This is a genomic window from Microbacterium bovistercoris (assembly GCF_003387575.1).
Lineage (GTDB): Bacteria > Actinomycetota > Actinomycetes > Actinomycetales > Microbacteriaceae > Microbacterium > Microbacterium bovistercoris.
Map to the genome: position 1 here is coordinate 1 of NZ_QUAB01000041.1, position 113,591 is coordinate 113,591.

Annotated in this window: 109 protein-coding genes and 5 tRNA genes (1 of these 114 running past the window's edge); 82 read left to right on the forward strand and 32 right to left on the reverse strand. The window is 69.8% G+C overall.

Annotated features, from left to right (window positions below; genetic code table 11):
* Positions 1-501: LysR substrate-binding domain-containing protein (locus tag DY023_RS09075; protein ID WP_245958646.1), on the forward strand; the 501-nt coding region annotated here is incomplete at its 5' end.
* 22 nt (positions 502-523) lie between these two features.
* Here the strand turns inward: DY023_RS09075 and DY023_RS09080 are convergent.
* A complete protein-coding gene (locus DY023_RS09080; protein ID WP_116242025.1) occupies positions 524-805 on the reverse strand; it encodes a hypothetical protein in 282 nt (93 codons plus the stop codon).
* Positions 806-847: 42 nt separating this feature from the next.
* On the reverse strand, positions 848-1,579 hold the full coding sequence (locus DY023_RS09085; protein ID WP_181905784.1) for a 3'-5' exonuclease: 732 nt from the start codon (positions 1,577-1,579) through the stop codon (positions 848-850).
* An 86-nt stretch (positions 1,580-1,665) separates the two neighbouring features.
* Here DY023_RS09085 and DY023_RS09090 point away from each other — a divergent pair, with 86 nt between their 5' ends.
* Positions 1,666-2,562, forward strand: a complete 897-nt coding sequence (locus DY023_RS09090) for an alpha/beta fold hydrolase (protein ID WP_116242027.1) — start codon at positions 1,666-1,668, stop codon at positions 2,560-2,562.
* Here DY023_RS09090 and DY023_RS09095 read toward each other — a convergent pair whose 3' ends face one another.
* Positions 2,563-3,036, reverse strand: a complete 474-nt coding sequence (locus tag DY023_RS09095; protein ID WP_116242028.1) for an Lrp/AsnC family transcriptional regulator — start codon at positions 3,034-3,036, stop codon at positions 2,563-2,565. It lies immediately after the preceding gene.
* A gap of 168 nt (positions 3,037-3,204) precedes the next feature.
* Here DY023_RS09095 and pdhA point away from each other — a divergent pair, with 168 nt between their 5' ends.
* From pdhA to DY023_RS09110, 3 genes are read left to right on the forward strand one after another with little or no spacing between them, the layout of a single operon-like run.
* Positions 3,205-4,311 (forward strand): pyruvate dehydrogenase (acetyl-transferring) E1 component subunit alpha, encoded by a 1,107-nt coding sequence (gene pdhA, locus DY023_RS09100; protein WP_116242029.1) that lies wholly within the window; start codon positions 3,205-3,207, stop codon positions 4,309-4,311.
* 1 nt (position 4,312) lies between these two features.
* Positions 4,313-5,335: an alpha-ketoacid dehydrogenase subunit beta gene (locus DY023_RS09105; RefSeq protein ID WP_181905785.1), complete on the forward strand. Its 1,023-nt coding sequence runs from the start codon at positions 4,313-4,315 to the stop codon at positions 5,333-5,335.
* Complete coding sequence (locus DY023_RS09110; protein WP_116242030.1) at positions 5,332-6,675, forward strand: dihydrolipoamide acetyltransferase family protein; 1,344 nt, start codon at positions 5,332-5,334, stop codon at positions 6,673-6,675. The genes DY023_RS09105 and DY023_RS09110 overlap by 4 nt, the downstream gene beginning before the upstream one ends.
* Here DY023_RS09110 and DY023_RS09115 read toward each other — a convergent pair.
* The 3 genes from DY023_RS09115 to DY023_RS09125 all read right to left on the reverse strand — a co-directional run bounded on the left by DY023_RS09115 (position 6,669) and on the right by DY023_RS09125 (position 8,775).
* Positions 6,669-7,274, reverse strand: a complete 606-nt coding sequence (locus tag DY023_RS09115) for a TetR/AcrR family transcriptional regulator (protein ID WP_116242031.1) — start codon at positions 7,272-7,274, stop codon at positions 6,669-6,671. The genes DY023_RS09110 and DY023_RS09115 overlap by 7 nt on opposite strands.
* A gap of 83 nt (positions 7,275-7,357) precedes the next feature.
* On the reverse strand, positions 7,358-7,942 hold the full coding sequence (locus tag DY023_RS09120) for a histidine phosphatase family protein (protein ID WP_116242032.1): 585 nt from the start codon (positions 7,940-7,942) through the stop codon (positions 7,358-7,360).
* The gene (locus DY023_RS09125) at positions 7,939-8,775 is read right to left on the reverse strand and encodes a Sir2 family NAD-dependent protein deacetylase (RefSeq protein ID WP_116242033.1); all 837 of its coding nucleotides are present in this window, start codon (positions 8,773-8,775) and stop codon (positions 7,939-7,941) included. The genes DY023_RS09120 and DY023_RS09125 overlap by 4 nt, the downstream gene beginning before the upstream one ends.
* A 44-nt stretch (positions 8,776-8,819) precedes the next feature.
* On the opposite strand from DY023_RS09125, the gene DY023_RS09130 reads away from it, so the two are divergent.
* A complete protein-coding gene (locus tag DY023_RS09130; RefSeq protein WP_116242034.1) occupies positions 8,820-9,623 on the forward strand; it encodes a TrmH family RNA methyltransferase in 804 nt (267 codons plus the stop codon).
* A gap of 6 nt (positions 9,624-9,629) precedes the next feature.
* Here DY023_RS09130 and DY023_RS09135 read toward each other — a convergent pair whose 3' ends face one another.
* Positions 9,630-10,571 (reverse strand): EamA family transporter, encoded by a 942-nt coding sequence (locus DY023_RS09135; RefSeq protein WP_116242035.1) that lies wholly within the window; start codon positions 10,569-10,571, stop codon positions 9,630-9,632.
* Between the two features lie 78 nt (positions 10,572-10,649).
* Here DY023_RS09135 and DY023_RS09140 point away from each other — a divergent pair, with 78 nt between their 5' ends.
* The gene (locus DY023_RS09140) at positions 10,650-11,510 is read left to right on the forward strand and encodes a LysR family transcriptional regulator (protein WP_116242036.1); all 861 of its coding nucleotides are present in this window, start codon (positions 10,650-10,652) and stop codon (positions 11,508-11,510) included.
* A 110-nt stretch (positions 11,511-11,620) separates the two neighbouring features.
* Positions 11,621-12,424: an alpha/beta fold hydrolase gene (locus DY023_RS09145; protein ID WP_116242037.1), complete on the forward strand. Its 804-nt coding sequence runs from the start codon at positions 11,621-11,623 to the stop codon at positions 12,422-12,424.
* On the opposite strand, the gene DY023_RS09150 is transcribed toward DY023_RS09145, so the two are convergent.
* From DY023_RS09150 to DY023_RS09170, 5 genes are all read right to left on the reverse strand, one after another.
* Entirely contained in the window at positions 12,371-12,868 is a 498-nt protein-coding gene (locus tag DY023_RS09150) for a hypothetical protein (RefSeq protein ID WP_116242038.1), read from the reverse strand. The two genes, DY023_RS09145 and DY023_RS09150, sit on opposite strands and share 54 nt — an antisense overlap.
* A gap of 43 nt (positions 12,869-12,911) precedes the next feature.
* Positions 12,912-13,583, reverse strand: coding sequence for a TetR/AcrR family transcriptional regulator (locus DY023_RS09155; RefSeq protein WP_116242039.1), 672 nt, complete (start codon positions 13,581-13,583; stop codon positions 12,912-12,914).
* A gap of 43 nt (positions 13,584-13,626) precedes the next feature.
* Positions 13,627-14,307, reverse strand: coding sequence for an SPFH domain-containing protein (locus DY023_RS09160; RefSeq protein WP_116242040.1), 681 nt, complete (start codon positions 14,305-14,307; stop codon positions 13,627-13,629).
* A gap of 62 nt (positions 14,308-14,369) precedes the next feature.
* Positions 14,370-15,830: a glycerol-3-phosphate dehydrogenase/oxidase gene (locus tag DY023_RS09165; protein ID WP_116242041.1), complete on the reverse strand. Its 1,461-nt coding sequence runs from the start codon at positions 15,828-15,830 to the stop codon at positions 14,370-14,372.
* Complete coding sequence (locus tag DY023_RS09170) at positions 15,827-16,435, reverse strand: TetR/AcrR family transcriptional regulator (RefSeq protein WP_245958647.1); 609 nt, start codon at positions 16,433-16,435, stop codon at positions 15,827-15,829. The genes DY023_RS09165 and DY023_RS09170 overlap by 4 nt, the downstream gene beginning before the upstream one ends.
* Before the next feature lie 20 nt (positions 16,436-16,455).
* Between DY023_RS09170 and DY023_RS09175 the strand changes: the two genes are divergently transcribed.
* From DY023_RS09175 to DY023_RS09185, 3 genes are read left to right on the forward strand one after another with little or no spacing between them, the layout of a single operon-like run.
* Positions 16,456-18,075: an FAD-binding oxidoreductase gene (locus DY023_RS09175; protein ID WP_245958648.1), complete on the forward strand. Its 1,620-nt coding sequence runs from the start codon at positions 16,456-16,458 to the stop codon at positions 18,073-18,075.
* Positions 18,068-18,985, forward strand: coding sequence for a diacylglycerol/lipid kinase family protein (locus tag DY023_RS09180; protein ID WP_245958649.1), 918 nt, complete (start codon positions 18,068-18,070; stop codon positions 18,983-18,985). Before DY023_RS09175 ends, DY023_RS09180 begins: the two co-directional genes overlap by 8 nt.
* The gene (locus DY023_RS09185) at positions 18,978-20,600 is read left to right on the forward strand and encodes a GMC oxidoreductase (RefSeq protein ID WP_116242043.1); all 1,623 of its coding nucleotides are present in this window, start codon (positions 18,978-18,980) and stop codon (positions 20,598-20,600) included. The genes DY023_RS09180 and DY023_RS09185 overlap by 8 nt, the downstream gene beginning before the upstream one ends.
* A 59-nt stretch (positions 20,601-20,659) precedes the next feature.
* Here DY023_RS09185 and DY023_RS09190 read toward each other — a convergent pair whose 3' ends face one another.
* From DY023_RS09190 to DY023_RS09205, 4 genes are all read right to left on the reverse strand, one after another.
* Positions 20,660-22,798: a 3-hydroxyacyl-CoA dehydrogenase NAD-binding domain-containing protein gene (locus tag DY023_RS09190; RefSeq protein ID WP_116242044.1), complete on the reverse strand. Its 2,139-nt coding sequence runs from the start codon at positions 22,796-22,798 to the stop codon at positions 20,660-20,662.
* Between the two features lie 11 nt (positions 22,799-22,809).
* Positions 22,810-24,018 (reverse strand): thiolase family protein, encoded by a 1,209-nt coding sequence (locus DY023_RS09195; RefSeq protein WP_116242045.1) that lies wholly within the window; start codon positions 24,016-24,018, stop codon positions 22,810-22,812.
* 73 nt (positions 24,019-24,091) lie between these two features.
* Complete coding sequence (locus DY023_RS09200; protein ID WP_116242046.1) at positions 24,092-25,288, reverse strand: ribonuclease D; 1,197 nt, start codon at positions 25,286-25,288, stop codon at positions 24,092-24,094.
* Positions 25,281-25,862, reverse strand: coding sequence for a DUF3000 domain-containing protein (locus DY023_RS09205; protein WP_116242047.1), 582 nt, complete (start codon positions 25,860-25,862; stop codon positions 25,281-25,283). Before DY023_RS09205 ends, DY023_RS09200 begins: the two co-directional genes overlap by 8 nt.
* A gap of 25 nt (positions 25,863-25,887) precedes the next feature.
* Here DY023_RS09205 and DY023_RS09210 point away from each other — a divergent pair, with 25 nt between their 5' ends.
* Positions 25,888-27,069, forward strand: coding sequence for an alpha/beta hydrolase family protein (locus DY023_RS09210; RefSeq protein ID WP_116242048.1), 1,182 nt, complete (start codon positions 25,888-25,890; stop codon positions 27,067-27,069).
* Here DY023_RS09210 and DY023_RS09215 read toward each other — a convergent pair.
* Both DY023_RS09215 and DY023_RS09220 read right to left on the reverse strand, forming a co-directional pair.
* Positions 27,049-27,513 (reverse strand): SufE family protein, encoded by a 465-nt coding sequence (locus DY023_RS09215; RefSeq protein WP_181905786.1) that lies wholly within the window; start codon positions 27,511-27,513, stop codon positions 27,049-27,051. The two genes, DY023_RS09210 and DY023_RS09215, sit on opposite strands and share 21 nt — an antisense overlap.
* Before the next feature lie 19 nt (positions 27,514-27,532).
* A complete protein-coding gene (locus DY023_RS09220; protein WP_116242050.1) occupies positions 27,533-28,429 on the reverse strand; it encodes a sulfurtransferase in 897 nt (298 codons plus the stop codon).
* A 125-nt stretch (positions 28,430-28,554) separates the two neighbouring features.
* Between DY023_RS09220 and zapE the strand changes: the two genes are divergently transcribed.
* The gene (gene zapE / locus DY023_RS09225) at positions 28,555-29,595 is read left to right on the forward strand and encodes a cell division protein ZapE (protein WP_116242051.1); all 1,041 of its coding nucleotides are present in this window, start codon (positions 28,555-28,557) and stop codon (positions 29,593-29,595) included.
* A gap of 117 nt (positions 29,596-29,712) precedes the next feature.
* Positions 29,713-30,966: an ammonium transporter gene (locus DY023_RS09230; RefSeq protein WP_116242052.1), complete on the forward strand. Its 1,254-nt coding sequence runs from the start codon at positions 29,713-29,715 to the stop codon at positions 30,964-30,966.
* 67 nt (positions 30,967-31,033) lie between these two features.
* On the opposite strand, the gene DY023_RS09235 is transcribed toward DY023_RS09230, so the two are convergent.
* Positions 31,034-31,690, reverse strand: a complete 657-nt coding sequence (locus DY023_RS09235; protein WP_116242053.1) for a YceI family protein — start codon at positions 31,688-31,690, stop codon at positions 31,034-31,036.
* 101 nt (positions 31,691-31,791) lie between these two features.
* On the opposite strand from DY023_RS09235, the gene DY023_RS09240 reads away from it, so the two are divergent.
* Positions 31,792-32,349 (forward strand): type II toxin-antitoxin system PemK/MazF family toxin, encoded by a 558-nt coding sequence (locus DY023_RS09240; protein WP_220347271.1) that lies wholly within the window; start codon positions 31,792-31,794, stop codon positions 32,347-32,349.
* A 49-nt stretch (positions 32,350-32,398) separates the two neighbouring features.
* Here the strand turns inward: DY023_RS09240 and DY023_RS09245 are convergent.
* Positions 32,399-32,474, reverse strand: a tRNA-Gly gene (locus DY023_RS09245).
* A 1-nt stretch (position 32,475) separates the two neighbouring features.
* Positions 32,476-32,548, reverse strand: a tRNA-Val gene (locus DY023_RS09250).
* A gap of 211 nt (positions 32,549-32,759) precedes the next feature.
* Here DY023_RS09250 and DY023_RS09255 point away from each other — a divergent pair.
* The 6 genes from DY023_RS09255 to DY023_RS09280 all read left to right on the forward strand — a co-directional run bounded on the left by DY023_RS09255 (position 32,760) and on the right by DY023_RS09280 (position 37,154).
* A tRNA-Gly gene (locus DY023_RS09255) sits at positions 32,760-32,832 on the forward strand.
* A gap of 55 nt (positions 32,833-32,887) precedes the next feature.
* Positions 32,888-32,958, forward strand: a tRNA-Cys gene (locus DY023_RS09260).
* 25 nt (positions 32,959-32,983) lie between these two features.
* A tRNA-Val gene (locus DY023_RS09265) sits at positions 32,984-33,055 on the forward strand.
* Between the two features lie 238 nt (positions 33,056-33,293).
* On the forward strand, positions 33,294-35,837 hold the full coding sequence (locus tag DY023_RS09270; protein WP_245958650.1) for a lamin tail domain-containing protein: 2,544 nt from the start codon (positions 33,294-33,296) through the stop codon (positions 35,835-35,837).
* 153 nt (positions 35,838-35,990) lie between these two features.
* Entirely contained in the window at positions 35,991-36,407 is a 417-nt protein-coding gene (locus DY023_RS09275) for a DUF6098 family protein (protein WP_220347273.1), read from the forward strand.
* Positions 36,408-36,461: 54 nt separating this feature from the next.
* A complete protein-coding gene (locus tag DY023_RS09280; protein WP_116242057.1) occupies positions 36,462-37,154 on the forward strand; it encodes an alpha/beta fold hydrolase in 693 nt (230 codons plus the stop codon).
* Positions 37,155-37,200: 46 nt separating this feature from the next.
* Here the strand turns inward: DY023_RS09280 and DY023_RS09285 are convergent, their stop codons facing one another.
* On the reverse strand, positions 37,201-37,842 hold the full coding sequence (locus tag DY023_RS09285) for a TetR/AcrR family transcriptional regulator (protein ID WP_181905787.1): 642 nt from the start codon (positions 37,840-37,842) through the stop codon (positions 37,201-37,203).
* A gap of 71 nt (positions 37,843-37,913) precedes the next feature.
* Here DY023_RS09285 and DY023_RS09290 point away from each other — a divergent pair, with 71 nt between their 5' ends.
* The 3 genes from DY023_RS09290 to DY023_RS09300 all read left to right on the forward strand — a co-directional run bounded on the left by DY023_RS09290 (position 37,914) and on the right by DY023_RS09300 (position 41,903).
* Complete coding sequence (locus tag DY023_RS09290) at positions 37,914-39,320, forward strand: MFS transporter (RefSeq protein ID WP_116242058.1); 1,407 nt, start codon at positions 37,914-37,916, stop codon at positions 39,318-39,320.
* A gap of 106 nt (positions 39,321-39,426) precedes the next feature.
* The gene (thrS, locus tag DY023_RS09295) at positions 39,427-41,364 is read left to right on the forward strand and encodes a threonine--tRNA ligase (RefSeq protein WP_220347277.1); all 1,938 of its coding nucleotides are present in this window, start codon (positions 39,427-39,429) and stop codon (positions 41,362-41,364) included.
* The gene (locus tag DY023_RS09300; RefSeq protein ID WP_116242060.1) at positions 41,361-41,903 is read left to right on the forward strand and encodes an HIT family protein; all 543 of its coding nucleotides are present in this window, start codon (positions 41,361-41,363) and stop codon (positions 41,901-41,903) included. The genes thrS and DY023_RS09300 overlap by 4 nt, the downstream gene beginning before the upstream one ends.
* A gap of 41 nt (positions 41,904-41,944) precedes the next feature.
* Here DY023_RS09300 and pdxY read toward each other — a convergent pair whose 3' ends face one another.
* Positions 41,945-42,796: a pyridoxal kinase PdxY gene (gene pdxY, locus DY023_RS09305; protein WP_116242061.1), complete on the reverse strand. Its 852-nt coding sequence runs from the start codon at positions 42,794-42,796 to the stop codon at positions 41,945-41,947.
* A 28-nt stretch (positions 42,797-42,824) separates the two neighbouring features.
* Positions 42,825-44,132 (reverse strand): aminotransferase class I/II-fold pyridoxal phosphate-dependent enzyme, encoded by a 1,308-nt coding sequence (locus tag DY023_RS09310; RefSeq protein ID WP_116242062.1) that lies wholly within the window; start codon positions 44,130-44,132, stop codon positions 42,825-42,827.
* A 67-nt stretch (positions 44,133-44,199) separates the two neighbouring features.
* Between DY023_RS09310 and pdxS the strand changes: the two genes are divergently transcribed.
* On the forward strand, positions 44,200-45,090 hold the full coding sequence (pdxS, locus tag DY023_RS09315; protein ID WP_116242063.1) for a pyridoxal 5'-phosphate synthase lyase subunit PdxS: 891 nt from the start codon (positions 44,200-44,202) through the stop codon (positions 45,088-45,090).
* On the forward strand, positions 45,084-45,680 hold the full coding sequence (pdxT, locus tag DY023_RS09320; protein ID WP_181905801.1) for a pyridoxal 5'-phosphate synthase glutaminase subunit PdxT: 597 nt from the start codon (positions 45,084-45,086) through the stop codon (positions 45,678-45,680). Before pdxS ends, pdxT begins: the two co-directional genes overlap by 7 nt.
* Before the next feature lie 8 nt (positions 45,681-45,688).
* Here the strand turns inward: pdxT and DY023_RS09325 are convergent, their stop codons facing one another.
* Together DY023_RS09325 and DY023_RS09330 are read right to left on the reverse strand one after the other, a co-directional pair.
* On the reverse strand, positions 45,689-46,402 hold the full coding sequence (locus DY023_RS09325; RefSeq protein ID WP_116242065.1) for a 4a-hydroxytetrahydrobiopterin dehydratase: 714 nt from the start codon (positions 46,400-46,402) through the stop codon (positions 45,689-45,691).
* Positions 46,403-46,562: 160 nt separating this feature from the next.
* Entirely contained in the window at positions 46,563-47,486 is a 924-nt protein-coding gene (locus DY023_RS09330; protein WP_116242223.1) for a phosphotransferase, read from the reverse strand.
* A gap of 33 nt (positions 47,487-47,519) precedes the next feature.
* On the opposite strand from DY023_RS09330, the gene DY023_RS09335 reads away from it, so the two are divergent.
* From DY023_RS09335 to DY023_RS09375, 9 genes are all read left to right on the forward strand, one after another.
* Positions 47,520-48,398 (forward strand): ribonuclease FAU-1 family protein, encoded by an 879-nt coding sequence (locus DY023_RS09335; RefSeq protein WP_116242066.1) that lies wholly within the window; start codon positions 47,520-47,522, stop codon positions 48,396-48,398.
* 77 nt (positions 48,399-48,475) lie between these two features.
* Complete coding sequence (locus tag DY023_RS09340; protein ID WP_116242067.1) at positions 48,476-49,237, forward strand: YebC/PmpR family DNA-binding transcriptional regulator; 762 nt, start codon at positions 48,476-48,478, stop codon at positions 49,235-49,237.
* A 76-nt stretch (positions 49,238-49,313) separates the two neighbouring features.
* The gene (ruvC, locus tag DY023_RS09345) at positions 49,314-49,892 is read left to right on the forward strand and encodes a crossover junction endodeoxyribonuclease RuvC (RefSeq protein ID WP_116242068.1); all 579 of its coding nucleotides are present in this window, start codon (positions 49,314-49,316) and stop codon (positions 49,890-49,892) included.
* A 9-nt stretch (positions 49,893-49,901) separates the two neighbouring features.
* Positions 49,902-50,510, forward strand: coding sequence for a Holliday junction branch migration protein RuvA (ruvA, locus tag DY023_RS09350; RefSeq protein WP_116242069.1), 609 nt, complete (start codon positions 49,902-49,904; stop codon positions 50,508-50,510).
* Complete coding sequence (gene ruvB / locus DY023_RS09355; RefSeq protein ID WP_116242070.1) at positions 50,503-51,531, forward strand: Holliday junction branch migration DNA helicase RuvB; 1,029 nt, start codon at positions 50,503-50,505, stop codon at positions 51,529-51,531. Before ruvA ends, ruvB begins: the two co-directional genes overlap by 8 nt.
* A gap of 74 nt (positions 51,532-51,605) precedes the next feature.
* Positions 51,606-52,028 (forward strand): preprotein translocase subunit YajC, encoded by a 423-nt coding sequence (locus tag DY023_RS09360; protein WP_116242071.1) that lies wholly within the window; start codon positions 51,606-51,608, stop codon positions 52,026-52,028.
* A 36-nt stretch (positions 52,029-52,064) separates the two neighbouring features.
* Positions 52,065-53,804: a protein translocase subunit SecD gene (gene secD, locus DY023_RS09365; protein WP_116242072.1), complete on the forward strand. Its 1,740-nt coding sequence runs from the start codon at positions 52,065-52,067 to the stop codon at positions 53,802-53,804.
* Positions 53,804-54,793 (forward strand): protein translocase subunit SecF, encoded by a 990-nt coding sequence (gene secF / locus DY023_RS09370; protein WP_116242073.1) that lies wholly within the window; start codon positions 53,804-53,806, stop codon positions 54,791-54,793. Before secD ends, secF begins: the two co-directional genes overlap by 1 nt.
* 82 nt (positions 54,794-54,875) lie before the next feature.
* A complete protein-coding gene (locus DY023_RS09375) occupies positions 54,876-57,125 on the forward strand; it encodes a RelA/SpoT family protein (RefSeq protein ID WP_116242074.1) in 2,250 nt (749 codons plus the stop codon).
* Here DY023_RS09375 and DY023_RS09380 read toward each other — a convergent pair.
* Together DY023_RS09380 and DY023_RS09385 are read right to left on the reverse strand one after the other, a co-directional pair.
* Positions 57,104-57,664 carry a hypothetical protein gene (locus DY023_RS09380; protein ID WP_181905788.1) on the reverse strand — a complete coding sequence of 187 codons (561 nt, stop codon included), beginning with the start codon at positions 57,662-57,664 and terminating at the stop codon, positions 57,104-57,106. The two genes, DY023_RS09375 and DY023_RS09380, sit on opposite strands and share 22 nt — an antisense overlap.
* Positions 57,665-57,734: 70 nt before the next feature.
* The gene (locus DY023_RS09385; RefSeq protein ID WP_181905789.1) at positions 57,735-59,111 is read right to left on the reverse strand and encodes a DUF349 domain-containing protein; all 1,377 of its coding nucleotides are present in this window, start codon (positions 59,109-59,111) and stop codon (positions 57,735-57,737) included.
* Between the two features lie 186 nt (positions 59,112-59,297).
* Here DY023_RS09385 and nirB point away from each other — a divergent pair, with 186 nt between their 5' ends.
* From nirB to DY023_RS09405, 4 genes are read left to right on the forward strand one after another with little or no spacing between them, the layout of a single operon-like run.
* Entirely contained in the window at positions 59,298-61,868 is a 2,571-nt protein-coding gene (nirB, locus tag DY023_RS09390; RefSeq protein WP_181905790.1) for a nitrite reductase large subunit NirB, read from the forward strand.
* Positions 61,865-62,233 carry a nitrite reductase small subunit NirD gene (gene nirD, locus DY023_RS09395; RefSeq protein ID WP_116242077.1) on the forward strand — a complete coding sequence of 123 codons (369 nt, stop codon included), beginning with the start codon at positions 61,865-61,867 and terminating at the stop codon, positions 62,231-62,233. Before nirB ends, nirD begins: the two co-directional genes overlap by 4 nt.
* Positions 62,230-62,994: a uroporphyrinogen-III C-methyltransferase gene (gene cobA, locus DY023_RS09400; RefSeq protein ID WP_116242078.1), complete on the forward strand. Its 765-nt coding sequence runs from the start codon at positions 62,230-62,232 to the stop codon at positions 62,992-62,994. Before nirD ends, cobA begins: the two co-directional genes overlap by 4 nt.
* Complete coding sequence (locus DY023_RS09405) at positions 62,991-64,115, forward strand: uroporphyrinogen-III synthase (RefSeq protein WP_116242079.1); 1,125 nt, start codon at positions 62,991-62,993, stop codon at positions 64,113-64,115. The genes cobA and DY023_RS09405 overlap by 4 nt, the downstream gene beginning before the upstream one ends.
* Before the next feature lie 10 nt (positions 64,116-64,125).
* Here DY023_RS09405 and DY023_RS09410 read toward each other — a convergent pair whose 3' ends face one another.
* Positions 64,126-64,425, reverse strand: a complete 300-nt coding sequence (locus tag DY023_RS09410; RefSeq protein WP_116242080.1) for a hypothetical protein — start codon at positions 64,423-64,425, stop codon at positions 64,126-64,128.
* Between the two features lie 91 nt (positions 64,426-64,516).
* Here DY023_RS09410 and DY023_RS09415 point away from each other — a divergent pair, with 91 nt between their 5' ends.
* From DY023_RS09415 to aroQ, 12 genes are all read left to right on the forward strand, one after another.
* Positions 64,517-65,848, forward strand: a complete 1,332-nt coding sequence (locus DY023_RS09415) for a replication-associated recombination protein A (RefSeq protein WP_116242081.1) — start codon at positions 64,517-64,519, stop codon at positions 65,846-65,848.
* 176 nt (positions 65,849-66,024) lie between these two features.
* The gene (rpsD, locus tag DY023_RS09420; RefSeq protein ID WP_116242082.1) at positions 66,025-66,654 is read left to right on the forward strand and encodes a 30S ribosomal protein S4; all 630 of its coding nucleotides are present in this window, start codon (positions 66,025-66,027) and stop codon (positions 66,652-66,654) included.
* An 80-nt stretch (positions 66,655-66,734) separates the two neighbouring features.
* The gene (locus tag DY023_RS09425; RefSeq protein ID WP_116242083.1) at positions 66,735-66,926 is read left to right on the forward strand and encodes a hypothetical protein; all 192 of its coding nucleotides are present in this window, start codon (positions 66,735-66,737) and stop codon (positions 66,924-66,926) included.
* Between the two features lie 66 nt (positions 66,927-66,992).
* Positions 66,993-69,653: an alanine--tRNA ligase gene (gene alaS, locus DY023_RS09430; RefSeq protein WP_116242084.1), complete on the forward strand. Its 2,661-nt coding sequence runs from the start codon at positions 66,993-66,995 to the stop codon at positions 69,651-69,653.
* Positions 69,650-70,123, forward strand: coding sequence for a Holliday junction resolvase RuvX (ruvX, locus tag DY023_RS09435; RefSeq protein ID WP_116242085.1), 474 nt, complete (start codon positions 69,650-69,652; stop codon positions 70,121-70,123). Before alaS ends, ruvX begins: the two co-directional genes overlap by 4 nt.
* Positions 70,124-70,125: 2 nt before the next feature.
* A complete protein-coding gene (gene mltG / locus DY023_RS09440) occupies positions 70,126-72,168 on the forward strand; it encodes an endolytic transglycosylase MltG (protein WP_245958651.1) in 2,043 nt (680 codons plus the stop codon).
* On the forward strand, positions 72,168-72,980 hold the full coding sequence (locus DY023_RS09445; RefSeq protein WP_116242086.1) for a shikimate dehydrogenase family protein: 813 nt from the start codon (positions 72,168-72,170) through the stop codon (positions 72,978-72,980). Before mltG ends, DY023_RS09445 begins: the two co-directional genes overlap by 1 nt.
* 20 nt (positions 72,981-73,000) lie before the next feature.
* Positions 73,001-74,227, forward strand: a complete 1,227-nt coding sequence (gene aroC, locus DY023_RS09450; protein WP_116242087.1) for a chorismate synthase — start codon at positions 73,001-73,003, stop codon at positions 74,225-74,227.
* Between the two features lie 6 nt (positions 74,228-74,233).
* Positions 74,234-74,755, forward strand: a complete 522-nt coding sequence (locus DY023_RS09455) for a shikimate kinase (protein WP_116242088.1) — start codon at positions 74,234-74,236, stop codon at positions 74,753-74,755.
* Positions 74,752-75,831, forward strand: coding sequence for a 3-dehydroquinate synthase (aroB, locus tag DY023_RS09460; RefSeq protein ID WP_116242089.1), 1,080 nt, complete (start codon positions 74,752-74,754; stop codon positions 75,829-75,831). Before DY023_RS09455 ends, aroB begins: the two co-directional genes overlap by 4 nt.
* Positions 75,828-76,352 carry a GNAT family N-acetyltransferase gene (locus DY023_RS09465; RefSeq protein WP_116242090.1) on the forward strand — a complete coding sequence of 175 codons (525 nt, stop codon included), beginning with the start codon at positions 75,828-75,830 and terminating at the stop codon, positions 76,350-76,352. The genes aroB and DY023_RS09465 overlap by 4 nt, the downstream gene beginning before the upstream one ends.
* Positions 76,349-76,795 carry a type II 3-dehydroquinate dehydratase gene (gene aroQ / locus DY023_RS09470; RefSeq protein ID WP_116242091.1) on the forward strand — a complete coding sequence of 149 codons (447 nt, stop codon included), beginning with the start codon at positions 76,349-76,351 and terminating at the stop codon, positions 76,793-76,795. The genes DY023_RS09465 and aroQ overlap by 4 nt, the downstream gene beginning before the upstream one ends.
* Here the strand turns inward: aroQ and DY023_RS09475 are convergent.
* Positions 76,792-77,397: a GrpB family protein gene (locus DY023_RS09475; protein WP_116242092.1), complete on the reverse strand. Its 606-nt coding sequence runs from the start codon at positions 77,395-77,397 to the stop codon at positions 76,792-76,794. The two genes, aroQ and DY023_RS09475, sit on opposite strands and share 4 nt — an antisense overlap.
* A gap of 117 nt (positions 77,398-77,514) precedes the next feature.
* On the opposite strand from DY023_RS09475, the gene efp reads away from it, so the two are divergent.
* Positions 77,515-78,078: an elongation factor P gene (gene efp, locus DY023_RS09480; RefSeq protein WP_116242093.1), complete on the forward strand. Its 564-nt coding sequence runs from the start codon at positions 77,515-77,517 to the stop codon at positions 78,076-78,078.
* Between the two features lie 2 nt (positions 78,079-78,080).
* Complete coding sequence (gene nusB / locus DY023_RS09485) at positions 78,081-78,491, forward strand: transcription antitermination factor NusB (RefSeq protein WP_116242094.1); 411 nt, start codon at positions 78,081-78,083, stop codon at positions 78,489-78,491.
* 27 nt (positions 78,492-78,518) lie between these two features.
* On the opposite strand, the gene DY023_RS09490 is transcribed toward nusB, so the two are convergent.
* Positions 78,519-79,493 carry a DUF4349 domain-containing protein gene (locus tag DY023_RS09490; protein ID WP_116242095.1) on the reverse strand — a complete coding sequence of 325 codons (975 nt, stop codon included), beginning with the start codon at positions 79,491-79,493 and terminating at the stop codon, positions 78,519-78,521.
* Positions 79,494-79,608: 115 nt separating this feature from the next.
* On the opposite strand from DY023_RS09490, the gene DY023_RS09495 reads away from it, so the two are divergent.
* From DY023_RS09495 to DY023_RS09510, 4 genes are all read left to right on the forward strand, one after another.
* A complete protein-coding gene (locus DY023_RS09495) occupies positions 79,609-82,848 on the forward strand; it encodes a DEAD/DEAH box helicase (protein WP_116242096.1) in 3,240 nt (1,079 codons plus the stop codon).
* A gap of 15 nt (positions 82,849-82,863) precedes the next feature.
* Positions 82,864-83,949, forward strand: a complete 1,086-nt coding sequence (locus DY023_RS09500; protein ID WP_116242097.1) for a DNA glycosylase AlkZ-like family protein — start codon at positions 82,864-82,866, stop codon at positions 83,947-83,949.
* 90 nt (positions 83,950-84,039) lie between these two features.
* Positions 84,040-85,608 carry a Rieske 2Fe-2S domain-containing protein gene (locus DY023_RS09505; protein ID WP_116242098.1) on the forward strand — a complete coding sequence of 523 codons (1,569 nt, stop codon included), beginning with the start codon at positions 84,040-84,042 and terminating at the stop codon, positions 85,606-85,608.
* On the forward strand, positions 85,605-86,141 hold the full coding sequence (locus DY023_RS09510) for a GNAT family N-acetyltransferase (RefSeq protein ID WP_116242099.1): 537 nt from the start codon (positions 85,605-85,607) through the stop codon (positions 86,139-86,141). The genes DY023_RS09505 and DY023_RS09510 overlap by 4 nt, the downstream gene beginning before the upstream one ends.
* 95 nt (positions 86,142-86,236) lie before the next feature.
* On the opposite strand, the gene DY023_RS17995 is transcribed toward DY023_RS09510, so the two are convergent.
* Positions 86,237-87,145 (reverse strand): NUDIX domain-containing protein, encoded by a 909-nt coding sequence (locus tag DY023_RS17995; RefSeq protein ID WP_181905791.1) that lies wholly within the window; start codon positions 87,143-87,145, stop codon positions 86,237-86,239.
* A gap of 113 nt (positions 87,146-87,258) precedes the next feature.
* Here DY023_RS17995 and pyrR point away from each other — a divergent pair, with 113 nt between their 5' ends.
* The 25 genes from pyrR to gltB all read left to right on the forward strand — a co-directional run.
* Positions 87,259-87,789 (forward strand): bifunctional pyr operon transcriptional regulator/uracil phosphoribosyltransferase PyrR, encoded by a 531-nt coding sequence (gene pyrR / locus DY023_RS09520; protein WP_116242100.1) that lies wholly within the window; start codon positions 87,259-87,261, stop codon positions 87,787-87,789.
* The gene (locus DY023_RS09525) at positions 87,786-88,751 is read left to right on the forward strand and encodes an aspartate carbamoyltransferase catalytic subunit (RefSeq protein ID WP_116242101.1); all 966 of its coding nucleotides are present in this window, start codon (positions 87,786-87,788) and stop codon (positions 88,749-88,751) included. The genes pyrR and DY023_RS09525 overlap by 4 nt, the downstream gene beginning before the upstream one ends.
* Positions 88,748-90,049 carry a dihydroorotase gene (locus DY023_RS09530; RefSeq protein ID WP_116242102.1) on the forward strand — a complete coding sequence of 434 codons (1,302 nt, stop codon included), beginning with the start codon at positions 88,748-88,750 and terminating at the stop codon, positions 90,047-90,049. Before DY023_RS09525 ends, DY023_RS09530 begins: the two co-directional genes overlap by 4 nt.
* Positions 90,046-90,552: a PH-like domain-containing protein gene (locus tag DY023_RS09535; protein WP_116242103.1), complete on the forward strand. Its 507-nt coding sequence runs from the start codon at positions 90,046-90,048 to the stop codon at positions 90,550-90,552. The genes DY023_RS09530 and DY023_RS09535 overlap by 4 nt, the downstream gene beginning before the upstream one ends.
* Entirely contained in the window at positions 90,549-91,694 is a 1,146-nt protein-coding gene (carA, locus tag DY023_RS09540) for a glutamine-hydrolyzing carbamoyl-phosphate synthase small subunit (protein ID WP_116242104.1), read from the forward strand. The genes DY023_RS09535 and carA overlap by 4 nt, the downstream gene beginning before the upstream one ends.
* Entirely contained in the window at positions 91,694-94,981 is a 3,288-nt protein-coding gene (carB, locus tag DY023_RS09545) for a carbamoyl-phosphate synthase large subunit (RefSeq protein WP_116242105.1), read from the forward strand. Before carA ends, carB begins: the two co-directional genes overlap by 1 nt.
* On the forward strand, positions 94,978-95,814 hold the full coding sequence (pyrF, locus tag DY023_RS09550) for an orotidine-5'-phosphate decarboxylase (protein ID WP_116242106.1): 837 nt from the start codon (positions 94,978-94,980) through the stop codon (positions 95,812-95,814). The genes carB and pyrF overlap by 4 nt, the downstream gene beginning before the upstream one ends.
* Positions 95,815-95,824: 10 nt before the next feature.
* On the forward strand, positions 95,825-96,724 hold the full coding sequence (gmk, locus tag DY023_RS09555) for a guanylate kinase (RefSeq protein WP_116242107.1): 900 nt from the start codon (positions 95,825-95,827) through the stop codon (positions 96,722-96,724).
* Positions 96,725-96,805: 81 nt separating this feature from the next.
* Entirely contained in the window at positions 96,806-97,060 is a 255-nt protein-coding gene (rpoZ, locus tag DY023_RS09560) for a DNA-directed RNA polymerase subunit omega (RefSeq protein WP_116242108.1), read from the forward strand.
* A 91-nt stretch (positions 97,061-97,151) separates the two neighbouring features.
* Complete coding sequence (gene metK, locus DY023_RS09565) at positions 97,152-98,348, forward strand: methionine adenosyltransferase (RefSeq protein ID WP_116242109.1); 1,197 nt, start codon at positions 97,152-97,154, stop codon at positions 98,346-98,348.
* Positions 98,348-100,285, forward strand: coding sequence for a primosomal protein N' family DNA-binding protein (locus DY023_RS09570; protein ID WP_116242110.1), 1,938 nt, complete (start codon positions 98,348-98,350; stop codon positions 100,283-100,285). The genes metK and DY023_RS09570 overlap by 1 nt, the downstream gene beginning before the upstream one ends.
* Before the next feature lie 26 nt (positions 100,286-100,311).
* Entirely contained in the window at positions 100,312-101,229 is a 918-nt protein-coding gene (gene fmt / locus DY023_RS09575) for a methionyl-tRNA formyltransferase (protein WP_116242111.1), read from the forward strand.
* A complete protein-coding gene (locus DY023_RS09580) occupies positions 101,226-102,668 on the forward strand; it encodes an RsmB/NOP family class I SAM-dependent RNA methyltransferase (RefSeq protein ID WP_116242112.1) in 1,443 nt (480 codons plus the stop codon). Before fmt ends, DY023_RS09580 begins: the two co-directional genes overlap by 4 nt.
* The gene (gene rpe / locus DY023_RS09585; RefSeq protein ID WP_116242113.1) at positions 102,665-103,333 is read left to right on the forward strand and encodes a ribulose-phosphate 3-epimerase; all 669 of its coding nucleotides are present in this window, start codon (positions 102,665-102,667) and stop codon (positions 103,331-103,333) included. The genes DY023_RS09580 and rpe overlap by 4 nt, the downstream gene beginning before the upstream one ends.
* Complete coding sequence (locus DY023_RS09590; protein WP_116242114.1) at positions 103,330-103,593, forward strand: phosphoribosyl-ATP diphosphatase; 264 nt, start codon at positions 103,330-103,332, stop codon at positions 103,591-103,593. Before rpe ends, DY023_RS09590 begins: the two co-directional genes overlap by 4 nt.
* A 40-nt stretch (positions 103,594-103,633) precedes the next feature.
* Positions 103,634-104,476: an ATP phosphoribosyltransferase gene (gene hisG, locus DY023_RS09595; protein WP_116242115.1), complete on the forward strand. Its 843-nt coding sequence runs from the start codon at positions 103,634-103,636 to the stop codon at positions 104,474-104,476.
* Entirely contained in the window at positions 104,476-105,237 is a 762-nt protein-coding gene (hisF, locus tag DY023_RS09600) for an imidazole glycerol phosphate synthase subunit HisF (RefSeq protein ID WP_116242116.1), read from the forward strand. Before hisG ends, hisF begins: the two co-directional genes overlap by 1 nt.
* Positions 105,234-105,590, forward strand: a complete 357-nt coding sequence (gene hisI / locus DY023_RS09605; protein ID WP_116242117.1) for a phosphoribosyl-AMP cyclohydrolase — start codon at positions 105,234-105,236, stop codon at positions 105,588-105,590. The genes hisF and hisI overlap by 4 nt, the downstream gene beginning before the upstream one ends.
* Positions 105,587-106,171: a Trp biosynthesis-associated membrane protein gene (locus DY023_RS09610; protein ID WP_116242118.1), complete on the forward strand. Its 585-nt coding sequence runs from the start codon at positions 105,587-105,589 to the stop codon at positions 106,169-106,171. Before hisI ends, DY023_RS09610 begins: the two co-directional genes overlap by 4 nt.
* Positions 106,172-106,215: 44 nt before the next feature.
* Complete coding sequence (locus DY023_RS09615) at positions 106,216-106,461, forward strand: HGxxPAAW family protein (protein ID WP_116242119.1); 246 nt, start codon at positions 106,216-106,218, stop codon at positions 106,459-106,461.
* Positions 106,461-107,237 (forward strand): indole-3-glycerol phosphate synthase TrpC, encoded by a 777-nt coding sequence (trpC, locus tag DY023_RS09620; RefSeq protein WP_116242120.1) that lies wholly within the window; start codon positions 106,461-106,463, stop codon positions 107,235-107,237. The genes DY023_RS09615 and trpC overlap by 1 nt, the downstream gene beginning before the upstream one ends.
* On the forward strand, positions 107,234-108,442 hold the full coding sequence (gene trpB, locus DY023_RS09625) for a tryptophan synthase subunit beta (protein ID WP_116242121.1): 1,209 nt from the start codon (positions 107,234-107,236) through the stop codon (positions 108,440-108,442). Before trpC ends, trpB begins: the two co-directional genes overlap by 4 nt.
* On the forward strand, positions 108,439-109,242 hold the full coding sequence (trpA, locus tag DY023_RS09630) for a tryptophan synthase subunit alpha (protein ID WP_116242122.1): 804 nt from the start codon (positions 108,439-108,441) through the stop codon (positions 109,240-109,242). The genes trpB and trpA overlap by 4 nt, the downstream gene beginning before the upstream one ends.
* Positions 109,243-109,252: 10 nt before the next feature.
* Entirely contained in the window at positions 109,253-110,257 is a 1,005-nt protein-coding gene (lgt, locus tag DY023_RS09635) for a prolipoprotein diacylglyceryl transferase (protein WP_116242123.1), read from the forward strand.
* 157 nt (positions 110,258-110,414) lie between these two features.
* Positions 110,415-113,591, forward strand: the 5' portion of a protein-coding gene (gene gltB, locus DY023_RS09640) for a glutamate synthase large subunit (RefSeq protein WP_116242227.1). It continues 1,326 nt past the right edge of the window; only the first 3,177 of its 4,503 coding nucleotides appear in the window; the start codon lies at positions 110,415-110,417; the stop codon falls past the right edge of the window.

Sequence of the window (113,591 nt, forward strand, 5' to 3'; positions counted from 1 at the left end):
GGGGGGGAGATCGACGCACTGACCGCGTGGCGACCGGTCACCGGGCCCGACATCGTCGAGGGCCCGACGGTGTTCTCGACCGGGCGGGTGCTCGCGGTCTGGTCCGGGCACCCTCTGTCGCACAGGGAATCCGTGTCGCTCGAGGACCTCGGTGACGAGGTGTTCGTCGATCCCGGACCGCTCGACGGCCGCTGGATCGATGCGATGCTCCCGCCTCGTACGCCGAGTGGGCGCCCGCTGCCGCGGCGGGGTCCTCGCGCCACGACATTCCACGAGCTGCTCACCCTGATCGGGGAGCGTCGCTGCGTGTGCATGGCCGGCTCCCAGGCCGCGTACTACGCGGCGATGCCGGGAGTCGCCTTCGTCCCGGTCCGGGATGCGCCGCCGCTGGAGTGGGCGCTCGTGTGGCGCACCACCGCCGAGGGGCCGCTCGTGAACGCCTTCGCCGAGGTCTGCCGGGATGCCGCGGAAGGGGGGTTCGAGATCGTCACGACGGGCTGATCGAGGCGATCCGCGTCACTGGTCAGACGTCGATCCGGATGCGGCCCTCGCCGATGGTCCAGGGCGGATCGCCCGGCGCCGGAGCCGGGGCGGTGCGCTGGGTCTGTCGGTCGCGCTCCATGCCCGCCTCGTAGGCGGTGGGGGAGAAGACCGCGTCCATGCCTCCGGCGAAGCCTCCGCCGGTGTTCTCGTACTTCTGCTCGATCGGCTTCGTCGAGAGGATCCAGTGGAACGCCATCGCGACGACGACCGCGGGTGCGGCCACCCACACCACGACGATCGTCCAGCCGATCACGTCCTCCATGTCCTCAGGGTAGGGCGGACGCGCAGCCTGCGGCATCCCCCGTCAGGCGGACTTCTCCGCCTCGGCGACGGAGCGCACCGGCCAGGTGCCGTCGAGCGTCTCGTCGGGATCGAGGCGACCGATCTTCACGAAGTACTCGGTGAGGCTCGCGGCCTGGGCGCGCGCCCAGCTCACCTGCCGGGTGGGCAGCTCGCCGGCCGACGCGGGCAGATCGAACTCGCGCGCCAGCGCCTGGGCGACCCTGCCCGCGGCGATCGCATCGGCGGAGGCCTCGTGCGCGCCGTCGAGCGGGACGGCGTAGTGCGCGGCGACGACCTCGAGCGTGCGCTTGCCGGGACGATACCTGTCGTACGCCTTGTCTATCACGAGCGGGTCGATGACCGGACCGGGCTGCTCGAGCGGCTCGATGCCGTGACGACGCGCCTCGTGGGCGAGCAGGGAGAAGTCGTAGGAGGCGTTGTAGGCGACCACCGGCACTCCCTGGGCGAACAGCGACCGCAGCGCACGCGTGATCTGCTCGACCACCTCGGCCACGGGACGACCATGGGCACGGGCGTGCTCGGTGGTGATGCCGTGAACGGCAGTCGCGCCCTCGGGGATCGGGATGCCGGGATCGGCGAGCCACGTCCGGGCGGCGATCTCCCGCCCCCGAGCGTCGAGGACGCCGACGTGGGCCGTGACGATCCTGTCGGACTCGACGTCGACACCGGTGGTCTCGAGATCGAACACGCCGACTCGGGTCAGCCAGGTGGGGACGAGCTGTTCGGGTGCCATGGCTCCACGGTAGGGAAGGGCGCCGACATTCCCGGGACGGCATGCGGAGGACGAGCGATGTCGGCGGCCCGCCATAGACTCGAGGCATGTCCGCATCCCCTTACGCCGCGCGTCTGAGCAGCATCCCGGTCGAACGGCGCGAGGCGCACGTCGCGGGCGGGACGACCGCGTTCTGGGTCTACGGGCCCGCGGATGCCGCGACGACGATCATCGCCGTGCACGGCTTCCGCGGTGAGCACCACGGACTCGAGCCGGTCGTCGCGTTCCTGCCCGACGTGCGCGTGATCTCTCCCGACCTGCCGGGGTTCGGCGAGACGCCGCCGCTACCAGGCAGGGAGCACGACCTCGGGGCCTACGCCGGCTGGCTGACCGAGTTCGCATCCGCCGTCGCACCGGGCGCGGTGGTCCTGGGGCACTCCTTCGGTTCGATCGTCGCATCCGCCGCGGTCGCCGGAGGCCTCGAGACGCCACGGCTGATCCTGATCAACCCGATCGGTGCCCCCGCCCTCGCCGGCCCCAAGGGACTCATGACCCGGCTGGCCGTCATGTACTACGCACTCGGCGCCAGGCTGCCGGAGCGGATCGGCACCGCGCTGCTGCGCAACGGCCTGATCGTGCGCGTGATGAGCATCACGATGGCGAAGACCTCCGACGCGCAGCTCCGGCGCTTCATCCACGACCAGCACGACACGTACTTCTCCCGCTTCGCAGACCGTGATGTGCTGCACGACGCCTTCGTCACCAGCGTCTCCCACGACGTCCGCGCCTTCGCGCCGGTGATCGAGGTGCCCACCCTGCTGATCGCCGCGCAGCGCGACGACATCACCCCCATCGAGGACGAGCGGCGCCTGGCCACGATGTTCCCGGACGCCGAGCTCGTCGAGATCGCCGAGGTCGGCCATCTCATCCACTACGAGACGCCGGCCGAGGCCGCCGGAGCGATCCGCCGGTTCCTCAGGATCCCCGCGAAGGCGCGAGCCTGATCAGGCCTCTCGCCGGGCGAGGCCGATGAGTCCAGCTGCCCGGAACGGGATGACCTCACCCATCGCGAGCGACGTCTCCGTGCGCTCCACGCCCTCGATCGACAGGATGCGAGCATCCGTGTCGAACAGATGACGCGCGTCGCGGCATGCCACGCGGGCCAGCAGATCGATCGATCCGCTCAGGCCGTGCGCCTGCACGACTTCCGGGATCCTGGCGAGCTCCGCGGTGATGCGCGGCAGCTCGGTCTGGCGCACGCCGATGCTGATGAAGGCCTGGAGCGGGAAGCCCAGAACCTCGGTCGAGAAGGACCGTTCGTACGACTGGAAGACACCGGATTCGTCGAGTCGAGCCATCCGAGCCTGGATCGTGTTGCGCGAAAGGCTGAGCTTCTCGGCGAGCGCGACGATGGTCACGCGGGGGTCCTCCGAGAGGGCGGAGAGCAGATCGAGGTCGATTCGGTCGAGTCCGGGCATAGTGTCACACGATAGCAGGGATCGGCTGGTGCTCATTGGGCAACATGCTCAGGCGCGACCAAAATGCTTGAGCGACGTGTGAATCAGACGTACCCTTCAGGAAGAGGCCGACACCGCCGTCGTGCCCCGTGAACGCCCCACAAGGGCACCCACGTCAGGAGGACACCGATGTCATCGCACACCACGCCACTCGTCGAATCAGATCTCGATCTCGCCGAGCGCATCCTCGCTCCGGACGGCACACGCGTGCCGAATCCGCAGCTCGACCCCTACGTCGCCGACGTGGACGCCGCGCAGCTGCGCGCGCTGTACCGCGACATGATCGTGCTCCGCCGCGTCGACTCCGAGGGCGTCGCCCTGCAGCGCCAAGGTCAGCTGGGCCTGTGGGCGCCCTGCCAGGGGCAGGAAGCCGCGCAGATCGGCACCGCCCGCGCTCTCGCTCCGCAGGACTTCGTCTTCCCCAGTTACCGCGAGCACGGCGTGCTGCTCGCCCGCGGCGCCCAGCCCGGCGACTACGTGCGCATGTGGCGCGGCGAGGAGGGAGCGGCCTTCGACCCCGCCGCCCTGAACGTCGCTCCGCTGCAGATCATCATCGGGGCGCAGACCCTGCACGCCGTGGGCTACGCGCTCGGCATCCAGCACGACGGCACCGACGAGGTCGCCATCACGTACTTCGGCGACGGCGCCACCAGCCAGGGCGATGTGAACGAGGCGATGGTGTTCGCGTCGTCCTACCGCGTGCCGGTCGTCTTCGTCTGCCAGAACAACCACTGGGCGATCTCCGAGCCGGTGGGACTGCAGTCGCAGTTCCCGCTCGCCGGTCGTGCGCCGGGCTTCGGCATCCCGAGCATGCGAGTGGACGGCAACGACGTGCTCGCCTGCATGGCGGCGATGCGCTGGGCGCTCGAACACGCCCGTTCCGGGAAGGGACCGGCCTACATCGAGACGGTGACCTACCGGATGGGGCCGCACACGACCGCCGACGATCCGAAGCGCTACCGAGACGACGCCGAGCTGGAGAGCTGGCGCCGACGCGACCCGATCGCACGGGTCGAGGCGTATCTGCGAGCGAACGGCGGCCTCGATGACGAGCAGGCGGCAGAGGCCCAGGCCGACGCCGACGCGCTCGCCCGCGACATGCGGGCTGCCTGCCTCGGCATGGTGACCCGCCCTGCGCTGGCCGTGTTCGACGGCGTGTACGCCGAGCCGCACACGGGGCTCCAGCGCGAGCGCGACGAGTACGCCGCCTACCTCGCGACCTTCGAAGGAGCCTGAGATGACGGAGATCACTCTGGGTAAGGCTCTGAACGCCGGCCTGCGTCAGGCGATGAAGGACGATGAGAAGGTCGTGCTCCTCGGCGAGGACATCGGCACCCTCGGCGGTGTGTTCCGCATCACCGACGGACTCAAGAACGAGTTCGGCGCGAAGCGCGTGATCGACACCCCGCTCGCCGAGTCCGGCATCATCGGCACGGCGGTCGGGCTCGCGTTCCGCGGATACCGCCCGGTCGTCGAGATCCAGTTCGACGGCTTCGTGTACCCCGGCTTCGACCAGATCGTGTCGCAGGTCGCCAAGCTGCACTACCGCACCCAGGGCAGGGTGAAGATGCCGATCACGATCCGCATCCCGTGGGCGGGCGGCATCGGCGCGGCCGAGCACCACTCCGAATCGCCCGAGGCGTACTTCGTGCACACTGCAGGACTGCGCGTCGTCGCCGTGTCGAACCCGCAGGACGCGTACCGCTGCCTGCAGCAGGCCATCGCGAGCGATGACCCCGTCATCTTCTTCGAGCCCAAGCGCCTCTACCACCACAAGGGCGAGGTCGACCTGGAGGCGCCGCTCGCCGACGCTCCGCCGATGGGCCTGGCGAAGGTTGTCCGCCCGGGCACGGATGCCACGATCATCACCTACGGCGCGATGGTGCAGACCGCCCTGGATGCCGCCGAGGCGGCGTCCGATGAGGGGACCTCGCTCGAGGTCATCGACCTGCGCTCGCTCTCGCCGATCGACTACGACACGGTGGATGCCGCGGTGCGGCGCACCGGTCGCGTGGTCGTCGCGCATGAGGCGTCCCGCGAGGCGGGTCTCGCCGCCGAGGTGATCGCGAGCATCACCGAGCACTGCTTCGAGTACCTGGAGTCCGCCCCGGTGCGGGTCACCGGTCACGACATCCCCTACCCGCCCGCCAAACTCGAGAAGTTCCATCTGCCTGATCTGGATCGCATCCTGGACGCGGTCGACCGGGTGCTGGATCGCCCGAACAGCTTGACCGGTGCGTCGATGGAGGAGCAGGCATGATCGCGGAGTTCCGTCTTCCCGACCTGGGTGAGGGCCTCACCGAGGCCGAGGTCGTTCAGTGGCTGGTGCAGCCCGGCGACAGCGTGACCCTGAACCAGACACTGGCCGAGGTCGAGACGGCGAAAGCCGTGGTCGAGCTGCCATCCCCCTACGAGGGCACCGTGTCGTCGCTGCACGCCGACGCCGGCGAGACGATCGCCGTCGGCGCGCCGCTGATCGCCTTCGAGGTCGAGGGAGCGGCGGATGCCGCGCCCGAGGCTCCGGCGGAGGAGAAGGCGCAGCCGAACCTGGTCGGATACGGGGCGGCGCCCGCGGCATCCGGTCGTCCTGCGCGCCGCACGCGTCGTTCCGGCGGCGTCCCCGCGGCGTCGGCGGACGCGGCGGTGATCGAGGCGGCACCGCACGACGTGCTGCCCGAGGCGCCAGCCGAACCTGTGGTGGGGGAGCGCCCGCGCTCGACGCCGCCCGTCCGCGCCCACGCGAAGCGACTCGGCGTCGATCTGACACTGGTCGCTGCGGAGGTCGGTGACCGCGTGATCACGCGCGCAGACGTGGACGCCTACGCCGAGCGCGTCGGCGCAGCGCCGGCGGCATCCGCACAGGTGGCCGTCGCATCCGCGCCGACGGTGCCTGCGGACGGCACGCGCGAGACCCGCATCCCGATCCGCGGCGTGCGCAAGCACACCGCTGCGGCGATGGTCCAGAGCGCGTTCACCGCTCCGCACGTGACCTGCTTCCACACCGTCGACGTCACGGCGACGATGGAGCTGATCGCCGAGCTGAAGGCCGATCGAAGCCTGTCGGAGCACAGGATCGGTCCGCTGGTGCTGATCGCCAAGGCCGTGTGCCTGGCCCTGCAGCGCAACCCCTCGCTGAACGCGCACTGGGACGAGGAGGCCGGCGAGATCGTGCAGTACCACTACGTCGATCTCGGCATCGCCGCGGCCACGGAGCGCGGGCTGATCGTGCCGAACATCCGCGATGCGGACCGCCTCGGCCTCACGGGCATCGCCGATGCGCTGCAGGCGCTGACCGCGACCGCGCGCTCGGGCAAGACCAGCCCGGCCGAGCTCGCCGGGGGCACGTTCTCGATCACCAACATCGGCGTGTTCGGCATCGACGCGGGAACCCCGATCCTGCCGCCGGGGCAGTCCGGGATCCTGGCTGTCGGTGCGGTGCGTCGCCAGCCCTGGGAGCACGAGGGTGAGATCGCACTGCGTCAGGTGATGACGCTGAGCGTGTCGTTCGACCACCGCCTGGTGGACGGCGCTGAGGGGGCGAAGTTCCTCAAGGACGTCGCCGACATCCTCGAGCAGCCCGGCCGCGCGATGCTCTACTGATCGACGGTGCTGTCGGCGAGAAGCGCGGAGAGCGCCATCGCCGACAGCACCCGTGCTGTCTCGGCCTGCGCACGTGCGGATGAGCGGGTCGAGTGCGGTGTGGAGTTGATCAGGCCGAAGCAGGCCTGCACGCGCAGGCGCTGATCCTCGGATCCGCCCTCTCGCAGATCGGACAGGGCGTCGATCCAGAGGTCGATGTACGTGCGCTGCAGGCGGCGGACCTCGGCGCGGTCGGCGTCCGAGAGATGGGCGAGGTCGCGGTCCTGCACGCGGATGACGTCAGCCTTGCCCAGGGCGAACTCGACATGGAAGCCGATCAGCGCGCGCATCCGGTGCGGGGCATCCGTCGCCTCTTCTGCGACGCGGGTGCCGCCCGCGACGAGGTCGGCGCTCACCTGTGTGAGCACGGCGCCGAGGAGCGCCTGCTTTCCGGGGAAGTGGCGGTACACAGCCGGGCCGGAGACGCCGACGGCGGCACCGATGTCCTCCAGGCTCACCCCCGAGTATCCGCGCTCGGCGAACAGCCGCGCGGCAGCCTCGAGGAGCGCGTCGGTGCGCTCCGCCTTGGCGCGGTCACGCGCCGTACTCGTGCTCGTCATTGAAGCAGATCCTCGCAGTTCGGGTTAGTGAACACTAACCGAAATCGCGAGGCGGTCGCGAGAATGTGACGGAGCCGTGATGCTCAGGCGGGCACGGGATCCAGCAGACGGAGGCTGCCCGGCTCGGCGACGAAGCGGTGCACCGAGCCGTTTCCGAGCACGTCCCCCTCGCGCGGAAGCGTGCCGCCGGAGGCGTGCAGGAGCAGTGCCCGGATGACGCCGCCGTGGCTGACCACGACGATCGACTCGGCGCGCGGACTGCTGCGGCGCCGCGCGTCCCGCACGATCCCCTCGAGCTCGTCGAGCGCGCGTTCGCACACCTCGTCCATGGTCTCGGCGCCGGGGACGCCGGCGTGCCAGTCGCCGTACTCCGCGATGTAGTCGGCGACGAGCATCCCCTCGCCGACGCCGAACTCGCGCTCGCGCACGCCGCGCACCGTCTGCGGCTCTGGGAGACCGAGCTCGCCTGCGATGATCCGCGCGGTCTCGTGGGCGCGCACCAGGGGGCTGCTGTAGATCAGGTCGTGCGTCGTGCCCGCGAGGATCGCCGCCGCGGCCAAGGCGTCCGCGCGTCCGGTGGCGTTCAGCGGGATGTCGGTGCTGCCCTGGATGCGGCGCTCCAGGTTCCAATCGGTCTGGCCGTGTCGTACGAGGGTGAGAAGGGTCACCCACCGACCCTAGCGGCGAGACCTGAGAGGACCTCACTGGTGCCGCCGCGCACGACGACATCGGCCCAGGCATCCGCCCTGGTGGGTTCACGGTTCACCAGGACGATCGGGATGCCGCGCCGGCGGGCGCGCTCGATCACGCGCACGCCGGAGTTCACCGTCAGCGACGTTCCCGCCACCAGAAGTGCGTCGGAGGCGCGCACCAGCGACTCGGAGATGCGGAATCGATCCGCGGGCACGTATTCGCCGAAGAAGACGACGTCGGGCTTGAGCATCCCGCCGCACACGGTGCACGGGGGGACGATGAATCCGTCGGTGCTCTCCGGTGCGACGTCGCCGTCGGGATTCATCACGATGTTCTCCGGGACGGTGATCCACGGGTTGAGCTCTTCGAGACGCGCCCCGATGTCCCTCCGGTCGAAGATCTGACGGCAGTCGAGGCACAGCACGCGGCGCATCGTGCCGTGGATCTCGACCACGCGCGTGCTGCCGGCGCCGAGGTGCAGTCCGTCGACGTTCTGCGTCACGACGCCGCTGACGGCGCCGCGGCGCTCCATGACAGCGAGCGCGCGATGCCCGGCGTTCGGCTGCACCGAGGTGAACGTGCGCCAGCCGAGGTGGCCGCCCACCCAGTACCGGCGTCTGGCCGCCTCGTCGCCGAGATAGGTCTGGATCGTCATCGGATTCGCCCGAGTGCGCGAGCCTGCGCCGCGATAGGCGGGGATGCCCGAGTCGGTGGAGATCCCGGCACCGGTGAGCACGGCCGTGCGGCGGCTCTCCAGAACTGCTGCGGCCTCGTCGATCTGATCCTCGAGCTCTGCCGTCGTGTCCACCCCGCGAGTCTAGGGTTCCGTCTCGTCGGCGGGAAGATGGGAGCATGCATCTCGTTGCCATCGACGACCCGGATGACCCGCGCCTCGACGACTACCGTTCGCTCACCGATGTCGCACTGCGGCGCGCGCAGGAGACCGAGCGCGGGCTGTACATGGCGGAGTCGCCGAAGGTGATCGAGCGGGCGCTGGCGGCCGGTCACCGGCCGCGATCGGTTCTGGTGCAGCAGAAATGGGTCGAGCAGGTGCGCGGGGTGGTTCCTGAGGGGACCACGGTCTACGTCGTCCCGGATGCCGTCTCGGAGGCGCTGACGGGGTTCGCCGTGCACCGGGGTGCATTGGCTGCGATGCACCGGCCGGAGCTGCCGACGGTGACCGATCTGGTGGGCGGACTGCCGGTGCGTTCGCGGGTGGCGGTGCTGGAAGGGCTCACCGATCACGCGAACGTCGGGGCGCTGTTCCGCTCGGCGGCTGCTCTGGGCGTCGGCGCCGTGCTGGTGTCGCCGTCGTGCGCCGACCCGCTCTACCGCAGGTCGGTGCGCGTGTCGATGGGCACGGTGTTCCAGGTTCCTTGGACGCGGATCGAGAACTGGGGTGCGGGAATCGGCGACCTGAAGGATGCCGGTTTCGTCATCGCCGGGATGACGCTGGGGGCGGGTGCTGTGCCGCTCGACGACCTGGTCGCCGAGAATCCCGCGCGGCTCGCGCTCGCGTTCGGCAACGAGGGGGACGGGCTGACCACCGCAACGGACGCCATGCTCGATCGGCGCGTGATCATCCCGATGACACGCGGAGTCGATTCGCTGAACGTGGCCGCGGCGTCCGCCGTCGCGTTCTACGCGACGAGGTGATGGGTCCTACGCCGGATCGGCGGCTCCCGCATCGCGTGCCTTCTGCCTCGGCGAAGGGAGCTGCCCTGCCAGCATGGCGGTGAGTGCTATGGCGAAGCCGAGCAGCTGGAGCCGGCTGAGGGCTTCCCCGGCGATGAGAGCACCCAGGGTTGCCGCGACGAGCGGGGAGAGCAGCCCGAGCAGTGCGGTCGCCGTGACGGGAAGGCGACGGATGCCGGAGAACCAGATCGTGTACGTCAGAAGCGTCCCGACCAGGCCGAGCCAGGCGTATCCGAGCCAGGCCGCGCCGTCGATGTCGGTGGGCACGCCGTCGATGAGCAGCGCGGGCAGCAGGAGCACCAGGCCACCGGCGGTGAGCTGCCATCCCGCCAGGCCGACGGGGGAGACTCCTTCTGGGCGGCCCCACTTCTTCGTGAGCACGACGCCGGTGCCCATCGAGACGGCGCCGGCGAGGCCTGCGACGATGCCGAGGGGTGACATCGCTGCGTCCGGCCCCAGCACGACGAGCGCGACTCCGATCATGCCGAGCAGGCCCCAGCCGACCCTCCAGCGGGAAAGTCTCTCGTGCAGGATCGCCACGGCGAGGAGGGCGATCACGATCGGCTGGGCTGCACCGAGGGTGGCGGCCACGCCGCCGGGCAGCTGCTGGGCCGCGAGGAAGAGCAGCGGGAAGAAGGCGCCCATGTTGAGGGTGCCGAGGATCAGGCTCTTCCACCACCATGATCCGTGTGGCAGCTGCCGGGCGATCAGCAGAGCGATGAGTCCGGCGGGGAGCGCACGCATCGTGGCTGCGAAGAGGGGGTGCCCTGCAGGGAGCAGGTGCGTGGTGACGATGTAGGTCGTGCCCCACACAGCCGGGGCCAGCGCGGTCAGCGCCGTCCAGCCCATCCGGTTCGCGGTGCCGGCCCGAGCGCCTGGCGGCGCTGGCGGGCTTGTCGTCGTGGTCATGCTTCCATCGTCGACGCGGATCAAGGATGAGTCCAACGCATTGTTGTCATGGCATCCATGAACTGAGATCATCAAGCGATGGAGCTCCAGCAGATGCGTTACGTGGTCGCGGTGGCGCAGGAGCGCAGCTTCACGCGGGCGGCCGAGCGATGCCATGTCGTGCAGTCCGCGCTCAGCCATCAGGTCAAGGCTCTGGAGCGCGAACTGGGCGTCACGTTGTTCGCGCGCAGCAGCCGTCGCGTCGAGCCCACAGCGGCCGGCGAAGCGTTCGTTGCTGCGGCCCGGGCCAGTCTCGATGCAGCCGACCGCGCGATCGCCGATGCCGCGGCCGCCTCCGGGCAGATCCAGGGAACGCTGAACGTCGGTGCGATCCCGACGGTCACCGCCATCGACCTCCCTTCCGCCCTCGCTGCCTTTCGCTCGCTCCACCCAGCCGTGCGCATCGGCGTGAGGACCGCTGGAAGCGACGAGTTCCTCACTGCGATCGCACAAGGCTCGTTGGACGTGGCGCTGCTCGGGCTCCCCGAAGAACGAGCGCAGCGCGGAATCGCCATGCGTACCCTGGCTCGCGAACGCCACGTCGCCGTCGTGGGCAGCGCCCATCCGTTGGCCGGACGGGCCGGGTGCCGCCTGAGCGATCTCGCTGACAGCACGTTCGTGGACTTCCCGCCCGGAACGCCGGGGCGGGCCCAGTCGGATGTCGCCTTCGAGCGCGCGGGGCTACGCCGGGAGGTCGCGTTCGAAGCGATGAACCTCGACCTGATTCTGGGCCTGGTCCGGAGCGGGCTCGCCGTCGCACTGCTTCCGCCGGGTCTCATTCCCGAAACGGGTGACCTGTGCACGATCCCGCTCGCGGACGGACCCACCCGGGTCCAGTGCCTGGCCTGGAGCGACTTCAACGCGACGCCGGCCGCGCGAGCCTTCGTCGAAGGACTCTGACGGTCTTGTCCCGTGTCGCGCGGAGCACATCTCCACCGCGACGCGTACGGACCGCCGGCTTCGGCGTGATTGCATTGGATGCGCCAACGACACTCGAAAGGCAGCACCGCATGACCGACCCGTTCCCGCACGTCGTCCGCCGAGGCGAGGGTGCCCCGCTCCTGTTCGTGCACGGCAACGGCGTCGACCACCGGCTACTCCTCGGGCTCGACCCGGTCTTCGCCGCATCCGGGCGATGGGAGCGGATCTACCTCGACCTCGCAGGCTTCGGCCGCACACGCGCATTGGAGGGGCGAGCCGGGCTGCCGGATCTGGCGGACTGGCTCGACGGTGTCGTCGACAGTCTGATCGGCTCCGCTCCGTTCGCGGTGGTGGGCAACTCGCTCGGCGGGCTCCTGGCCAGGGACATCGTCTCGCGCCGGCCGAAGCAGTGCCTGGGCATGGCGCTCCTCGCGCCGGCCGTAGACCCGGTCCGCGAACGCAGGAGGCTGCCCGAGCCGGAGGTGCTGTTCGAGGATCCCCGACTGCTGGCCTCGCTCGACCCGCGCGACGCTGCGGACTACGCGGAACTGGCGGTCCTGCAGACGCCGGACAACTGGGCGAGGTTCCGGGATGCTGCTCTGCCCGGCATACGCGCTGCCGACGAAGGTGCGATGGGTCGGCTCGGCGATCTCTACGAGCTGCCCGCATTCGCGGACGACTGGGAGTCGTTCGAGCGCCCGGTACTGATCGTGGCGGGAAAACAGGACGCCGTCGTCGGCCACGAGGACCAGCGGGGCGTGATGGGATCCGGCACCGCGATGGCCTGCCGTCGGCAAGTCGGGGCGGCGGGCGCACGCCCGCTGGGCGGGAGGGCGAGGTCAGTCGTCGAGAGCGCGATCCTCGAAGGCGGCGTCGACGTCCACCCGCAGTGAAGGTGGGCGCCGGTCGTCGCGGAGTGCGCGGCGCGCGGTGATCGCCCAGCCGAGAGGGATCGCAGCGCCGGATGCGAACCCGACGGCGACGCCACCCGAGGGAACGGAGAGGCAGGCTGTGGCGAACGCAGCACCGATTCCGAACGCGACACCCAGCGCGCAGTAAGCGAGCATGTGCGCGGCGAAACTGCTGACTCGCTGCAGAGCGCGCCCGACCCAGCGGAACGGCCAGGTGCCGAGTGCCATCACGACGAGACTGACCGGTGCGGCGAAGATCAGTGCGAAGCCCCCGATGGTGAGCCCCCACACGAACCCACCGAATGCGCTCTTCGGATCCGTGGACCACGGCACGAGGCTCGTCGCGAACATCAGCGGCAGCAGGATCAGGAACATCAGCCACGCCCACAGCGCCCCGCGCATGAACTCCTGCTCTGTGAACGCCATCGGCGCCTCAACGCTGCGCGGGCTCGCCGTCCTCATGGCGTGCTCACGCCCGCACCTCGGCGATCTGGTCGAGCAGATCCCGGGTGACGCCGCGGATGCCGGGCATCCGCAGGAACGGCAGCGCGACGGAGAACAGCCGCAGCGCGGTGTCCAGCAGGCGCCGCGTGCGACGGTGGTCGTCGCTGTCGTCGTAGGTCCAGCGCAGCACGAGGCCCAGGTACAGGACGAACAGCGCATCCGGCATCCGGCTCGCGACGTCTTCGGGGATGCGGTGATCGGCTCCGTCGATCGCGCGTCGGATCAGCTCTACCGTCAGATCGCGCGGCGACGACGACTCCCGCGACAGCGGGTTGATGGGGGAGTCCGGCGCGATCATCGCGCTGAGGAACCCGGGCGCCACCTTCCGGTACGGCTCCAGGTTCGCGAGGCCGGTCTCGAACACGACACGCAGCCGGTCGACGAGTCCGGTGACGCCCTCGAGCTGCGGCACCGCGACCCGCGCATGATCGCTCTGCACCTGCTCGTACAGCGCCTGCACCAGATGGGTCTTGGAGGGGAAGTAGTAGTACGCGTTCCCCACCGACACTCCTGCCTCGGCGGCGATGAGGCGGATCGTCGTGTCGGGGTAGCCGCGTTCGATGAACGACGCGATCGCCGCATCTCGGATCCTGCTGCGGGTCTGCTCCGCCTTCGGCGTGAGTTCGGAACTGAACATGTTCAAATAATACGCCCGGATGGGCCGGACGGCGAGTGCCGGCTCAGTTCAGCGCGTGCAACGCGGCTGCGGCCTCCGGCGCGCGGTCCGCCTGGCGCAGGGCCTCGGCCATCACATAGCCGTCGGTCAGGGCATCGCCGGTGATCATGACCCGAACGAGCTCGACGCCGCAGGCCTCCCGGATCTCCTCCGCGCATGCGGCCAGCACGCGCGTGTTGACCTCGTCGTTGTGCGGCAGGTCCTCGCCGTCGATCCGCCGCACGGCATCGCGCAGTGCGGCGCCGACCAGATTGGATGCCCGCTCCTTCACGTTCACCACGTCGAGCTCGAACACACGCAGATCGCGACCGGACGGGATCGGGCGCCATTCGAACGACGCATGCACCCGGTGCTGGTGTCCGCTCGCCCCGGTCAGCTCGCGCACCGGAAGGTCGGTCGCACGGCACCGCACGTCCACGAGCTTGTACCAGGCGAACACCGGGAAGGCTCCGTGCGTGCCCGGCCGCAGCACGACCACCTGACCGGGGGCTGCCGGATCGCCCTTCGGCCGGCGGATGATCGGCTTCCCGTTGCGCGTGCGGATCGCCGCCCAGCCCTCCTCGACGGTGACGATGAAGATCTTCAGCAGCGCGGGGACGACGAGCAGGATCGTCAGGATCATGGTGCCCGTCTTCAGCAGGTTCATGGTCCCTTTGGCGCTCATCATGGTCAGGAGCATGTCCATGGCACCACTGTGCCCCCTGGCGGAGGCCGCAGACGGCGAAAGCCGCCGGGAACGACGGGTGTTCAGCCGCCGTTCTCCGAGAGTTCCGCCAGAGTCCGCGCGACGAGCGCCGACACCGGTGCCAGCGCACGCTCCCGTTCTTCAGGGACCAGGCCGATGCGTGACCGTCGATCCAGCACATCGTCCACCGTGAGCGCGAGTTCAGTGCGCACGGCCGAGACCACGTCCTCCCTCGTCAGGAACAGGCCGTCCGCCACGGGTTCCGACGGGCCGCCCGCCGCATCCACCAGCCGCAGCGCCGCGGTGCGACTCGGGCGCTGCGGCAGACCGTGCAGTCGCACGGCCAGGTCCACTGCATCCTCCGCCATCCGCCGGTACGTGGTCAGCTTGCCGCCGAGCACCGACACGAACCCGTCGTCGGATGCCGCGACGAGATGCCGCCGAGACACGTCGGCCGTCGATTCGCCACCGGTGTCGACCAGTGGACGCAGCCCGGCGAACGCGCCGCGGACGCGGTCACGGCCGATCGGCTCGGCGAGCACCCTGTTCACGCTGTCGAGCAGGAAGACGATCTCGGCCTCGGTCGGCGCGGCCACCCGGGGAACGGGCTCCGGGGCGTCCTCGTCCGTCAGGCCGACGATCACCCGGCCGTGCTGCTGCGGCAGCGCGAAGACGTATCTGCTGATCGAGCCCGGATGCGGGATCGTCAGGGCCGCCGCGGGATGCCCGAGATCGGCGGCATCCAGCACGATGTGCGTACCCCGGCTCGGGCGGACCGCGATCGCGGGGTCCAGCGTGCCCGCCCAGACACCGGTCGCGTTGATCACGCTCCGAGCGCGCAGTTCGAATCGCTCGCCGGTGAGCGCGTCCTCGGCGCTCGCCCCGTCGCCGCGCAGCTCGACGGCGCGAACCCGCGTGAGGATGCTCGTCCCCAGACCCGCGGCGGTGCGCGCCACCGTGACGACCAGTCGCGCATCGTCGACGAGCTGCCCGTCGTAGGACAGCATGCCTCCGCGCAGACCTTGAACGGAGAGCGCGGGGACCAGGCGCCGCGCCGTGCGCGCCGACACGGCCCGCGGCCCCGGCAGGGTCCTGCGGGAGGTGTGTGCGCGCATCCGCAGCAGATCGCCCATCACCATGCCCACCGCACCGGCGGAGCGCTGCGAGAACGTCACGCCCGGTGCGAACGGCAGCAGCTGGGGGAGCGGGCGGATCAGGTGTGGCGCGATCTGCGTCATGAGGAGGTGGCGTTCGAGTGCACTCTCCTTCGCGGTAGCCACGTCGCCGGTGGCGAGGTAGCGCAATCCGCCGTGCACCAGTTTCGAACTGAACCGGCTGGTGCCGAACGCGAGATCCTCGGCCTCGACGAGCGTGACGCTCAGACCGCGCGAGGCGGCGTCGAGAGCGACGCCGACGCCGGTGATTCCGCCTCCGACGACGAGAACGTCGACGGTCTCACCGGCCGCGCGCGACAAGTCGTCCCGGCGTCGTACGGCGTTGAGGTCGGCGGAGGTCGTGATCATGGCCGCAGCAGCCCGTCCAGTGCGGCGCCCAGCTCTCGTTCCCACGCCTCCTCGTCGATGAGTTCGGCCACGGTGCCGTGCGAGAGCACGGCGGACTGGGCGACGAGCAGCAGCATCACGGCGATCTCCTGCGGCGGAGCGGTTCGCACGGTGCCACCCGGCTGCGCGGCGGAGATCGCCTGCGCCAGCCAGCCGATGATCATGCGCTGGCTGGAGCCGACGCGCTGCAGCGTGTACCGGGTGAAGGCCTCGGGCTCCTCGGCGAGGAGCCGTCCGTAGACGGCGTCACCGCGGAACAGGCGGATGAAGCGCAGCACGTCCGCGACCACCTGTGTGCGGTCCCGTTCGCGTGCCGGGAACTGCGCCAGGATGCCGGCGGCGCGGCGCAGCAGTGCCGTGCGGACGACGTCGTCGGCATCGCTCCAGCTGCGATAGATGGTCGGACGGCTGACCTCGGCGCGGCGGGCGAGCTCCGCGATGGTCACATCGTGCACTCCGCGGCGCACGATCACCTCGTCGGCGGCGTCCAGGATGCGGCTCTGCGTCGCGTCCCAGTTCGGGAGCGCGACGGTCGGCAGGACCTCTTCGAATTGACGTTCTTCCACAATGTGTCACACTGTAACGCATGATCGACGAAGACGGCAGAGTCGCCGAAGACGCGCCGATGCGCTGGAACGGCTGGGGGGACCCGGCCAAGGAGCAGGATCTCCCGCGTGCTGTGCGCACACTGCTTCCGCTGCTCCTGGGACGCATCCGCCGGCCCGAAGAAGCCGTCGCGCTCCCGGACGTCGTTCTTCCGGACTCCGCTCTGACCGACGACGACCTCGACGCGTTCCGCGCCGTGGTCGGCGTCGAGCACGTCGACGTGTCCTCCGACGCACGCGTGCGGCACGCCGGCGGCCGATCGACACCCGACCTGCTGCGCCGGCGGATGCCGCGGCAGGACGCCCCGGACGCCATCGTGCGCGCCGGCACTCATGCCGATGTCGTGGCCTGCCTGACGATCGCTTCGGAACGGGATCTCGCCGTCATCCCGTTCGGCGGGGGAACCAGCGTCGTCGGGGCACTCGACCCCGAGCGCGGTCGCCATCGCGGCGTGGTGAGTCTCGATCTGCGCAGGCTGTCGGGCCTGATCGCGCTGGACGAGATCAGTGGTGAGGCGGTCCTCGCGGCCGGCACGAGCGGGCCGGAAGCGGAAGCGCTCCTCGCCGCCCGCGGCTACGAGCTGGGTCACTACCCGCAGAGCTTCCGCTACGCGACGATCGGCGGCTTCGCGGCCGCCCGTTCGTCGGGGCAGAACTCCGCGGGCCATGGCCGCTTCGAGACCATGGTCACCGGCATCCGCGTCGCCACTCCCACCGGCGTCCTCGAACTCGGCCGCTCGCCGGGATCGGCGGCCGGTCCCGACCTCGTGCGGGTCTTCCTCGGGTCCGAGGGGATCTTCGGCGTCATCACCGAGGTCCGCCTGCGCGTGCATCCCGTCCCGCAGGAGCGCGTCTTCGAGGCCTGGACGTTCCGCGACTTCGCCTCAGGTGCCGACGGCCTGCGCCGTGTCGCGCAGCGCGGAGGCGGACCGACCGTCATTCGGCTGTCCGATGAGGCGGAGACAGCGGTGAGCCTGGCGCAGGTGGGGAAGATCGGCAAGCTGCTGGCAAAGGGCGCCGGCGTCGTCACCGTCTACGAGGGCGACGACATCGCCGAGCGCCGTGCGCGCACCGCCGAACTTCTCACCCAGGCGGGCGGCAGATCCTCTGGACAGGGCGCCGCAGAGGACTGGCTGGAGGGCCGCTTCGACGGACCGTACCTGCGCGATTCCCTGCTCGACGCCGGAGTGTTCTGCGAGACTCTCGAGACCGCGACCACCTGGTCGAACCTGCAGAACCTCCGCGATGCCGTCGAGAGCGCGCTCCGCGAGGGGTTCGCCGCCGAGAGGGCGAAGAGCTACATCATGTGCCACGTCTCGCACATCTACCCGACCGGGGCTTCGCTGTACTTCACGGTCCTCGCCGGCCTCCGCAGCGAGCCGCTGGACGCCTGGCATCGGGTGAAGTCCGCCGTGAACGACGCGATCATCGCCTCAGGAGGCACGATCAGTCATCATCACGCCGTGGGCAGGGACCATGCCGCGTGGCTCGAGCACGAGATCGGCGAGACCGGCATCCGCATCCTGCGTGCGATCAAACGCGAGCTCGACCCCACCGGCATCCTCAACCCCGGCGCCGTCATCGCCGAGCAGGATGGCTGAGGTGCGCGATCACATCGCGCTGCTGGCGAACCCGGACGCAGGAAAGGGGCGTGGGCGGGACGCCGCGAGCACCGCGCTCGCGCACCTCCGAGATCGCGGCGCGGAGGTGCGCATCCATGCCGGCCGGTCCGCGGCCGACACCGCCGCGCTGGCCGCGCAGGCCGTGGCCGCCCAGCCTCGCGCGCTCGTCGTCGTCGGCGGCGACGGCACACTCTCCGGCATCCTCGACGCGGTGCGCGGAACCGGAGTGCCGATCGCGCTCGTGGCCGCGGGGACCGGGAACGACCTGGCCCGAGCACTCGGGCTCCCGCGGCACGACGCAGCTGCGGCAGCGGAGCTCGCACTCACCGGGGTGCCGCGGTCGATCGACGTCGGCGAGATCCGCACACCGGCGGGAGTCGCCCCGTTCCTCACCGTCGCGGCGCTCGGTTTCGACGCCAAGGTCAGCGATCGCACCAACCGGCTGCGCTGGCCCCGTGGCGCGTTGCGGTACTACCTCGCGCTGATGATCGAGCTCATGCGGCTGCGGCCGATGGACTTCGTGGTGTCCGCGGACGGAGAGCAGGCCGCGCAGCGGCCCGGCACCCTGATCGCGGTCGCGAACACCGCGAGCTACGGCGGAGGGATGCCGGTGGCCGCGGGCGCCGCACCGGACGATGCGCTGCTGGACGTGGTGCACGTCGCGCCGCTCGGACGACTCCGGCTGGCGATGCTGTTCCCGCTGCTGCTGCGCGGTCGGCATCTGGAGCGGCCGGAGGTGACGCATCGGCAGGCACGCTCGGTGACGGTGCGTGCGCCGGGCCTCGTGGTCTACGCCGACGGCGAGCGGATCGGCGAGGACGAGTGCACGATCACCGTGCAGCCCGCGGCACTGACCGTGATGGTTCCGGGGGAGGAGACACATGACTGACTTCGACGAGGATGTCGTCGTCATCGGATCCGGCTTCGGAGGATCGGTCGCGGCCCTCCGGCTGGCGGAAAAGGGCTACCGGGTGCGCGTCTACGAGGCCGGGCGCCGCTTCGAGGATGAGGAGTTCGCGAAGACGTCGTGGGACGTACGCCGGTACCTGTGGGCGCCGGCGATGGGATGCTTCGGAGTGCAGCGCATCCACCGACTGCCGGACGTGATGATCCTGGCCGGTGCAGGCGTCGGCGGGGGATCGCTGAACTACGCGAACACGCTCTACCAGCCGGGGTCGGCATTCTTCACCGACCCACAGTGGGACGGCATCGCCGACTGGGAGGCGGAACTCGCTCCGCACTACGCGACGGCGGAACGGATGCTGGGCGTCGTCGAGCAGTACCCGCACAATGGGCCGGTGGAGCGGATCATGGCGGGCGCCGCGGAGGACCTGGGTGTCGGAAGCACATTCCGCCGTGCGCCGGTCGGTGTGTTCCTGGGCACACCGGGCGTGCGGGTGCCCGATCCGTTCTTCGACGGCGAAGGCCCTGAGCGCACCGGATGCACGCTGTGCGGCAACTGCATGGTCGGCTGCCGCGTCGGCGCCAAGAACACCCTGATGAAGAACTACCTCGCCCTCGCAGAGCGACGCGGCGTCGTCATCGAGCCGCTCCGCACGGTCACCGAGCTGCGCGCGCTCCGGGGCGGCGGCTTCGCCGTGACGACCCGGCGCAGCGGCGCCTGGCTGCGGCGCGGTCGGCGCACGGTCACAGCGAGACAGGTCGTGCTCGCGGCCGGCACCTGGGGGACGCAGCAGCTGCTGCACCGGATGAAGGCATCGGGCGCGCTCCCGCACCTGTCCGACGCGCTCGGAAGGCTCACCCGAACCAACTCCGAGGCGCTCGACGGCGCGATCGCCACGCGCGTGCCCGCGTCGCTGGAGTTCACCCGCGGTGTCGCCATCACCACGTCCTTCCACGTCGACGAACGGACCCACGTGGAGAACGTGCGCTACGGGCCAGGCTCGAACCTGATGGGCGCCTTGGCGACGATCCTCGTCCCCGGAGACCTGCCGCTGCACCGGCGCCTCGGCCACCTGGTCGGGCGGGCGCTGCGGAACCCGGTGCGGCAGTTGCGTCTCGGCTCGCTGCGCCGGTGGAGTGATCGCGGCATCATCGCGCTCGTGATGCAGACCGCCGACAATTCGCTGACGCTCTCGCTGCGCCGGCGCTTCGGACGTCTGGTGATGACCAGCCGGCAGGGACACGGTGAGCCCAACCCCACTCACCTGCCGCAGGCGCATCGTGCGGCCGAGGCGATCGCCTCGCGAATCGAACGCGACGGCGGAGTGACTGCCGAGGCCCGAGGCTCGTGGCCCGAGGTGTTCGGCATCCCGCTGACCGCCCATTTCCTGGGCGGCGCCGTCGTCTCGAGAAGCGCCGAGGAGGGCGTCATCGACGCCTACCACCGCGTGTGGGGGCATCCGGATCTGCACGTGGTGGACGGCTCCGCCGTGCCGGCGAACCCTGGCGTGAATCCGTCTCTCACGATCACCGCACTCGCGGAGCGTGCGCTGTCGTACTGGCCTGCTGCGGGGGAGACTGACCCGCGGCCGGCACAGTAGCCCGGCACGACGAAAGGGACGGGAGAGGATGTTCCTCTCCCGTCCCTTTCGTGACGTGATCAGGCGATGCCGCGGATCGCCGGGGTGTGGAAGGTGCCACCGAAGACGCGCTCCGAGGCTCCCTCGCGGTCGAGGTACGGCGACGCGCCGCCGTCGATGAACGGCCAGCCGGCGCCGAGGATCAGGCAGAGGTCGATGTCCTCGACCTCGGGCACGACGCCCTCGTCCAGCATGAGGCGGATCTCCTGCGCGAGGCCGTCCTGCACCCGACGGAGGATCTCGTCAGCGGATGCCGGGGCGTTGCCCGCGACCTGCTTGACGAGCTTGTCCGCCGCCTTCGTGAACCCGGTCACCCGGCCGCCCTTGTCCTTCTCGACCACCTGATCGAGGTCGGCCAGGGCGTGGAAGTTCTCGTTCGCGTAGAACCGCTCCGGGAAGTGCGCCACCATCGTGTCCTGCACGTGTGCGGCGACCTTCCAGCCGACCAGGTCGATGAGCTGGAACGGACCCATCGGCAGTCCGAGCGGACCGAACGCCTTCTCGACGTCGGCCACCGGCGTGCCCTCGTAGACCGCCCGCGCGGCCTCGCCCATGACCTTGGCCAGCAGACGGTTCACCACGAAGCCGGGGGCGTCCGCCGTGAGCACGGCGTTCTTGCCCAGGCCCTTGGCGACCACGAACGCGGTCGACAGCGCAGCCTCGGTGGTCGTCGACGTCTTCACGATCTCGATCAGCGGCATGACCGCGACCGGGTTGAAGAAGTGGAAGCCGACCAGTCGCTCGGGGTGGTCGAGCTTCGAGCCGATCTCCTCGACCGACAGCGACGAGGTGTTGGTCGCGAGGATCGCGTCCTCGGCGATGATCTTCTCGATCTCGCCGAACACCTGCTGCTTGACGCCGACCTCCTCGAACACGGCCTCGATCACGAAGTCGCAGTCGGCGTACAGGCTCTTGTCGGTGGTGCCGGTGACGAGCGAGCGCAGCTTGTTGGCCGTGTCGCCGTCCAGACGACCCTTCGCCTCGAGCTTGCCGATCTCGTCGTGGATGTACGCCACGCCCTTGTCGACGCGGGCCTGGTCGAGGTCGGTGATCAGCACCGGCACCTGCAGCCTGCGCACGAACAGCAGTGCGAACTGGCTCGCCATCAGGCCCGCACCGATGATGCCGACCTTCGTGACCTTCTTCGCGAGCGCCTTGTCCGGGGCGCCGACCGGGCGCTTGGCCCGCTTCTGCACCAGGTCGAAGGCGTACATCGACGCGGCGAACTGGTCGCCGGTGACGAGCTCGGCGAGTGCCTCGTCCTCACGGGCGAAGCCCTCTTCCTTCGTGCCGCTGCGGGCCTTGTCGAGCAGTTCGAGCGCGGCATAGGGCGAGCGCGGCACGGTGCCGATCTTCGACTCCAGCATCCCGCGCGCCATCTTGATGGCGACCGGCCACTTGACGGTGCGCTCGATCTTGCCAGGAACGTTCTTGCGCTCCACCTTCTTGCCGCCGAGGACAGCGTCGGCCCAGCGCAGCGAGTCCTCGAGGAAGTTCGAGGCGGGGTAGATCGCGTCGAAGATGCCGAGCTCGAACGCCTGCTGCGGCTTGAGCATGCGGTTCTGCTTGAGCGGGTTCGAGATGACCACCTCGAGGGCGTTCTCGATGCCGATGAGGTTCGGCAGCAGATAGGCGCCGCCCCAGCCGGGGATGATCCCGAGGAACACCTCGGGCAGCGCGAGCGCCGCGGCCGAGGCATCCACCGTGCGGTAGGTGGAGTTCAACGCGATCTCCATGCCGCCGCCGAGTGCGAGGCCGTTCACGAACGCGAAGCTGGGCACGCCCAGCTCGCTCAGCGAACCGAGCACCTTGTGGCCCAGCTGCGCGATGAGGCGCGCGTTGTCCTTCGAGCCGACCTTGCTGATGTCGGACAGGTCGGCGCCGGCGGCGAGGATGTACTGCTTGCCGGTGATGCCGACCGCCTGGATCTCTCCTGCTGCCGCGCGCGCCTTGAGGCCGGCGAGCGTCTCGCCGAGCTCGGTCAGCGTGGCGGGGCCGAGCGTGTTCGGCCGGGTGTGGTCGCGCCCGTTGTCGAGCGTGATCAGTGCGAGGACCTTGCCGGAGGCGAGGCGCACGTCGCGCACGGGCGAGTGCGTGATGACCTCGCCCTCGGTGAGGGCCATGATCGGCGAGAAGTCGATGTCGTCGTAGTTCGTCATGGTGCGTGCCCTTACTTGCGCTTCTTCTTGCCGTCGAAGAACGGGTTCTCCCAGATGACCGAGCCGCCCTGGCCGAGTCCGACGCACATGGCTGTGAGACCGTACTGCACGTCGGGACGCTCGGCGAACTGCGCCGCCAGCTGGATCATCAGACGGACGCCGGTCGCGGCGAGCGGGTGGCCCAGGGCGATCGCGCCGCCCCACTGGTTCACGCGCGGGTCGTCGTCGGCGATGCCGAAGTGGTCGAGCAGCGAGATGACCTGGATGGCGAACGCCTCGTTCAGCTCGAACAGGCCGATGTCGTCGATCGTGAGGCCGGCCTTCTTCAGGGCCTTCTCGGTCGACGGGATCGGGCCGATGCCCATGATCTCGGGCTGCACGCCGGCGAACGCGAACGACACCATCCGCATCTTCGGGGTGAGGCCGAACTCCTTGACGGCACCGCCGCCGGCGAGCAGCGACATGGTCGCGCCGTCGGTGAGCGGGGAGGAGGTTCCCGCAGTGACGCGGCCGTGCGGACGGAACGGCGTCTTCAGGGTCGCGAGGTCCTCCATCGTGGTCTGCGGGCGACGGCCCTCGTCCTCGGTGGCCAGGCCCCAGGCGCCGTCTGCGCCCTTGGTGGCGACCGTGACCAGGTCGGGCTGGATCTTGCCCGCGTCGTACGCAGCCTGCACCTTGTGCTGGCTGAGCATGCCGAAGCGGTCGGACCGCTCCTTGGTCAGGTGCGGGAACCGGTCGAAGATGCGCTCCGCGGTGACACCCATGTTCAGGGCGCCCGGGTCGACCATCTTCTCGGCGACGAAGCGCGGATTCGGGTCGGCGTTGCTGCCGATCGGGTGGTGCCCCATGTGCTCGACGCCGCCGGCGAGGGCGAAGTCGTACATGCCGACGCCGATCGAGGCGCCCATGGTGGTGACGCTGGTCATCGCGCCCGCGCACATGCGCTCGATCGCCAGACCCGGAACGGTCTGCGGAAGCCCGGCCAGGATCGCGACCGAGCGTCCGAGGGTGAGGCCCTGGTCGCCGGTCTGGCTGGTCGCGGCGATGGCGACATCGTCGATGCGGTCCGCGGGTACGCCCGGATTGCGTTCCATGAGTCCGATGGTCGCCTTGACGGCGAGGTCATCCGCGCGGGTGTTCCAGTACATGCCCTTCTCGCCGGCGCGCCCGAAAGGTGTGCGCACTCCGTCGACGAAGAAGACGTCCGAGATCTCGGCCACTCTGCCTCCAGTGTTGTGGGATGGTCCCAGCCTAGGAAGGCGGAGCGGGCACGGGGAATCGCTTGGATCGAATCTACGATTCGTCGGCCGGGGCCTGCTCAGACGATTGCCCGGCTTCTACAAAGGCATCGGCGATCTTCTGTGCGGTCCGCTCAATCTGCCAGTGCCGTGCACCGAGCGCAGCCAGGGCCTCGCCGACGGCGGCGGCAGTGGGCTCCTCCGGCGGATGCCACGCGATGCGGCGCAGGTAATCAGGCGTGAGCAGGTTCTCGGTGGGCATGTGCAGCTCTTCGGCCGTGGCCTCCACCACCGGGCGGGCGGCCTTCAGCCGCGCATCGGCCTCCGGGTTGCGATCCGCCCAGGCGCGCGGCGGCGGCAGCGCGTCGCTGGGAACGCGTTCGCGCGGGAGATCGGTCGACGCTCGCCCACGCTCGATCGCATCCCACCAGCGGTCCAGTTGCGTCCTGCTCGCGCGGCCGTTGAACTCCTTCATGCCGGCCAAGGCCTGCTTGGTCGACGGATTGCCGAGAAGTGCGGCGAGCAGTGCCCGGTCGGGAACGAGGCGCCCCGGGGAGACGTCCATCTCCCTGGCATACTCCTCGCGCGCCGTCCACAGCTCTCGGGCCACGGCGAGGTTACGGGCTCCGCGCACCTTGTGCAGGCCGCTGAGGCGCCGCCAGGGCTCTTCGCGCGGAGGCTTCGGCAGACGCGACAGGGTCGCGGCGAACTCCTCGCCGGCGATCTCGGTCTTGCCCGTCTCGGCGAGTTCCGCCATGAGCGCGTCCTCGACGTCGATCAGGTGCAGCACGTCGAGGGCCGCGTACTCGAGCCAGGACTCGGGCAGCGGCCGGGTCGACCAGTCCGCCGCGGAGTGCTCCTTCTTGAGCGTGATGCCGAGGGTCTCCTCGACGACGGCGGCGAGACCCACCCGTTCGTGGCCGAGCAGGCGCGCGGCCAGCTCCGTGTCGAACACGGACGCCGGTTCGAGGTCCAGCTCGCGCAGCGACGGGAGGTCCTGACTGGCGGCGTGGAAGACCCACTCCGCTTCGCCGATCGCCTCCTGCAGCGGGGCGAAGTCGCCGATCGCCGGCGGGTCGAACAGGAACACCCCGGCATCGCGCCGGAAGACCTGTACGAGGTACGCGCGCTGGGAGTATCGGAACCCCGACGCCCGCTCGACGTCGACAGCGACCGGTCCGTCCGCCTCGGCGAGCTGTGCCGCCGCCTTCTCGAAGGTCTTGCGATCGGAGATCACTTCATAGTCAGCCACGGCCGCCCTTTCTCGCGCCGAACACGGCGACGTTCTCAGAGCCGGGCGGCAGCCCTGCAAGCATACCGACCAGCTCCGCCCATGCCTCGGCGTGCGGGCGGATCGGGCCCTCGGGAGTCCAGGAGGCGCGCAGTTCGATCTGAGCGCCATCGCCCTGCTCGGAGAGACCCCCGAAGCCCTTGGACAGCGTCTTCGTGGAGGTGCCGGAGGCGGAGTGGTAGACGGCGTCGCGCGACTCGAGCGCATCGACCAGCCACGACCACGTGACGTCGGCGAGCAGGGGATCGGTGCCGATCTCGGGCTCGAGCGGGGCCTGGGCGAAGGTGACGATGCGCCACGCCCCGTCCCAGGCGGCCGGCTCCTCGGGGTCGTGCAGCAGCACGAAGCGCCCTGTGCCGTAGATCGAGTCGCCGTGATCGTCGGGTCGCACATCGGCGGCGAGGGCGAGCGAGAACGGCGCGAGTCCTGCTGGCGAGGGGATCTCCCGGACGACGATGTCCGAGCGGAAGGCGATCTCGCGCAGCTGCGTCGCGGCGGCGTCGAAGAGCGCAGCGGAATCCGGGTGGGCGGTCACGGCAACAGGCTAGAGTCAGGAGGCGATGAAGAGTATCAGGCACGCCGTAGCGGTGGCCGTACCCGCGCTGGTCGCGGTCGCTGCGGCAGGTGCCGCCGCGGCCGCCGTGTTCGCCACAGCACGCCGCGTGGTCACGCCCACCGCCCGCAGCAACGACACCGAGATCCTGGCCGTCGACACCGGCGCCCAGACGATCGAGCTGACACGCACCGCCGACACCGAGCTGCCCGGACGATACGGCCTGTTCACGACCGGCACCTACGGGTATGTGAAGCTCGGCGCCGTGCTCAGCGCGGACCAGCGGAAGGTACGGCGCAAGCTGCTGACGCAGATCGACGTCGGCGCCAAGGTCGACCGCGGCGCAGCGTTCAGCGGCTGGTACTACTCGACGCCTGCGGAACTCCACCTGCCGTACGAGACCGTGCTGATCGGCTCCCCGGCGGGGCCCTGCCCGGCATGGTTCTTCCCGGCGGCTCCGGATGCCGCGACGTCGGACTCCGCGGCATCCGAGACCTGGGTGATCCAGGTGCACGGTCGGGGCACGACTCGCGCCGAGTGCCTGCGTGCCGTGCCGGTGTTCCACTCGCTCGGCATGCCGACGCTCGTCGTCTCGTACCGCAACGACGGCGAGGCTCCGCGCAGCAGGGGTGGTTCGTACGCTCTCGGCGCGTCCGAGTGGCGAGACGTGGATGCCGCGATCGGCCATGCGCTGCGGCACGGCGCGAAGCGTGTCGTGCTCATGGGCTGGTCGATGGGCGGGGCGATCGTGCTGCAGGCATCCGTCAACTCCGCGCACCGGGAGGCGATCGCGGGTCTGGTGCTCGATTCGCCCGTCGTGGACTGGCGCACCGTGCTGCGGTTCCAGGCCCGCGAGGCCGGGCTCGTCGAGCCTTTGCCGGCGCTCGCGATGGAGGCGCTGTCGACACCGTGGTCCGCGCGTCTGGGCGGCGCGGAACAGGCCATCCCGTTCGACAGCCTGGACATGGTCGCGCGCGCCGACGAACTGGCGGTGCCGATCCTCATCCTGCACAGCGACGACGACGGATTCGTCCCGTCCGACGCCTCGCATGCGCTGGCCGCGGCGCGACCCGACCTCGTGACGATGCCGGAGTTCGCCGTCGCTCGGCACACCAAGCTGTGGAACTACGACCAGATCTCCTGGACGACCGCCATCACGGACTGGATCTCAACCATCATCGGTCCCTGAGCCTGTCGAAGGGCAGCGCTTCTGCGTGACCTGGTTCTTCGCGCGCATCAGCATGCCCGTCATGCCGCCGATGCGCAGCGGCGAGACCAGCTTGGTCAGACCAAGGCTCTGCGGATAGTCGTTCGGGATCGCGAGCACCTCGTCGGCCGTCAGACCGTCGATGCCCTGTACGAGGATGCTGGCGAAGCCGCGTGTCGTGGGCGCCTCGGGCGGCGCGGTGGCGTGCATGTGCACCACGTCGTCCTGCACATCGAGATGGATGAACACGGGGGACTGGCACTCGGCGACGCGCTCGTACATCTCGGGGTGGTCTGCGAGCTCGGCGGGGACCGCAGGCAGTTCGTTCGCGAACTCCAGCAGCAGGGAGAGCCGATCGCTCTCGGGCAGGTCGAGGAAGTCGTCGCGGATCTCGGCGAGGGTGTCGGGGACGTGCTCAGTGCTCATCCCTGACATCCTCCCATGCTCAGAGCGAGCCGGGCTCGGCGCCCGTCGCGATCGGCACGCGCACCGCGCTGCCCCACTCGGTCCACGAGCCGTCGTAGTTGCGCACGTTCTCGAAACCGAGCAGGTGCTGCAGGACGAACCAGGTGTGGCTGGATCGCTCCCCGATACGGCAGTAGGCGACGATCGCGTCGCCGTCCTTCAGCCCGGCGCCGTCGCGATAGATCGCCTCGAGCTCCGCGCGCGTCTTGAACCCGCCGTCCTCGGCGACTGCCCTGCCCCACGGCACGCTCTGCGCGGTGGGGATGTGACCGGCGCGCAGCGCGCCCTCCTCGGGGTAGGCCGGGGCCGAGGTGCGCTCTCCGCTGTACTCCTCGGGGGAGCGGACGTCGATCAGCGGACCCTGGCCGATGAAGGCGACGACGTCGTCCTTGTACGCCCGGAGCACCGAATCGTCACGCTGTATGACCGGGTACTCGGTGCGTGCGCGCTCGGCCGGGGCCGTGGTGATCTCGCGGCCCTCGGAGATCCAACGATCACGACCGCCGTCCAGCAGGCGCACGTCCTCGTGTCCGAACAGCGAGAACACCCACAGGGCGTAGGCCGCCCACCAGTTGTTCTTGTCGCCGTAGATCACGACCGTGTCATCCCTGGAGACGCCCTTGCGGCTGAGCAGCTCGGCGAAGCCGGCGCCGTCGACGTAGTCGCGCACGACCGGGTCGTTCAGCTCGGTGTGCCAGTCGACCTTCACCGCGCCGGGGATGTGCCCGGTCTCGTACAGCAGCACGTCCTCGTCGGACTCGACGACCACCAGCCCGGGGTCGCCGAGGTGCGCGGCGAGCCACTCCGTGGTCACGAGGCGGCCCGGCTCGGCGTACTCGGCGAACTTGGCGGAAGTGGTGTCGAACTCGATGGGCACGGAGGTCTCCTGTGATCGGGCGAACGGGTGGTTCGGGCGGACGGCGTAATGTGGAGCCGTCCCCTTTGACGATAAGCCTCCCCGCGGCAGTGCGCATGCGGATTACGAAAGACGTCTACACGCGAATGACCCAGGCGACCAGCACCGGAATCGTCCACATCACCGATCGGGTGCCGGTGGTCACCGGCAGCGAGATGCTGGCCAGCCTCGTGCCCCCGCCGCAGTTCGACGGAGCGACCTTCGAGAGCTATCGGGCGGATTCGGCCTACCCGTCTCAGGAGGATTCCAAGGAGAAGCTGATGCGCTTCGCCGGGGGAGCGGTGCAGCCGGTGAAGCGCGGCGGCCTGTTCCGGCGCGCTCCCAAGGAACCGGAGGTCAAGCCGGGCGTGTACCTCGACGGCGGCTTCGGCGTCGGCAAGACCCACCTGCTCGCGTCGATCTACCATGCGATGCCCGCCCGCCGGAAGTACTTCGGCTCCTTCATCGAGTACACCGCGCTCGTCGGCGCGCTCGGCTACAAGAACACCGTCGACCTGCTGCGCGGCTCGGACCTGCTCTGCATCGACGAGTTCGAGCTCGACGATCCGGGCGACACCATGGTCATGACCCGGCTTCTCGGCGAGCTCGTGGCCTCCGGGACCAAGCTCGCCGCAACCTCGAACACTCCGCCGAACGCCCTCGGCGAGGGGCGCTTCGCCGCCCAGGACTTCCTCCGTGAGATCCAGGCGATGTCGGACAGCTTCGAGACGCTGCGGATCGACGGCGTCGACTACCGTCAGCGGGCGATCGACGGGCATTCGATCGTGCTCGACGATGCCGGTTTCGCGGTCGCCATCGAGCAGGGGGCCGCGGGCGGCGTGGCATCGGACGACGAGTTCGACGAGGTCATCAAGCACCTCGCCCAGGTGCATCCTTCCCGCTACATCCGCCTGATCGACGGACTGAACCTGATCGGGTTGCGGGGCGTGCACGTCCTGACCGACCAGTCGGAGGCGCTGCGCTTCGTCGCCTTCGTCGACCGGGTCTACGACGCGCAGATCCCTGTCGTCGCCACCGGGACACCGCTCGACGAGGTGTTCTCCGAGGAGATGCTCGGCGGCGGGTATCGCAAGAAGTACCTGCGGGCGATCTCGCGCCTGAACGCGCTGACGCATTCCGCCGCGTAACACGACGTTCACACGGGAGGCCGCTCCGTAACACGTTCGGAACACAGCGATCGATCAGCGGAAACGCGACAGTTCCACACTGAACCTCAACTTCTTCTCCCGAAAGTGAGGTTCGACATGGATGCACCGGGGAACATCTCCTGGGCCGTGACGGCGACAGCGCTGGTGCTGCTGATGACGCCGGGTGTCGCGTTCTTCTACGGCGGTCTGGTCAAGGCCAAGAGCGTCATCAGCATGATGATGATGAGCTTCGGTGCGATCGGGCTGATCGCGGTGCTCTGGACGCTCTACGGCTTCTCGATGAGCACGGTCGACGACCCTATGCAGTTCGCAGGCAACCCGTTCGCCGACTTCGGTCTCGCCGAGTCGGCATCGGAGCCCGGCGCGAACGTCGGGCTGCTGAGCGTCGCCTACGGTGCGACGTTCGCCATCATCACCGTGGCGCTGATCTCGGGGGCGATCGCCGACAGGGCCAAGTTCGGCCCGTGGCTGATCTTCGTGGGCGTCTTCGGCACGATCGGCTACTTCCCGATCGCCGCGTGGGTCTGGGGCGGCGGCTGGATCATGAACCTCGGTTCGTGGCTGTTCGGTGCCGACAGCGGGATCGCGGTGATCGACTATGCGGGCGGCACCGCGGTGCACATCAACGCCGGTGCGGCGGCACTCGCGCTCTCGCTCGTGCTGGGAAAGCGCATCGGCTTCCAGAAGGGCATCCAGAAGCCGCACAACGTGCCGCTCACCCTGCTCGGCGCAGCACTGCTGTGGTTCGGATGGTTCGGCTTCAACGCCGGAGCCGAGTGGCTTGCTGAGGACATGGGCAAGGTCGGGCTCATCGCGATCAACACCATGGGTGCCGCAGCCGCGGGCATCCTCGGATGGATCCTGGTCGAGAAGATCAAGGACGGCAAGCCGACCTCGGTGGGCGCGGTCTCGGGCGCGGTCGCGGGCCTCGTGGCGGTCACGCCGGCGTGCGCGAACCTCGCACCGGGATGGGCGCTGCTGCTGGGCGCGCTGTCGGGCATCGCTTGCGCGGTGGCCGTGGAGGTGAAGTACCGCCTCGGCTACGATGACTCGCTGGACGTCGTGGGTCTGCACCTGGTCGGCGGACTGCTGGGAACCGTGTACCTGGGCTTCTTCGCCACGGGTCAGGGGCTGTTCACCGGCGGTGACCTGCGGCTGCTCGCCGTGCAGGTGATCGCGGCCGGCGGCGTGATGATCTACTCCTTCGTGGTCGCCCTGGTGATCGGCTGGGGGATCGAGAAGACCATCGGATTCCGCGTCACCAGTGACGAGGAGATCGCCGGTGTCGACCTCGCCGTGCACGGCGAAGAGGGCTACGCCCTGGACGAGCAGCCGGTAGCGGTGCGCTGAGGAGCGAACGCGGAAGAGGCCGGGGATCCGTTGGGATCCCCGGCCTCTTCGCATGCATGTGAGAGGCTCAGGACTCGTCGGAGTCCTCAGTGGTGTCTTCGCCCTCGCCTTCGGCGGCGTCCTCGGCCGGCTTCTCCTCGCCTGACTCGTCCTGCTCAGCGGCATCCTCGTCGGACGCCTCGACCTTGACGGCGGAGATCTCGAACTCGAGAGTGATCTTCTCGGAGACGAGCACCCCGCCGGAGTCCAGGGGAGTGTTCCACACGAGGCCGAAGTCGCGGCGGTTCAGACGGCGGGTGCCCTCGAAGCCGGCGCGGAGCTCGCCGTAGGCACCGGTCTCGAGGCCGATCAGCGCGAGCGGGATCATGACCTGCTTGGTGACGTCGCGGATCGTCAGGTCGCCGGTCACCGAGAACGCGCGGTCGTCGACCTCTTCGATGTGCGTGCTGACGAAGGTGATCTCGGGCCACTTCTCGGCGTCGAAGAAGTCAGCGCTGCGCAGGTGGTCATCACGCTGCTGCACACGGGTGTCGACACTGCCGACCTTCATGACGACCTTCGCCCAGGACTGATCCGGGTTCTCGGTGTCCACGTGCAGGTGACCGGTGATCTCGTTGAACGCGCCGCGGACTGTCGTCACCATGGCGTGCTTCGCAGAGAACCCGATGCGAGTGTGTGTGGGGTCGAATTCCCAGTCGCCGTTGACTTTCTCGAGGTCGATCACGCGTGTCTCCTATTCGTTCTCGCTCGGGATGACGAGAGATCCGTCTGAGCATAGCAACCTGGGCTGTGCGCATCGCCGTGTGCCTCACCTAGGGTGGGCGAGTGAGTAAGACCAACGGCATCCTGTCCACGCTCGTCGACGTGCTGCAGAGACTCCTGCGTCAGGAATCGACCACTACCCCGGTCAGGTCGCGCCTTCCCGACCAGCCGCCGCGCACCGCGGGGGAGGACTCGGGGCGGATGCCGGGCACGGAGACGGTCCGGATCGACCCGGAGCGCATCCGTGATCTGCGGGTGTCGTACGCGCCGCAGCGCGACGGTGCACCGGATGCCGGAGAGGTGATCTGGACGTGGGTTCCCTATGAGGAGAACGACGGCCGGGGCAAGGACCGTCCCGTGCTGGTGATCGGCCGGCAGTCGGCGGAGCGGGTGTACGCCGTGCGCATGACCAGCAAGCCGCACAACGGCGACCGGGATTACCTGTCCATCGGCTCCGGCGGGTGGGACGGTCAGGGGCGCGAGTCCTGGGTGGACATCGAGCAGCTCTACAGCGTGCACGACCGGGGGATGCGTCGTGAGGCCGCGATCCTCGACAAGGACAGGTACAAGCGCGTGGTCGCCGCGCTGATGCGCCGGTACGGATGGGCGCGGACGGACTGAGGCCGGGAACGACGAAGCCCGGGATCGGAACGATCCCGGGCTTCGGATGTGGAGCGGATGACGAGACTCGAACTCGCGACCCTCACCTTGGCAAGGTGATGCGCTACCAACTGCGCTACATCCGCGTGGGCGATGCCGGACTCGAACCGACGACCTCTTCCGTGTGAAGGAAGCGCGCTACCAACTGCGCCAATCGCCCATGTGTAGTTGTTCTGTGCACTGCGGCACGAATGAAAAGCATACCTGATGTCGAGAGTGGTCCCGGCATCGGGGTCCGGGCCGGGCGTGGCGTTCGGACGGCTGTCGGCCGGACACGCCCGACGGCGTCATCCGGTTTGGCGAACCTCTGATCCTGAGCTAATGTATTTCGAGTGCCCGGTACGCCGGAAACATGAAAAACTGAACAGTATGCGGATGTAGCGCAGTTGGTAGCGCATCACCTTGCCAAGGTGAGGGTCGCGAGTTCGAGTCTCGTCATCCGCTCGAGTGCAGGTGCCCCAGCCAGGGGTGCTGGCATGTGGGTTCGAATCCACCTCGCGGTGGCGTGGCCGAGCGGCTAGGCACCGGCCTGCAAAGCCGTTTACACGGGTTCGAATCCCGTCGCCACCTCTCGAAAAACTGAACAGCCCATTGGGCGCGATTGGCGCAGCGGTAGCGCGCTTCCCTGACACGGAAGAGGTCACTGGTTCGATCCCAGTATCGCGCACAGACAGAAAACCCCCGGTTCACCCGGGGGTTTTCCTGCGTCAGGGGGCACTGGCCGGGAGCCGTGAGCCGAGGCCCGCTCGCCAGATGGAGGACACCGGCTGTTCACGTGCGCGTACGGTTCTCGTCACCGGGATCCGGTCGAGTGGCTCCGACCCTGGAGAACCTCTGCCCTTTGGAGCGCCCGCATGCCTGTGCCGAGCCCGAAACCATCCCTCATATATCGTCCTGTCGCCGCAGTGACCGCGATCATCGCGGTCGCAGTGTCCGGCGGGGCGTTCGCCACGACGCCGGCCACCGCCGCTGAGCCAGGTGTCGTCGTGAACGAGATCGTCTACGACGACGTCGTGCCCGGCGCCGTCGACGCGATCGAGCTGTTCAACGCCGGCAACGGCGCTGTCGACGTGTCGGGGTGGGGCGTCTTCGACGACAAGCGCGACGAGTCCGGCACGATCCCGGCGGGCACGACTCTCGGCGCGGGAGAGTTCCTCGTACTGGAGAAGGGCGGCTCTCCGCTGGGGTTCCCCTTCGGGCTCGGCAAGGGTGACACGGTCACGCTCGTGAACGCCTCGGGCGCGGATGTCGATTCATTCGCCTACACGGGGGATGCTCCGCTGGGTGACTGGTCGCGCTGCGCGGACGGCGGCGAGTGGGCCCCCGGAACGGCGCTCACGCTGGGTGCCTCGAACAACTGCGAAGCACCCGCGCTGCCTGGCCGCGTGCTGTTGAACGAGGTCGACTCGGGGCCCGCCGACTGGATCGAGCTGATCAACCCGGGCACCGAGGCAGCCGACCTCTCCGGTGTGGAGATCCGCGACAACTCGGACGACCACCGCTGGTTCTTCCCCGCCGGAGCGAGCATCGCAGGCGGCGAGCGCGTCGTCGTCGAGGCCTCGACGCCCGGCCTCGATGTGAACGGCGTTCCACAAGAGTTCCAGGCGGCCATCGGCATCGGAGCATCCGACTCGATCCGCGTGTTCGCGGCCGACGGTACCCTGCTCGACCAGACCTCGTGGACCGGGCATCCCGCCATCGACGGCGATGAGGCGGCGGCGAGCTACGCGCGCTGCCCCGATGCGTCCGGCGCCTTCGCCCTGGCGCGAGTGACTCCCGGAGCTCCCAACGACTGCGTACTCCCGGACATCGCCGTGAACGAGGTGGAGTCCAACGGAGATGCGACCGACTGGGTCGAGATCATGAACACCGGCAGCACGCCCGTCGATCTGTCCGGTTGGACCCTGATGGACAGCGACCCGGCGGGCCACGCGGCCGACGTCACCCCCGTGGCGGCGGGCACGACTCTCGCTCCCGGTGAGTTCTTCGTCTTCGACGGCGGCACCCACTACGGCTTCGGCCTGGGTGGAGCGGATGTCGCGACGATCCGGAACGCCGACGGCCTCACCGTCGCGGAGTACGCCTGGAACGAGCACGCTGCCGTCACCTGGGCCCGCTGCCCCGATGGCACGGGAGAGTTCGCCGACGCGAAGAACGCGAGCAAGGGCACCGCGAACTGCGGCGACGGCGGCGGCGAGCAGCCCGGCGGTCCCGAGGAACCCGGGGCTGCGGCATGGCCGGGGTCGCCGGATGTGACGGTCGTCGATGAGACCGCGATGTTCCTGGAGGACTCCTCGGGGCTCGACACGCAGGCCACGCCCGACGGTACTGTGCTCTGGGCGGTCGACAACGGCACCGGCACCTTCTGGAAGCTGAACGCCGCGGCCGACGGCACGGCGACCTTCGCCGACGGCTGGGCGGACGGCAAGCGCGCCCGCTTCCAGCGCGACGCCGGCAACCCTGCCGCGGCCGGACCCGACTCGGAGGGCATCACGGTCGACGGCGAAGGCCGCGTCTACCTCGCATCCGAGCGCGACAACTCCAAGAAGGGCGTGAACCAGAACGTGGTCCTCGAGGTCGACCCGGACGCACCCGGTCCCGACGTGGTGGCGGACCGGGAATGGGACCTCACCGCGACCCTGCCGCAGGTCGCCGCGAACACCGGCATCGAGGCGGTCGAGTGGGTGGCCGACGAACGGCTCGCAGGCAAGCTGGTCGACCGGAACACCTCGGCGCCCTACGACCCGGCCCGCTACCCCGGGCACGGCGACGGGCTGTTCTTCGTCGCTGTCGAGGACAACGGCTTCGTCTACGCCTACGCACTCGGCGACGACGGCGGCATCGCTCAGGTGGCCTCCATCGATCCCGGGCTCGGGGGAGTGATGGCCCTCGACTACGACACCGCCCTCGGCGGCCTGTGGGCCGTCTGCGATGATGGCTGCGAGGGACGTTCCGCTCATATCGCGTTCACCGGCTCGGTGCCGGAGATCTCCCTGTTCGATCGCCCGGCGGGCATGCCCAACCTCAACAACGAGGGCTTCGCGACCTCGCCCGAGTCCGTCGCGGTCCAGGGCGACGCTGCGCGCACCGCGCGCGCGGCATCCGGCCCGACCGCGGATGCGGCGGCCGCGGCGGCACGTCCGGTGTGGTGGTTCGCCGACGGAGCCCAGCCCGCGGCGCTTCGCAGCGGCACCCTTCCCGCCGTCTCATCGGAGGTGCCGGGCGAGCCCGGTCCGGGTGAGGGCGGCTCCGGACCCGGCTCCGGTGGAGGAGAGTCGAGCCCCGGCCAGCCCGGCGGAGCGGGAACGTCGACCGGTGAGGCCGCGGACGGCACGCTCGCCGCGACGGGCATGGATCCGAGCTTCCTCGCTCTGATCCCGATCGCTCTGCTGGCGGTGCTCGCGGGAGCGGTGCTGGTCCTCGTCGCACGCCGTCGCCGCGCCGCCTGAGTACGGCGGGAACCCCGGGAGAGCCGGGGTTCCCGCCGCGTTCCGGAGTCGCTGCCATGAGACCGATCCAGGGGTCAACCCCCTGCGCGTTGCGCTCCGTCTTCTCTACTGTTCACAGTGCTGTCACACGGTGTGAGAGCGGAGAGGGCACTCGTGCTTCCGGTGATCGATTCGCTGGCCCAGCTCGAGGATCTCGTCTGGGAGATGCCCGGTCTGGGCATCCGCTACTCCGCCGGCTGGGAGCATGATCGCGACGAGGAGTCGATCGATCACGAGAGCGGCCTTCCCCTTCCCGGCCTGTCGGTGAACCCGCTGGATCCGGAGCCGTGGTGGGATCGTCCACTGCGGCAGTGGCTGGCCCGTCAGCTGTGCCAGTACCGCCACCTCGCCGAGGAGGACGACGACCGGCACGCCTGGATCCTCGCCGGACGTCTCGTCGCGCGGGGCCCGGACTGCGAGCCGTTGTTCGCCGATGTCGAACCCGTCGCGGACCTCGCCCCCGAGGTCATCGCGGAGGCCGAGCGGGTCTACGCGAAGCACTTCGCGGTCGGACGCGGACCCACCGACTGAGCACTGCAGGCCCCATATCGGGGTTCCGAGGCCCCGCCGGCGTACCGTGGCGTCATGACGACGTTCGTGCTCATCCACGGCGGCGGGGACACCGGCTGGTCCTTCCACCTCGTGGCGGCGCAACTCGAGGCTCGCGGGCACGAGGTGATCGCCCCGGATCTCCCCGCCGGCGACGACGCGCTCCGGTTCGAGGATTACGTCGACGCCGTCGTCGCGCTCGTCGACTCCGGCCGTGAGGTGGTCGTGCTCGGTCATTCCTTCGGTGCATTCACCGCCCCGCCGGTCGCCGCGCGACTTTCCGCCGCCGCGCTCGTGCTCCTCGCCGGGATGGTGCCGAGGCCGGGCGAGAGCGCGGAGCAGTGGTGGACGGCGACGGGATACGCCGACGCGGTCGCCGCTCAGGCGGCGCGCGACGACGGGCTCACCGGCAACGACGATCCGTACGTGACCTACTACCACGACGTGCCGCGAGCTCTCGCGGAGGAGGCACTTCGTCGCGAGAGCGACCATCCGTCGACGGCCGCCTACGCCGAACCCTGGCCTCTCGCCGCGTGGCCCGACGTGCCCACCCATTTCCTGCTCTGCACCGAAGACCGCTTCTTCCCGCCGGACCTGTTCCGCCGGATCGTTCCCGAACGCCTCGGCATCGTCCCCGACGAGGTGCCCGGCGGCCACTGCGTCGCGCTCAGCCGGCCGGCGGAGCTCGCGGACAGGCTCGAGGGGTACGCGGTTCCGACGCGGTCCTAGCGGCAGCGGGCTCCGGCGCCCGCCGGCTGAACCGATGTCGCGCGGATCAGCGCATCGAGTTGTGCCGCATCCAGTCGTCCCAGCTCATCGACGCGCCGATGGTCACCGGGTCGGCGATCGAGGCCCGCAGGCCGCGCAGGTAGTACTCGAGGTGGCGCAGGTTCAGCGCGCGGTCCTCATCGGGATCGTCGGATGCCGAGGGGCGCAGGTGCACGATCGCGGCCATGACGTCGCCGGGGCCGAAGCCCTCCGGAACGAGCGCCCGCTCGGCATCCTGCGCGACGAGTGCGCACAGCGCATCGTGCAGTTCTTCGGAGAGTCGCTCGATCTCGGGCGTCATCGGCATGCTGCGGTTCAGCAGCGTCGGCAGGTGCCCGCCGGCCTGGCCGAGGTGCGTGCGCAGGAAGAGGGCGACTGCGCCATCCTCTCCGGCATCCGACGCGCTGGAGCGCGCCGTCTGCACGATGTCTTCGAGTGAGCTGCGGCGCAGCTCGCGGATCAGGTCGTCCTTGCTCGCGTAGCGGCGATAGATGCCGCCCACGCCGATGCCGGCGCGCTCCGCGATCAGCGACATCGGCGCGTCATAGCCGCGTTCGGCGAACACGTCGCGCGCAGCTCGGAACAGGGCGGCGTCATTGGCGCGGGCCTCGCGGACCCGCCCGGGAGCGGCTGCGGGATCGTCGGGCATTTGGCCACGGTAGCAGAGGGGAGTTAGGCTCGGACGGGTGAACGGAACATTCCGTTCCGATTGGAGACCCGATGACGACCGACACGCTGCCCGTCGTGGCATCCGACCAGAACGACGGGGGACCGGCGTCGCCGCGACGCTGGTTCGTACTCGCCCTCGCCCTGGCGGTGCTGACCTACTCGATGATGCAGACGATGCTCCTGCCGGTGCTGCCCGCGCTGCAGAGCGCGCTGCACACCGACGGCATCGGCGTGAGCTGGATCCTCACCGCCTACCTGCTCAGCGGCGCCGTCGCGGCGCCGGTGCTGGGTTCGTTCGGCGACCGCTTCGGGCACCGCAGGATGCTGCTCATCGCCATGGGCGTCTTCGTGGCCGGCAGCGTCGTCGCAGCGGTCGCGCCGAATCTGTCCGTCATCCTGATCGGCCGCGTGCTGCAGGGCGCCTCGACGGCGTCGTTCCCGCTGGCGCTCGCGATCGTCGGCACGCACCTGGCAGGCGACGCGCGTCGATCGGCAACGGGATGGCTCAGCGGCACCGTGGGGCTCGGTGCAGGACTCGCGCTCGTCATCGGCGGGATCATCGCCAGCCTCGCCCCGTGGCAGGTGCTGTTCTGGGTGGGCGCGGTGTTCGGGGCGGCGTCGATGCTCCTCGTCGCCATCTCGGTGCCGTCTCACGCCGTGCACGGCCAGGCGTGTGTCGACTTCGCCGGCATCGGCCTTCTCGCTGCTCTCCTCGTCGGCGTCCTGCTGGTGGTGTCGCAGGCATCCAGCTGGGGGATCACCTCGCCGGGCATCATCACCTCGGCCGTCGTCGCCGTACTGGCCGGCATCGCGCTCTTCGTCGTCGAGCGGCGGGTGCCGGCGCCGCTGCTCGATCTCCCGGTGCTGTGGCGACCCACCATCGCCATCGGCAACCTGCTCGCCGTCCTCCTCGGCTTCGTGCCCTACCTCTTCTACGTGGGGATGCCGCTGCTGCTGCAGACCCCGCAGCCGGCCGGCGCCGGCATGGGCCCTCAGGCCACCGGCTGGGTGATGTTCCCCGGCACCATCGTCGCGTTCATCGGCGGCCGGTTCGCCTCCGTGCTGATGCGCAGGATGCGCTCAGCCTGGGTCTCCGCCCTCGCCATGGCCTTGATCGCGGTCGGCGCGGTCGGCATCGCGCTCTGGCCGCATGATCTGACGGCGAACATCCTCTTCTACGCGGTCATGGGTCTGGGGGCGGGCATCGGCACGACGGTGGTCGCCGACCTCATCGCTCAGGGATCCGAGCCGCACGAGCTCGGCGGGCTGCTCGGCGTCAACGGCGTGCTGCGCACCGTCGGATCATCGTTCGGTGCACCGATCGCCATGCTGATCATCGCCGGCGGGTCGGGCGTCGGCGGGTTCGTGGCGCTGTTCCTCGTCGCTGCACTGGCCAGCATCCTGGGCGTCGTGCTGTCGATGTGTCTGCGGTCCGGGTCGCGCACGCGGGGCGAGTAATCTGGGTACGACCCCTGGATGGAGATTGTCTGTGTCTGAGAACGCCCAGCCGAACGCCGAGAAGCGCGACGGCTTCGCCCTGTTCACCGACCGTTCTGTCATCGCGATGCGAGTGAACGGCGTCCTGAAGGACCTCGCCGCGACGGTGACCGAGACCGACGTCGTCGAGCCCGTCACGATCGACAGTCCGGCCGGCCTGGACATCCTGCGGCACTCGACAGCTCACGTGCTCGCGCAGGCGGTGCAGCGCATCCGTCCCGAAGCGAATCTGGGCATCGGCCCCTTCATCACCGACGGCTTCTACTACGACTTCGGTGTGGAGACCCCGTTCACCCCTGAGGACCTGAAGGCCATCTCGAAGGAGATGCAGCGCATCGTCCGCGAGGGGCAGCGCTTCACGCGACGCGTCGTCTCCGAGGATGAGGCCCGTGCAGAGCTCGCGAACGAGCCGTTCAAGCTCGAGCTCATCGACCTCGCAGGCGGGCCGGGTTCGGGTGCGGACGCCGCAGAAGGGGCGTCGGTCGAGGTCGGTGCCGGTGAACTCACCATCTACGACAACGTCACGAAGGACGGGGAGGTCGCCTGGAAGGATCTCTGCCGCGGTCCGCACGTGCCCAGCACGCGCATGGTCGGCAATGGCTGGGACCTCACCCGGGTCGCTGCGGCGTACTGGCGCGGCAGCGAGAAGAACCCGCAGCTGCAGCGCATCTACGGCACCGCGTGGCCGACCAAGGAGGAGCTGCGCGCATATCAGGAGCGCCTGGCCGAAGCGGAGCGCCGCGACCACCGCAAGCTCGGCGCGGAGATGGACCTCTTCTCGTTCCCCGACGAGATCGGCTCGGGACTCGCGGTGTTCCACCCCAAGGGCGGCATCATCCGCTACGAGATCGAGGAGAACCTGCGCAAGCACCTGCTGCGCAACGGCTACGACCTCGTCAACAGCCCGCACATCACCAAGAAGGATCTGTTCCAGACCTCCGGTCACCTGCAGACCTACGCCGACGGCATGTTCCCGGCGATGCACCTCGACGAGCTCGTCGACGACGAGGGCAATGTCACCCGTCAGGGCCAGGACTACTACCTGAAGCCCATGAACTGCCCGTTCCACAACCTCATCTTCCGTTCGCGCGGCCGCTCGTACCGAGAGCTCCCGCTGCGCCTGGCGGAGTTCGGCACCGTGTACCGGTACGAGAAGAGCGGCACGCTGTCGGGCCTCACCCGCGTGCGCGGCCTGACCCAGGACGACGCGCACATCTACGTCACCCAGGACCAGGTGCGCGAGGAGCTCACCACCAACCTGAACCTGGTGCTGGAGCTGCTGCGCGACTACGGCCTGAACGACTTCTACCTCGAGCTGTCCACGAATGAGGAGGGCAACCCGAAGTTCCTCGGCGAGCCCGAGCAGTGGAGCACCGCGATCGACACGCTGCGCGAGGTGGCGCTGCAGTCCGGCCTCGAACTGGTCGCGGATCCGGGCGGCGCGGCCTTCTACGGGCCGAAGATCTCCGTCCAGGCACGCGACGCCATCGGACGCACCTGGCAGATGTCGACCATCCAGCTCGACTTCAATCAGCCCGAGCGCTTCGAGCTGGAGTACACCGGCCCCGACGGGCAGAAGCACCGTCCGGTCATGGTGCACCGCGCGCTGCTCGGCTCGATCGAGCGCTTCTTCGCGATCCTGCTCGAGCACTACGCAGGCGACTTCCCGCTCTGGCTCGCGCCGGTGCAGGCCGTCGGCGTGCCGGTCGCCGAGGAGTACGCCGAGTACCTCGACGGCGTCATCGGCCAGCTGAAGGCCGAGGGGCTGCGAGCCGAGGTCGACCACTCCGACGACCGGATGCAGAAGAAGATCCGCAACCACACCACGGCGAAGGTGCCGCTCATCCTCATCGCGGGGGAGCAGGACCGCTCGGCCGGCACCGTTTCGTTCCGGTTCCGCGACGGCACGCAGGAGAACGGCGTTCCGGTGGCGGATGCCGTGAACCGCATCCGGGCGGCCGTGGCGGCGCACACCAGGGTGATGGCCGCCGAGGACCTGGCGTGACGGACCAGCCGCACGTCGAGGGCGCCGACCACCTGGCCGGCGTCCCCGACGAGTTCCAGCGGCTGTGGACCCCGCACCGGATGGCGTACATCCAGGCCGGTCCTGAGCCGCTGCGCGAGGAGTGCCCGTTCTGCGAGGCGCCCAAGCATGCGGATGCCGAGCGGCTGATCGTCGCGCGCGGCGAGAGCGCCTACGTGCTGCTGAACCTGTTCCCGTACAACTCAGGCCACCTGCTGGTGTGTCCGTACCGGCACATCGCCACCTACGATCAGGCGACCCCGGAGGAGGTCGCCGAGATCGGCGCGCTCACGCAGACCGCGATGCGGGTGCTGCGCGAGGTCTCGAATTGCGACGGATTCAACCTGGGCATGAACCAGGGTGCGGTCGCGGGCGCAGGCGTCGACGCCCACCTGCACCAGCACATCGTGCCGCGCTGGCGGTCGGACGCGAACTTCTTCCCGATCATCGCGAAGACGAAGGCGCTGCCGCAGCTGCTCGGCGAGGTCCGCGAGGCCGTCGCGCACGCGTGGCCCCGCTGAACGACCCTTCGACAGGCTCAGGGACCCAGGGGGGCGAGGCGTCAGCGCACCTGGTGCGCGGTGAACTGCAGACGGGGGTTCGCGTAGTACTCCTGCGACTCGACCAGCTGCAGCTCGCGCTCGCCCGACTCCAGCGTCGCCTTCAGCAGGTCGAAGACGCTGGACACCGTTCGCTCCAGGGCGAGCTTGGCGTCGCCCGTCTCCACGTAGTGCGCGGTGAACAGTGCGGCCGTCACGTCGCCCGAGCCGTTGGCCTTCATCGGAAGGTGCGGGGTGGCCACCAGCCAGGCGCCCTTGGCGTCGACGGCGAGCATCTCGATCGTGCCCTCCTCGCGATCAGGGCGCTCGACCGAGGTGACGAGCACGACGGAGGGACCCATGGCGCGGGCGAGGTCCACCGATGCCAGCGTCTCGTCGAGGGTGGACGGCTCCGTCCGGGTCAGATACCCGAGCTCGAACTGGTTCGGGGTGATGATGTCGGCCACAGGCACGACGCGGTCACGGAGCAGCTCGGGGATCGCCGGCGCGACGAAGCATCCGGACTTCGCGTTGCCCATCACCGGGTCGCATGCGTACACGGCATCAGGGTTGGCGGCCTTGACCCGGGCGACTGCGTCGATGATCACGTCGCCGATGCCCTCGCCGCCCTGATAGCCGCTGAGCACCGCGTCGATCTTCGGCAGCACCCCGCGCTCCTCGATGCCGGTGATGACCTCACGCACATCGGCGGGGTCGATCAGCGGGCCACGCCAGGCGCCGTAGCCGGTGTGGTTCGAGAAGTTGACGGTGTAGACGGGAAGGACCTCGACGCCGATGCGCTGCAGCGGGAAGACGGCGGCGGAGTTGCCGACGTGACCGTAGGCGACAGCGGACTGGATCGAGAGGATCTTCATCCCGCCATCCTCTCACCCCGTCGCACGGTCATCTGCGCACGGCGGCGGCGAGGTCGTCCAGCAGTGCCGTGGTGTCGTCCTCGTCGAGATCGTGAACGGTCAGGCGCAGGTGGTGCGAGGGCGCGGTCGCCTCATCAGGGCGGAACTCGTCACCGGTGCGTGCGAGCCAGCCGCGACGCATGAGGTGCTCAGCCGCGACGCGCGCCGGCACGGGAAGCACGACCCACAGGTTCAGTCCGTCGCCGGGCTCGCACGGGATGCCGCGGACGGTGAGCCCTTCGGCGAAATCGCGGTTCTTCGAGGCGTAGTGCTCGGCCGCTCGCGCGAACAGCGACTGCACCGCGGCATCCTGCAGCTGTGCCAGCGCGAGGCGCTGCAGTAGGTGGCTGACCCACGTCGTGCCGGGGCTGAGGCGCATCGCGAGCCGCTCCGCGGTGGTGGGATCGGTGGCGGCCACCGCCAGGCACATGTCGGGCCCCAGGAACTTCGACACCGAACGCACCAGTGCGTAGCGGCGGTGCTCGGGTCCGATCAGGGACTCGTACGGGCGCTGCGACAGCGCAGAGAAGTGATCGTCCTCGATGACCAGCACGTACGGATGCTCGACGAGCAGCTCGCGCAGCGCCGCTGCCCGAGCGGGGGACAGGGACGCTCCTGTCGGATTCTGCGCGCGGGGCGTGCACACGATCGCCCGGACGCCGGCTTCCAGCGCGGCCTGCAGGCCCTCCACCGTCATCCCCTCGGCGTCGACGGGCACGGGGATCGTCCGGTAGCCGCCCAGGCGGGCGGTGTGGATGCTCGCGAGGAAGCAGGGGTCCTCCAGAGCGACGGCGTCATCGCGCATCAGCGCCTGCGCGAGCAGGCGCTCCACGGCGTCCACCGCACCGCTGGTGATCGTGATGCGCAGGTCGTCGCGTCGCAGGTCGGCCTGGACCCACTCGCGCGCCCAGGCGTCCAGCGCCGGATCGATGACGGGTTCGCCATAGAGCACAGGGCGACCGACGATCCGCTGCAGCGCGGGTGTCGGGTCGGGGATGAACGCCGGATCCGGATTGCCCGAGCCGATGTCGCGCAGCACGGTGTCGAGCGCGAGCCCCTCCTGAGCCACCGCCTCGGCACCGGTGATGACCGTGCCCGCTCGTCCGCGGGACAGCACGAGCCCGGCCTGAGCTAGCTGCCGGTACGCGGCGACCGCCGTGTTGCGGTTGACGCTGAGCGAGGCGGCGAGTTCGCGCACAGGGGGGAGGGCGTCGCCAGGGTTCAGCAGGCCGCGTTCGCGAAGCGCGCGGATGCTGTCGGCGATCTCCGCCGCGGTGGAACCCGTTATCTGGTGCATCGGGTCGAGTCTACGGTGCTATCGTTTGGCATAGGCCAATCGTTGTCTTTGTCCCGAGAGGATCTCCATGTCTGAGCAGACCACCGGATCGGCCCGCGTCAAGCGCGGCCTCGCCGAGATGCTGAAGGGCGGCGTCATCATGGACGTCGTCACCGCCGAGCAGGCGAAGATCGCCGAGGATGCCGGTGCCGTCGCCGTCATGGCCCTCGAGCGCGTCCCCGCCGACATCCGCGCCCAGGGCGGCGTCTCCCGCATGAGCGACCCCGACATGATCGACAGCATCATCGACGCCGTCTCGATCCCCGTCATGGCGAAGGCGCGCATCGGGCACTTCGTCGAGGCGCAGGTGCTGCAGGAGCTCGGCGTCGACTACATCGACGAGTCGGAGGTGCTCTCGCCGGCCGACTACGTCAACCACATCGACAAGTACGACTTCACCGTGCCGTTCGTGTGTGGCGCGACCAACCTCGGTGAGGCGCTGCGCCGCATCAACGAGGGTGCGGCGATGATCCGCTCCAAGGGCGAGGCGGGCACCGGTGACGTCTCCGAGGCGATGAAGCACATCCGCAAGATCCGCGGCGAGATCGCGGCGCTCGGTGCGCTCTCCAAGGATGAGCTCTACGTCGCTGCGAAGGAGCTGCAGGCGCCCTACGAGCTGGTCGCCGAGGTCGCCGAGACCGGCAAGCTGCCGGTCGTGCTGTTCGTCGCGGGCGGCGTCGCCACACCGGCGGATGCCGCGATGATGATGCAGCTCGGCGCGGACGGCGTGTTCGTGGGCTCCGGCATCTTCAAGTCGGGCAACCCGGCCGAGCGTGCGAAGGCGATCGTCAAGGCGACGACCTTCTACGACGACCCGAAGGTGATCGCCGAGGTCTCCCGCGGTCTCGGTGAGGCGATGGTCGGCATCAACGTGTCCGACCTCCCTGCCCCGCACCGCCTCGCCGAGCGCGGCTGGTGACCACGCTGCGCGTCGGCGTTCTCGCGCTGCAGGGCGACGTGCGCGAGCACGCCGCCCTGCTCGCGGAGCTCGGTGCCGAGGTCGCCCCGGTGCGACGGCCCGAGGAGCTCGCGACCGTCGGCGGTCTCGTCATCCCCGGCGGCGAGTCGACGGTGATCGACAAGCTCTCGCGCACCTTCGGTCTGCAGGAGCCGATCCGCACGGCGATCGCCGACGGGATGCCGGTGCTCGGCACCTGTGCGGGGCTCATCATGCTCTCGAACACCCTGGTCGACGGCATCGAGGGGCAGGAGACGTTCGGTGGGCTCGATGTGCTCACCCGCCGCAACGCGTTCGGGCGTCAGACGGAGTCCTTCGAGGCGGAGCTGGACGTGCCGGAGTTCGGTGGCGATCCGGTGCACGCGGCTTTCATCCGTGGCCCGGTGGTGGAGTCCGTCGGCCCGGCCGCGACCACGCTCGCCGCACTGCCCGACGGGAGGGTCGTGGCGGTGGAGCAGGGCGACCTGCTCGGAATCAGCTTCCATCCGGAGATCTCGGGGGAGCCGCGGTTCCATCAGCGGTTCCTGGACCGGGTCGCGGCTCGCGGTTGACGCTTCGCTCAGGGGGTCGCCGTGGCGTCCACTGCCGCGGCGGAGATGTCGGCGCACAGCACGCCGATGTTGCCGTCCTGATCGGAGACGACGGTCATTCCTGGTGCATCCGCGTCGTCGACGATCGTGCCACCTGCCGCCTGCACCATGGCGAGGCGATCGGCGACGCACTCGGGCGCGACATACACCTCGATGTGCACGCGCTGCTGCGCAGGTGCATCTTCGCCGAACCACAGGTGCGGTACGCGCTCGGTGGCGTCGCGGATCTCATCGCCAGGCGTGCCTCGGCCCTGAGAGTCGGCTCGCCCGGTGAGCAGCGCCGCCCACACCGGAGCGATCGTCTCGGAGCGGACGGTGTCGAGGCCGAGCTCGAGCTGGGACACCGCGGATGGTTCCGCCCTGAGAGCATGATCCGCCGCGATCGCGGAGATCGCCCTGGCCAGGTCGACATCCTTCTGCGTCACCCACTCGACTATGTGCTCAGCGCCCTCTGAATCCCGATACACGGCATCAGTGCTGACCAGCTTCAGATCGACATACCCGTCTCCGACGGTTGTGTGCGGGTGGTGACCGGCCGTCTCAGCGGAGTCCGCGATCGCAGCGACGAATCTCGCGGCGGCGGAATAGTCCGACACCAGATATCTCGCATGCAGGCCCTGTGCGAGCTTGCGCCAGTCGGTCAGGTCGGCGGCAGCGATCTGCTCACCCGCGAGCATGTCCATGCGGGGAGCTTAACGCCGGCGGAGTGCGGGCAACAGGGCCCGTGCCCGGGTACCGCGACCGCGTCGTCCTCGCCGTGGAACGTCCAGACCGGGATGCCGCGGATCGGCACGGCGCTCTGCAGTCTTCGCCTGCCTCAATCGTGTCGCGCGGGATCGACGCTCAGAGCAGTTCGCCCAGCCAGCGCAGGATCGGGTCGGCCTGGGCGCGCTGGAACGCCCGCAGGCCGGGCAGCTCGGCGATCTCGGGCTGCGCCTGGTTCCACCACAGGAACGACGCGAATCCGGCGATCACCGGCAGCAGCCGGGCGGCATCCGGTGCCCCGTGCTCGCGCAGCGCGCGCCAGCTCTCGGCGCAGGTCGGGCCGCCGGACGCCTCGATGGAGGGCACCAGCAGCGGACCGTCCAGCCAGGGCACGCCGCGGCGGGCGTGCGGCCAGTCGATGAAGCGTGCTCGTTCGCCGTGGATGAGGATGTTGTCGGCACGCAGGTCGCCGTGCGCCAGAGCGGTGCCCGTGAGGGCGTCCGGCAGAGAAGCCTCCAGCTGCAGCAGCTGCGGCATCCGGTCCTGGAGGCGGAGCGGGAGAGCGGCAGCCAGGGCGTGATCCTCGGCGATCCGCCCCCAACGAGCGTAGGAGGGGAGCATCGATTCCCGTGCCGCGGGGATCGGAGCGGCGGCGGTCGCTGCGGCGAGCCGCGCGATCTCCGCGGCGACGGCGTGCAGCTGGCCATCGGTCCAGGGCGTTCCCGGGTGGATCCCGGGAACGATCTCGAGGATCAGAGCGGTGCCGTCCGCGTCGTCGATGACGCTCAGCAGCCTCGGCGTCACGCCCGACGGGGCCGCTCGCAGCATGCGGATCTCCCGGCGCAGGAATGTGCGTGAATCGGTGTGTCCCTCCGCAGCGATCGCCTTGACGAACACCGCGCGCTCGGCAGAGCGGACGACGCCTGCGTACCCGGCGCTGAACCCGCCCTGAGCAGGGGAATCCGACGTGCGATCGCCGCCGAGCTGGGCCTCGACCTGCGCGCGCAGACCGGCCGGCAGCGACGGCCACTCGGGCCGCAGTCGGTCAGCGCCCGCTGTCATGCCCACGAAGCTAGCACCGGTACCGTGAAGTCCATGCGACTTCCCCTCGGATCGACCGACGTCAGCGCCAGCGGCGGCAGCGCAGTCCTCTCCGGACGGCGGGGAGAGTCCTGGAAACCGATCGCGGCAGGCCGGATGGAACTCTCCGAGGCTGTCGCTCTTCTCGAGGACGGCGGCAGCGCAGCTGCCCACGCCGACCCCGCGTTCGACGTCGCCGTGCCCGCCGACGACGTCGCTGCTCCGCGCTTCGCGCCGGGTACGGACATCCTGTGGCGGTACGGGCGCTACATCGAGACGGCGCGGGTGATCCGCGACGATGCGCGCGGTCTGGTCGTGTGGATCCCCTCCGGTTCTGCACGCCTGGTCTCGGTCCCGGCGGACGGGCGCTCCCCGCGGGAGGTGCCGCTCGCCGAGCGCTTCAGCGTGCCCTGGAGGATCGAGGAGTCGTCGTGGCGCGGACCCGGGGTCGTGCGCGTGGCACCCGCGGGCATGCCCTGGTCGGTGTGGTTCTTCCGTACCGCCGACGGGTCGCCTGAGGGCGCCTACGTCAATCTCGAGCTTCCGCACCGTCGCATCGCGGGAGAGAACGCCGGCATCTTCTCCCGCGATCTCGTGCTCGACCTCTGGGTGGACGCAGGGCATCCCGGCAGCGAGGACATCTGGGTGAAGGACGCCGACGAGCTCGAGGCCGCGGTGCGGCAGGGCCGCTTCACCGTCGAGCAGGCCGAGGCGGTCCGCGCAATCGCGGACCACGCCGTGCGCGAGTTCGTCGCATCTGGAGGATGGCCGCTCGACGAGGGGTGGGATGCATGGACGCCGAGCGACGAGCTCGACGTGCCGGTGCGGCTGCCGGCCGGTGCCGCGATGGACGCCGCACGACGCCGATCGGGTCGCACGAGCCTCGATGGCTGACTGCGGAACGTTCACGATTCGTTAGAATGGACGATGCCCTGGAGGCGACTCCGGGCAGACGAGACGAGCGGAGACTTATGTCCGGGCATTCCAAGTGGGCGACGACCAAGCACAAGAAGGCCGTCATCGACGCGCGCCGTGCGAAGTCGTGGGCCAAGCTCATCAAGAACATCGAGGTCGCGGCGAAGCTGGGCGGCCCCGACCAGGCGGGCAACCCGACGCTGTTCGACGCGGTGCTGAAGGCGAAGAAGACCTCGGTTCCCAAGGACAACATCGACCGCGCCATCAAGCGCGGCGCCGGCATCGGCGGCGAGTCCGTCGAGTACACCTCGATCATGTACGAGGGCTACGGTCCGAACGGCGTGGCGCTGATGATCGAGTGCCTCACCGACAACAAGAACCGTGCGGCTGCCGAGGTGCGCACCGCGCTCTCGCGCAACGGCGGAACTCTCGCCGACCCCGGCAGCGTCGCCTACAACTTCACCCGCAAGGGCGTCATCGTGGTCAGCTCCGAGGGCACCACCGAGGACGACGTGATGATGGCAGCCCTCGAGGCCGGTGCCGAGGAGATCGAGCCGCACGCCCAGGGCTTCGAGGTCATCACCGAGGCCACCGACCTGGTGGCCGTGCGCACCGGGCTTCAGGAGGCCGGTATCGAGTACGAATCGGCCGATGTCGAGTTCGTGCCGAACCTCAAGGTCGAGATCGACGCCGACACGGCGCGCAAGATCTTCCGCCTCATCGACGCACTCGAGGACAGCGACGACGTGCAGAACGTCTTCAGCAACTTCGACCTCCCCGCTGACGTGCAGGCGGAGCTCGAGAACGACGACGAGTGACCTGATCACTGCTGGTCGACAGGACCCCCGGGCGCGCCTGCGCCCGGGGGTCCGTCGTCGTAACTAGCCTGGGGGAGTGACCTCCCTGCGCGTGCTCGGCATCGACCCCGGCCTCACCCGCTGCGGCGTCGGCGTCGTCGACGTGGATCGCGCGCGACGCGGCAGCCTCGTGCACGTCGGCGTCATCCGCACCCCGATCGACGCCCCGATCGGGGAGCGCCTCGCGGCTGTCGCCGCCGGCATCCGTCAGGTGCTCGAGACCCACCGCCCCGACGCGGTGGCCGTGGAACGCGTCTTCGCGCAGCAGAACAGCCACACCGTGATGGGCACCGCGCAGGCGAGCGGCGTCGCGCTGCTGCTGGCTGCCGAGGCGGGCCTGCCGGCCGCCACGCACACGCCGAGCGAGGTGAAGGCCGCCGTGACCGGCTACGGCTCGGCGGACAAGAAGCAGGTGCAGTCGATGATCGCCCGCATCCTGCGCCTGGACGCACCGCCGCAGCCCGCGGATGCCGCGGACGCGCTCGCGATCGCCCTGTGTCACGCCTGGCGACGGGGTGCCGTCGCCCCCGCCTCCGGCGGCGGTCTCACGCCCGCCCAGCAGGCGTGGGCCGACGCGGAGCGTGTCGCTCGAACATACGTACGATCCGCCCGATAGGCTGGTCGCATGATCTCCTCCCTGCACGGCGTCGTCCTGCACGCCGACTCGGGCCACGTCGTCATCGAGACAGGGGGCGTGGGCTTCGCCGTCTTCGTTCCCGCAGACGTCGCGCACACCGCGGTCGTGGGGGAGCGGATGCTGCTGCACACCAGCCTCATCGTCCGCGAGGACGCGCTCACGCTGTACGGCTTCGCCGACCGCGACGAATTGGAGATCTTCGGGCAGCTGATCAGCGTCACCGGCGTCGGACCCAAGTCCGCGCTGGGTGTGCTCTCGCATCTCACCGTCGACCAGATCGCCGCCGCGGTCGGGGCCGAGGACGACGCCCCGTTCCGCCGCGTCTCAGGTATCGGCCCGAAGACCGCGAAGCTCATCGTCGTGCAGCTCGCCGGCAAGGTGCAGCCGCGGGTCGCCGCCGAGCCGGTGGGCGCTGCGGCTCCTGGAGTCACCGCCCAGGTCGCCGCCGCGCTGGTGGGTCTCGGCTGGTCCGAGAAGGTCGCCGCCGAGGCCGCGGAGCAGACCGCGGCAGACGCCACCGACGCCGAACGCGAGTCCGTCGCGGCGCTGCTGCGCCGCACGCTTGCCGCGCTGGGCCCGGGAGCCGGCCGTGGCTGACCCCAGAGACGCCGCCGAGGCCCTCGACGAGACCGAACTCGCCATCGAGGGCGCGCTGCGTCCGTCGAGCCTCTCGGAGTTCGTCGGCCAGCCCAAGGTGCGAGGACAGCTGCAGCTGCTCCTGCAGGCCGCCCGGATCCAGGAGCGCTCCGCCGACCACATCCTGCTCGCCGGTCCTCCCGGCCTCGGCAAGACCACCCTTGCGATGATCGTCGCGCATGAGAGCGAACGGCCGCTGCGGCTCTCCAGCGGCCCGGCGATCCAGCACGCGGGCGACCTGGCCGCGCTGCTGAGCAGTCTCACCCCCGGGGAAGTGCTGTTCATCGACGAGATCCACCGGATGGCGCGCTCCGCCGAGGAGATGCTGTATCTCGCGATGGAGGACTTCCGGATCGACATCATGGTCGGCAAGGGCGCCGGCGCCACCAGCATCCCGCTGGAGCTCGCGCCGTTCACCCTCGTCGGCGCGACCACCCGCTCCGGGCTGCTGCCCAACCCGCTGCGTGACCGGTTCGGCTTCACGGGGCACCTGGAGTATTACGGCGAGGACGAGCTCGAGCAGGTGATCGCCCGCTCGGCCGCGGTGCTCGGCGTGCGTCTACCCGCGGATGCGCTCTCCGAGATCGCGCGGCGTTCGCGCGGCACGCCGCGTATCGCCAACAGGCTGCTCCGGCGCGTGCGCGACTACGCACTGGTGCACGGCGACGCGGATTCCGCATCGCTCAGCGACGTGCAGGCGGCGCTGGAGCTCTACGACGTCGACGCGATCGGACTGGACCGGCTGGACCGGGCCGTGCTGGATGCGCTGGTCCGCCGATTCGGCGGGGGACCGGTGGGGCTCAGCACGCTCGCCGTCGCCGTCGGTGAGGAGGCCGAGACCGTGGAGAGCGTGGTCGAGCCGTACCTGGTGCGCATCGGCTTCCTCGGTCGCACGCCCCGCGGACGGATCGCCATGCCGGAGGCCTATGCGCACCTCGGCGTGACCCGCCCCGACGGGGGCGCATTGTTCGATGACCTATAATCGCTGAAGACTTCGCATCCCCCTATTGCGCGCCCCACTGTCGGCGTGCGCGCGTCGGAAAGGCCCCACCCGCCATGGAAATCATCCTCTTCGGACTGCTCGCGCTTCTGCTCGTCTTCATGTTCTTCAACACGCGCAAGCGCCAGAAGCAGATGAAGGCCGAGCAGGAGGAGAAGGCCACCAAGACCGTCCCGGGCGCCAAGGTGCTGCTCCAGGGCGGCCTGTACGGCACGATCGTCTCCTTCGACCCCGAGAACCTCGACCAGCCCGCGCAGGTCGAGATCGCCCCGGGCGTGGTCATCGAGGTGCACAGCCAGGCGATCCTCCGCATCGTCGAGCCCACCGAGGCGACTCCCGCTGAGGACGCCCCGGTCGAGGACGCTCCCGCCGCGGACACCGTCGCCGACTCCGAGCTCCCCGACCCGAACCACGTGGAGACCCCTGAGGAGACCCGCGCGCGCCTGGAGCGCAACGAGCGCGGCGACTCCGAGAACTGACCCGCGCGTTCACAGCACACGAGAAAGCGGCAATTCGTGGCATCCACCTCTCCGACCCGCCATGCGTGGCGGGTCCTTCTCGGCCTGCTCATCGTCACGGCGGTGCTGTTCAGCATCAACGCCGTCGGCGTGTTCCTCGGGAAGAGCTCGTGGGCGCCTGAGCTCGCGCTCGACCTGCAGGGCGGCACGCAGATCATCCTGAGCGCGCAGACCGCCGACGGATCCGACCCGACGCAGGAGCAGCTCGACCAGGCCGCCGCCATCATCCGGCAGCGCGTCGACGCCTCGGGCGTCGGCGAGACCGACATCACGACAGAGGGCGGCCGCAACATCGTCGTCCAGATCCCCGGTGTCGCCGACGACGAGACCCGCCAGCGCATCGCGCAGAGCGCGCAGCTCGAGCTGCGCCCCGTGCTCGCGACCACGGATCCCGCCACCGAGTTCGTCGGCGAGGACGGCAAGAGCACGCCGTACCCCACACCGAACGAGACGATGAACGCGACTCCGACGGCGACGCCGACGAACGGCAGTGATCTGTCCTGGGTCACCGAGAAGCTGCAGGCCGCGTTCCTCAGCTACGACTGCGCCAACCCGGAGAACGACCCGGCGACCGCCCCGAAGGACGAGCCGCTGGTGGCGTGCAGCGTCGACGGAACGGTCAAGTACCTGCTCGGACCGACAGCGCTCACCGGTACGGCGATCACCGATGCGCAGGCCGGTCGCGACCCGCAGTCGGGTCAGTGGATCGTTCAGCTGGAGATGGACGACAAGGGTACGAAGGCCTTCGCCGACGTCAGCCAGCGGCTGAACGAGTTCCGCATCCAGAACCAGAGCCCGCGCGACCAGTTCGCGTTCGTGCTGGACGGCAAAGTCATCTCCGCTCCGCAGATGCAGGCCGTCATCGCCAACGGAAAGCCCTCGATCTCGGGCAGCTTCACGCAGGAGACCTCGAAGGTTCTCGCCGATCAGCTGCGCTACGGCGCTCTGCCGCTGAGCTTCAAGGTCGAGAGCAACCAGTCGATCTCGGCGACGCTCGGCTCGCAGCAGCTGCAGATCGGTCTGATCACCGGACTCATCGGCCTCGGCCTCGTGGCGATCTACTCGCTGCTCAGCTACCGCGCGCTGGGCTGGGTGATCATGGCCTCCATCGGCGTCATGGGCGTGCTGACCTACATCATCATCTGCATCCTGGGCTGGCGCATGGGCTTCCGCCTGTCGCTGGCCGGTGTGGCGGGTCTGATCGTGTCGATCGGATTCACGGCCGACTCGTTCATCGTCTACTTCGAACGAATCCGAGACGAGCTGCGCGACGGCAAGTCGATCACAGGAGCGGTGGAGGACGGCTGGAGCCGCGCGAAGCGGACGATCTACATCTCGAAGTCGATCAACATCCTCGCCGCCGTCGTGCTGTACATCCTCGCGGATGCCACGGTGAAGGGCTTCGCGTTCACGCTGGGGCTCACCACGCTCATCGACGTGTTCATCTTCGTGATCTTCACGCACCCGGTGATGCAGCTGCTCGCCCGCACGAAGTTCTTCGGCGGGGGCCACCCGCTGTCCGGACTCAACCCGGAGGAGCTCGGCGCGGTCTACCACGACCGCACGGAGTTCCGTCAGGTGCAGACCGCGTCCAGCGGAAAGGCCGCGCGCACCAAGGCGTCGCGCGGTGAAGCCGGGCGTCGCCAGACCATCGCCGAGCGCAAGCGTGCAGAGGCTCTCACCGGAGCGCCCGATGCCGGTGCCCCCGCAGAGTCCGGAAAGGACGGCGAAGCCTGATGTTCTCCTTCAACGAGTTCGGCAACAAGCTCTACACCGGGAAGCTCTCGTTCCCGTTCGTCCAGAAGCGCAAGCTGTGGTTCATCATCGCCATCGCGCTGGTGGTCGGCTCCGCCCTGATGCTGATCGTGCGTCCGCCTCAGTTCTCGATCGAGTTCACCGGCGGCTCGCAGTTCGTCGTTCAGGCGCCCGCCAGCACGAACCAGGAGCTCGCGACCGAGGCTGTTCAGGCGGTCGTGCCGGAGGCCACCGCCAAGGTCGTGATCATCGCCGACACGGACGTGCGCGTCCAGACGTCGCAGATGACCGCGAAGCAGACGAACGAGGTCGCAGAGTCTCTGGCCGAGGCGTACGAGGTCCCGGTCGACCAGGTCAGCAAGTCGTTCATCGGCCCGGCCTGGGGTGAGGGCGTCACGCGCCAGTCGCTGTGGGGACTGGCGATCTTCCTCGCGCTGACCTTCCTGATCCTCGCGATCTACTTCCGCACCTGGAAGATGTCGGCCGCCTCGATCATCGGTCTGCTGGACGTGCTCATCATCACGGTCGGTGTGTACGCCGTCGCCGGCTTCCAGATCTCGCCTGCGGCGGTGATCGGATTCCTGACGATCCTCGCGTACTCGCTGTACGACACCACCGTCGTCTTCGACAAGGTGCGCGAGAACACCACGGAGGACGGCGAGACGATGGCTCGCACGTTCGGCGAGTCCGTGAACCTGGCCGTCAACCAGACCCTGGTGCGCTCGATCAACACGGCGATCATCGCCGCACTCCCGGTCGGCGCGATCCTGTTCATCGGTGCGTTCTGGCTGGGCGCGGAGACGCTAACCGACATCTCGCTGTCGATCTTCGTCGGCATCATCGTGGCCACGTACTCGACGCTGTTCGTCGCGGCTCCGCTGTACGCGTTCTTCCGTCAGAACGAGCCGGCGATCCTCGCCCACGACAAGAAGGTCCTGAAGGCGCGCGAGCGCGCCGTGCAGGCCGCCTGAGCAACGCCTCTCGCACACGGGACCGCGGAGTCTCTCCGCGGTCCCGTGCCGCGTAGGATGATCTGACCGGAGGTGTGAGCGTATGGCGGACCCGCAGACGACGACGCAGAGCTCGAGTCTGCGCAGACTCGTGCCCCGGATCTTCTCGCGCGCTCCCCGGAACAACGACCTCGACAACCTCATCCGGACGGTGCGGGTCAATCATCCGCGCGGTGATCTGCCGATCATCGAACGGGCGTACACGGTCGCCAAGGAGAAGCACGAGGGGCAGCTGCGTCAGAGCGGTGAGCCGTACATCACGCATCCGATGGCCGTCGCCCAGATCCTGGCCGAGCTCGGGCTGGGTCCGCGCGCCGTCGCCGCCGCGCTGCTGCACGACACCGTCGAAGACACCGGATACCCGCTGAGCGAGCTGCAGGAGACGTTCGGCGACGAGGTCGCGATGCTCGTCGACGGCGTCACCAAGCTCGACAAGGTCAAGTACGGCGAGAGCGCGCAGGCCGAGACGGTCCGCAAGATGATCGTCGCGATGTCCAAGGACATCCGGGTGCTGCTCATCAAACTCGCCGACCGGCTGCACAACGCCCGCACCTGGGGCTTCGTACCGCCCGAGAAGGCGGCGAAGAAGGCCAAGGAGACCCTCGAGATCTACGCGCCGCTCGCGCATCGCCTGGGTATCCAGACGATCAAGAGCGAGCTGGAGGACCTCTCGTTCGCCGTGCTGCATCCGAAGATCTACGCGGAGATCTCCAGCCTGATCACGCAGCGCACCCCGCAGCGCGAGAAGTACCTGCAGCAGGTCATAGAGGCGATCGACGAGGATCTGCGCGATCTGCGCATCCGAGGCAAGGTGGTCGGACGTCCGAAGCAGCTGTACTCGGTCTATCAGAAGATGGTCGTGCGCGGTCGCGAGTTCGACGACATCTACGACCTCATCGGCATCCGCGTGCTGGTCGGCTCCGTGCGCGACTGCTACGCCGTGCTCGGCGCGATCCACGCTCGATGGACCCCGCTGCCCGGCCGGTTCAAGGATTACATCGCCACTCCGAAGTTCAACCTCTACCAGTCGCTGCACACGACGGTGATCGGCCCCAGCGGCCGCACCGTCGAGATCCAGATCCGCACGCACGAGATGCACCAGCAGGCGGAATTCGGCGTCGCCGCGCACTGGATGTACAAGGAGCGGATGAACGGCGGCAAGCCCGACGGCAAGCCGATGGACACCGACATGGCCTGGCTCGCGCACATATCGGACTGGCAGGCCGAGACGGCCGACCCGAGCGAGTTCCTCGACTCCCTCCGCTTCGAGATCGGAGCCAAGGAGGTCTACGTCTTCACCCCGAAGGGCCGGGTGATCGGCCTGCCGGCCGGCGGGACCCCGGTGGACTTCGCCTACGCCGTGCACACCGAGATCGGCCACCGCACGATGGGCGCGAAGGTGAACGGCCGTCTGGTCCCGCTGGAGACCGAGCTGCACAGCGGCGACGTCGTCGAGGTGTTCACGTCGAAGAACCCGGATGCCGGGCCGAGCCAGGACTGGCTGACCTTCGTCAAGAGCACGCGCGCCCGCAACAAGATCCGCGGCTGGTTCACCAAGGAGCGCCGCGAGGAGGCGATCGAACAGGGCAAGGAGGCCATCGCGCGCGCGATGCGGAAGCAGAACCTTCCGCTGCAGCGCCTGATGAGCCAGGACTCCTTCGCGCAGGTCGCCCAGCAGCTGCGCTACGAGGACGTCTCCGCCCTGTACGCGGCCGTCGGCGAGGGCCACATCTCGACCCAGCACGTGCTGGAGAAGGTCACTGCTCTGGTCGGCGCCGAGGACACCTCGACTGGCGCCATCGATCTTCCCGGTCGCGTGCCGACGAAGGAGCCCCGCGGCGGGGACTCCGGTGTGCTGGTGCGCGGCGCGAACGACATCCTGGTCAAGCTGGCGCGCTGCTGCACGCCGGTGCCGGGTGACCCCATCGTGGGCTTCGTGACGCGGGGGAGTGGCGTCTCGGTGCACCGCGCCGACTGCGTGAACGTGAAGGCGCTCAGCGCCGACCCGGCGCGCTTCGTCGACGTGGAGTGGGCGCCGACCACGAAGAGCGTGTTCCGCGTGCAGATCCAGGTCGAGGCGCTCGACCGCTCCGGTCTGCTGTCCGATGTCACGCGGGTGCTCAGCGAGCACCATGTGAACATCCTCTCGGCGACGGTCACGACCACCGACGAGCGACTCGCGCTGAGCCGCTTCGTGTTCGAGATGGGCGACGCCGTGCACCTGGACCGGGTTCTGAACGCCGTCCGTCGCATCGATGCGGTGTACGACGTCTACCGCGTCACCACGTCCTGATCGATCAGTCCGGACAGGAGCTCCAGGGCCTGTCGTCTGCCCGGAGTGCGGGATCGGGCAGCTAACGCCTCATGGGTGCGCGCAGCCAGCCCGGGGGAGATCTCGACGAGTGCGCGCAGCCACTCCGCGCTCTCGGGATCGCGGCCGGCGGCGGACGCGAGGGACATCGCCACGACCTCCGCGCTCGCGACCGGGACACCTGCGAGCCACAGCGTCTGCGCGGGTGCCAGCGCGGCCTGGTGCGTGACGATCCTGGCTCCCGGGCGCAGCCGCGGGGTGCCGGGAGACGCTCGGCACACGTGGTGTCGTGCGGGAGGCAGGTCGCCGGCGCCGTGCACCCAGGCGGCGCTGGGACCGCACAGCGCGCCGCCCGGAGGGATCAGGACGGACAGCGACAGCGCCCGCGCCTCGGGGCCCTCGACGGTGTCGGCCGGCAGGAATCCCTCGCCGACCTCGACGACATGGCCGTCAAGGCGGGCGGCGCCGAGTTCGGTGAGGCTGAGCCTGTCGCCCGGCAGATAGACGAGAGCGGGATGCACCCTGACAGTCTGATGCCGGTGTCCCCGCGAAGGGGGCACCGGCATCAGACTGTGGATAAGATCCGTCGGCTCAGCCGCCGAGTGCGTTCAGCCAGGCGCGGCGAGCCTCGAGGGCGTCCTTCGCGTCCTTGGCGGCCTTCGCGTTGCCGGCGGCCTCCGCGGCGGCCAGCTCCGACTCGAGCTTCTCGATGGCCTCGAGCAGCTGCGAGCTCAGGTCGTTCGCCCGAGCCTTGGTCTCGGGGTTGTTGCGCTTCCAGTCGACGTCCTCGCGACCCTTGAGCGCCTGCTCGATGCTGCGCAGCTTGTCGTCGAGGGCACGTTCCTTGTCGCGCGGGAAGATGCGGCCGATCTCGTCCCACTGCCGCTGGATGCGGGTGAGCAGGGCACGCGCCTTCTTGATGTCCGGCTCGTCGGCCACGGCCTTCGCCTCGACGAGCAGTGCCTCGCGCGCCTCGATCTTCGGCGCCGAATCCGCCTCTTCCGCGGCAGCCTGCTCGGCGCGCGCCTGGTAGAGCGCATCGCCGGCGGCCTTGAACTTCGCCCAGAGCGCATCGTCGGCCTTGCGTCCGGCGCGACCGGCGGCCTTCCACTCGTCGAGCAGGCCGCGGTACGCGGGGATGCCGTCGACGCCGCGCGGCGCGAGCGCCTCGGCGCGCTCGACCAGGCGGGTCTTGGCGTCGCGGGCGACCCGGTGCGTGTCGTCCAGCTCGGAGAAGTAGGCGCGACGCGCCTTGTCGACGGTGGAGCGCGCGTCGCGGAATCGCTTCCACAGCTGCTGTGCGGTGCCCTTCGGCAGGCGCGGCCCGGTCTGCTGGTGCGCCTGCCACTTGTCGAACAGGGCCGTCATGTCGGCGGTGACCTGCTTCCACTGCACCTTCGACAGGTCGAGCGAGGCGATCCGCTCCGCCTCCTCGACGATGGCCGTGCGCTCGACGATCGCGGCGTCGACGGCCTCCTTGGCCGCCTGCGCCTCCTGGGCCGAGGCCTCGGAGAGCGACTCGAGCAGGGCGTCGACTCGGGCGCGGAGCCCGGCGAGATCGCCCACCGCAGCGGCATCCGTCAGCTCGCCGACGATGTGCTTCGCCTGCTTGGAGAGATCGGCGGCGGAGGCCTCGCCGGTCTGGACGCGCTTCTCGAGAGTGGTGACCTTGACGGCGATGTCGTCGAACTTGCGGGCGAAGTAGGCGAGCGCCTCTTCGGGGGTGCCATCGGGGTACTGGCCGACCGCGCGCCAGGTGTCGCCCTCGCGCACCTCCACCGTGCCGTCCTCGGAGACCCGGCCCCACTTGGCGATCTCCTCCGGGGAGGACGTCGGGGCGACCGGCGCAGGAGCAACGGACGCTGCCTGAGCGGGCAGCTTGCGCGGCATGGGCACGGGGCGTGGCCCCGGAACGGCCGGGGGAGCGGGGACAGGGGGAGTCGGCTTCGAGGGCTCGGTGGCAGACACGATGTTTCTCCTTGCGCGGATGACCGCGGGAGTGGGAAAGGACGAGGTTCAGCCTAGTACGAGAGCGCGGTGCGGGCGGTGCCGGAAAGCTCTCACAACGACCGTTACCGTTCTGTGAGCAGATCGTTCGATCGAGGTAACACGGGGCGGACTTCCGGGAAACACGGGCTCCCTATCGTCGCCGACATGGACCGCACAGCAACGGAGATCGTCGTCGTCGGCGCGGGAATGGTCGCGCACCGATTCGTGGAGAGCCTGCTCAGCCGCGCGCAGCCCGAGCTGCGCGTGACGGTGTTCGGGGAGGAAGGACGTGCGCCGTACGACAGGGTCGGACTCAGCGGCTTCTTCTCCGGCGCGAGCGACGACGACCTCCGTCTGGATCCTTCCGTGTTCGACGACGACCGCGTGCAGCTGCACTCCGGCGACCCTGTGGTGCGCATCGACCGTGCCGCGCGGACGGTCGCCACGAGCTCCGGCCGCATCGCCCGCTATGACTCCCTGATCCTCGCGACCGGGTCGTATGCCGCGCGCGTCCCGGTCGACGGGGCAGAGCTGCCCGGCTGCTTCGTCTACCGCACCCTCGACGATGTGAAGGCCCTGAAGCAGTACGTCGAGGACCGTGGACGGACGCTGGGCAGGCCGCTGCGCGGTGCCGTCGTCGGCGGCGGACTGCTGGGTCTCGAGGCGGCGGGAGCGCTGCAGGGCATGGATGTGGATGCCACGGTCGTGCAGTACTCGGATCGGCTCATGTCCCAGCAGCTGGACGCCGCGGGCGGCGGCATGCTGCGCAGGCTGCTCGAGTCGCGCGGACTGTCCGTGCGCACGGAGTCGCGCACGGCCCGGCTGGACGCCGACGAGCACGGCGCCGTCGCCGGGCTGGTGTTCGACGACGGCGGGATCCATGCTGCGGATGTCGTCGTGTTCGCGGTCGGCGTGCGCCCCCGTGACGAGCTGGCTCACGACGCAGGTCTCGTGCTCGATCCGCGCGGCGGCGTCAGGATCGACGCGAGCTGCACGACGAGCGATCCGGACATCCTCGCGATCGGTGAGGTCGCCAGCCACGACGGCCGCTGTGTCGGCCTGGTCGCCCCCGGATACGCGATGGCCGAGGTCGCGGCCACCAGGCTGCTCGGCGGCGAGGCGGCGTTCCCCGGCTACGACGACTCGTCGAAGCTGAAGCTCTCGGGCGTCGACGTGGCGAGCTTCGGCGACGCGATGGCGACGGCGCCGGACGCGCTGGAGGTCGTCTACGCCGACGCGATCGCGGGCGTCTACAAGAAGCTCGTACTGTCCGACGACGCGCAGACGCTGCTCGGCGGCATCCTGGTCGGCGATGCGTCGGCCTACGGCGCCCTCCGGCCGCTGGTCGGCGCCCGGCTCGGTGCCGATCCTGCAGCGTATCTGCTGCCGGAGGGCGCGGGGGAGATGCCCGAGGGGCAGCTGCCCGATGCGGCCGTGGTGTGCTCGTGCTCGAACGTGAGCGCCGGGCGCATCCGGCAGGCGGTGCATGAGGAGGGCTGCGCGGATGCTGCGTCCGTCAAGGCATGCACCAAGGCGGGCGCGACCTGCGGCTCCTGCGTGCTCATGGTCAAGAAGGTCGTCGACCAGGAGCTCGCCGGACTCGGCAGGGCGGTGTCGAACGCGCTGTGCGAGCACTTCGACATGTCGCGCCGGCAGCTGTTCGACGCGGTGCAGGTCACCGGGCTCAGCACCTTCAGCGCGATCGTGGAGCGCTTCGGGCGCGGACGCGGCTGCGACATCTGCAAGCCGGTCATCGCCAGCATCCTGTCGGTGCTGGTGGGTGCCCATGTGCTCGAGGGCGAGAGCGCGACGCTGCAGGACACCAACGATCACGTCATGGCCAACATGCAGAAGGACGGCACCTACTCGGTCGTGCCGCGGATGCCGGGCGGCGAGGTGACCCCGGACGGCCTGCTCGCGATCGGGGCGATCGCGAAGGACTTCGGGCTGTACACGAAGATCACGGGTGGCCAGCGGATCGACATGTTCGGCGCACGCCTCGAGCAGCTGCCGCTGATCTGGGGCCGGCTGGTCGAGGCCGGCTTCGAGTCCGGTCACGCCTACGGCAAGTCGCTGCGCACGGTGAAGTCCTGCGTCGGGTCGACCTGGTGCAGGTACGGGCTGCTCGACTCCGTGGGCATGGCCGTGCAGCTCGAACTGCGCTACCGGGGTCTGCGCGCACCGCACAAGCTCAAGCTGGGAGTCTCCGGCTGCGCACGCGAGTGCGCCGAGGCCCGGGGCAAGGATGTCGGGGTCATCGCCACCGAGACCGGGTGGAACATGTACGTCGGAGGCAACGGCGGCTTCTCGCCGAAACACGCGCGCCTCCTGGCCTCCGGCCTGGACGACGCCGGGCTGATCCGGGCGATCGACCGGTTCTTCATGTACTACATCCGCACCGCGGATCGACTGCAGCGCACCGCCCCCTGGCTCGACGACCTCGAAGGCGGTCTGGACGGCCTGCGCGAGGTCGTCTTCGAGGACTCGCTGGGCATCTGCGCCGACCTCGACGCCGCGATGGCGCAGCACGTGGACCGGTACGAGGACGAGTGGGCGGCCACGCTGCGGGATCCCGAGAAGCTGGCGCGGTTCCACTCCTTCATCAATGCCGCCGACACCCCCGACCCCTCGCTCGCGTACGTCGCCGAGCGCGGGCAGATCCGTCCCGCAACATCCGAAGAGCGGCGAGAGGGCCACGTCCTGATCGCCGGAACCACACTGGAGGTACGTCGATGACACTCGTGATGGAGAGCACGCTGATCCGGCTGTGTGCGGTGGCCGACCTCGAGGTCGAGCGCGGCAGGGCCGCGCTGCTGGACGCGTGGCAGATCGCCCTGTTCCGGCTCGCAGACGGAAGCATTCACGCCGTGGACAACTTCGACCCGTTCAGCGGTGCGAACGTCATCTCGCGCGGGATCGTGGGCACGCGCGGCTTCGCGTCGACCGTCGCGTCCCCGCTGTACAAGCAGGTGTTCGACCTGGCCACCGGACGCTGTCTGGACAGCCAGGGCAAGCGGCCGGTGGACGGCGCGGACGCCGCACTGCGCGTGTGGCCGGTGCGGATCATCGACGGCGACGTGTTCGTCGAGGTCGCCCGGTGACCTCGACCCAGGTCGGCAGGGTCGATCTCGTCGGCGGAGGGCCGGGACCGGCAGACCTGATGACCGTCCGCGCTCAGCGGCTGCTCGGCGAGGCCGACGTGATCGTCGCGGACCGGCTCGGTCCGTTCGACGAACTGCGCGCGCACATCCCCGAGGACGTGCTCGTGATCGACGTGGGCAAGCGACCCGGACATCATCCGGTGCCGCAGGCTCGGATCAACGCGATGCTCGTGGAGCACGCCCTTGCGGGCAGGCGCGTCGTGCGGCTGAAAGGCGGTGATCCGTTCGTGTTCGGCCGCGGCGGCGAAGAAGTCATCGCCTGCCAGGAGGCCGGTGTTCCGGTGAGCGTGACCCCGGGGATCAGCAGCGCGATCGCCGTGCCGCAGGCCGCGGGCATCCCGGTCACCCACCGCGGCGTCGCCTCACGCGTGCAGGTGATCATCGGGCCGGAGCGCCCGGCCGGCACGATGCTCGCGGCGATGGCGGACCCCGAGGTCACGACGGTCGTGCTGATGGGGGTGGCGGCGATACCTCGCGTGGCCGTGTCGGCCCTCGACGCCGGTGTCTCCGCTCTGACGCCCGTCGCCATCGTGGAGAACGGCACCACACCGCAGCAGCGCACCATCCGCACCACCCTGGGGTCGCTGGTGGCGGATGCCAGGGAGAACGCGGTGACGAACCCGGCCGTCATCGTCATCGGCGCGGTGGCTGCGGAGGGGCTGCTGCTTCCCGGCGGACTGCGGGCGGTGAGCACGGCATGACCGGCACACCGCCGGTGGAGGACACGCTCGCCGGCTGCGCGATCATCATCGCCGCCGATCGTCGTTCTGCGGATCTCGCCGCGGCGCTGGAGCGTCGCGGCGCGGTCGTGCAGCGGGCGCCTGCGATGAGCATCGTGCCGCACGCTGATGATGCCGAGCTCCTCAGACGCACGCGCGGGCTCATCGAGCGCCCACCGGACGTCGTCGTGGTTACGACGGGAGTCGGGTTCCGCGGATGGATGGACGCCGCGCACGAGCACGGCCTGGACGAGCAGCTCACCGAAGCGCTCCGGGGCGCCCAGTTCGTCGCCAGGGGCCCGAAGGCCCACGGCGCGATCCAGCAGGCGGGGTTCCGCGCGGACTGGGTCGCCGAGTCCGAGACCGCCGCAGAGGTCGGCGAGTACCTGCTGGCGTCCGGGGTCGCAGGCAGAAGCGTCGTGGTGCAGCATCACGGCGCCGGATCCGACGGCCTCGACGAGCTGCTGGCCGACGCGGGCGCCGACGTGCGCAGCATCGTCGTGTACCGGTGGGGGCCCGCGCCGGACCCGGAGATCGTCCGCCGCTCGGTGCAGCAGGCCGCGTCCGGCGAGGCGGATGCCGTGCTCTTCACGTCGGCCCCGGGCAGCGGGTCCTGGCTGGGGTTCGCCGAGCAGCAGGGCCTCCTGGAGGCGATTCGCCGGCGTGCAGCATCCGGCCGGCTTCTGCTGGCGGCGGTGGGGCCTGTCACTGCCGCGCCGCTTTACGAAGCGGATCTCGCGACGACGGTCGCGCACCGAGGACGGCTCGGTGCACTGGCGCGCACGGCGATCGCGCACTTCGGCGGCGGGCGGGCCCCGGCTACGCGCACCCGCGCGGGCCGGGTCGAGGTGCGCAGCCGCGGCGTGCTGCTCGACGACTGTTACATCGCACTGTCCCGCACCGGAGTCGTGCTGCTGGAGGCGTTGTCGGATGCCGGTGGGCGCGTGCTCTCGCGCGCAGAACTGGGCTCCCTGCTGCCCGGCGGCGAGCGCAATCCGCATGCCGTGGAGGTCGCGGTGGCGCGCGTGCGTGAGGCTGTCGGCCCGGCGGAGCTCATTCAGACGGTGGTGAAGCGCGGTTACCGGATCACGGCGGAGGACTGAGTGCGCGGACCTATTCCGCCGGGGTCTCGGCGGGGGTCTCGACCGGGCTCGGCTCCGGCGTGGGTGTGGCGCTCGGCTGGACGGACGTCGTCGGAGAGGGGGTCGGGGCGGGCGCCGTGACGTCCGCGTGCACCACCTGACTCGCGATCGCGCCGGCCACGAGCAGGCCGCCGGCGATGCCGGCGACGATGTTGTCGCGGGTGCGGCGGCGCGCGCGCCCCTCGTGCCAGGCCGTGCGCGCGGCGTAGCGGCGTGCGCGCTCCGCCTGCTGTCGTGCGCGCTGCGCGTCGTTGTTGCCGCGTCCGGCCATGCGGTCCTCCCGGGGATGAGAACAGGTCCGGAGCGAGCCTACCGGTGATGCGGGCGGCGGCCGTGTCCGCCGCCCGCATTAGCCTGGAGGCATGAGCTCTCCCGCATCCCTGATGTCCGGCCGGACGCCCCTGGCCGTGCGGATGCGTCCCGTCTCCCTCGACGAGGTGGCCGGCCAGCAGCACCTGCTGCGGCCCGGTTCGCCGATCGTCGCGCTCGCAGATCCCGATGCCGCGGCGCCCGGCGCCGTGTCGATCATCCTGTGGGGGCCGCCCGGCACCGGCAAGACCACCCTCGCGCAGGCGATCGCGCGGTCGTCCGGTCGCCGGTTCGTGGAGCTCTCCGCGATCACCGCCGGCGTCAAGGACGTGCGCGAGGTCATGCAGGAGGCCGTCACTCAGCGCGATCTCTACGGGCAGACCACCATCCTGTTCCTCGACGAGATCCACCGCTTCACGAAGGCCCAGCAGGATGCGCTGCTGCCCGGCGTGGAGAACGGCTGGGTCATCCTCATCGCGGCCACCACCGAGAACCCGTCGTTCTCGGTCATCTCGCCACTGCTCTCACGATCGCTGCTGCTCACCCTGCAGCCGCTCACCGACGACGACATCGGCGTGCTCATCGATCGCGCCGTCACGGATGCCCGGGGTCTGAACGGTGCGGTCGCGATGCACCCTGCCGCGCGCGCTGCGCTGATCCGGCTGGCCTCCGGGGACGGGCGTCGTGCACTCACCGGCCTGGAGGCGGCTTCGGCCGTCGCGCTCTCCAAAGCGGATGAGGGTGTCGCTCCCGAGGTCTCCGACGACGACGTGGCTCAGGCGGTGGACAAGGCGCTGCTGCGCTACGACAGGCAGGGCGACGAGCACTACGACGTGATCAGCGCGTTCATCAAGTCGATCCGCGGTTCCGACCCGGACGCCGCGCTGCACTATCTCGCCAGGATGATCGAGGCGGGGGAGGACCCCCGGTTCATCGCTCGGCGCCTGGTCATCTCCGCGGCCGAAGACGTCGGTCTCGCCGACCCGCAGGGGCTGGTCATCGCGACGGCGGCGGCGGACGCGGTCGCCTTCATCGGGATGCCGGAGGGGCGCATCCCGCTCGCCGAGGCCACGATCTATCTCGCGACGACGGCCAAGTCGAACGCCGCATACCTCGGCATCGACCAGGCCATCGCCGATGTCCGGGCCGGTGGCTTCGGGCGGGTGCCGCTGCACCTGCGCGACGCGCACTACCCGGGCGCCAAGCGGCTCGGTCATGGCAAGGGATACCGCTACCCGCACGACGCCGACGCGGGGGTGCTGCCGCAGCAGTACCTGCCGGACGAGCTCGACGGGCGCCGATACTACGAGCCGAAGCAGCTCGGTGCGGAGCGCGACGTCGCCGCGCGCCTCGAGCGCATCCGCCGCATCCTCGGCGACCGCTGAGGGGCGCAGGGCCGGCGTCTGATAGCATGGATCGGCTCGAAACCGAGTTTTCGGGCATCCCTCCACTCCTGCAACACTCTCCGAAGCGCCCCGGCGTGCGCTCCGGTGAGGGGGAAGCGAGGCGATACGTCCGCGGGCCGTGAAAGACACGGCCGCGTCATCGGAAGGAATGCTTCGTGGTCACGAAGTCCCAGGACCGCCGCAAGGTCCGTCTCAGCCGTGCGCTGGGAATCCCGCTCACCCCGAAGGCCGCCCGCTACCTGGAGAAGCGTCCGTACGCTCCGGGTGAGCACGGCCGCACCAAGCGCAAGGCAGACAGCGACTACGCCGTCCGTCTGCGTGAGAAGCAGCGTCTGCGCGAGCAGTACGGCATCCGCGAGAAGCAGCTGCGCATCGCGTTCAACGAGGCTCGCCGCAAGGACGGCCTGACCGGTGAGAACCTGGTCGAGCTGCTCGAGATGCGTCTCGACGCCCTCGTGCTGCGTGCCGGCTTCGCCCGCACCACCGCGCAGGCCCGTCAGCTGGTCGTGCACCGTCACATCCTGGTCGACGGTCAGATCGTGGACCGCCCGTCGTTCCGCGTGAAGCCGGGTCAGCTCATCCACGTCAAGGCCAAGTCCGAGGCTCTCGAGCCGTTCCAGGTCGCAGCAGCCGGCGGTCACGCCGATGTCCTGCCCCCGGTCCCGGGCTACCTCGAGGTCGAGCTCGACAAGCTGCAGGCACGTCTCGTGCGTCGCCCGAAGCGCGCCGAGGTCCCCGTGACCTGTGAGGTCCAGCTGGTCGTCGAGTACTACGCGGCTCGCTGACGCTTCGACAAGCTCAGCGACCCATACGGGTGGAGAGGCGTCGGGGGATTCCCCGGCGCCTCTCGTCATAGGATGGCGGAATGAAGAATCTGCTGTGGCTCCTGATCGGCGTGATCGGCGGGTTCGTCGCTGCGCACTTCATGAACAAGGACCCGCGCGGCCACGACGTCCTCGCCGACCTCGACTCGCGGATCACCGAGTTCACCAACATCGTCGGCGACGCGTACCGCGCTGAGGCAGCACGGCTCACGGAGCCGGGCGCAGACGCCTGAACCGACCCCCTTCCTGCGCGTCCTCCGGATGCGCGTCGTTCCCACGCAAGGAAACCGAACACCCCCATGAAAACTGCGGAGATCGCGCAGCGCTACCTGAACTACTTCGAGAAGAACGACCACCTCATCGTCCCCTCGGCGTCCCTGGTGAGCGACGACCCCTCGCTGCTGTTCACGGTCGCCGGCATGGTGCCGATGATCCCGTACCTCACGGGCGTCGTCCCCGCGCCGCATCCCCGCATCGCGGACGTGCAGAAGTGCATCCGCACCAATGACATCGAAGAGGTGGGCCGCACCGCACGGCACGGCACGTTCTTCCAGATGCTCGGCAACTGGTCTTTCGGCGACTACTTCAAGGAAGGCGCCATCCGGTACGCCTGGGAGCTGCTGACCTCCTCCGAGGCCGACGGCGGACTCGGTTTCGACGAGAAGGACCTGTGGGTCACGGTCTACGAGACCGATGACGAGGCCGAGGCGATCTGGCGTGACATCATCGGGCTGAAGCCGGAGCGCATCCAGCGACTGGGGCGCGCGGACAACTACTGGAACACCGGCCAGCCGGGCCCCGGCGGCCCCGACTCCGAGATCTTCTTCGACCGCGGTCCGGCATACGGCAAGGACGGCGGTCCCGCCGTCGACGACTCGCGGTTCCTGGAGATCTGGAACCTCGTGTTCATGCAGGACTTCATCGAGAACATCCGCAGCAAGACCGAGTTCGACATCGTCGGCGAGCTGCCGCAGAAGAACATCGACACCGGCATGGGCCTGGAGCGCGTCGCGTTCCTCAAGCAGGGCGTCGAGAACATGTACGAGACCGACCAGGTGCGCCCCGTGCTCGACCGCGCGGTCGAGCTCTCCGGTCGCACGTACGGCGCTGTGCACGAGGACGACGTGCGCTTCCGCGTGATCGCAGACCACGTGCGCTCCTCGCTGATGCTGCTGTCCGACGGCGTGCGTCCGTCGAACGAGGGTCGCGGCTACATCCTGCGCCGCCTGATGCGCCGCACGGTGCGCGCCATGCGCCTGCTCGGCGTCGACGCCCCGAGCTTCCCCGAGCTGTTCGAGGTGTCGAAGGACGCGATGAAGTCGGCCTACCCGGTGCTCGAGACCGACTGGTCCGTGCTGTCGGCGGCCGCGTTCGCCGAGGAGGAGACCTTCCGGCGCACGCTCGCCTCGGGCTCCACGATCCTCGACCTGGCGCTGGACGAGACGAAGAAGGCCGGCGGCTCGACCCTCAGCGGCTCCGAGGCGTTCCTGCTGCACGACACCTACGGCTTCCCGATCGACCTCACCCTCGAGGTCGCCGAGGAGGCCGGGCTCGACGTCGACCGTCCGGCGTTCGACGAGCTCATGCGCGGCCAGCGCGAGCGCGCGAAGGCCGACGCCCGCAACCGCAAGCGCCAGCTGGCAGACGTCTCGGTGTACCGCGAGTTCCGCGCCGTCGGCGAGACGCTGTTCGCCGGCTACACGGATCTGCAGACCGACTCGCGCATCCTCGGCCTGATCGTGGACGGCGCACCCGTGCAGACCGCGTCGGAGGGCCAGGTCGCCGAGGTGATCCTCGCCGAGACCACCCTCTACGCCGAGTCCGGCGGCCAGGTGGCCGACAAGGGCACGATCGTGGGAACCGGCTTCGAGCTGGACGTGCTCGATGTGCAGAAGCCGGTGCCCGGCCTGATCAGCCACACGGTGCACGTCGCGTCGGGCTCCGTCGCCGTCGACGACCGCGCCACCACCGTGGTCGACGCCGCGAACCGGCGCGCCGCACGTCAGGCGCACTCCGCCACGCACCTCGTGCACGCGGCTCTCCGCGACACGCTCGGGAAGACGGCCACGCAGTCCGGTTCGCTGAACCGCGCCGGCTACATGCGGTTCGACTTCGCCTGGTCGCAGCCGCTGTCGGTCGAGACGCGCTCGGAGATCGAGGACATCACCAACCGCGCCGTGAACGACGCGCTCGAGGTGACCACGCGCATCGTCTCGCTCGACGAGGCCAAGGAGGCCGGCGCCATGGCGCTGTTCGGCGAGAAGTACGGCTCCGTGGTGCGGATGGTCGACATCGGCGGCCCGTGGTCGCGTGAGCTCTGCGCAGGAACCCACGTCTCCTCCAGTGCCGAGATCGGTCTGGTGAGCGTCGTCGGCGAGTCGTCGGTGGGCGCGTCCAACCGCCGCATCGAGGCGCTGGTGGGACAGGACGCGTTCCGCGAGCTGGCCGCCGAGCGCACGGTCGTGTCGCAGCTGTCCGCCGCACTCAAGGCTCCGCGCGACCAGCTCTCCACGCGCATCGAGGAGCTGCAGTCCAGTCTGAAGGCCGCCGAGAAGCGCATCGCGCAGTTCGAGGCCAAGGAGCGCGAGGGTCGGGTCCCCGCACTCGCCGAATCGGCGAAGCCCGCCGGCGCGTTCCATGTGGTCGCCGCATCGCTCGGTGAGATCGGCTCCGCCGACGACGTGCGCACGCTCACCCTGAGCGTGCGCGAGCGGCTCGGGTCGGATGCCGCGGTCGTCGCGCTCGGCGGTGTCGCGAACGGTCGCCCGATCGTCGTGATCGCCACCAACGACGCCGCGCGTGCGGCGGGTGCCAAGGCCGGCGCGCTGGTCCGCATCGCAGCCGGCGTGCTGGGCGGCGGCGGTGGCGGCAAGGATGATGTCGCGCAGGGCGGCGGCACCGATGCGTCGGCGCTCGACGCCGCGCTGGACGCGGTCGTGACGGAGCTGAAGGGCGCGTGAGCGGCTTCCGACGCGGCATCCGCCTCGGCATCGACGTCGGGAAGGCGCGGGTCGGTGTAGCCCGCTGCGATCCCGACGGCATGCTGGCGGTGCCCGTCGAGACCGTTCCGCGGTCGGACACCTCGGTGACCCGCATCGCGGAACTGTGCGCGGAGTGGGAACCGATGGAGCTCGTCGTCGGACTTCCGGTGAACATGCGCGGCGAGGAGACGCTCTCGACGACGGATGCGCGGGAGTTCGCCGCGGCGTTGGGGGCGCGGACCGGCCTGCCGGTGCGGATGGTCGACGAGCGGCTCAGTACGGTGTCCGCACACACCGCACTGCGCTCTTCGGGCAGATCTCAGAAGAAGTCTCGTAGCATTGTGGATCAGGTCGCCGCAGTAGTGCTGCTGCAGCATGCGATCGACACCGAGAAGAGCACCGGTACCCCCGCCGGTGCGATCATCGACTCACCCGAGGAGCAATCCTGACCATGCCCGACCCCGGCAGTCAGAACCCGCAGAGCCAGCCCCCGAGGCTCAGCGATCTCTTCGACAATCTGCCTACCGCCGGTTCGCAGTTGCCGGAGCCCGACAGAACCCCCGCACCCGCCGGTTCACGGCGCGCGGCGCGCCAGGCGCGCCAGGCGTCGGGTGCCATCCCCGTCGTCTCCCAGCGCGCAGCGCAGGAGGCAGCGGCCCAGCAGGCTGCGCAGCAGCAGTTCCTGGCGCAGCAGCAGGCCGCGGCAGCGCAGTTCGCGGCCCAGCAGCAGGCCGCCGCGGAAGAGTTCGCCGCTCAGCAGCGTGTCGCTCAGCAGCGGGCGGCGGCTGAGCAGTTCGCGGCGCAGCAGCGCGCGGCCCAGCAGGCGGCAGCCGAGCAGTTCGCGGCCCAGCAGCGTGCCGAGCAGCAGCAGGCCGCAGCGCAGATCTCTGCCCAGCAGCAGATGGCGGCACCGCAGCATGCGACACCGGCGCCGCAGCCGGTGCAGGCCGTGCAGCCCGAGGCGGCCGCGCAGCCCCATCACGCCGCATCCGCACAGCCGCGACCCGTCGTGCCGCTGTCCGCTTCAGAGCCAGCGCCGCGGGTGCCGGAGGCGCCGTCGATCACCGGTCCCTTCGCGATCACGGTGACGGGCTCGCAGGCCATCGTGGAGCAGCAGACGGCCTCGTATCCGATCGCGACCGTTCCCGCCCTCCGCGACGACGCGGAACTGCAGGCGGCATCCGCACCGGAACCCGCGGGGGAGTCGTTCGCGCAGGCCGCCGCATTCGACCCTGAACCCGTACGACGCTCCGCGTCACAGGAGCAGCCCGGACCGGCGTCAACGCCGGCCCCCGCAGCTCCCTCTGAGCCGGACGAGGCGACCGAGCTGTTCGGCGGTGGCTCCGGCGGCCCGACGGACTTCGATTCGCTCTTCGCCGCCGAGTCGCACGGTGAGCCGAAGAAGAAGCGCGGCAAGGGCTGCCTGATCGCTCTGATCGTGCTCTTCGCGATCCTCGGCGGCATCGCCGCCGGCGGCGCCTGGGTCTACAACACCTACAGCGACAAGATCAACGAGGTCATGGGCTGGGGGCCGCCGAAGGACTACGAGCCCGGTCAGGAGAAGGGCGAGGCCTTCGTCACGATCAAGGACGGCGACACAGGACAGCCGATCTCGACTGCGCTGTACCAGGCCGGCGTGACCAAGACCGATTCGGTGTTCTACGACATGCTCGTCGACGAGAATCTCGCGGTGACGTTCTATCCCGGCGTGTACAAGCTGAAGAAGCAGATGACCGCGGAAGCCGCGCTCGAGGCACTCCGTGACGAGAACAACCGCATGGAGAACACCGCGTCGGTGCCCGAGGGAGGCCGCATCAAGACCTTCCTGCCGGCCGTCGCCGATTCGCTCGGCATGCCTCTGGAAGAGCTTCAGGCAGCTGTCGCGAAACCCGCGGATTACGGCGTGCAGGCCGACAGCCTCGAGGGCTGGCTGTTCCCGGCGGTCTACACGTTCGATCCCGGTTCGACCGCCAAGGACGTGATCCAGAAGATGGTCGACCGTACCCGGCAGTCGCTGAAGGATGCCGGCGTGGCGGCGGGGGATGAGGAGCGCATCCTCACCATCGCATCGATCGTGCAGCGTGAGGGCCACACCGCGGACTTCGACAAGGTCTCCCGCGTCATCGACAACCGACTGCAGCCGAACAACGACGAGACTCACGGACTGCTGCAGATGGACTCGACCGCGCAGTACGGCTACGGCCTGACCCACGACGGCGCAGTCTCGTCGTGGCCCTGGAAGGAAGTCTCGACCGACCAGAACCCCTGGAACACGTACGTGCATGCCGGACTCCCGGCGGGTCCGATCGCCAGCCCGAGCGATGCCGCGATCAAGGCCGCGCAGAACCCGGCCGACGGTCCGTGGTTCTACTTCGTCACGGTCAACCTCGACACCGGCGAGACCGTGTTCTCGGCGACGTACGAGGAGCAGCAGGCGGCGGAGAAGAAGTACCAGCAGTGGTGTAAGGACAACCCGGACGGCGGCTGCTACTGATGCCCAGTCGGCTCGCGGTGTGGGGCGACCCGATTGCGCACAGTCGGTCGCCGCAGCTGCACGCCGCGGCGTATCGGCTGCTCGGCCTGGACTGGACGTACGATCGCCGGCAGGTGGATGCCGCAGGGTTCGGCGAGGCGCTGCGCGGGCTGGACGACAGCTGGCGGGGCCTCTCGCTGACGATGCCGCTGAAGGAACAGGCCTTCCGGGCGGCCGAGGAGCACGACAGGCACGCCGAGCTGACCGGCGCGGTGAACACCCTGCTGCTCGGCCGCAGGCTGAGTGGCTTCAACACGGATGTCGGTGGACTCGTGGACGCCTTCACGGAGGCCGGGGTCACCGGCATCGGGAGCGCGCGGATCCTGGGGGCGGGGGCGACCGCGGCATCCGCCCTGGTGGCTGCCGCGGATCTCGGCGCCGAGCGCATCGAGATCCGGGCCCGGCGCCCGGAGGCGGCGGTGCACCTCGTCGGCCTCGGCGAGCGGGTCGGGGTGCGGACGTCGGTGACCGCCTTCACCGAGCCGGCATCCGCTGCCGATCTCACGGTCGCGACGCTGCCCAGCGGGACAGTGCTGGACGACGCGACGGCTGATGCGCTCGCGGCGCACGGCGGCGTCCTGCTCGATGCGGCCTACGCGCCGTGGCCGTCGGCGCTGGCCGCGCGCTGGACCGGAGGGACCGTGCTCTCCGGTCTGGAGATGCTGCTGCACCAGGCGGTGCGGCAGATCCGCATCTTCCGGTACGGCACGCAGGAGACGCTGCTCCCCGGTGAAGCGGCGTTGATCGAGGTAATGCGCTCAGCACTGTCCTGAAGGCATGGGAGACTGGAGCAATGCTCCGCGTGCTCACGGCCGGCGAATCGCACGGCCCCGAACTCATCGCCGTCATGGAGGGCCTGCCCTCCGGCGTCCCCATCTCGGCCGAGGGAATCCAGGCCGACCTGCAGCGGCGCAAGCTCGGCTACGGCCGTGGCTCGCGCATGAAGTTCGAGCAGGACGAACTCACCATCTCCGGCGGCGTGCGGCACGGGCTCTCGCTGGGCAGCCCCGTTGCGCTGCGCATCGGCAACACCGAATGGCCGAAGTGGACCGAGGTGATGAACCCGGCACCCGTCGACCTCACCGACAAGTCGCGCGGTCGCGGTGCCGCACTGACCCGTCCGCGCCCCGGCCACGCCGACCTAGTCGGCATGCAGAAGTACGACTTCGACGAGGCCCGTCCGATCCTGGAGCGCGCCAGCGCCCGTGAGACCGCTGCCCGCGTCGCCCTCGGCGCCGTAGCCCGGGCGTTCCTCTCCGAGCTCGGCATCCGCCTCGTCAGCCACACGCTGTCGATCGGGCCGGTGCAGGTACCCGACGGGTCCGCGCTGCCGACCCCGGACGACGTGGACGCGCTGGACGCCGATCCGCTGCGCTGCTTCGACGCAGCCACCTCCGCGCTGATGGTGGCCGAGGTCGATGCTGCCCGTAAGGACGGCGACACGCTCGGCGGCATCGTCGAGGTGCTCGCCTACGGGCTGCCTCCCGGGCTCGGCTCGCACGTGCACTGGGACCGTCGCCTCGACGGACGCCTCGCACAGGCTCTGATGAGCATCCAGGCGATCAAGGGCGTCGAGGTCGGAGACGGCTTCGAGACCACGCGCCGCCGGGGCTCCGCTGCGCACGACGAGCTGTTCGAGGCCGAGGACGGCATCACCCGCGGCTCGGACCGCGCCGGGGGGACCGAGGGCGGGATGTCCACGGGGACGGTCCTGCGCGTGCGCGCCGGTATGAAGCCGATCGCGACCGTGCCCCACGCGCTCCGGACGATCGACGTCGCCACCGGCGAGCAGGCCACGGCGCACCACCAGCGCTCCGATGTGTGCGCGGTGCCCGCGGCCGGTGTCGTGGCTGAGGCCATGGTCGCGATCGAGCTCGCGAACTCGGTGCTGGAGAAGTTCGGCGGTGACAGCGTCGGCGAGACCCGGCGCAACCTGAACTCCTACCTCGAGGCGATCCCCGAGGCGCTGCGCACCGCGCCGGCGTCGGAGGCCGCCCTGATCGCGCAGGAAGAGGCCTGATCGCCGATGACGAGCGCGGCTGAGCACCCGCTCACGCTGGTGCTGGTCGGGCCGATGGCCGCGGGCAAGACCAGCGTCGGGCGCCGGGTGGCACGCGCTCTCGAGGTGCCCTTCATCGACACCGACAAGCGCATCGTCGCCGCGCACGGTCCGATCCCGGAGCTGTTCGAGGCGCACGGCGAGGCGCATTTCCGCGAGCTGGAGCGCGAGGCGGTCGCCGTCGCGCTGGCCGAAGGCGGCGTGGTGTCGCTGGGCGGCGGCGCGGTGACGGATGCCGGTACCCGGACGCTTCTGTCCGGGCATCCGGTCGTCTACCTGACGGTGAGCGCCGAGGCGGTGGCCGCGCGGATCACCGGCGGCGGGCGGCCGCTGCTGGCAGGAGAGGATCCGGTCGCGCGCTGGGAGGAGATCTTCCAGGCGCGACGCGGATGGTACGAGGAGGTGTCCGACCTGACCGTCGACACCTCGAAGCGTCCGATGCGGAAGATCGCGGACGAGATCGCCCAATGGCGGAAGGAACAGGCATGAGCACCACGACGATCGGCGTCACCGGACGCGAGAACTACGGGATCACCGTGGGGCGCGACATCCTCGACCAGGTCGCAGAGGCGCTCGATCCCGCAGTCCGCAAGGTGCTCGTCGTGCACCCGCCGACGCTGGCGGCGCGCGCGGCGCAGCTGCGCGAGCGTCTCATGTCGACCGGCTCGCTCGAGGTGCTGCTGGCCGAGATCCCGGATGCGGAGCAGGGCAAACGCGTCGAGGTCGCCGCTTTCTGCTGGCAGGTCATGGGTCAGGCCGACTTCACCCGCACCGACGCCGTGATCGGCTACGGCGGAGGTTCGGTGACGGACGTCGCCGGCTTCGTCGCAGCCACCTGGCTGCGCGGCGTGCAGGTCGTGCAGGTGCCGACGACGGTGCTCGGGCTGGTGGATGCCGCGGTCGGCGGCAAGACCGGGATCAACACCGCCGAGGGCAAGAACATGGTCGGTGCGTTCTGGGCGCCGCGCGCGGTGATCGCTGACCTCGACGAGCTGACCAGCCTCAGCGCGAACGAGGCGACAGCGGGCTACGCCGAGGTCGTGAAGGCGGGCTTCATCTGGGCCCCGGAGATCCTCGACATCGTCGAGGCCGCACCCGAGCGCGCGATCGACCCCACCACCGACGAGTTCCGTCGCACGATCGAGCTCGCCATCGACATGAAGGCCAAGGTCGTCTCCGATGACTTCCGCGAGGCGGGGCTGCGCGAGATCCTCAACTACGGGCACACGCTCGGACACGCCATCGAGCACGCCGAGCGCTACCAGTGGCGGCACGGCGCGGCGATCTCGGTCGGCATGATGTACGCCGCCGAGCTGTCGCGGCTCGCCGGGCGCCTGTCCGACGAGGCCGTCGACCGGCACCGAAGCATCCTCGAGACGCTCGGCCTGCCGACGACCTACCGGGCCGGTGCCTGGTCGCAGCTGCTCGCGACGATGCAGCGCGACAAGAAGGCCCGAGGCGGCATGCTGCGTTTCATCGTGCTGGACGACATCGCGAAGCCGACCGTGCTTCAGGCGCCGGACGAGTCGCTGATGTTCGCGGCCTACCAGGAGGTGGGGGCGTGAGCGTCGAGATCCGGCGGGTCGCGTCCGACGAGTGGGCCGAGGTGAAGGCGCTGCGACTGCGTGCCCTCGCCGACGAGATCGCGCACCTCGCCTTCCTGGACACCCTCGAGCACGCCTCGGCGCAGCCCGACGAGTTCTGGCAGGAGCGCACGCGCAACGCGGCGTCCGGCGACCAGGCGGCGCAGTTCGTCGCGATCGCCGAGGACGGCGCGTGGTTCGGGTCGGCGACCGTGCTCGACCATCGTGATCATCCGGGCTCGGGTCTGGTCGTCGGCGTGTACGTCGCCGACGGACATCGCGGGGCAGGCGCGATCGAGGCTCTCTTCGGCGCCGCGGCATCGTGGGCGCGGCAGACGGGGCGCACCGCGCTGTACCTCGAGGTGCACGTCGACAACCATCGAGCGCAGCGGGCCTACGAGCGCTGCGGGTTCGTGCGGACCGGCGAGATCACGCAGCTGGACAACGGCGAGGAGTACGTGATGGTCCGCGCGCTCGGCGCCGCTGATAGCGTGGGCGCGTGACCCCGCCCCGTCGTCTGCTGCTCGTCAACGGTCCGAACCTGAATCTGCTCGGCACTCGTGAACCCGCCGTCTACGGCACCGAGACGCTGGCGGACGTGGAGCGGCTCACGGCGGATGCGGCATCCGCTCTCGGGTACGAAGTACGCGCCGTGCAGAGCAACCATGAGGGCGTGCTGATCGATGCGATCCATGCCGCCCGCGAGGACTGCGCCGGCATCGTCATCAACCCGGGCGGACTGACGCACACCTCGGTGTCGCTGCGCGATGCGCTCACCGGAGTCGAACTGCCCTTCGCGGAGGTGCACATCTCGGACGTCTACAAGCGCGAGGAGTTCCGGCACTTCTCGTACCTGCATGACGTCGCCGCGGTGCGCGTGGTCGGCCACGGGGTGCTCGGGTATGCCGAGGCCGTGCGGGAACTCGTCGCGCAGCTGCCGGACTAGACCGGGATGCCGGCGGCATCCATGGCCCGGCCGATGATCTCGCGGAGCACCCGCTGCTTGCGGGCGTTGTACTCGTCGACCGTCTCGTGTGCGACGTTCGCCGCGAGAGCGGACTCGACCTTGACCGCCGCGTAGCGCTCGCGGTCAGCTGCGTCTGCGCGCAGATGGTCGCGCAGCACGGTGTGCCGCCACGGCTCGGGGGAGTCCGGCCCGAAGACATGCAGGTTCACGCTCGGCTCGGTGAGCTTGAGCATCCGATGCTCGTGCCACCAGGGTTCGCGGACGGTGTGCACCCAGCCGGAGGAGACGAGCGCGGGGACGTATCCGGCTTCATCCGCGGGGTCGGCGACGGTCAGATCGATGTCGATAATCGGCTTCGCTGCGAGGCCGGGCACCGACGTCGAACCGATGTGCTCGACACGCAGAGCGCGGGGGCCGAGCACGTCGCGGATGCCGGCGGCGATCTGCGCGAATCGATCGGGCCAGGCGTCGTCGTAGGGCACGACGGCGATCGGAGCGCGGCTCGGCGGCCTGAGGTACGGTGACTGCCCGGCGGGCGGCGAATCGTCGGAGAACGTGCGGAGGTCGGCGGCGATGGGCATTCCGAGAGCCTAGCGCCGGCCGATTTGCGGGCATCGCGTAGAATGGATGGTCGGCCGTGTTCTGCGCGCCTCCGCGCCCGGCCACTCACGTCAACATACGAACGGACTTCCACCAGCATGGCATCCACCGCAGACATCAAGAACGGCGTCGTCCTGTCGATCGACGGACAGCTCTGGAGCGTCATCGAGTTCCAGCACGTCAAGCCGGGCAAGGGCGGTGCGTTCGTGCGCACCAAGCTGAAGAACGTCGTCAGCGGCAAGGTCGTCGACCGCACGTACAACGCCGGCGCGAAGATCGACATCGAGAACGTCGACCGCCGCGACTTCACCTACCTGTACACCGACGGCGACGGCTTCGTCTTCATGGACGTCGAGGACTACGACCAGATCACGGTCGGCGCCGCGACGGTCGGCGACGCGAAGAACTTCATGCTGGAGAACCAGCAGGTCCAGATCGCTCTGAACAACGGCAACCCGCTGTACATCGAGCTCCCGGCCTCCGTCGTGCTCGAGGTCACCTACACCGAGCCCGGCCTGCAGGGCGACCGCTCCTCGGCCGGCACCAAGCCCGCCACGGTCGAGACCGGCTACGAGCTGCAGGTTCCGCTGTTCCTCGAGACGGGCACCAAGATCAAGGTCGACACCCGTACCGGCGGCTACCTCGGCCGCATCAACGACTGACCTTGAGCGCACGCAGCAAGGCGCGCAAGCGCGCCCTCGACATCCTCTTCGCCGCCGACGTGCGTGGTGAGGAGATCGCGACGACGCTGGCCGCCGAGGCCAAGCGCGCGGCCAGCGAGCCGGCCCGTGAGGCCTCCTGGCTGTACGCGCGTGAGATCGTCGACGGGGTCGTCGACCACCGCGACGAGATCGACGAGCAGATCACCACGCACAGCCGCGACTGGAAGCTCGAGCGCATGCCCGCCGTGGACCGCGCCGTGCTGCGCATCGCCGCCTGGGAGATCCTGTTCAACGAGCAGGTGCCGACGGCCGTCGCCATCGACGAGGCCGTGGAGCTGGCCAAGGAGCTCTCCACCGACGAGTCCGGCGCCTTCGTGCACGGCGTGCTCGCACGCCTCGCTCGCGCCGCCTGACGAGCGCCTTTCACGACGCCCCGCGCATCAGCGCGGGGCGTCGTGCTGCGCCTGGACGCCCTCGTCGGCGGGACCCGGGACCGATTCAGGGGGCGAGGTCGGTGCCGCCGCGGTTCCGGATGCCGCGGGCGTGGCGCCCGTCGGTGCGGATGCGCGGGCACGGCCCCGGCGCACCAGCCAGAGCACGACCAGGACGATCGCCGCGATGACGACCAGCCAGGGAAGCAGGAACGCCAGCGCGATGCCCAGTGCGGACCAGAAGCCGACGAAAGCCGTCCATCCGGCAGCCATCGCCTGCAGAGGATCCTGCGGAGCCTGCGGTGTCGGCACGTACACCGAGGCGAACGTCACGGTGACGGTGGCCATGGCGACGCGGTCGTCCAACTCCCGCTTCTGAGCGGTGAGCGACTCGAGCTCGGCCTGGCGCTCGGAGATCGCCTGCTCCAGCTCGATGAGGTCCGAGGTCTTCTGCGCGGTGCCGAGCCACTCCGTGTATCGCGCGATCGACGTGCGCAGCGTGGTGATGCGGGCGTCCAGGTCGCGCTGTGTCGCACCGACCTCCTCGGCGGAGAACGAGGTCTCCTCCAGCTCGCCCAGCTTCTTCAGCTCCGAACGTGCGTCGTCGAGGTCATCCGCAGGGATACGCAGCACGACCTCCGCTCGCGCAGCCTGCCCGTCGCCGCCGGCGGTGTCGTTGCGCGCGTCGACCCGCCCTCCGGCGTCGAGGGCGATCTCCGCCGCGTCGTCGGCCGCCGCGAGCGGATCGTCGGACGTGAGCAGCATCCGTCCGGTCGTAACGACCGATGAGTCCCGGTCCTCCACGGCACCCGGTGCCTGCTCGTCGACGGCACCACCGGCGTCCTGCCCGGACTGGACGTCCCGGCTCGCCGAATCGCCGGAGCCGCCGCCGGACGACCCGCCCATCGCCGTGCAGCCCGCGGCACCGATCGTCAGTGCCGAGAGCAGGACGACCGCCACTAGACCACGCCGCATCCTGTTCATAGCCACAGGCTAGGCCGGGTCCGCGGGCGCCGGGATCACGATCCGGCAAGGGTTGGGTAACGGCACGGCAACGGGCACGGCGGTCGGTGTCGGCAGGTGCTGGCAGGATTGCTGCATGCCCTTCCCGCACATCGACGATGTGACCCTGAACCGTCATGTCGGCACCGTGACACTGCAGCGGGCGAGGGACTACCTCCGAACGGGCATGGTGCTCGCCACCCGGTGGGACGAGGGATCCTCGGTGCTCACGGCGACGGTCAGGGGCAGCAGCATCGGCGACTACGCGTGCGTCATCCGCATCGACGCCACGGCCGACGTGCCGCGTATCATGTCCTCCCGCTGCACCTGCCCGATGGCATCCGCCTGCAAGCACGTCGCCGCGGCCGTGCTCAAGGCGGATCGGGAATCCGTGATCCGCTCGGCCGCCGTGGCGCCCGAGCGGCCGAAGACGGAGCCGTGGCGCCGACTCATCCCTGAGAGCCGGGCGGCGGCGCGGACGCCCCTGGCCCTCGGCTTCGAACTGCGGGTGCATGAGCGCAGCGCCAATCCGTGGTCGACCAAGCGCACCGCTCCGGCCGAGCCTCGGGCACTGGCGAAGGGCGAGGTCGACGTGCGCCTCGCCATGCGACCTTACACAGCAAGCCCGCGCACCGGCGCCTGGATCAAGGGCGAGGTCGGCTGGGAGTCGTTCCGGCGCGCGTCGCCGGCCTACCCGGTCACCCAGCACCGCTGGTTCGGCGACCTGCTCGCGCTGGCGCGCGACTCCCTGCTGTCCGGCACAGCCGGCGAGTGGATTCTGGTCGACCACGTCGAATCCGACGTCTTCTTCGATCACCTGGCGAGGGCGGATGCTGCGGGGGTGCCGCTCATCGCCGTGCACAAACACACCGATGTCCGTCTCGCGGTGACGGGAACCGCCCGCATGCAGGTGGAACGCGCGGACGACGGCCTTCTCCTGCGGGCGGCCGCGCAGGTCGACGGCGAGGAGGCCGAGCACGTGCGCCCGATCGGACGTTCGGGCTTCTACACGTGGCGCGTCGTGGACCGACGCGTCGAGGTGGTCCTCGCGGCGGGCTCCCTCGATGAACCGACGCGGACGCTGCTCGCCGAGGGCGGGACGATCGCGGTGCCGTCGGCGGACGAGGAGGAGTTCTTCGCCGAGGCGTATCCCGCACTGAGCAGGTCGGCCACCCTCACCGCAGGCGCGGGCGTCGTGCTGCCGGAGGTCGTGAGGCCGACACCCGTGCTGTCGGTGATGTTCCGCGGCGGCCACACCGCCGATCACCGGCTCAGTTGGCGGTACGGCGGTCACGGCGGGTTCCCGGTGACACCCACCGGTGACGCCATCCGCGACGCCGATGCCGAAGGCGAGGAGCTGCGAACCGTCCAGGGGGTCTGGTCCGCCGCATCCGATCTGCGGTTCGCGGCCACCGGCGTCGTCCGCGATCTCGACACCGCGCGACTGCTGAACGAGGTTGTGCCTGCCCTGGAAGAGGCGGGGGTCGAGGTGGTCGTCACCGGTGATCGCCCGGTGTACCGCGAACTCGCAGGAGAACCCGAGATCACGGTGTCGACCGTGGAGAGCACCGACCCGGACTGGTTCGACCTCGGCTTCATCGTGAAGATCGACGGCAAGAGCATCCCCTTCGAACCGCTGTTCACCGCCCTCGCCCTGCGGCGCAAGAACCTGCTGCTCGTCGACGGCAGCTACTTCTCGCTGGCGCATCCCGCGCTCGATCGGCTCCGCGACCTCATCGATGAGGCCGCCACGCTGAACGAATGGGAGACGGGCCCCCGGATCAGCCGCTATCAGACGGCTCTCTGGGATGACTTCGAGGACCTCGCAGACCAGTCCGCACCCGCGGTGTCCTGGCGGGCGACGGTCGAGGCGCTCCGAGCCGAGAGCGGCGTGCCGGCGGTGCCGGCGCCCGTCGGACTCCGGGCGGACCTGCGGCCCTATCAGCAGGCAGGGTTCGAGTGGCTCGCGTTCCTGCGCGAGCATCGGCTCGGCGGCATCCTCGCCGACGACATGGGCCTCGGTAAGACCCTGCAGCTGCTCGCTCTCGTGCAGCACGCGCATGAGGCGGGGGAGGAGCGCCCCTTCCTCGTGGTCGCGCCGACCAGCGTGCTGACAGCGTGGCGTGATGAGGCGGCGCGCTTCACACCCGGCCTGCGGGTGCGCGTGGTGGAGACGTCCAAGGCGTCCGACATCCGCGACGCGGCCGGCTCGGCCGACCTCGTAGTGGCGTCCTACGCCGTCGTGCGCCTGGCCGAGCACACGTTCCGCGATCGGGACTGGGCCGGCCTGATTCTCGACGAGGCCCAGTTCGTGAAGAATCCGGCCTCGCAGCAGCACCAGGCGATCGCCGCCATCCCGGCCGAGGTGACCTACGCCGTGACCGGCACTCCGCTCGAGAACAGCCTGATGGACCTGTGGGCGCTGTTTCACCTGACCGCACCTGGCCTGTTCCCGTCCAAGAGGCAGTTCCGTGAGGACTACGTGCAGCCGATCGAGAAGGGCAAGGTGCCCGAGAACGCCGAGGGCGCCGACTTCCGCGCCGGGCGCATCGCACGGCTGAGGCGCCGCATCAGGCCGCTCATGCTGCGCCGCACCAAGGAGCTGGTGGCGTCCGAACTGCCGCTCAAACAGGAGCAGATCCTGCATGTCGAGCCGAGTCCGGCGCACCGTGCCGTCTACGACACCGTGCTGCAGCGCGAGCGGCAGAAGATCCTCGGGCTGCTCAAGGATCTCGACAGGAACCGCTTCATCGTGTTCCGGTCGCTGACGATGCTGCGCATGCTGGCGCTCGCACCGGGGCTCGTCGACCCTGATGACGCCGGTCTCGGCTCACGTAAGCTCGACGCCCTCGTCGAGCGCGCGGAGGAGCTGCGCGCGGAGGGGCACCGAGCGCTGGTGTTCAGCCAGTTCACCTCCTATCTCGACCTCGCGGAGGACCGGCTGAAGGCGGCAGGCATCGGTTACAGCAGACTGGACGGGGCCACGCGGAAGCGCGGCGATGTCGTGGACGGTTTCCGCGACGGCGATCAGACCGTGTTCCTCATCAGCCTCAAGGCCGGCGGGTTCGGCCTCACCCTCACCGAGGCCGACTACGTGTTCCTGCTGGATCCCTGGTGGAACCCCGCGGCCGAGGCGCAGGCGATCGACCGCACCCATCGCATCGGGCAGCGGGAGCAGGTCTTCGTCTATCGGATGATCTCGACCGGCACGATCGAGGAGAAGGTGCTCGCGCTGCAGCAGCGCAAGGCGCGGCTGTTCACCGCGGTGATGGACGACGACGAACTGTTCGCGAAATCGCTGACCGCGGACGACATCCGTGCACTGTTCGAGGAATGAGCGGAGAATTCCGGGATGACTGTGGCACTGAGCAAGGACGAGGCGCGGCGCGTCATCGTGCGCGCCGCGCTGCTCGACGCGGAGCGCCCCGGTGACGTCGTCGAGGTGGCCGAGCAGATCGGATACCTCAAGATCGACCCCACCGCGACGATCGCGCCCTGCGAACACACCATGGCCTGGTCCAGGATCGGCTGGTCGTACGAGCCGGGGCAGCTGAAGAAGGCGGCCGAGGACGACCGGCAGCTGTTCGAGTACAACGGCGCCTTCCTTCCCGTCTCGCTGCTGCCCGCGATGCTTCCCGGCATGACCGAGGCGTCGCTTCGGGAGAGCACCCGGTCCTGGCTCGCCGCGAACGACGGGTTCCGTCGCGACGTGCTGGCGCGTCTGCGCGCCGAGGGGCCGCTGCTGGCGAGCGAGATCCCGGACACCGCTCAGGTCGCCAAGGCCCCTGACGGATGGACCGGGTCGAACCAGGTGCCCATCATGCTGGAGGTACTCTCCCGGACGGCCGAGGTCGCCGTGGTCGGTCGCGAGGGCCGCTCACGGCGCTGGGATCTCGCGGAACGCGTCTACCCGCAGGGCGGCCCGATGCTCGGCGAGCAGGAAGCCGCCGAGCAGTGGTCGTCGCGTCTGCTGCAGGCAGCAGGGCTCGCGCGCCCGTACAACTGGTGGAACGGGGTCTCGAAGACGGCGGGCGAGCCCGCATCGGTCGAGGGGAGCACGGTGCGCTTCCGCATCGACCCCGAAGCCCTCGCCGCGCTCGACGAGCCGGACCGCGGCGGGCGGGTCGCGTTCCTCAATCCCTACGACAGCCTGCTGTTCGACAGGAAGCGGCTGGAGGAGGTGTTCGACTTCACCTACGTGCTCGAGCAGTTCAAACCGAAGGCGCAGCGCGTGTACGGCTACTTCGCCCATCCGATCCTGTTCGGCGACCGTTTCATCGGCATGCTCGACGCCGAGCACGACCGCAAGCGCGAGGTGCTGCAGGTGAACGCCGTGCACGAGTTCTTCCCCTGGGACTCCGACGAGCACGAGCTGGTCCGCGCGGAGATCCAGGAGCTCGCGGACTGGCTCGGTGTGCCGGTCGCGGGGCTGCCCTGAGGCGCGCCCGGGCGGGTTAGGCACGGCCGGTCACGGCGGCTTCAGAACCGCGCGCCGGTAGAATCGACGGGTCCAAGCAGGAGGAGAGACATGCGGATCACGGGACTCGGCCACGCCGGAATGCTCATCGAGACGGTCGGCGGGAACATCATCTGCGACCCCGTGCTCGGGCCCTCGTTCTTCGGCTCGTGGTTCCCGTTCCCCGACAATCGGGGCCTGGACTGGGAGGAGATCGGCAAGAAGGCCGACTTCCTGTACATCTCGCACCGGCACCGCGACCACTTCGACCCTCGCCTGCTGGAGCGCTACATCCGCAAGGACATCGAGGTGCTCCTGCCCGAGTACGTCACTGACGACCTCGAGGTCGACATCCGGGCCCTCGGCTACGAGAACATCACCTATGCGCCCGCCGGCGGGGTGATCGAGCGCGGCGATCTGAAGATCATGATCACACCGCTGCGCGCTCCCAGCGACGGGCCGATCGGCGACTCCTCGCTGAGCGTCGACGACGGCACCGCCTCGATCCTGAACCAGAACGATTCCCACCCGCTCGACCTCGACAAGCTGCTGAGCTTCGGCAAGCCCGAGGCGTACTTCACGCAGGTCTCCGGTGCGATCTGGTGGCCGATGGTGTACGACCTGCCGCAGGACGCCAAGCAGAACTTCGCGAAGCTCAAGCGCGACGCGCAGAACAAGCGCGCCATGTACTACATCGAGAAGGTGGATGCACCGCACGTCTTCCCGATGGCGGGCCCGCCGATGTTCCTGCGCGACGAGCTGTTCCAGTACAACGGCACCGGGCAGAACGACGACTCGATCTTCACCGATCAGAAGGAGTTCCTCGCGCACATGAAGGAGCTCGCTCCGCAGTACGACGGGCAGCTGTTCATCCCGGGCACCGTGGTCGACATGAACCACGGCGAGATGACGGTGACGCAGAGCCTGTACTCCGAGGCCGAGATCGCGCACATCTTCGATGAGAAGTGGGACTACCTCGAGGAGCAGCGTGCCGCGCGCCAGCAGGAGATCCGCGACGAGGAGGCCCGTCGTGCGCCGGAGCTGCCGGCGGAGGAGATCCTCGCCGAGCTCAAGGCCTGGTGGGAGCCGCTGCTGAAGAAGTCGCGCACCATCCGCAACGGCGTCGGCGGCAACGTCCGCTTCCGCATCGGCGACCTCGACATGGTGGTCGACTTCCCGCGCGCCAAGGTGCGCGAGTACGCCGGCGAGGAGTGCATCTACTGGTACACGATCCCGGCCGACCTGGTCTCGACGAACATCCGCGACCACGAGATCGACTGGTCGAACTCGATCTTCCTGTCGATGCAGTTCTCGGTGGGCCGCAGTGGCAAGTTCAACGAGTTCCTCACCACATTCCTGAAGTGCCTCTCGGTCGACCGCATCGAATACGTCGAGAACTGGTACTCCGAGCAGACCGACCAGACCGAGGACGCCCAGATCGGCGATTGGGTCGTGCAGCGCCGTTGCCCGCACCTGCGAGCCGACCTCACCCGTACCGGCAAGATCGAGGACGGCGTGCTCACCTGCTCGATGCACGACTGGAAATGGGACCTCAAGACCGGCAAGTGCCTCAGCACCGCCGGGCACGAGATCCGCGCCGAGTACTGCCCGCTCACCGAAGAGGCGCTGCGCGCCGGATGAGCGGCGCCGGTACCGCCATCCGGCTGCTGACCCTCGACGATGTTCCGGAGCTGACCGATCTGGAGCTGACGAACAGGGAGCACCTGCGTCCCTGGGAACCGGCGCGCACGCCGGAGTACTTCACGGCTTCGGGGCAGCGGCATCGGCTCGAGGTCGCACTGCGCGAGCACGACGCCGGACGCGCCGTCCCGTTCGGGATCACGACGGATGCCGGTGAGCTGATCGGCAGGGTGACGCTGAGCGGTGTGGTGCGCGGCGCCCTGCAGTCATGCGCGATGGGGTACTGGATCGCGGCGGACCATCTGCGTCGTGGGCACGCCGTGCGCGCGGCAGCCCTGGCGGTCGAGCACGCGTTCACCGACCTTGAACTGCACCGGGTGCAGGCCGAGACGCTGCCCGAGAACGTCGCGTCTCAGGCTGTGCTGACCCGGATCGGCTTCACGCAGTACGGCCTCGCGCCGAAGTACCTGCGCATCGACGGCGTCTGGCGCGACTTCCTCATGTTCCAGAGGATCAACCCCGAGGCCGACTGAGCCGTGCGGTGAGATCCTGCCGACTTCGCCGCGAGATCGCGATTTCTGCACGAGGTCCCCGTGCTGAACACGGGTCTCGCGCAGAAGTCAGGGAGTCACGCAGATGTCGCGCGCAGGACTGGCACCAGTTCTGCAGGACGGAGGTCGAGGTCGGCGATCCGGTCCAGGGCGACCCGCTCGATGTCGTATCGCCCGCGCGACGGGTCGTCGAACTCGGGTCCGTTCCGACGAGAGGGGTCGATGCCGGTCAGCCGCGCAGCGTAGAAGATCTCGCTGCGGATGCCGTCGATCCGGCGCTCGTGGATCACTTCGCCGATCCAGGCCTCGGCGCCGAGTTCCTCGCGAAGCTCGCGGCGCAGCGCGTCCTCCGGAGTGGCATCCGAAAGTGCCATCCCGCCGCCCGGGGTGGTCCAGTACGGTGCGTGACCAGCGCGAGTCCGCTTGATCAGGATGATCCGTCCGTCGTCATCCGTCAGCAGCGCGCGCACGCGGGGGAGCGGGAGGTCGAGCTCGATGACGTCGGGGAACCGCAGCGTCTCCCAGAACGCGACCGCGGGATCACCCGCCTCGATCAGACCTTGCGCGACCGTCCAGGCTGTCAGAGCCATGCCATGGGTTCCGACGACGATGTGCTCGGCAGGGTGCGCGAGGAGGCCCTCGTGAAAGCGCTGCGCGACGTCATCCGGCGTCTCCCAGCTCACATGCCGCTCATCCAGTCGTCCGGCGACCCAGGCGCGGCGCGCCGAGCGGAAGTCGTCGTGCACCAGCTCCTCACGGTCGACTTCGCGGAAGCGGGCGTCTTGGACGACGGTTCCTTCCTCGGCTCCGGTCGCGAGCACTGTCGTCTGCCGCGCCTTCAGCTCGGGGCTCGACACCGCTGTGCCGTCGAGGCGCAACGCGGATGCCGCTGCCGCGCCGTCGGAGCTGAGCGGCCATTCCTCCGGCGAGACCGACGCATCGACCTCAGGCATGCCGTGGCGGAGGAGGGTGATCTTGCGCCGCATCCCGCCAGCGTAGCCGCTCGTTGGTATACCACCGGCCGGACCGGCGAATCGTTAGAATCGAACCATCACCCATCCTTTAAGCCCGTCCTGTGAGGCGGAGAAGGGAGAGGCAGATGGCTGCACGCTCCGTGCTGCAAGAAGCCGATATCGCGCGCGCTCTGACGCGCATCGCCCATGAGATCCTCGAGTCCAATCGGGGAGCGGACGGTCTCGTCCTGCTGGGCGTCCCGACCCGCGGCGTGACACTCGCCGAGCGGCTCGGTCCGATCATCTCCGAGATCGCCGGTGCCGAGATCCCGGTCGGATCGCTGGATGTGACGCTCTTCCGCGACGACCTGGCGAAGCATCCGACCCGCACGCCGAAGCGCACCGAGATCCCCGACACGGGCATCGACGGCAAGACCGTCGTGCTCGTCGACGACGTGCTCTTCTCCGGCCGCAGCATCCGCGCCGCCCTCGACGCCATCCAGTCGATCGGCCGCCCCGCCGTGATCCGCCTCGCGATCCTCGTCGACCGCGGTCACCGCGAGGTGCCCATCCGCCCCGACTTCGTCGGCAAGAACATCCCGTCCTCCCGGCAGGAGCGCGTGAACGTGCATCTGCGCGAACTGGACGGCACTGACGAGGTGACGATCGAAGCATGAGGCACCTGCTCGACACCCGCACGCTCGACCGCGAGACAGCCCTGCGCATCCTCGACGTCGCGGAGGACATGGCCGAAACGCAGTCCCGCCAGGTCAAGAAGCTTCCGACCCTGCTCGGCAAGACCGTGGTCAACCTCTTCTTCGAGGACTCCACCCGCACCCGCATCTCGTTCGAGGCCGCCGCGAAGCGCCTCTCCGCCGATGTGATCAACTTCGCCGCCAAGGGCTCCAGCGTCTCGAAGGGCGAGAGCCTGAAGGACACCGCACAGACCCTGCAGGCGATGGGCGCGGACGCGGTCGTCGTGCGGCACTCGGCCTCCGGCGCGCCGCAGACTCTCGCGACCAGCGGCTGGATCTCGGCCGGCGTGGTGAACGCCGGCGACGGCACGCACGAGCACCCCACGCAGGCGCTGCTCGACGCCTTCACCATCCGCAAGCGCCACTTCGGCGCCGACAGCCGCGGACGCGACCTCAGCGGTATGCGCATCGTCATCGTCGGCGACGTGCTGCACTCGCGGGTCGCCCGCTCGAACGTGTGGCTGCTCACGACGCTCGGGGCGCACGTGACCCTGGTCACGCCGCCCACGCTCATCCCGCAGAACGTCTCGCTGTGGCCGGTCACGGTGCGCTACGACCTCGACCAGGCACTGGCCGAGGGGCCGGATGCGGTGATGATGCTGCGCATCCAGATGGAGCGGATGCACGCCGCGTTCTTCCCGAACGAGCGTGAGTACACCCGCCTCTGGGGTCTCGACGCGGTGCGCGTCGCAGGTCTGCCCGAGACGAGCATCGTGATGCACCCCGGTCCCATGAACCGCGGGCTCGAGATCTCCAGCGAGGCCGCGGACTCGGCCGCCTCGACCGTGCTCGAGCAGGTCGCCAATGGCGTGTCGATCAGAATGGCCGTGCTCTACCTGCTGCTCGCAGGGGAGCGCAACGACGACGAAGGAGTAGCCCAGTGACCGAGACCATCGTCATCACCGGCGCCGCGCTGAACGGTGCGGATGCCGCGGACATCGTGATCGAGGACGGCCGGATCGCCGAGATCGGCAGCGGTCTGAGCCGCTCCGGCGCGCGCGTGGTCGATGCCGCAGGTCTCATCGCCCTGCCCGGCCTGGTGGACCTGCACACCCACCTGCGCGAGCCGGGCTTCGAGGCATCCGAGACCGTGCTCACCGGCACGCGCGCCGCGGCGGCCGGCGGATTCACCGCGGTCTTCGCGATGCCCAACACCTCGCCGGTGGCCGACACCGCGGGTGTGGTCGAGCAGGAGCTCGCCCTCGGCGAGGCGGCCGGCTACGCCACCGTGCAGCCGATCGGCGCCGTGACCGTCGGGCAGAAGGGCGAGCGGCTGGCCGAGCTGGGCGCGATGGCCTCCTCCCGCGCGAAGGTCCGCGTGTTCAGCGACGACGGCTTCTGCGTCTGGGATCCGCTCATCATGCGCCGTGCGCTGGAGTATGTGAAGTCGTTCGACGGCGTCATCGCCCAGCACGCCCAGGACCCCCGGCTCACCGAGGGCGCCCAGATGAACGAGGGCACCGTCTCCGCAGAGCTCGGACTGGCCGGATGGCCGGCGGTCGCCGAGGAGTCGATCATCGCCCGCGACATCCTGCTGGCCGAGCACGTCGGGTCGCGCCTGCACGTCTGTCACCTGTCGACGGCGGGTTCCGTGGACCTGATCCGGTGGGCGAAGAAGCGCGGAGTCGCCGTGACCGCCGAGGTCACCCCTCATCACCTGCTGCTGACGGACGAACTCGTGCGCGGCTACGACGCTCGGTACAAGGTGAACCCGCCGCTGCGTCGTGAGGAGGACGTCCTGGCCGTGCGCGAGGGCCTCGCCGACGGCACGATCGACATCGTGGCCACCGACCACGCCCCGCATCCTTCCGAGAACAAGGCGTGCGAGTGGCAGGCCGCGGCGAACGGGATGGTGGGCCTGGAGAGCGCGCTGCGCGTCGTGCACCAGTCCATGGTGGAGACGGGGCTGCTCGGCTGGGCGGACGTCGCTCGCGTGATGAGCACGGCCCCCGCCGCCATCGGCCGGCTGGAGGGCTTCGGATCCCTCGAGGCCGGTGCGCCCGCGCACGTCACGCTCTACGATCCTCAGGTCGCCGGCGTCTTCACCGAGGCCGATCTGCACGGCCGCAGCCGCAACTCGCCGTACCTCGGCCGGGACCTGCCCGGGCGGGTGCAGTGGACGATCCACGGCGGCCGCGTGACGGTGGCCGACGGGATCCTCGTGGATGGGCTGGGCGAGTGACGCGGGATCTCGCCGTCTTTCTGACTATCGCACTCGCGGTGGTCATCGTCGCGTCGATCCTCTTCGCCTGGCGGGCGCGGCTGCGCCGCGACTCCGGCGTCACCGCACCCCTGGGCGTGCCTGAGCACGCCGAGGTCACCGAGCGCGTCGAGGTGCTGTACGTCGGCACGACTCGGCACGACCAGCCGCTCGAGCGCGTCGCGGTCAAGCCTCTGGAGTACCGCGCCCGCGGCGAACTGGTGCTCACCGACCGCGGCGCCGCGCTCAGCCTGGACGGATCGCCCACCGTGTTCCTCGCCTCGGAGCGACTTGTCGCCGCCGATCTCGCCACGGTCGCCATCGACCGGGTGGTGGAGCCGAACGGACTCGTCCGCCTGGTCTGGCGCGAGTCCTCCGGCATCCTTCTCGATTCCTTCCTGCGCGTCGCGAACAGCGGCCCGCAGCACGTCCTCACCGAGCTGCAGCGCCTGTGCGCCGCGCCGGAGACAGGAGCAACCTCGTGACCCTGAACACCGACCCCGCCGTCCTCGTCCTGGAGGACGGCTCCCGCTACCCCGGACGCGCCTACGGTGCCCGCGGCACCACCCTGGGTGAGGTCGTCTTCGCCACCGGCATGTCCGGTTACCAGGAGACGCTCACCGACCCGTCCTACGCCGGCCAGATCGTGCTGCAGACCGCACCGCACATCGGCAACACCGGCATGAACGACGAGGACCCCGAGTCGCGTCGCATCTGGGTGGCCGGCTACATCGTGCGCGACCCCTCGCGCGTCGTGTCGAACTGGCGCGCGAACGCATCGCTCGACGACATCCTCGTGCGTGACGGCATCGTAGGCATCAGCGGCGTCGACACCCGTTCCATCACGCGGCACATCCGCTCGGCCGGCTCCATGCGCGGCGGCGTCTTCTCCGGCGAGGCCGCGGCCCTGGATGCCGATGAGCAGCTGCGCATCGTCCGCGAGGCCCCGCAGATGGCCGGCCAGAACCTGTCCGCTGAGGTCTCGGTGGCCGTCGCCGAGGTCACGCCGGCGGTCGGAGAGAAGATCGGCAACCTGGCCGTGCTCGACCTCGGCGTCAAGCAGGCCACGCTCGACAACCTCGCCGCGCGCGGATTCGAGGTGCACGTGCTGCCGCAGTCCTCGACCTTCGCCGACATCATGGCCATCGACCCGGTGGCGGTGTTCTACTCGAACGGCCCCGGCGACCCCGCCGCATCCGACGGGCAGGTGGCCGTGCTGCGCGAGGTGCTCGACGCGAAGCTGCCGTACTTCGGCATCTGCTTCGGCAACCAGCTGTTCGGCCGGGCCCTCGGCCTGGGCACTTACAAGCTCACCTTCGGCCACCGCGGCATCAACCAGCCGGTGCTCGACAAGGCCACCGGCCGGGTCGAGATCACCGCGCACAACCACGGCTTCGCCGTCGAGGCGCCCCTGGAGGGCTCCTTCGACAGCCCGAACGGCTACGGTCAGGTCGAGGTCAGCCACATCGGCCTGAACGACCAGGTGGTCGAAGGGCTGAAGGCCCTCGACATCCCCGCCTTCTCGGTGCAATACCACCCCGAGGCGGCCGCCGGCCCGCACGATGCCAACTACCTCTTCGACCGCTTCCGCGATCTCGTCGTCGCGACCCTGAACGGAGCCAAGTAATGCCCAAGCGCGACGACATCCAGTCCGTCCTCGTCATCGGCTCCGGTCCGATCGTGATCGGTCAGGCCTGCGAGTTCGACTACTCCGGCACCCAGGCCTGCCGCGTGCTGCGCGAGGAGGGCGTGCGCGTCATCCTGGTCAACTCCAACCCGGCCACGATCATGACCGATCCCGACTTCGCCGACGCGACCTACATCGAGCCGATCACCCCCGAGGTCATCGAGACGATCATCGCCAAGGAGAAGCCCGACGCCATCCTGCCCACCCTGGGCGGTCAGACCGCTCTGAACGCAGCCATGGCGCTGCACCACCAGGGCATCCTCGAGAAGTACGACGTCGAGCTCATCGGCGCGAAGGTCGATGCGATCGAGAAGGGCGAGGACCGCCAGATCTTCAAGCAGCTCGTCCTCGACGCAGGGGCGGATGTCGCCAAGTCGGTCATCTGCCACACGATGGACGAGCTGATCGCCGGCGCCGAGGAACTGGGCTACCCGCTGGTCGTGCGTCCGAGCTTCACCATGGGCGGTCTCGGCTCCGGCTTCGCCTACGACGAGGACGACCTCCGTCGCATCGGCGGCGCGGGCCTGCACGACTCGCCCACGAACGAGGTGCTCCTGGAGGAGTCCATCCTGGGCTGGAAGGAGTACGAGCTCGAGCTCATGCGCGACACGGCCGACAACACGGTCGTGGTCTGCTCCATCGAGAACGTCGACCCGGTCGGTGTGCACACCGGCGATTCGATCACCGTCGCCCCTGCGCTCACGCTCACCGACCGCGAGTACCAGAAGCTGCGCGACATCGGCATCGACATCATCCGCGCGGTCGGCGTCGACACCGGTGGCTGCAACATCCAGTTCGCGGTGGACCCGACCAACGGGCGCATCATCGTCATCGAGATGAACCCGCGCGTCTCGCGCTCGAGCGCCCTGGCCTCCAAGGCGACCGGCTTCCCGATCGCCAAGCTGGCCGCGAAGCTCGCGCTCGGCTACCGCCTGGACGAGATCCCGAACGACATCACCGGCGTCACCCCGGCGAGCTTCGAGCCCACGCTCGATTACGTCGTCGTGAAGGTGCCCCGGTTCGCGTTCGAGAAGTTCCCCGCCGCCGACCCGACCCTGACCACCACCATGAAGTCGGTGGGCGAGGCGATGGCCATCGGCCGCAACTACGCGACCGCGCTGCAGAAGGCGCTCCGCTCCCTCGAGAAGCGCGGTTCGAGCTTCCACTGGGGTCCCGAGGAGCGCTCCGTCGAGGAACTCCTGGAGATCTCGAAGACCCCGACCGACGGCCGTATCGTCGTGCTGCAGCAGGCGCTGCGCAAGGGCGCGACGATCGAGCAGGCCTTCGATGCCACCGCGATCGACCCGTGGTTCCTCGACCAGATCGTGCTCATCAACGAGGTCGCCGAGGTCGTCCGCACCGCGGCGGAGTTCGACGCCGACACGATCCGGTACGCCAAGGAGCACGGCTTCTCGGACGCTCAGCTCGCCGAGCTGCGCGGCGTCTCCGAGCAGGAGGTGCGCGGCGTCCGCCACGGCCTGGGCATCCGCCCGGTCTACAAGACGGTGGACACCTGCGCGGGCGAGTTCCCGGCCCTGACGCCGTACCACTACTCGAGCTACGACTTCGAGACCGAGGTCGCCCCCTCCGAGCGCACGAAGGTCGTCATCATCGGCTCGGGTCCGAACCGCATCGGCCAGGGCGTCGAATTCGACTACTCCTGCGTGCACGCGTCGTTCGCGCTGTCGGATGCCGGGTACGAGACCGTCATGGTCAACTGCAACCCCGAGACCGTGTCGACCGACTACGACACCTCCGACCGGCTGTACTTCGAGCCGCTGACTCTCGAGGACGTGCTCGAGGTGCTCGACGCCGAGGCGGCGAGCGGCACCATTCTCGGTGTCGTCTGCCAGCTCGGGGGTCAGACGCCGCTGGGTCTGGCGAAGGGCATCGAAGCCGCCGGCTACACCGTGCTCGGCACCAGCCCCGAGGCGATCGACCTGGCCGAGGAACGCGAGCTGTTCTCCCAGCTGCTCGACCGCGCCGGTCTCGTCGCCCCGCGCAACGGCACCGCGATCGACGTCGAGGGCGCCGTGCGGATCGCCGAGGAGATCGGCTACCCCGTGCTGGTGCGCCCGAGCTTCGTGCTCGGCGGCCGCGGCATGGAGATCGTCTACAGCACCGAGGGGCTGCACGACTACTTCGTCCGCACCGCCGGCGAGGTGGTCATCGAAGAGGGCAAGCCGCTGCTGGTGGACCGCTTCCTCGACGACGCGATCGAGCTCGACGTGGACGCGCTCTACGACGGCACCGAGCTGTTCATCGGCGGCGTCATGGAGCACCTCGAGGAGGCCGGCATCCACTCCGGCGACTCGAGCTGCACCCTGCCTCCCGTGTCGCTGGGCCGCACCGAGATCGACCGGGTGCGCACCGCGACCCTGGCGATCGCCGAGGGCGTGGGCGTGCGGGGCCTGCTGAACGTGCAGTTCGCGGTCAGCGCCGGCGTGCTCTACGTGATCGAGGCGAACCCGCGTGCGAGCCGCACGGTGCCGTTCGTCTCGAAGGCGCTCGGGATCCCGCTCGCCAAGGCGGCCAGCCGTATCATGGCGGGCGCGACGATCGCCGAGCTGAAGGCCGAGGGTCTGCTGCCCGAGCAGGACGGCTCCCGCATCCCGCTGGACGCACCGGTCGCCGTCAAGGAGGCGGTGCTGCCGTTCAAGCGCTTCCGCACCAAGGAGGGTCGCACGGTCGATTCCGTGCTCGGCCCGGAGATGCGCTCCACGGGCGAGGTCATGGGCATCGACAAGGACTTCCCGACCGCGTTCGCGAAGAGCCAGGCGGCGGCCTACGGCGGCACCCCGACCTCGGGCACCGTGTTCATCTCGGTCGCCGATTCCGACAAGCGCGCGGTGATCCTGCCGGCGCATCGCCTCAGCCAGCTCGGTTTCCGCATCCTGGCGACCGAGGGCACCGGGGAGATCCTCTCGCGCAACGGCATCCCGGTCGACGTCGTGCAGAAGTTCGGCGAGTCGCAGGAGTCCGGGGCGACGAACATCGTCGACCTCATCAACGAGGGTTCCGTGGACATCGTCGTGAACGTTCCCGATGGGGGAGCGGCACGCGCCGACGGCTATGAGATCCGTGCGGCCGCGGTGGCCGCCGACAAGGCCCTGTTCACGACCATCGCGACGCTGGGCGCTGCGGTGAGCGGCATGGACGCCACCGGAGACGGCTTCGAGGTGCGCAGCCTGCAGGAGTACGCGCTCGACCGGAAGGCGTCGGCATGACCGAGTCCTTCGGTGCCCGGCTTCGGGCGGCGCTCGACGAGCACGGCCCGCTCTGCGTCGGCATCGACCCCCACGCGTCGCTCCTCGACACGTGGGGACTCGGCCAGGATGCGGTCGGCGTGCGCGAGTTCGGCCTGCGCGTGGTGGATGCCGCGGCCGGCCGCGTCGGCGTGGTGAAGCCCCAGGTCTCCTTCTTCGAGCGCTTCGGCTCGCGCGGCTTCGCCGCTCTCGAGGATGTGTTCGCCGCCGCCAGAGCGGCGGGCCTGCTGGTGGTCGCCGACGCGAAGCGGGGAGACATCGGCTCGACGAACGAGGGCTATGCGGACGCCTGGATCGAACCGGGCTCGCCCCTGGAGGCGGATGCCGTGACCCTGAGCCCTTACCTCGGTGTCGGCGCGCTGGACGTCGTGCTCACCCGCGCCAGGGCCGCAGGCAAGGGCGTCTTCGTCCTCGCCGCGACGAGCAACCCCGAGGCAGCTGCCCTGCAGTCTGCGACGACCTCCGACGGCGGTCACGTGGCCGCGATGGTCGCGCGCCAGGCTACGGCCGCCGACGCGGGTGACGCACTCGGGGCGATCGGACTCGTGATCGGCGCCACCGTCGATCGCGCCGCCTTCGGTCTCGACGACGACCTGCTGCGCACCGTCCCCGTGCTCGCCCCGGGCTTCGGCGCACAGGGCGCCACGCCGGATGATCTCACGACCCGGTTCGGCACGATCGCCCGCAACGTGCTCGCGAGCGAGAGCCGCAGCATCCTGCGTGCAGGACCCGACGGAATCGCTGTCAGAATGGAGGAGACCGCGCGACGTTACCAGGAGGTGCTGGGTGCCTGAAACCCGTTCGATGCCCGAGGTCGATCGGAGTGCGGCGGCGCGCCGCGCCGTCGAGCGACGCCGGGCACGTGCCTCTCTGAAGCGCGATCTCGCCATGCGCGTCGTGGCACCGCAGGAGGTCCTGCGCCGCGCGCTCGACGATGCGGCATCCGTCGCCGGCTCGCTGCGGATCACCGACTTCCTCATCGCCCTTCCCGCGATCGGAGCGGGCAAGCGCGATCAGGTGCTGCGCGATCTGCACATCGCACCGGTCAAGCGCCTGGGCGGGCTCGGCGTCCGTCAGGTGGCCGATCTCGGCAACTGGCTGGACAGCCGGTTCCCCGTGCACGTCCCGCGTGCCGGTCGCAGCCGGCTGCTCGTGCTCGCAGGGCCCACGGCGGTCGGCAAGGGCACCGTCGCCGCCCACATCCGCGCGCACCATCCGCAGATCCACCTCTCCGTGTCGGCGACCACCAGGTCGCCGCGCCCTGGCGAGGTCGACGGCGTGCACTACTTCTTCGTCGACGACGCGGAGTTCGATCGGCTCATCGCCCAGGGCGAGCTGCTCGAGCACGCGACGGTGCACAACCGGTACCGGTACGGCACACCGCGCGGACCGGTGGACGCGGCACTGGCCGAGGGCCGCACCGTGCTGCTGGAGATCGACCTGCAGGGCGCACGTCAGGTGCGCGCCGCCGAGCCGTCCGCGACGCTGGTGTTCCTGCTGCCGCCGTCCTGGGACGAGCTGGTGAACCGGCTGGTCGGTCGCGGCACCGAGGACGCCGAGGAGCGGGCGCGCCGGCTGCGCACAGCGAAGGCCGAACTCGCCGCCCAGAACGAGTTCGATTACCTCGTCGTGAACGAGGACGTCGCCACGGCGGCGCAGGAGGTCGTAGACTTGACTGCGGCATTCGCGCGTCCAGGGTCCTGAGCCTGACGAAGGACGCGCCCGCCACCAACTTCGCGACACGTCGAGCACCTCGACATCGTCGCCCGATCAGGAGGTCCCACTGTGGCCGGTAACAACCAGGGCATCATCGATCCCCCCATCGACAATCTGCTGGATCGCGTCGACTCCAAGTACGAGCTGGTCATCTACGCGTCCAAGCGCGCGCGCCAGATCAACGACTACTACTCCGACCTGCATGAGGGCAACCTGTTCGACAACGTCGGCCCGCTGGTCGACTCGTCGGTCGAGGACAAGCCCCTCACGATCGCGCTGCACGAGATCAACGAGGACAAGCTCCGCATCCGTCACGCCGAGTGAACTGACAGGTGAGCCGCCGTCATCCCGTCCAGGGGTGTCGGCGGCTCCCTGCATACTGGCCTGAGACCGCCGAGAAACCGTTGGAGCATCGATGAGCGCGCTGCGCCTGTTCACGTCCGAGTCCGTCACCGAGGGGCACCCCGACAAGATCTGCGACCAGATCTCGGACAGCATCCTCGACGGCCTGCTGGCCGTCGACCGCGACTCACGCGTCGCGGTCGAGACGCTGGTGACCACGGGCCTCGTGCACGTGGCCGGCGAGATCCGCACCGAGGGCTACGTCGACATCCCCACGATCGTGCGTGATGTCGTCAACGGCATCGGCTACACCTCCAGCGACACCGGCTTCGACGGTTCGTCCTGCGGTGTGAGTGTCTCGGTGGGGGAGCAGTCCACCGACATCGCCCATGGCGTCGATCAGGCCGCGGAGAGCCGCGACGGCGGATCGGCCGATCCGCGTGACGCTCTCGGCGCCGGCGACCAGGGCATCATGTTCGGCTTCGCCACCAACGAGACCCCTCAGCTCATGCCGATGGCCGCGTGGACGGCGCACCGCATCGCCGAGCGACTCTCCGAGGTGCGCCGCTCTGGTTTCCTGCCGTTCCTGCGCCCCGACGGCAAGACGCAGGTCACGCTCGGCTACGAGGGCTTCACCCCGAAGACCGTCGACGCGGTGGTGCTGTCCACGCAGCACCTGCCGGGTGTCACGCAGGACGAGCTCAAGGCCCAGGTCCGCGAGCACGTCATCGACCCGGTGCTGGCCCAGACCGGCCTCGACCTCGCCACCGATCTGAAGTACTACATCAACCCTGCGGGTCCGTTCGTCATCGGCGGCCCGAAGGGCGACGCCGGTCTCACCGGCCGCAAGATCATCATCGACACCTACGGCGGGGCCGCCCGCCACGGCGGCGGGGCCTTCAGCGGCAAGGATCCGTCCAAGGTCGACCGCTCTGCCGCGTACGCGATGCGCTGGGTGGCGAAGAACGCCGTCGCCGCCGGGCTCGCGGACCGCCTCGAGGTGCAGGTCGCCTATGCGATCGGCGTCGCGCACCCCGTCGGTCTGTACGTGGAGGCCTTCGGTACTGGCAAGGTGTCGGATGAGGCGATCATCGGCGCGATCACCGAGGTGTTCGACCTTCGTCCGCAGGCGATCATCGAGGAACTCGACCTGTTGCGCCCGATCTACGCGCAGACCGCCGCCTACGGGCACTTCGGCCGTGAGCTGCCGGACTTCACCTGGGAGCGCACCGACCGCGCAGAAGAGCTGCGGCGCGCCGCCGGGCTCTGATGTCCGCCGCGGCTCGGCGCATCGCGCGGGTGCTGATCGACTCCCCGCTGCCGCAGCTCGACAGACTGTTCGACTACGCGCTGCCGGCCGAGTTCGGCGACGTGCCGGTCGGCGTGCGGGTGAAGGTCCCGCTGCGCACGGCCGGTCGAATGATGGACGGCTACATCGTGGCGCTGGCAGTCGAGGAGGACGTCTCGCGCACGCTGGCCGAGGTCGAGAGCGTGGTCTCACCGGTCGTCGTGTTGCCCGAGCGACTGCATCAGCTCGCCCGGCGCGTCGCCGATCGCGCGGCCGGCGCGGCATCCGACATCCTGCGACTCGCTATCCCGAAAAGGCAGGTGCGCGTCGAGAAGGCGTGGTCCGCCGACATCGAAACGCCGGCGGTCGCGGTGGAGGCGCTCACGAGGGCCGACGCGGTGATCGCCCGTTACGACGGCCTCGAAGCGGTGCTCGCCGACGGCGGCCGCGCGGCTGTCGAGACCATCGCCGAGATGGAGGGGTCGCTGCCGCACTCGGCACGACTGCTCGCCGCTGTCGCCGTGCACGTGCTGGCGTCCGGTCGCTCTGCGATCCTGGTGGTGCCCGACAAGCGCGACGAGGACCGTCTGCTGGACGCCCTCGCCGAGCTGCTGCCCGACGACGCCGTCGTGCGTCATGATGCCCGCCAGACGAACCCCGATCGGTATCGTGCCTTCCTGCGCACCCTGGCGGACGCTCCCTGTGTGGTCGTCGGAAACCGCTCGGCGGTCTACGCTCCGACACGGGCCGGCGTGGTCATCATCTGGGACGACGGCGACCCGCTCCTCTCCGAGCCGCTCGCACCCTACGTGCACGCCCGCGACGCCGCCCTGGTGCGCCAGGAGCAGGAGGGCGGCGCGCTGCTGTTCGCGGGGCACACCAGGACCACCGACGTCGAGCGTCTGGTGCACGGCGGCTGGATGACCGAGATCCGCGCCGCACGGCGCTCCTCGCCGCGGGTGATCCTGACCCCGCCGCAGGAGCTCGAGCGGGGCGCGCAGCGGATGCCCTCCAGCGCGTTCCTCGCGGCGCGCGAGGCTGCCGGGGCAGGGCCCGTCCTCGTGCAGGTCGCCCGCCCCGGCTTCGCTCCGTCGCTAGTGTGCGGCCAGTGCCGTGCTCCTGCGCGCTGCGCCCACTGCGGTGGCCCGCTCGGCGCCCGGCGCCGGGGCGCCGTGCCGGTGTGCGGCTGGTGCGGCAGGTCTGCGAACGGATGGCGCTGCCCGAGTTGCGAGGCCACGCAGGTGCGTCTGGCGTCTTCCGGCAGCGAGCGCACCGCCGACGAGCTCGGCAGGGCGTTCCCCGGTGTGCAGATCATCGTCTCCGACGGCACGCATCCGGTCGAGCGGGTGCCGGCGAAGCCTGCGCTGGTCATCGCCACGCGCGGCGCCGAACCCGTCGCAGACGGCGGCTATCGCGCCGTGGTGCTGCTGGACGGGGCCCGGATGCTGCAGGCGCCGGAGCTGCGGATCGGCGAATCCTGCCTGCGCTGGTGGTCGAACGCGGCCGCTCTCGCCGCGCCGGGCGCACCGGTGCATCTCGTGGGTGTCGACGGACCGGTCGCCCGGGCCCTGGCGACCTGGACCCAGGCCGGCTACGCGCGCTCCGAACTCGAGGCGCGGGCGCCGCTGCGGATGCCGCCGGTGTACCGCGTGGCGCAGCTCGACGGCCTCCCCACGGTCGTTCGCCCCGCGCTGGAACAGGTGCGCGCCCTCGGGCTGCCTGCCGACGCCGTGCTCGGTCCGGTACCGGTCGGCGACGAGGGGCGAGTTCGGGCACTGGTGCGCTTCGGGTACGCGGCGGGCGCCGAGGTGGCGACGACCTTGCGCGCGGCGGTCGTCACCGATGCCACTCGCAACCGGCGGGCACGGGGGAAGGCCGGCCTGAGCCTGCACCTCGATATCCTCGAACCAGACATCTGACGCCCCTCACCCTCCGGAGCACCTTCATGCGACTCGTCTTCGCCGGCACCCCCGAAGCGGCGGTCCCGACCCTGCGGGCACTCGCCCCGCTGCACGACATCGTGGCCGTCGTCACCCGCCCCGATGCGCCCCTCGGACGTCGGCGCGTGCTGACGCCTTCGCCCGTCGCGCAGGCGGCGGGCGAGCTCGGGATCCCGGTGATCAAGGCCGCCCGGCTCGATGCCGAGGCCACCGAGACGATCACCGCGCTGCAACCGGAACTGGGCGTGATCGTCGCGTTCGGCGGACTGGTGCGCGAGCCGCTGCTGTCGGCGCCGGATCACGGCTGGATCAACCTGCACTTCTCATTGCTGCCGCGCTGGCGCGGCGCGGCGCCCGTGCAGCGCGCACTGATGGCGGGGGACGACGAGATCGGGGTCAGCGTGTTCCGGCTCGTGCCCGAGCTGGATGCCGGCGATGTGTACGGCATGCGCCCGGTCGAGCTGCCGGCGGACGCCACGGCTGCCACCGCTCTGGACATCCTCGCTGCGGACGGGGCCGAGCTGACCGTGGACGTCGTCGCCGCGATCGCCGCCGGCACCGCTGAGTCCGCTCCGCAGGCGGGTGAGCCCACGTTCGCCCCCAAGCTCGTCCTCTCCGACGGACTGCTCGACTGGACGCGTCCGCTCGACGAGGTCTACGCGCGGTTCCGCGGCATCACCCCGGAACCGGGAGCTCACACCGAGGTGGCCGGCGCACGGCTCAAGGTGCTCGAGGCGGCTCCGGCGCCCGATGCCGCGTCGCTCGAGCCCGGCCGGATCCTGGGGGAGAAGCGGCGGATCCTGATCGGCACGGCGACGGCACCGCTGGCGGTCACCCGCGTGCAGCCCGCAGGCAAGGGCGCGATGCCCGCCGCCGACTGGTGGCGCGGTCAGCGCGACGAGACCCTGCGAGCGGGCGCATGAGCGGGCAGGAGCGCCGTCCGCACGGTGGACGTCGACCCCAGCGCTCAGGCGCGAATCGCGGTCCCGCTCGTACGGTCCAGCCTGCACGTGCTGTCGCCTATGGCGTTCTGCGCGCGGTCACCGAGTCCGACGCCTACGCGAATCTGCTGCTGCCGGCGAGCATCGCCGAAGCGGGGCTCGATCAGAAGGACGCGGCCCTCGCCACCGAACTCACGTACGGCACGCTCCGCAGACAGGGCACGTACGACGCGATCATCGCCGATGCCGCGGGCCGTCCCGTCTCCGAGATCGATCCTGCGGTGCTCGATGCGCTGCGCCTCGGCGCGCACCAGCTGCTCTCCACCCGGGTGGCAGGGCATGCCGCCGTGAACGAGTCGGTGAACCTGGTCGCGACCGCGCAGGGCCGGGGAGCGGCGGGCTTCGCCAACGCCGTGCTGCGCCGTATCGGACGGGACACCCCCGGGGCCTGGCAGCAGAGAATCGAGAGTGCCGCCCGCTCGGACGACGAGCGGCTGTCGCTGCGGACGGCGCACCCGGTGTGGATCATCCGCGCACTGCGCCGCGCCCTCGCCGCCGAGGGGCGCGAGGACGAGCTCGACGCCCTCCTCGCCGCAGACAACGCCTCGCCGGAAGTCACCCTGGTGGCGCTGCCCGGTCTCGCCGAACCCGGAGAGCCGCGCCGCCCTTACGCTCCGACCGCGTTCGCCTCGCCAGGAGGGGATCCGCATCGTGTGGTGGCGGATGCCGCAGGCGCGGTGCGCGTGCAGGACGAGGGGTCGCAGCTGGTCGCACTGGCTCTGGCTGCTGCGCGCCCGATCGCCGAGGGGGAGCAGTGGCTCGACCTGTGCGCCGGCCCCGGTGGGAAGACAGCGCTGCTCGCAGCGGTCGCGCACGAGAGCGGAGCGGTCCTCGAGGCCAACGAGGTGGTCCCGGCACGGGCAGGGCTGGTGCGAAACGCGCTGCGCGCGGTGCCCGGCGATGTGACGGTGCACGAGGAGGACGGACGGGCCCTCGCGGCATCCCGCCCCGGGGCCTTCGACCGCATTCTCGTGGACGCCCCGTGCACCGGGCTCGGCGCGCTGCGCCGCAGGCCTGAGGCCCGCTGGCGCAAGAGCCCTGCGGATGTCGCAGACCTGGTCGCCCTGCAGACCGAGCTGCTCACCGAGGCTGTCTCGGCACTGGCTCCTGGCGGCATCGTGGCGTACGTGACGTGCTCGCCGCACCTGGCCGAGACCACCGGTGTGGTCTCCGAGGTCCTGCGCGACCGTGACGATCTCGTCGAGCTGGATGCACGTGCGATCCTGGCAGACGTCGCACGGTCGCCGCTCGACCTCGCTGATGACGGTTCCGGACGGGTGCAGCTCTGGCCGCACCGTCACGGCACAGACGCCATGTTCCTCGCGCTGCTGCAGCGCACTCCCGAAGGAGAGAGTCGATGAACCCGCGCATCAACCCCAGCATCCTCGCCGCAGACTTCGTCAACATGCAGGCGGAGCTGGCCCGCATCGCCAGCGCCGACTTCGCTCACGTCGATGTGATGGACAACCACTTCGTGCCCAACCTCACCTTCGGCCCGCAGATGGTCGAGCGCATCCAGGCGACCAGCCCGATCCCGCTGGACGTGCACCTGATGATCACGGACCCCGACCGTTGGGCGCCCGGCTATGCCGAACTCGGGGCGGCGAGCGTCACCTTCCACCTCGAGGCCGCGGCCGACCCGGTGTCGCTCGCGCGCCGGCTGCGCGGGATCGGCGCCCGCGCGGGCGTCGCGATCAAGCCGGGGACCGCGGGGGAGGCGCTCTACGACATCCTCGACGAGTTCGATCAGATCCTCGTGATGACCGTGGAGCCGGGCTTCGGCGGGCAGGGCTTCATGCCGGAGACCATGCCGAAGCTGCGCGCGCTGCGCGAGCAGGCCCGTCGTCGGGGCTCCGACGTGTGGCTGCAGGTCGACGGCGGAATCTCCTTCGACACCATCGCGCAGGCCGCTGAGGCGGGTGCCGACACCTTCGTGGCGGGTTCGGCCGTCTACGGCGCAGACGACGTGGAAGCGGCCGTCACAGGTCTCCGCGACCGTGCCCGAGCCGCTAGCCTTGAGGGGTGAAGACTTTCGACGAGCTGTTCGCCGAGCTGACCGAGACGGCGAAGACCCGTCCCGAAGGATCGGGTACGGTCGCGCAGCTCGACCGCGGCGTGCACGCCATCGGCAAGAAGATCGTGGAAGAGGCCGCCGAAGTGTGGATGGCCGCCGAGTACGAGTCCAAGGATGAGGCGGCCGAGGAGATCTCGCAGCTGCTGTACCACCTGCAGGTGATGATGCTCGCGAAGGGTCTGGATCTCGAGGACGTCTATCGACATCTGTGAGCGCGTCCGAAACAGACCCGTTCAACTCTGAAAGACATCCATGCTCCGTATCGCCGTTCCGAACAAGGGCTCGCTGTCAGAGACAGCGGCCGAGATGCTCGCGGAGGCCGGCTACACCGGTCGACGCGACCCGAAGACCCTGCACGTCGTCGACGCCGACAGCGACGTCGAGTTCTTCTACCTGCGTCCCCGTGACATCGCCACCTACGTCGCATCCGGCGCGCTCGACGTGGGCATCACCGGGCGCGACCTGCTTCGCGATGTGCGGCAGGACGACGCCCGTGAGATCGAGCAGCTCGGCTTCGCGCGCTCGACATTCCGCTTCGCGGCCCCTCCCGGGAAGTACCACACCATCCAGGACCTCGATGGCGTGCGCGTGGCCTCCGCGTACCCCGGTCTCGTCGACGACTTCCTGCGGGAGAACGGCGTGAACGCCGTGCTGGTGCCCCTGGACGGCGCTGTCGAGTCGGCGGTGAGGCTCGGTGTGGCCGATGTGATCGCGGACGTCGTCGAGACCGGCACGACCCTGAGACAGGCCGGCCTCGAGATCTTCGGTCCGGTGATCATCGAGTCGGAGGCCGTGCTGATCAGCCGCCCCGGCGACGTGGAGGGCACCGATCGTCTGCTGCGCCGCCTGCGCGGCGTCATGGTGGCTCGACGCTACGTGCTGCTCGACTACGACCTGCCCGCGGAGCTCGTGGATCAGGCCACGGCCATCGCCGGCGGTCGCGAATCGCCGACGATCTCGCCGCTGCGCGACCCCGCGTGGGTGGCTGTCCGCGTGATGATCCCGCGCAAGGGCATGAACCAGGTGATGGACGAGCTCTACGCGCTGGGCGCGCGGGCGATCCTGGTCACGGCGATCCACGCGGCGAGGCTCTGATGACACTCGCCTCCCGCGTCATCCCGTGCCTGGACGTGGCCGCCGGCCGCGTCGTGAAGGGCGTCAACTTCCAGAACCTGCGCGACATGGGCGACCCGGTCGAGCTGGCCGCGCACTATGCGGCCCAGGGTGCGGACGAGATCACGTTCCTCGACGTCACCGCGACGGTGGATGCCCGCGCCACGACCTACGACGTCGTGCAGCGCACGGCGGAACACGTCTTCGTGCCGCTCACGGTCGGGGGAGGGGTGCGCTCCACCGAGGACGTCGCCCGCCTGCTCGGGGTGGGCGCCGACAAGGTCGGTGTGAACTCCGCCGCGATCGCACGCCCCGATCTGATCGACGAGATCGCGGATCGCTTCGGCGCACAGGTGCTGGTGCTCTCCCTGGACGTGAAGCGCGCAGCCGGTGCGCCGTCCGGCTTCGTCGTCACGACGCACGGCGGCCGCACGGAGACGACGCTGGATGCCGCAGTCTGGGCCCGCGAGGCCACCGAGCGCGGTGCCGGCGAGCTGCTGGTGAACTCGATCGACGCCGACGGCACCCGGGATGGCTTCGATCTCGAGCTGATCCGGCTGATGCGTGAGGTCGCCTCGGTGCCGGTGATCGCCTCCGGCGGCGCCGGCCGGGTGGCAGATTTCCCGCCGGCGGTCGCTGCCGGCGCGGATGCGGTGCTCGCCGCCAGCGTGTTCCACAGCGGCATGCTCACGGTGGGCGAGGTCAAGGACGCGCTTCGCTCGGAAGGCGTGGTGGTCCGATGAGTGTGGACGAGCAGATCGCCGCCGTGGCGTGGAACGCCGACGGGCTGGCGCCTGTGATCGTGCAGCAGTGGGACACCCGCGAGGTGCTCATGCTCGCGTGGGTGGATGCCGAGGCGCTGCGCCGCACACTGACCACCGGCCGCGTCACGTACTGGTCTCGCTCTCGTCAGGAGTACTGGCGCAAGGGCGACACCTCAGGGCACATCCAGACCGTCCGCGGTGCTCAGATCGACTGCGACGGCGACACGATCCTGCTGCAGGTCGACCAGACCGGCGCCGCATGCCACACCGGCACCCGGACCTGCTTCGACGGCCGCGACCTCGACGCGGTGGTCGGGGGCGAGCAGGCATGAGCGCCCGCGGTCGCCTGATCGCCGTACTGGGCTTCCTCCTGGCCGGAGGGATCGGCGTGATCTCCGCCACCCAGACCTGGCTCACCGTCACGCGTGTGGACGGCTCGGAGCCGATCCTCGTCGCAGGGTCCGATGCCGTCGCGCTCCTCGCGCCGCTCTCGCTGGCGGTGCTCGCCCTCGGGGCGGCGCTGTCGATCGTCGGCCTGGTGCTGCGCTACATCTTCGCCGCCCTCGCCGCCGCGGCGGGCGTGGTGCTCATCATCGCCACCGTCCCGCTCGTCGCGGCTCCGCCGCTGACGGTGGTCGCGGGCCCCGTCGCCGAGAAGACAGGCCTGGCGGGGGACTCCGCGCTGCACGAGATCGTCGCCGCGATCACGCCCACCGCCTGGCCGGTGATCGCCCTGTGCTGCTGGTTCCTCGTGCTGCTCACCGCGATCTTCGCCGTCGTGACCGCCAAGGGGTGGAAGAGCGGCGGACGCCGGTACCGTACCGACGACGCACCGCACACGGCGAATCAGGGCCCGCTCGACGCCGTCGATTCCTGGGACGACCTGTCGCGTGGCACCGATCCGACCCGCTGATCCCGATAGACTGAACCCCGACGCTGAGCTTCCTGGAGGAGAACATGGCCAACTCGATCGCTGACCCCGGACACGGACACTCGCCTGCTGCGTGGACGGCTGTGATCGTGATGCTCGCCGGCTTCGCCATCGGCACGCTGGGGTTCTGCCTCGCCGAGTTCGGCCCGGTCTGGGTCGCTCTCATCTGGATCGGCGTCGCGCTCATCCCGATCGGCCCGATCGTCGGCTGGGCGATGGCCAAGGCCGGCTACGGGGTGAACGGCCCCAAGTACTCGCCGAAGGCTCACTGATGGTCCTCGCCGACCTCACGGCCGGCGCAGTCGAGGATGCCGAGCGTCGTGCTCTGACCAGGCCCCTGGCCGCCGTCGAGCGCGACGCACTCGCGCGCCCCGCCGCACGCGATGCCGTCGCAGCACTCGCCCCCGCCGACCGGGTCAAGATCATCGCCGAGGTCAAGCGGGCCAGCCCGTCCCGCGGTGCGCTGGCAGAGATCCCGGATCCCGCCCACCAGGCCGCCCTCTACGAGCAGGGCGGAGCCTCCGCGATCAGCGTGCTGACCGAGGAGCGCCGGTTCGGCGGGTCGCTCGCCGATCTCGAGGCCGTCACCTCCCGGGTCTCGTTGCCCGTGCTGCGCAAGGACTTCATCGCCACCCCGTACCAGGTGTTCGAGGCACGCGCCGCCGGTGCCGACCTCGCGCTGCTGATCGTCGCCGGCATCCCGGCGAAGACGCTGCAGGAGCTCTACGCACTCATCCTGGAACTGGGGATGACCCCGCTCGTCGAGACGCACGATGCCGATGAGCTGGAGACCGCGATCGATCTGGGCGCGAAGCTCATCGGCGTCAACGCCCGTAACCTCAAGACGCTGGAGCTCGATCGTGACCTGTTCGGCCGCCTGGCCGAGCGCATTCCGGCCGACCGCATCAAGATCGCCGAATCCGCCGTGCTCGAGCCGGCCGACGTGGCTCGCTATCGCCAGGCCGGCGCCGACGTCGTGCTGATCGGCGAGGCCCTCGTCACGGGCGACCCCGTCGCCACCCTGAACAGCTTCCTGGAGGTGGGATGAGTCTTCGCGACCAGCCCGGTCCCTTCTTCGGCGACTTCGGCGGGCGCTACATGCCCGAGTCGCTGATCGCCGCGATCGATGAGCTGACCGAGGCGTATCACGCCGCGATCGCCGACCCGGAGTTCCGGGCCGAGCTCGCCCACCTGCTGAGCTCGTACGCCGGGCGTCCGTCCGCGCTGACCGAGGTTCCGCGGTTCGCCGAGCACGCGGGGGGTGCGCGGGTCTTCCTCAAGCGCGAGGACCTCAACCACACCGGATCGCACAAGATCAACAACGTGCTCGGTCAGGCCCTGCTCACCAAGCGGCTCGGCAAGACCCGAGTGATCGCGGAGACGGGTGCAGGCCAGCACGGCGTCGCGACCGCGACCGCTGCGGCGCTGTTCGGCCTCGAGTGCACGATCTACATGGGCGAGGTCGACACCGAGCGCCAGGCGCTCAACGTCGCCCGGATGCGGCTGCTGGGCGCCGAGGTCGTTCCGGTCACCACCGGCTCGCGCACGTTGAAGGACGCGATCAACGACGCCTACCGCGACTGGGTCGCCACGGTCGAGAGCACCAACTACATCTTCGGCACGGCTGCGGGTCCGCATCCCTTCCCGGCGATGGTGCGCGACTTCCAGAAGATCATCGGCGAGGAGGCGCGGGAGCAGCTGCTGGCGGATGCCGGGCGCCTGCCGGACGCCGTCGTCGCCTGCGTGGGTGGCGGATCGAACGCCATCGGAATGTTCGACGCCTTCCTCGACGACGCCGACGTGAGACTCTACGGTGTCGAGGCGGCGGGTGACGGCGTGGACACCGAGCAGCACGCGGCCTCGATCGAGCGCGGTCGACCCGGCGTGCTGCACGGCGCGAAGACCTACGTGCTGCAGGACGAGGACGGCCAGACGATCGAGTCGCACTCGATCTCCGCCGGACTCGACTACCCCGGCGTCGGGCCCGAGCACGCCTGGCTCGCCGACATCGGGCGGGCGGAGTACATCCCCGCCACCGATGACGAGGCCATGCAGGCGCTGCGCCTGCTGAGCCGCACCGAAGGCATCATCCCCGCGATCGAATCGGCGCACGCGCTGGCCGGCGCGCTGCGCATCGGCCGTGAGCTCGGGCCGGACGGCGTGATCGCCGTCTGCCTGTCCGGCCGCGGCGACAAGGACATGGACACCGCGGCGCGGTACTTCCACCTCTACGACGAAGGGGCCGTGGAATGAGCCGCGTCGAGGACACCATCGCCAAGGCGCACAACGAAGGCCGCGGTGCGTTCGTCGGCTACCTGCCGGTGGGCTATCCGGATCTGGAGACCAGCATCCAGGCCGCGATCACGCTCGCGCGCAACGGCGTCGACATCATCGAGATCGGGCCGCCTTACAGCGACCCGGTGATGGACGGTCTCATCATCCAGGAGGCCACACAGCACGCCCTGGCCGCAGGGTTCAAGATGCGCGACCTGTTCACGGCCGTGAAGGCGATCACCGACGCCGTCGACGTGCCTGTCCTGGTCATGACGTACTGGAACCCTGTGCTGCAGTACGGCGTCGACCGGTACGCCGACGATCTGCTCGCCGCAGGTGGCGCCGGACTCATCACCCCCGACATCACGCCCGAGGCGGCAGGGGAGTGGATCGCGGCCAGCGAACGGACCGGCCTGGATCGCGTCTTCCTGGCCGCACCGACGTCCACCGATGAGCGTCTGGACCTCGTCGTGGCGTCATCCACAGGATTCGTCTACACGGTCTCCACCATGGGCATCACGGGTGAGCGTGCCGAGCTCGATCGCGCCGCGCGCGTGCTCGTCGAGCGACTGAAGGCTCACGGCGCGACCAACACGTGCGTGGGCATCGGCATCTCCAACGCCGAGCAGGTGAACGGCGTCGCCGAGTATGCCGACGGTGCGATCGTCGGCACGGCCCTGGTGCGCGCCCTCCGCGACGGCGGCCTGGACCGCCTCGCCGAGGTCACCCGTTCCCTCGCAGCGGGCACGCCGTCCGCACAGTTCTCGCTCGACAATTAGAATCGGTCTCATGTCCCTCAGCACCTTCTCCGGCGTGCTCGCCAGCATCCCGAGCCCTCCGAACAACACCTTCCCGCTCGGACCGCTCACGATCCACTACTACGCGCTGTGCATCATCGCGGGCATCGTCGCGGCGGTGCTGCTGACCAACCACCGCCTGACCAAGCGCGGTGCGGAGAAGTGGGTCGTCATCGACATCGCGATCCTCGCGGTGCCGCTGGCCATCATCGGGGCGCGGATCTTCCACGTGCTCACCCACCCGAACTTCTACTTCGGCCCGGGCAAGAACACCTGGAACCCGTTCGAGCCCGGCTCGGTGTGGGCGATCTGGGAGGGCGGCATCGCCATCTTCGGCGCGCTGATCGGCGGCGCCGTCGGTGCGTGGCTGGGCTGCAAGTGGACCGGCATCCGCTTCTGGACATTCGCCGACGCCCTCGCACCCGGTCTGCTGCTGGCGCAGGCCATGGGCCGGTTCGGCAACTGGTTCAACCACGAACTGTTCGGCCTGCCCACCGATCTGCCCTGGGGCCTCGAGATCGAGGAGAGCCACCCCGCCTTCCCGCCGGGGCTCGCGGAGGGAACGCTGTTCCACCCCACCTTCCTGTACGAGGTCATCTGGAACGGCCTGGGCGTCATCTTCCTGCTCTGGATCGGCAAGGCCCTGCGTCTGCAGTGGGGCAAGCTGTTCGCCGTCTACCTGATCTGGTACAGCGCCGGACGCATCGTCTGGGAGTCCATCCGGATCGATCCGAGCGAGATCATCCTCGGCCTGCGCAGCAATGTCTGGGCCGCGATCATCGGCGTCGTCGTCGGCATCGTGATCATCATCGTGCAGACCCGTCGCCACCCCGGCGTCGAGCCTTCGCCGTACATGACGGGGCGTGCCCCCGGGGCTGAGGTACAATCGGACAACCCCGATTCCTTCGTCGACGTGAGTGAGCCTCCCGCCGAAGCGATCACCGCAGGAGCCACCGCCACCAGCACGGCCCCGAGCACCGAAGACACCGCCCGATAAGGCTGCTTCATCCCCACGGGGAACAATCGCACTGAAAGCGGGCCAATGTCGTCCCCGGTCTCATCCGAGAGCAGTGTCAACTGAGATACGAGGACGGTGACTGGTGTACTTCCAGCCTCCCTACGGCGCCTCCGGCGCCTACCCCCCGAAGCAGGGGATGTACGATCCGGCGTTCGAGAAGGACGCGTGCGGGCTGGCGATGGTGGCCACCCTGCGCGGAACACCGGGCCACGACATCATCGCCCTGGCGCTGGAAGCGCTGAGAAACCTGGAGCATCGCGGTGCGATCGGCTCCGACGCGGGAACCGGCGACGGAGCCGGAATCCTCACCCAGATGCCCGACGCCTTCCTCCGCGCGGTCACCGACTTCGACCTTCCCCCGGTCGGCGAGTACGCCGCAGGCCTCGCGTTCCTCCCTCGGGAGTCGAGCGCCCGCCGCGAGCAGAAGGCCGGCATCGAGCGCATCGCCCGCGAAGAGGGCCTCACCGTGCTCGGCTGGCGCGTGGTGCCCACGGCGAACGAGAACCTCGGCAAGCTGGCCGACGAGGCGCGTCCCGCCTTCGAGCAGCTCTTCGTCTCGGGATCCGGCCTGTCGGGCATCGACCTCGACCGGATCGCCTATCGGCTGCGCAAGCGCGCCGGCCACGAACTCGACGCCTACTTCGTCTCGCTCTCCGCCCGCACCCTCGGCTACAAGGGCATGGTCACCACCCTGCAGCTCGAGCCGTTCTACCCCGATCTGCAGGACGAGCGCTTCGCCTCCGAACTCGCCGTCGTGCACTCCCGGTACTCGACCAACACCTTCCCGTCCTGGCCGCTCGCGCAGCCGCTCCGGATGCTCGCTCACAACGGCGAGATCAACACGGTCGGCGGCAACCGCAACTGGATGCGCGCCCGCCAGTCGCAGCTCGAGTCCGAGCTGCTCGGCGACATCCGTCCGCTGCTGCCGATCTGCACACCGGGCGCCAGCGACTCGGCCTCCTTCGACGAGGTGCTCGAGCTGCTGACGCTCACCGGCCGCAGCCTGCCCCACGCGATCATGATGATGGTCCCCGAGGCGTGGGAGAAGCAGGCGGATCTCGACCCCGACCTGCGCGCCTTCTACGAGTACCACTCGCACCAGATGGAGCCCTGGGACGGCCCTGCCGCACTGATCTTCACCGACGGCACGCTCGTCGGCGCCACGCTGGACCGCAACGGGCTGCGCCCCGGCCGCTGGACCGAGACCACCGACGGGCTGGTCGTCATCGGCTCGGAGACCGGCGTGCTGGAGTTCGAGCCCGAGCGCATCAAGCGCCGCGGCCGCCTGCAGCCGGGTCGGATGTTCGTGGTCGACACCGCGCAGCGCCGCATCGTGGAGGACGAGGAGATCAAGCGCGACCTCGCCACGCTGCACCCGTGGCGCGAGTGGCTCGACGACGGAGCCATCCGCCTGCCCGATCTGCCGGACCGCGAGCACATCATCCACCCCGCAGCCTCGATCGTCCGCCGTCAGCGCACTTTCGGGTACACCGAGGAGGAGGTGCGCATCCTGCTGACCCCGATGGGGCAGAACGGGGCGGAGCCGATCGGCGCGATGGGTTCGGACACACCGATCGCCGTGCTGAGCGAGCGCCCCCGTCTGCTGTTCGACTACTTCACGCAGCAGTTCGCACAGGTGACGAACCCGCCGCTGGACGCGATCCGCGAAGAGGTCGTCACCAGCCTGCGCCTCGGCCTCGGCCGGGAGCGCAACCTGCTCAGTTGGGGACCGGAGCACGCGCAGAGCGTGACGCTGGACTTCCCGGTGATCGACAACGACGAACTCGCCAAGATCCGCCACATCGACCGCGTCGTCCCCGGCCGCTGGACGGCGACGATCAAGGGCCTCTACCACTTCGATGCCGGCCCCCACTCGCTCGCGGAGCGTCTCGAGCAGATGTGCGCCGAGGCGGATGCCGCGATCGAGGCCGGTGCGGAGTTCCTGATCCTCTCGGATCGCGACTCGAACAAGGACCTCACCCCGGTGCCGTCCCTGCTCATGGTCGCTGCGGTGCACCACCACCTGATCCGCCGCGAGAACCGGATGAAGGTCGGCCTGATCGTCGAGGCCGGCGACGTGCGTGAGGTGCACCACGTCGCCACACTGATCGGCTACGGCGCATCCGCCGTGAACCCGTACCTGGCGATGGAGACCGTCGAGCACCTGGTGCGGACCGGATTCATCACCGATCTCGAACCCGAGCAGGCCGTGCACAACCTGATCCACGCGCTGGGCAAGGGCGTGCTGAAGATCATGTCGAAGATGGGCATCTCGACGGTGTCGTCCTATGCCGGAGCGCAGGTGTTCGAGGCCGTCGGTCTGAGCCAGGAGCTCGTCGACGCCTACTTCACCGGCACGACGACCCGCCTGGGCGGCATCGGCATCGAGGAGGTGTTCGCCGAGAATCAGGCGCGGCACGACTACGCCTACCCGGAGGACGCGGCAGCCACCGCGCACGAGCGGCTCTGGACCGGTGGCGAGTACCAGTGGCGCCGCGACGGCTCGCCGCATCTGTTCAGCCCCGAGACGGTGTTCCGCCTGCAGCACTCCACGCGCACCCGTCGCTACGACGTGTTCCGCGAGTACACCCAGCTGGTCGACGACCAGGCGAAGTCGCTGAAGACCCTGCGCGGGCTCTTCGAGCTGCGCACGGGGGAGCGGCCGCCGGTGCCGATCGACGAGGTCGAGCCCGTCTCCGAGATCGTCAAGCGCTTCTCGACCGGTGCGATGAGCTACGGCTCGATCTCCCGTGAAGCGCACGAGACCCTCGCGATCGCGATGAACCGCCTCGGCGGCAAGTCCAACACCGGCGAGGGCGGCGAGGACCCCGATCGCCTGGTCGACCCCGAGCGCCGCAGCGCCATCAAGCAGGTGGCGTCCGGTCGGTTCGGTGTCACGAGCCAGTACCTCACCGAGGCCGACGACATCCAGATCAAGCTCGCCCAGGGCGCGAAGCCCGGTGAGGGCGGTCAGCTGCCGCCGGGCAAGGTCTACCCCTGGGTGGCGCGCACGCGTCACGCGACCCCCGGCGTCGGCCTCATCTCGCCGCCGCCGCACCACGACATCTACTCGATCGAGGACCTCAAGCAGCTCATCTTCGACCTGAAGAGGGCCAACCCGCAGGCGCGCATCCACACCAAGCTCGTCAGCCAGTCGGGCATCGGCGCGGTCGCGGCGGGCGTGGCGAAGGCGCTCAGTGACGTGGTGCTGGTCTCCGGGCACGACGGCGGCACGGGCGCGAGCCCGCTGAACTCTCTCAAGCACGCCGGCACGCCGTGGGAGCTCGGCCTGGCCGAGACCCAGCAGACGCTC

Coding starts and splice junctions, on each gene's coding strand:
- DY023_RS09080 (WP_116242025.1), bottom strand. CDS start 805: ATGGAGGACGTGATCGGCTGGACGATCGTCGTGGTGTGGGTGGCCGCA.
- DY023_RS09085 (WP_181905784.1), bottom strand. CDS start 1,579: ATGGCACCCGAACAGCTCGTCCCCACCTGGCTGACCCGAGTCGGCGTG.
- DY023_RS09090 (WP_116242027.1), top strand. CDS start 1,666: ATGTCCGCATCCCCTTACGCCGCGCGTCTGAGCAGCATCCCGGTCGAA.
- DY023_RS09095 (WP_116242028.1), bottom strand. CDS start 3,036: ATGCCCGGACTCGACCGAATCGACCTCGATCTGCTCTCCGCCCTCTCG.
- pdhA (WP_116242029.1), top strand. CDS start 3,205: ATGTCATCGCACACCACGCCACTCGTCGAATCAGATCTCGATCTCGCC.
- DY023_RS09105 (WP_181905785.1), top strand. CDS start 4,313: ATGACGGAGATCACTCTGGGTAAGGCTCTGAACGCCGGCCTGCGTCAG.
- DY023_RS09110 (WP_116242030.1), top strand. CDS start 5,332: ATGATCGCGGAGTTCCGTCTTCCCGACCTGGGTGAGGGCCTCACCGAG.
- DY023_RS09115 (WP_116242031.1), bottom strand. CDS start 7,274: ATGACGAGCACGAGTACGGCGCGTGACCGCGCCAAGGCGGAGCGCACC.
- DY023_RS09130 (WP_116242034.1), top strand. CDS start 8,820: ATGCATCTCGTTGCCATCGACGACCCGGATGACCCGCGCCTCGACGAC.
- DY023_RS09135 (WP_116242035.1), bottom strand. CDS start 10,571: ATGACCACGACGACAAGCCCGCCAGCGCCGCCAGGCGCTCGGGCCGGC.
- DY023_RS09140 (WP_116242036.1), top strand. CDS start 10,650: ATGGAGCTCCAGCAGATGCGTTACGTGGTCGCGGTGGCGCAGGAGCGC.
- DY023_RS09145 (WP_116242037.1), top strand. CDS start 11,621: ATGACCGACCCGTTCCCGCACGTCGTCCGCCGAGGCGAGGGTGCCCCG.
- DY023_RS09150 (WP_116242038.1), bottom strand. CDS start 12,868: ATGGCGTTCACAGAGCAGGAGTTCATGCGCGGGGCGCTGTGGGCGTGG.
- DY023_RS09155 (WP_116242039.1), bottom strand. CDS start 13,583: ATGTTCAGTTCCGAACTCACGCCGAAGGCGGAGCAGACCCGCAGCAGG.
- DY023_RS09160 (WP_116242040.1), bottom strand. CDS start 14,307: ATGGACATGCTCCTGACCATGATGAGCGCCAAAGGGACCATGAACCTG.
- DY023_RS09165 (WP_116242041.1), bottom strand. CDS start 15,830: ATGATCACGACCTCCGCCGACCTCAACGCCGTACGACGCCGGGACGAC.
- DY023_RS09175 (WP_245958648.1), top strand. CDS start 16,456: ATGATCGACGAAGACGGCAGAGTCGCCGAAGACGCGCCGATGCGCTGG.
- DY023_RS09180 (WP_245958649.1), top strand. CDS start 18,068: ATGGCTGAGGTGCGCGATCACATCGCGCTGCTGGCGAACCCGGACGCA.
- DY023_RS09185 (WP_116242043.1), top strand. CDS start 18,978: ATGACTGACTTCGACGAGGATGTCGTCGTCATCGGATCCGGCTTCGGA.
- DY023_RS09190 (WP_116242044.1), bottom strand. CDS start 22,798: ATGACGAACTACGACGACATCGACTTCTCGCCGATCATGGCCCTCACC.
- DY023_RS09210 (WP_116242048.1), top strand. CDS start 25,888: ATGAAGAGTATCAGGCACGCCGTAGCGGTGGCCGTACCCGCGCTGGTC.
- DY023_RS09215 (WP_181905786.1), bottom strand. CDS start 27,513: ATGAGCACTGAGCACGTCCCCGACACCCTCGCCGAGATCCGCGACGAC.
- zapE (WP_116242051.1), top strand. CDS start 28,555: ATGACCCAGGCGACCAGCACCGGAATCGTCCACATCACCGATCGGGTG.
- DY023_RS09230 (WP_116242052.1), top strand. CDS start 29,713: ATGGATGCACCGGGGAACATCTCCTGGGCCGTGACGGCGACAGCGCTG.
- DY023_RS09280 (WP_116242057.1), top strand. CDS start 36,462: ATGACGACGTTCGTGCTCATCCACGGCGGCGGGGACACCGGCTGGTCC.
- DY023_RS09285 (WP_181905787.1), bottom strand. CDS start 37,842: ATGCCCGACGATCCCGCAGCCGCTCCCGGGCGGGTCCGCGAGGCCCGC.
- DY023_RS09290 (WP_116242058.1), top strand. CDS start 37,914: ATGACGACCGACACGCTGCCCGTCGTGGCATCCGACCAGAACGACGGG.
- thrS (WP_220347277.1), top strand. CDS start 39,427: ATGCGAGTGAACGGCGTCCTGAAGGACCTCGCCGCGACGGTGACCGAG.
- pdxY (WP_116242061.1), bottom strand. CDS start 42,796: ATGAAGATCCTCTCGATCCAGTCCGCTGTCGCCTACGGTCACGTCGGC.
- DY023_RS09310 (WP_116242062.1), bottom strand. CDS start 44,132: ATGCACCAGATAACGGGTTCCACCGCGGCGGAGATCGCCGACAGCATC.
- pdxS (WP_116242063.1), top strand. CDS start 44,200: ATGTCTGAGCAGACCACCGGATCGGCCCGCGTCAAGCGCGGCCTCGCC.
- DY023_RS09325 (WP_116242065.1), bottom strand. CDS start 46,402: ATGGACATGCTCGCGGGTGAGCAGATCGCTGCCGCCGACCTGACCGAC.
- DY023_RS09330 (WP_116242223.1), bottom strand. CDS start 47,486: ATGACAGCGGGCGCTGACCGACTGCGGCCCGAGTGGCCGTCGCTGCCG.
- DY023_RS09335 (WP_116242066.1), top strand. CDS start 47,520: ATGCGACTTCCCCTCGGATCGACCGACGTCAGCGCCAGCGGCGGCAGC.
- DY023_RS09340 (WP_116242067.1), top strand. CDS start 48,476: ATGTCCGGGCATTCCAAGTGGGCGACGACCAAGCACAAGAAGGCCGTC.
- ruvA (WP_116242069.1), top strand. CDS start 49,902: ATGATCTCCTCCCTGCACGGCGTCGTCCTGCACGCCGACTCGGGCCAC.
- DY023_RS09360 (WP_116242071.1), top strand. CDS start 51,606: ATGGAAATCATCCTCTTCGGACTGCTCGCGCTTCTGCTCGTCTTCATG.
- secF (WP_116242073.1), top strand. CDS start 53,804: ATGTTCTCCTTCAACGAGTTCGGCAACAAGCTCTACACCGGGAAGCTC.
- DY023_RS09375 (WP_116242074.1), top strand. CDS start 54,876: ATGGCGGACCCGCAGACGACGACGCAGAGCTCGAGTCTGCGCAGACTC.
- nirB (WP_181905790.1), top strand. CDS start 59,298: ATGGACCGCACAGCAACGGAGATCGTCGTCGTCGGCGCGGGAATGGTC.
- nirD (WP_116242077.1), top strand. CDS start 61,865: ATGACACTCGTGATGGAGAGCACGCTGATCCGGCTGTGTGCGGTGGCC.
- DY023_RS09405 (WP_116242079.1), top strand. CDS start 62,991: ATGACCGGCACACCGCCGGTGGAGGACACGCTCGCCGGCTGCGCGATC.
- DY023_RS09410 (WP_116242080.1), bottom strand. CDS start 64,425: ATGGCCGGACGCGGCAACAACGACGCGCAGCGCGCACGACAGCAGGCG.
- DY023_RS09415 (WP_116242081.1), top strand. CDS start 64,517: ATGAGCTCTCCCGCATCCCTGATGTCCGGCCGGACGCCCCTGGCCGTG.
- DY023_RS09425 (WP_116242083.1), top strand. CDS start 66,735: ATGAAGAATCTGCTGTGGCTCCTGATCGGCGTGATCGGCGGGTTCGTC.
- alaS (WP_116242084.1), top strand. CDS start 66,993: ATGAAAACTGCGGAGATCGCGCAGCGCTACCTGAACTACTTCGAGAAG.
- mltG (WP_245958651.1), top strand. CDS start 70,126: ATGCCCGACCCCGGCAGTCAGAACCCGCAGAGCCAGCCCCCGAGGCTC.
- DY023_RS09445 (WP_116242086.1), top strand. CDS start 72,168: ATGCCCAGTCGGCTCGCGGTGTGGGGCGACCCGATTGCGCACAGTCGG.
- aroC (WP_116242087.1), top strand. CDS start 73,001: ATGCTCCGCGTGCTCACGGCCGGCGAATCGCACGGCCCCGAACTCATC.
- DY023_RS09455 (WP_116242088.1), top strand. CDS start 74,234: ATGACGAGCGCGGCTGAGCACCCGCTCACGCTGGTGCTGGTCGGGCCG.
- aroB (WP_116242089.1), top strand. CDS start 74,752: ATGAGCACCACGACGATCGGCGTCACCGGACGCGAGAACTACGGGATC.
- DY023_RS09475 (WP_116242092.1), bottom strand. CDS start 77,397: ATGCCCATCGCCGCCGACCTCCGCACGTTCTCCGACGATTCGCCGCCC.
- efp (WP_116242093.1), top strand. CDS start 77,515: ATGGCATCCACCGCAGACATCAAGAACGGCGTCGTCCTGTCGATCGAC.
- DY023_RS09490 (WP_116242095.1), bottom strand. CDS start 79,493: ATGAACAGGATGCGGCGTGGTCTAGTGGCGGTCGTCCTGCTCTCGGCA.
- DY023_RS09495 (WP_116242096.1), top strand. CDS start 79,609: ATGCCCTTCCCGCACATCGACGATGTGACCCTGAACCGTCATGTCGGC.
- DY023_RS09500 (WP_116242097.1), top strand. CDS start 82,864: ATGACTGTGGCACTGAGCAAGGACGAGGCGCGGCGCGTCATCGTGCGC.
- DY023_RS09505 (WP_116242098.1), top strand. CDS start 84,040: ATGCGGATCACGGGACTCGGCCACGCCGGAATGCTCATCGAGACGGTC.
- DY023_RS09510 (WP_116242099.1), top strand. CDS start 85,605: ATGAGCGGCGCCGGTACCGCCATCCGGCTGCTGACCCTCGACGATGTT.
- DY023_RS17995 (WP_181905791.1), bottom strand. CDS start 87,145: ATGCGGCGCAAGATCACCCTCCTCCGCCACGGCATGCCTGAGGTCGAT.
- pyrR (WP_116242100.1), top strand. CDS start 87,259: ATGGCTGCACGCTCCGTGCTGCAAGAAGCCGATATCGCGCGCGCTCTG.
- DY023_RS09525 (WP_116242101.1), top strand. CDS start 87,786: ATGAGGCACCTGCTCGACACCCGCACGCTCGACCGCGAGACAGCCCTG.
- carB (WP_116242105.1), top strand. CDS start 91,694: ATGCCCAAGCGCGACGACATCCAGTCCGTCCTCGTCATCGGCTCCGGT.
- pyrF (WP_116242106.1), top strand. CDS start 94,978: ATGACCGAGTCCTTCGGTGCCCGGCTTCGGGCGGCGCTCGACGAGCAC.
- gmk (WP_116242107.1), top strand. CDS start 95,825: ATGCCCGAGGTCGATCGGAGTGCGGCGGCGCGCCGCGCCGTCGAGCGA.
- metK (WP_116242109.1), top strand. CDS start 97,152: ATGAGCGCGCTGCGCCTGTTCACGTCCGAGTCCGTCACCGAGGGGCAC.
- DY023_RS09570 (WP_116242110.1), top strand. CDS start 98,348: ATGTCCGCCGCGGCTCGGCGCATCGCGCGGGTGCTGATCGACTCCCCG.
- fmt (WP_116242111.1), top strand. CDS start 100,312: ATGCGACTCGTCTTCGCCGGCACCCCCGAAGCGGCGGTCCCGACCCTG.
- DY023_RS09580 (WP_116242112.1), top strand. CDS start 101,226: ATGAGCGGGCAGGAGCGCCGTCCGCACGGTGGACGTCGACCCCAGCGC.
- rpe (WP_116242113.1), top strand. CDS start 102,665: ATGAACCCGCGCATCAACCCCAGCATCCTCGCCGCAGACTTCGTCAAC.
- hisG (WP_116242115.1), top strand. CDS start 103,634: ATGCTCCGTATCGCCGTTCCGAACAAGGGCTCGCTGTCAGAGACAGCG.
- hisF (WP_116242116.1), top strand. CDS start 104,476: ATGACACTCGCCTCCCGCGTCATCCCGTGCCTGGACGTGGCCGCCGGC.
- hisI (WP_116242117.1), top strand. CDS start 105,234: ATGAGTGTGGACGAGCAGATCGCCGCCGTGGCGTGGAACGCCGACGGG.
- DY023_RS09610 (WP_116242118.1), top strand. CDS start 105,587: ATGAGCGCCCGCGGTCGCCTGATCGCCGTACTGGGCTTCCTCCTGGCC.
- DY023_RS09615 (WP_116242119.1), top strand. CDS start 106,216: ATGGCCAACTCGATCGCTGACCCCGGACACGGACACTCGCCTGCTGCG.
- trpC (WP_116242120.1), top strand. CDS start 106,461: ATGGTCCTCGCCGACCTCACGGCCGGCGCAGTCGAGGATGCCGAGCGT.
- trpB (WP_116242121.1), top strand. CDS start 107,234: ATGAGTCTTCGCGACCAGCCCGGTCCCTTCTTCGGCGACTTCGGCGGG.
- trpA (WP_116242122.1), top strand. CDS start 108,439: ATGAGCCGCGTCGAGGACACCATCGCCAAGGCGCACAACGAAGGCCGC.
- lgt (WP_116242123.1), top strand. CDS start 109,253: ATGTCCCTCAGCACCTTCTCCGGCGTGCTCGCCAGCATCCCGAGCCCT.